A 115,343-nucleotide genomic window follows, 5' to 3' on the forward strand; every position below is an offset into this window, starting at 1 on the left:
CTTCTCGTGCTTGTTCTAACTGCTGAATAAGGCGTGAAAAATAATCAATTTCTTCTTTGGCTTTTTCTATTTCAACTAATACAATTTCTTTTGATTTTTTAAGCTTTTGATAGTTTTTAAAATAATGCTGAGCATTTTGACTCGGTGTTTTATTTGGATTAAGTTCGATCGTCATTTCATTTTGTTCAGGGTCATAATAATCAACAACGGTAACTGATTCATCACCCGGTTTCACCATGTGCATGTGAGCCGTTAAAAGCTCACCTTTCTTTTGGTAGTCATCAGCTTTCTCAGCTTTCTTCAATGTTTTTTCGTGTTTTTTGATTTTACGTTCATTTTTATCGCGCTCATTTTTTATAAAACGCATAAGGTCATGCGTCATTCCTTTTACGCGGTCACGCTCAGCTTTCCCTTTATAAAACTCATTAAGCATGTCGCTAGTACGTTCAAAATATGTTTTAAATTTTGATGAACCAATTAAATCGAGAACATGAAAATCATCCTTTGGGCCGTTTAAGATAAACGGTTGATATTCATGATCCTCAAGGTTTGTTTTGAAATCATTAAAGATCTGTTCATACTGTTCATTGCGTCCTAAATAAGTCTTTTCCTCTAAAGCCTTAGAAACTGCTGGAGATAAGCCCATAAGTAAATTAAGTATTTGTCTGTCCATACGGCCTTGGTTAAAGTCTAATTTTCTTACAAATGCATTACTATCTAAATCAAGAGGATTTAACTTCCCTTGTTCAGGAGGCGCAACATATGTCTGTCCAGGTAATATTGAACGGTGTCGATTTTGAAGTGAACTAATATGTTTAAAGCTATCTAAAATCATGTTTCTTTCTGGATCTATTAGAATCACGTTCGAATGCTTACCCATTATTTCAATAATTAATTTCTTTTTCTTTTCATCACCGATTTCATCCTTACTTCGAACAGTAATATGAATAATTCTCTCAAGTTCAACCTGTTCTATGGATTCAATAAAGCCAGCACCTAGATGTTTTCTAAGCACCATACAATACATTGGGGGTTCTTTAGGGTTATTAAATTTTTCATCAGTCAAATGGACTCTTGCATAATTCGGATGTATGGATATTAATAGTTGCTTATTCTGTCCGTTTTGACGTATGGTAAGAATTAATTCTGTATCTGTAGGCTGATAAATTTTTGTAATTCGTCCGCTCGACAGTTCTTGGTTTAATTCATGGGAGACTGCTCGAGTAACAATTCCGTCAAATGCCATAATAATCACCTCTATACGAAGAATAGTATAGCACGAAACAGATTTAAATCGTTAGGCATTACGGAAAACTATTGAAAAATCCTTTCATTTCATGAAACAATAATGATGTAGCTGATTTGCTAATATCGTGAAGTAGGTGAAGAAATTGGTTAATAGTATGACTGGTTTTGGACAGGTTCAAGAAAAAATAGACCAAACAACCATTTCTATGGAAGTAAAGACAGTTAACCATCGCTTTTTAGATTGTGCATTTAAAATGCCTCGTGAATTTTTAGTGCTTGAAGATGAAATGAAGAAAAAGGTACGCCAATATCTTAGCCGAGGTCGGGCTGAAATTTTTATTAATATGACAGGTGAAGGAATTAGTTCCAAGTCTATTCAAGTTAATTGGGAATTACTTGATCAATATTTAAACGCTTTAGATTGCATTAAAAAGAATCGACCTGTTTCGGGTGATATTGAAATTGAGGAACTCTTGCAGTTAGAAGGAATTTTTATAGAAAATGAAGAAGTGGATCTAGATGAAAACTTAAAAGAAAAAGTTCTTTCTGTGTTAGAAAATGTTTTACAAAAAGTACATTTAATGAGACAAGAAGAAGGAAAAACTCTAAAAAAAGACGTATTAAATAGAATAGATGAAGTTAAACGCCTTACGTTACAGTTAAAAGAGCAAATTAATACGATTCAAAATGAATATCGAGTTAAAATAAAGGAAAGAATTGAAGAACACTTAACTGATGTACATTTCGACGAATCAAGAATTGTTCAAGAAGTGGCTATTTTAGCCGATAAAGCTGATATAACTGAAGAAATAACACGTTTATTATCACATATTGAACAAGTTGAAGATGCCATGAGACTCTCTCAACCTATTGGTAGAAGACTCGATTTTATTGCACAAGAATTACTGAGAGAAACGAACACTATCGGATCAAAATCTAACAATGTACAAATTAGTAAGATTGTCGTAGCATTGAAAAGTGAAATAGAGAAAATTAAAGAACAAGTACAAAATATTGAATAATATTTGAGATTTTCATGATATTTAGACTATAATAGTAATTATGGAAATAACATAAGAATAAAAAACATGGTAAAATTTATAGTTAGGGGAGTAGAGGAATGAATTTAAAATTAATTAATATCGGGTTCGGAAATGTCGTATCAGCCAATCGTATTATTTCGATTGTATCACCCGAGTCAGCCCCGATAAAACGTATTATTACAGTTGCAAGAGATAATAATAAGTTAGTTGATGCTACATATGGAAGACGTACAAGAGCTGTCATTATTACTGATAGCGATCACGTTATTTTATCTGCTGTACAACCTGAGACAGTTGGACAACGTGTGGTAAATGAAGATATGAACATTGACAACTAGGAGGACTAGTTTTGAAAGACGAGCAAGGTATTCTATTTATTTTATCGGGCCCTTCTGGAGTCGGAAAAGGGACTGTCAGAAAGCGTTTGTTTGAAGAAGACTCCGATCTTCAATATTCCATTTCCGTTACAACGCGCAATCCACGTGATGGAGAGGAAAATGGTGTAGATTATTTCTTTAAATCACGAGAACAGTTTGAACAAATGATTGAACAAGACGAGTTAATCGAATACGCTGAATACGTAGGTAATTATTATGGGACACCTAAACAATACGTTGAAGATACCCTTAAACAAGGTAAAGATGTTTTTCTAGAAATTGAAGTACAGGGTGCGATGAAAGTTAGAGAAAGTTTTCCTCAAGGTGTATATATTTTCTTATTCCCACCTAGTTTAGATGAGCTGAAAAACCGGATTATTAACCGCGGGACGGAATCAGAAGATTTAATTCGAAATCGATTATTAGAAGCGAAGAAAGAAATTGACATGATGGATGCTTATGATTATGTTGTTGTAAATGATGAAATTGAAAATGCCGTCCATCGTATCCAATCGATTGTTATTAGTGAGCACTGTAAACGTGAACGCGTTTCTAAACAGTATAAAAAAGCGTTAGGGAGTGAAGCGTAGTGATTTTAGAACCTTCAGTTGATAACTTATTAACGAAGATTAATTCTAAATATGCCTTAGTCATTGTCTCGGCAAAACGAGCAAGAGAACTGCAAGAAGACGGTGGTCATGCGTTAGTAGAAGATACTAAATCTTCAAAAAATGTTGGTGTAGCACTTGAAGAGATTATGGATGAAAAATTAACGCTTGATGAAGAAGTTGTCTAAATTAAAATAAGGTAAGATGAACAACCTGATTGACTCAGGTTGTTTTTCTTTTTTATAACGGTTCATGTTAAAATGTAATTAATATTACCGTATTATTGGAGGACCATATTATGTTAAACGGGAAAAAAGTATTGCTAGGAGTTTCAGGAGGGATTGCTGCATATAAAGCTTGTGCATTGACGAGTAAACTTGTACAAAGTGGAGCAGATGTCAGAGTGATCATGACAGAAGGCGCAACCGAATTTGTACAGCCTTTAACATTCCAAGCGCTATCTCGAAACCCAGTCTATACCGATGCTTTTGATGAAAAGAACCCTGAAAAAATAGCCCATATTGATTTAGCAGACTGGGCAGATTTTGTCATTTTAGCACCAGCAACAGCCCATTTACTTGGTCGCCTAGCAAATGGACTAGCAGATGATATGCTCACCACGACTCTTTTAGCAACAACTGCACCAGTATATATTGCACCAGCAATGAATGTACATATGTATGCACACCCAGCTGTTAAAAATAACTTGTTAACGCTAGAAAAGTACGGTTACCGTTTTATAGAACCTGGAGACGGTTACTTAGCATGCGGTTATGTTGGAAAAGGCCGTCTAGAAGAACCTGAGAAAATTATTGAAGTGATTGAACGAAATGAGACAAGAGCGCAACCTTTAAAAGGTAAAAACGTCTTAATTACAGGAGGACCTACTCAGGAAACGATTGATCCTGTTCGTTTTTTTACTAACCATTCTTCCGGGAAAATGGGGTATGCTCTTGCTGAAGTGGCAAAAGAATTAGGAGCTAATGTTACGCTTGTTTCAGGACCTGTACAATTGGATACGACTTCGGGAATTGAGCTTATTGAAGTGACGACATCTGAAGAAATGTTCGAGGCGGTGACAACTAGATTTCAGAATCAAGACATCGTGATTAAGTCAGCAGCTGTTGCAGATTATCGCCCAAAACATGTATCTAAACAAAAACTTAAAAAACAAGATGGACCACTTGTTTTAGAGCTTGAAAGAACGAAAGATATCCTAAAATATTTAGGTGAACATAAAGAACAACAGTATTTAGTTGGATTCGCCGCTGAGACGGAGAATCTAAAAGAGTATGGTAAGCAAAAATTAAATAAAAAGAATCTAGATGCCATCGTCATTAATGATGTTGGCAATAAAAATATAGGATTTAAATCTGATCAAAATGAAGTACATGTTATGACTAAAAATGGTTTAGAAAAAGACATTCCTTTGGATTCTAAAGTAGAAGTTGCAAGAAATTTATTTGAAATCTTTATAAAAGATATGGCGGGGGAAACACATTGAAAATCGCTAAAGTTGTAGTGGATGTAGCTGCATCACCAATCGATTCTGCATTAGATTACGAAATTCCAGAACATTTTCAAGATATTGTACAAGCAGGTATCCGCGTGATCGTACCTCTGGGACCTAGAAAGGTCATGGGATTTGTAGTAGGTTTAACAAATCACAGTGAATTTGATCAATTAAAACCCATTCAAGAGGTCATGGATTACACGCCTATTTTAACTAAGGAATTAATAAACTTATCTTCTTGGCTAAGACAGGAAACGTTATGCTTTAGAATTTCTGCACTTCAAGCTATGCTTCCTGCTGTTTTCAAAGCGTCGTATGATAAAGAAGTATGGCTGTTGGACGAGATGGATTCCCTGCCAGCTTCTTTGCAGAAAGCAGCCGGGGGTAGAGAAGTATTCCCTTTTAATGATTTATCAGAAGCAGGCCTTACGGATTCACAAGTAAAACAATACATAAAGGGTCAACTTATAGATATTAAGTACGTTGTTAAAGGGAAAAATCGTGTTAAAACGTATACAGCAGTCAAAAAAGCAGTTGATGATGTAAACATATTAGAGGAACTTGAACATTTGAGTTTAAACGCTAAAAAACAGCGGGAAGTCTTAACCTATATGCTTCACCAAGATGAACCTATTTTGTTAAAAGAATTAACAGAGGAGCTTAATACCACAAAAGGTCCAATAGATTCACTAGTGAAAAAAGGGTTACTGACAATGGTGAAGCAGGAGGTATACCGGGATCCTTTTGAGACAAAAGAGCATCAATCGACTAAGCCATTATCATTAACCGAGTTACAACAAAAGGCTATTGAACCTATATTAGATTCGATAAACGAAACATATTATCAGACCTTCTTACTTCATGGAGTAACAGGTAGTGGTAAAACAGAGATTTACCTGCAGTCCATTCAGCGTGTTTTAGATCTAGGTAAAGAAGCCATTGTTTTAGTTCCAGAAATTGCTCTTACCCCACAAATGGTATCAAGGTTTAAAGCTAGATTTGGATCTGATGTTGCCGTATTACATAGTGGGTTATCTCAAGGTGAAAAATATGATGAATGGAGAAAGATTCACCGAAAAGAAGTACGCGTAGTTGTTGGTGCAAGGTCTGCGATCTTTGCACCTTTTGAACACTTAGGTATTATCATTATAGATGAAGAGCATGAACAAACCTATAAACAAGAAGATTACCCAAAATATCACGCTCGTGAAGTAGCTAAAAAACGTGCTTCAGATCACCATTGTCCAGTCGTTTTAGGTAGTGCAACACCTACTTTGGAGTCGTATGCTAGGGCATTAAAGGGTGTCTATCACTTGCTTGAGCTAACTGAACGAGTAAATGAGCAGGCTATGCCAGAAGTTGAAATTGTAGATATGAGACAAGAGCTATTGCAAGGTAATCGGTCAATGTTTTCAGAAACATTAACTGATAAAATCAATGAACGAATAGAACGTAAAGAACAAGTAGTATTAATGTTAAACAGACGTGGGTATTCAACGTTTGTTATGTGCCGTGAGTGTGGAGAAACAATATCATGTGATCACTGTGATATTTCTATGACCTATCATAGTAAACAGCATAAGCTTAAGTGCCACTATTGTAATGATGAAAGACCGATGCCACAGATTTGTCCAAACTGCGAAAGTGATGCCATTCGCTTTTTTGGAACGGGAACTCAAAAGGTTGAAGAAGCTTTAAATTTACATTTTCCTAATGCCGGCATTATTCGGATGGATGTGGATACGACAAGCCGAAAAGGTGCTCATGAAAAATTACTCGAGAAGTTTGGTAATGGTGAGGCCGACATCTTACTTGGGACTCAAATGATTGCTAAAGGGTTAGACTTTGAAAATGTCACCTTAGTTGGTGTTATTGCAGCTGATTCTATGCTCCACTTACCAGATTTTAGAGCATCTGAAAAATCTTTTCAGCTACTTACTCAAGTAAGTGGAAGAGCAGGAAGGCATCAACTGCCTGGGGAAGTTGTCATTCAAACCTATACACCAGAACACTACAGCGTTGAGCTTGCAAGTCAATATGATTATGAAGCGTTTTTTAATAAAGAAATGCAAGTTCGCAGACAATTTCAGTATCCACCATATTATTATTTAGCACTTATTAATATTTCACATGATAATCATGTAGAAGCTGTAAAAGTGGCGAATGAAGCGGCTAATATTATCGCAACCCATACCACTGGTAACTGTCAGTTAATGGGTCCAACGCCTTCGCCTATGCTGCGTATTAAAGATCGTTACAGGTATCAATGCATGTTAAAATATAAAAGGCGTGAAGATGTTGATCAGGCCTTAGAATCTGTATTAAATCATTTTCAAAAACAAATAAATAAAAGTCAATTACAATTAACGATTGATTTAGAACCATATCATTTTATGTAAGAAGAAGGGATTAAGATGACAAAACGAATTGTATTTATGGGGACGCCTGATTTTAGTGTTCCTGTTCTAGAAGCACTTATTAAATCAGAATATGAAGTTGTGGCGGTTGTCACTCAACCAGACCGTCCAAAAGGTAGAAAAAGAAAACTAACACCGCCTCCTGTGAAGGAAACGGCATTAATGTATCACCTACCTGTTTTACAGCCAGAAAAGATACGAAAAAATTATGATGACATTTTAGAATATGAACCAGATTTAATTGTTACTGCTGCATACGGGCAAATACTTCCGAAAGAAATATTAGAAACACCAAAATATGGCTGTATCAATGTTCACGCTTCGTTATTACCAGAGTTAAGAGGCGGAGCCCCGATTCATTACGCTATTATGCAAGGAAAGAAAGAAACTGGAATTACTATTATGTATATGGCAGAAGCTCTAGATGCAGGTGATATTATATCGACGGCGAAGCTTGAAATCGATGATGAAGATCATGTTGGTTCATTACATGATAAACTCTCTGCTTTAGGTTCTGAACTATTGATGGATACTCTTCCCGATTTATTTAACAATCGTATTACACCTCAAAAACAAAATGATGAAGAAGCAACCTATGCATATAATATTAAACGAGAACAAGAAAAAATAGACTGGAATCAAAACGCACAAGAGATTTATAACCACGTTAGAGGATTACATCCTTGGCCAGTTGCTTACACTGTTTATGAAGATCAAAATATAAAGGTTTGGTGGGCTAAAAAGGTAGACAAGTCTACTGACCAGCCTGCCGGGACGATTATTGGATTAGATCAAGATGGTATATTAGTTTCTACTGGGGATTTAAAGGTTTTAAAAATTACAGAATTACAAGTGCCAGGTAAGAAACGTGTGAAGGCTGAGGATTTCTTGCGCGGTTCAAGTGACTATTTTCAAACGGGCTCACAGTTAGGATGATCTCATGTCAAACAAAAGCGTCAGAGAAATAGCATTAAAATTACTAAATCAAGTTGGAGAAAGTGGCGGATTTAGCCATATATTAATCAATCAAGCAATCAATAATAATAATTTATCAAATCAAGATAAGGGACTTTTAACTGAGATAGTTTATGGAACCTTACAGAGGAAGTTAACGTTAGAATACTACGTTAAACATTTTGTTAATAAGAAGACGGATACATGGGTTAAATGGCTACTTTATATGTCAGTTTATCAAATGGCATTTCTAGAAAGAGTTCCTGACCATGCCGTCATTAATGAAGCCGTCACTATAGCTAAGAAGAGGGGACATAAAGGAATTAGTGGTTTTATTAATGGAGTGCTTCGGAATGTACAACGTCAAGGTGTTCCTGATACGAGTCAAATAAAGGACCCTATTGAGAAAATTTCAGTTGAAACTAGCCATCCATATTGGTTAGTTAAACGTTGGATTGATCAATATGGCCGGGCCACAACAAAAGCAATGTGTGAATCTAACTTAGAAACAAAAAAATTGTCTGTACGTGTTCAGCCTCTTAAAAATACGGTTGAACATGTTCAGAATTTGTTAAATAAAGAAGGAATAGAGACTAAACATTCCGAATTAAGCCAACAAGGCTTAAATATTATTAAAGGGAACCCGCTTAACAGTAAATTATTTCCTAAAGAGATAACTATACAAGATGAAACATCGATGCTTGTTTCTGAAATGTTAGATGTTGAGCCTGGCATGAAGGTATTAGATGCTTGTAGTGCACCAGGAGGAAAAACGACACATATTGCTGAGAAGATGAATAATGAAGGAACTGTTATTGCATATGATTTACATGACAAGAAGGTTAAACTGGTAAAGGACAAAGCAGAAACGTTAGATTTAGATATTATTCATACGTCTGCTCAAGATAGTCGAATGCTAAACGAAATACACCAAGAAGAATCTTTTGACAGAATTTTATTAGACGCACCATGCTCTGGCCTTGGAGTTTTAAGAAGTAAGCCAGACATTAAATATCATAAAACAGAACAAGACATCTATGATTTAACTAAAATTCAAAGAGAGTTACTAGAATCAGTTTTTCCTCTACTCAAATCTAATGGTAGTTTAATTTACAGTACGTGCACGGTTGATCAAAACGAAAATGAAGATCAGATCAAAGCGTTTTTAGATGATCACCCAGATGTACAAGTGGATCCAAACTTTTTCAAGGAATTACCTAAACGATGTCAATCATTAGGTGGAATTTCTGATTACGGGATTCAAATATTTCCGCAAGATTTTAATGCAGACGGATTTTTCTTAACTAGATTAATTAAGAAATCGTTCGTCTGAAATGAGGTGAACTTTGAATGAATGTTTGTTTTGTATCTGATGTTGGGAAGGTAAGGAAAGTGAATGAAGACGCTGGTGGAGTGTTTTATAATCGTGCTAACCAAATGTTAACGATTATTGCCGATGGAATGGGCGGACATAAAGCCGGAGATATTGCGAGCGACCTCACTTCTAATCACCTAAAAGATTCATGGGAAGAAACAGATGCATTTGAATCAACTGATGAAGCTGAAAAATGGTTAATAGATTCAATACAGCAAACAAACCAGCATGTTTACGAATATGCTCAGGGTAACCAAGAATGTGTTGGAATGGGTACCACCGTTGTTGCGACGGTGTATTTTGATGATAATGTCGTTGTTGCCCATGTGGGGGATAGCCGTTTATACCATGTGAAAAAAGATGAGGTTATCCAAATTACTGAAGACCATTCGTTTGTTCAGCAGTTAGTTAATAATGGTGAATTAACAGAAGAGGAAGCTGAGGCGCATCCAAAGAAAAATGTTTTATTACAAGCTATAGGAACAGATCAAAATATACGTATTGACGTCAATAAATTCGAATGGTCTAATTCAGATTATGTTTTGTCTTGCTCTGATGGGTTGTCTAATAAACTTTCAACACAAGATATTTTAGATGTGTTAAATATGGATATCTCTGTTGAGGAAAAAGTGTCAAATTTGGTGTCAATTGCGAATGAGAACGGGGGAGAGGACAATATTTCTGTCGTACTTGTTCAACGTAAAGCAGGTGAATCAAAATGATGGTAGGTCGTATCATCAACGAACGTTATAAATTAATTCGCCCCATAGGCGGGGGTGGAATGGCGAGAGTCTATCTCGCTCGAGATCTCATACTTCAGCGAAATGTAGCTATGAAGATTTTAAGACTAGAATATTCTAATGATCGTGAGTTTATCGAACGCTTTAGACGAGAAGCGGAATCGACTATTAGTTTATCACATAATCATATCGTTAACTTATATGATGTTGGGCAAGAAGAAGATGTTTATTATATTGTCATGGAATATGTTGAAGGAATGACATTAAAGCAGAAAATACAGCAAAATGGCCCTGTTTCGGTGGATGAGGCTGTACATATTATGAATCAATTAACGTCAGCAATTGCTCATGCGCATGAAAATGGAATTATTCATAGAGATATTAAACCACAAAACATATTGGTTAACCAAGATGGTCAAGTTAAGATTACGGATTTTGGAATAGCAATGGCTTTAAGTTCGACCTCACTGACACAAACAAATAATGTACTAGGTTCAGTTCATTACCTTTCACCTGAACAAGCTAGAGGTGGAACGGCAACGAAAAAGTCGGATATTTATTCACTTGGTATTGTCTTGTACGAGTTATTAACAGGACAACTGCCTTTTTCGGGTGAGTCAGCTGTCTCCATTGCTTTAAAACATATGCAAGAGAGCACGCCATCTATAAAAACTTTTAATACATTAGTGCCTCAAAGTGTTGAAAATGTTGTGTTAAAGGCAACAGCAAAAGATCCATTACAAAGGTATCAAACAATTGAGGAAATGCAGCATGATTTAGAAACGGTGCTAAACCCTGAACGAGAAAATGAGGAACCTTTCGTTGTTCCTTTTGAAGATGGTGAAGAGACAAAAGCTATACCAGCCATCAAAGATGATCAAGCTTCTCCAGTAAATTCAACTAGTCATGACGAAACAAAGGTCATGTCCACAACAGAGCCAGAGAAAAAGCCTAAAAAGAAGAAGTGGATTGCCATTATATTAACCTCTGTAGCTGTTTTGCTAGCAGCAGTTGTTATTACATTGTTCTTTTTACCTAAATGGTTGGCACCTGAGGATGTGGTTATTCCTGAAGTGTCCGAACAACGATATGATGAAGCATTAAAACAGTTAACAGAATTAGGTTTAGAAGTGGAACGTGAGTCCATTTATTCTGATGAAATAGAAGAAGATTATGTTATACGTTCTACACCAAGTGGTGGTTCCACAGTTAAAGAAGGCTCTAGTGTAACTTTATATACGAGTATGGGGAAAGAACAGATAGAATTTGATGACTATGTAGGAAAATCTTTTGAACAAACGAAGCGATACTTAGAATCACACGGATATCAGGAGGTCATCGCCTATCATGAGGAATCCGAACTACCTGAGGGCGAAATCACTGCACAAGTACAGCCTGAACCAGGTGAAAAGGTAATACCAGAAGATACCAAAGTCATCTTTAACGTAAGTTCCGGCCCTCCAACAGTTGCACTGTCATCCTTAAGTGGTTGGACACTTGAGGAAGTAGAGCAATATATAAAAGATCAAGAGCTCACTCTTACTACAGAAGAGGAGCATTCAGAAACCGTTCCAGAAGGTCAGGTAACTAGACAGGAGCCGGGAGCTAATACTGAACTTGAAAAAGGTGATGAGGTTAAAGTTTTCATTTCTAAAGGGCCTGAGCCAAAACCTGTGACATATGACGAACAAGTTGAGGTTAAATATGAGCCTCAGAATAACGGAAATGGTAATGGAAACGGGAACGGAAATGGCAATGGAAACGGTAATAAACAAGAACAAAAAGTTGAAATTTTTGTGAGTGATGCTAACTTTGACGACGAATTATATGCCGAATCTAATATAACAAGTGATGAAATCTTTAATATTAGGTTAACAATTGAGCCTAATGGGGAAGGATCTTATAAAATATATAGGGATGGAGAATTATATGATGAAAGAGTGATTACTTATGAAGAAGCAGGAGAGAATCAATAAATGATTCAAGGAATAATAATTAAAGCGCTTAGTGGATTCTATGATGTATTGGCAGATGACCAAATATACACCTGTAAAGGGAGAGGTCTATTCAGAAAGAAAAAAGTGACCCCTCTTGTCGGAGATTATGTCGAGGTTGAGCCTCAATCTGATTCAACAGGAACGATAGTATCTATAGAAGATAGGCGGAATGCTTTAATTCGTCCACCTATAGCAAATATTGACCAGGCTATCATAGTAAGTTCAGTTGTTGAACCAGATTTTAATCCTTTATTGTTAGACAGGTTTTTGGTTTTAATAGAATATAAAGATATTGAACCACTAATCGTTCTAACAAAAGAAGATCTAACAACTGAACAGCAACTAGAACAATTGAATGATTACGCTAATATTTATCGGGGTATTGGTTATCAAGTTTTAATAGTTTCAAAAATAATGGATGATTTAGATGAGAAAATCTATCCACATTTAGCCAATAAGCTGTCTGTGATTGCTGGACAATCAGGAGTTGGAAAATCAACATTGTTAAATAAATTAGACGATGATTTAGATATTGAAACTGCCAATATTTCTAAGAGCTTAGGCAGGGGTAAACATACAACAAGACATGTGGAATTATATGAAATTGGTAATGGCTATGTTGCTGATACTCCTGGCTTTAGTTCACTTGATTTTAATGAAATCGAATTAGAGGATTTACGATTTTGTTTTAGGGAATTTTTAGAATATCAGGATATGTGCAAATTTAGAGGGTGTCTTCACATAAATGAGCCTAAATGCGCTGTGAAAGAAGCAGTTCAAAATGAAGAGATCGCAAGTTTTAGATATGAACACTACGAAAACTTTTATGAAGAAATTAAACAAAGAAAGCCGAGGTATTAGAGTATGATTAAAATTGCACCATCCATTTTATCCGCTGACTTTTCAAAATTAGCAGATGAGATTAAAGATGTAGAAGCAGATTCAGACTATATACATGTTGATGTGATGGATGGCCATTTTGTACCCAACATTACAATAGGTCCTTTAATTGTCGAATCAATTAGACCTATTACAACATTGCCGCTAGATGTTCATTTAATGATTGAAAATCCGGACAATTATATTGGTCAATTTGCTAAGGCTGGAGCAAATCTAATTTCAGTACATCAAGAGGCTTGTCCACATTTACATCGTGTCATTCAGCAGATTAAAAGCGAAGGAATTAAGGCTGGGGTCGTTGTTAATCCTGCTACCCCAGTTGAATCGATCAAACCAGTGTTACAGGATGTTGACTTAGTACTTGTGATGACGGTTAATCCAGGATTTGGAGGACAATCTTTTATTGATTCTGCCTTATCTAAGATAAAAGAATTAAAAACACTAAAAGAAAATCACAACTATCATTTCGAAATTGAAGTTGATGGTGGCGTGAAGCCTGAAACTGCAAAGAAATGCGTAGAAGCAGGAGCTGAAGTGTTGGTTGCTGGAAGTGCTATTTATAACCAAGAAGACCGTTCTAATGCGATAAAAGCCATTAGAGATTCAGTGAAATAGGTGATATGATGACCAAAGTAGGGATCGTTGCAGCGGGCCCTGTTGCAGAAATACCAGATTTAACTGCCTATCCCCATATTGATTATTGGATCGGTGTCGATGAAGGTGCAAAACATTTATACGATCTTGGAATAAAAACAGACTTGGTAATGGGAGATTTTGATTCATTAGATTCTAATCTTATTGAAAAAATTAAATCTAATGCACGAAACGTAATTGAGTTTCCGGCAATTAAAGATGAAACAGATCTTGAGCTTGCCTTTATAGAAGCTATCAATGAAAAGCCTGAGCAAGTATTAGTATTTGGAGCTACAGGTGGTAGATTAGATCATGCATGGATAAATGTTCAACTGATGAAGCTATTTTCAGAACATCATATTGACGCATGGTTAATTAACAAACAAAATGAAATGTCGTTAAAATTACCTGGAACATACGATATGATACAAGACTCATTATTCCCTTACGTATCCTTTCTAGCTTACTCTGAAAAAGTAGAAAATCTATCATTAAAAGGTTTTAAGTATCCCCTTAATGAAACAACAATTGTTCAAGGGTCTTCTTTAACCATTTCAAATGAATGGTCAGAAAAAAAAGGTACTTATTTTTTTACCTCAGGCATACTATTAGTTATAAAGAGTCGTGATTAATCTTATAACACCGTAAGCAGTAGTATAGGAGGGGGAAGATGAGATTTTATACAGTTAAGCTTCCTAGATTTATAGGTGGGCTAATCCGTGGCATTATGAATCTTTTTAAAAAATAACAAAAAAGCTACCTGAACATCATCAGGTAGCTTTTTTGTATATATAACTTTTATTAAACACGCTCTACTTTACCAGATTTAAGTGCGCGAGCTGATACGTAAACTTTTTTAGGTTTTCCGTCAACCATAATGCGTACTTTCTGAACGTTTGATTTCCATTTACGCTTTGAAGCGTTCATAGCGTGAGAACGGTGGTTACCAGTTCTAGTTTTACGACCAGTTACTTGACATTTACGTGCCACAATAATTCCCTCCTAGCTAAAACAAAATCTCAATAATCATTACTTAACTAATTTACCATATGGATAAAATGTTTTCAATAATTCTTCTTATTCTTATCAAGTTTTTTAACTTGACAGGGCTGTATACCTTTTCATTTTAGCACGCTTATAGTAAAATAACCGTAGTCATGAACCGAGGAGGATGGATATGTCGATTGAAGTACGTAATGAATATGGAACGGTTTCGATCTCGAAGGAAGTCATTACGACCATCGCAGGTGGTGCTGCTGTAGAATGTTATGGTATTGTAGGTATGGCATCACGCAAACAATTAAAAGATGGATTATCTGAAATACTAGGTAAAGAAAACTTCTCGAAAGGTGTTGTCGTTCGAGGTGAAGATGGCGACATCGATATTGATATGTACATTATAGTTGGGTACGGAACAAAGGTTTCAGAAGTTGCACATAACGTGCAAAACCAAGTGAAGTATTCATTAAAGAAAATGATTGGACTAGATGTTAATACAATCAATATTTACATTCATGGAGTGCGAGTTACTTCTTAGGGGAACATCGTTTTTTGTTGAAGGAGGAAAAAGAGAGTGTCTAATCGAACGTTAAATGGTGAACAATTTGCGCAGATGATTTTATTAGGTGCGCACCATTTGTCAAATCAGGCAAATATGATTGATTCTTTAAATGTATTTCCGGTTCCTGATGGTGATACCGGTACGAATATGAATTTAACCATGACTTCAGGTGCAAAAGAAGTTGAACAATTAAATTCAAAGCACGTTGGAGAAATTTCGAATGCATTTGCTAAAGGATTATTAATGGGAGCTAGAGGTAACTCTGGAGTCATTTTATCTCAACTTTTTAGAGGTTTTTCAAAAAGTGTCCAAGATAAAGAAACATTAGAACTGCAGGATTTAGCAGATGCCCTTCAGTCTGGTGTTGACACGGCTTATAAAGCTGTCATGAAACCAGTAGAAGGTACAGTCCTAACCGTATCAAAAGATGCCGCTAAAGCAGGCGTTGAAGCAGTTAATTCGGTTGAAACAGTCATAGACTGGTTTGATATTGTATTAAAAGAGGCAAAAGCATCTCTAAATCGTACACCAGATTTACTTCCTGTACTAAAGGAAGTAGGTGTTGTTGATAGTGGTGGACAAGGTCTAGTAACCGTTTATGAAGGTTTTCTGGCTTCATTGAAGGGTGAAGAATTACCTGAACATGCATCTCAGCCTTCACTAGATGAATTAGTCAATGCTGAACACCATAAAATGCACCAGGATTTCATGGAAACAGAAGAAATTGAGTTTGGTTATTGTACTGAATTTATGGTTAAATTCGAAGAGGAAAAATTAGCGAAAAATTCGTTTGATGAGCAGCAATACCGTGAAGAACTTAGTGAGCATGGCGATTCACTACTCGTTGTTGCCGATGATGAAGTTGTAAAAGTTCACATACACGCAGAGTATCCTGGTGAAGTGATGTCCATTGGGCAAAGATATGGAAGTTTAATCAATATTAAGATTGAAAACATGCGTGAACAGCATTCAGCGATCGTAGATGAAAAGCCTGTTAATACGAATGCTGAGCTTAAAAAAGAAGAATCACGTTCAAAAATGGCTGTTGTAACCGTTGCAATGGGTGAAGGAATTAAAACAATGTTTGAAAGCCTTAATGCGAGCATCGTGATTGAAGGTGGCCAAACGATGAACCCAAGTACACAAGACATTGTTGAAGCAATTAACCAGGCTAACGCTGATTATGTACTGGTGCTACCAAATAATAAAAATATCATAATGGCTGCTGAGCAAGCTCACGATTTAGTTGATTGTGAGGTTAAAGTTGTGCCAACTAAAACCGTTCCTCAAGGAATGGCAGCTATGCTTTCATATAATCCAGAAGCAGATTTAAATGAAAACCATGAAGCTATGAGTGAAGCCATTGAGTTTGTTAAAACCGGTCAAATTACGTATGCCGTTAGAGATACGCAAATAGATGGCAAAACGATTGAAGAAGGAAACTTCATGGGAATTCTAGAAGGCAGCATAGAATCTGTTCATACAGATAAAATGAAAACCATCTTTGAATTATTAAAGCAAATGATTGATGATGATGAAGATGAGATTATTACCATTCTTCAAGGAGAAGATGGTACAAATGATGAAGTTGAACAAATAGAACAGTTTATAGATGAAAATTTTGAAGACATTGAAGTTGAAGTGGTAGAGGGAAAACAGCCGATTTACTCATTTATCTTTTCTGTGGAATAATACATGCTTAATATACTTTATGCCGTTTAAGTGAATATCGCTTAAACGGTTTTTTATATATTTTGTAAAACTATTAGGATAATTATGGTAAAATTAAAGGGAATTTTCATTGTAGGTGATTTTAATGGAGTTTATAACAAGCGATGGTGAGAAAGTCTTCTATGAAGTTAGTGGCAGTGGGGTTCCAGCTGTTTATATACATGGTGGACCTGGATACTGGAGTAAGTCATTTCAGTATTCCATGCATAATCTGTTGGAGAATCAACTTAGAATGATTTATGTAGACCAACGAGGTTGTGGACGGTCTGAAGAATGTTCTAATACTGATTTCTCTTTAAATAGAATAACTGATGATTTTGAAGAATTAAGAGATCATTTGGGGTTGCAAGACTGGTATTTAATAGCACACTCTTTTGGTGGAATTTTGGCACTAAATTATGCGAAAAAATACCCAAACAGAGTAAAAGGGATCATATTATCTAATGCGACACTAAATATGGTTAATTCTTTTGAATATCAAATCAGATACTCTAGAAAGCTGTTAGGCTTAAAAAAGCAACAATTACATACAGGTAATAAAGAATCTCTATTGAATACTTATTATACAACTATTTCAAAACTAGCTGAACATAATTTGCATAATCAATTACAGTTTAAAGATCCTTGTAATAAACAAATCTTAGATGAAATAGATAAGGATTTATTTTTTGGAAAATCTTTTCAACAATACGTGTTTAACACAGGTGAATATTTTTACGACTTTACTACCAACACAAGATCAATTGAGCAACCAGTACTAGTAATATCTGGTGGACATGATTATGCTGTTGACCCAAATCATCATGAACAGTTCAAATTTTGTAATGCCGCGTTAAAAGTTTTAGATAGTGGTCATCATCCATACGTAGAAAAACAAAGAGAATTTAGTGAAATCATTTTAGATTTTGTGAGTGAATCATAATTGAAAACAGGGGGAATGTGAATGAAAGATTGGTGGAAAAAGAAGAAAAGCAAGATGAGAAAAAATAACAAATCGAAAGAAGCATATAATTTCGGGGATTTCATGTTAGATATGCTTTTGTGGTTGCCTGAGTTAATCGTTTTTCCAATCCGAGTCATCTATTGGGTACTTAGAGCACTATCAAAGAACATTTTTGATACATTTTAATAAGTTTTCAGGGAGATAAAAACATTGAGCTTAAACGTATCGAATTATGAGGGAAACTTGGATTATCACAAGGTCGTTAATAGCCATAGCCTAGTTAACTTAAACTAAAGTCTAAAAAAGCACCGCTTAAAATTGCGGTGCTTTAATCATATCTATAATAATGCTTTTATAATGAACTCAATTAAAAATAAACTTGATACTACAATTAATAATGGCGATAACTGATCTTTTTGTTTTGTAACAAGTTTAATAATTGGATAAGCAATAAATCCAAATGCCATTCCATCTGCAATGCTATATGTGAATGGGATCATAAACATAATTAGAAAAGTAGGAAACGCTTCAGTTATATCATCAATCTTAATATATTTGATATTTTGCATCATGAGCACACCGACAATAATTAAAATTGGACTAATGGCACTTGATGGAATCATGGATATATAAGGAATAAAGAAAAACGTCAGTAAGAATAAAACCCCTGTAACAATGCTTGCAATTCCAGTGCGACCTTTAGATGCAATGACTGCAGCTGTTTCAGCAGCTGGAATGGTTGGTGAAGTTCCAAAAAAACCGCTTAATAGTGCTGAAACCGCACTACTGCGATTAGTACTCTTGAAGGCTTCTGAACGATTTAGCATATTAAGTTGCCCATGAATTAATCCCATACTTTCAAAAATTAATACTATTGAAAGGGGTAAAACTGCAATCCAAAAGGCTAATTCACCAATATGTCCGAAATCCGGTAATATGAAAAGGTCAGTTATACCATCTACACTTAGATGTTCCCCTTTTCCTTTTTCCAAAATGCCAAACATCGACGCAATCCATGTGCCAACAATCATCGTGATTAAAAAGTTGGCTGGGACATTTTTAACAAATAATACAATACCAACTGTTAATGATAATAAACTAACAATCACTGTTGGTGATGAAAAATCTCCAAGTGTGATAATCGAGTAATCACCACTTACAATTAGTCCGCCATTTTCTAAGCCAATCAACACCAAAAACAATCCCAAACCAATTGTAATGCCGTGTTTGAGTGAATCTGGTACAGCTTGTTTAAAACTTTCACCTAATGGTGTAATGGCCGTTATAAGAAATATTAAACTGGATACAACGACAATTCCTAAGCCTTCAGCATAAGTGAATTCATACTGCTGAACTATGGAGAAGGTAAATAAGACATTAACTCCCATACCAGGAATAATGATAATTGGTACTTTTGCCCACATTCCTACTAAAACACTACCAATAAAACTTGCTAAAATCGTTGCTATCATCGCTTGTTCGCGGTCTATACCAGCCTCTGCAAGAATTGAGCTGTTAACAGCAACAATATACACAGTCGTTAAATATCCAATGATACCTGCAATGACCTCTATTGGCCACTGCTTATTATTCAGTTGTTTCATGTGAACTCCTTCTTTTGTTGTTAGCCCTCACCCGCCCAGGTTTAATACCCAAAACGTATTATAACGATAAATAGGTGTTACTTTCAAATAACTGGTTGGCTTTTACTCTATTTCCCTTTAAAATAGAATTAGAAAGAAAATAAGGTGGTGTAGTCTATGAAATTCAGATCGGTGTTTGATATTATTGGTCCAGTCATGATCGGACCGTCTAGTTCTCACACAGCTGGTGCTGCTAGAATTGGAAAAATGGCTAGACAACTATTTGGACGTCAACCTAAATGGGCTAAAATATATCTATATGGTTCCTTTGCGAAAACGTATAAAGGTCATGGAACTGATGTAGCGATCATAGGTGGTTTACTAGATTATGATACGTATGATGACCGAATTAAGGATGCTTTCCGTTTTGCACAAGAAGCCGGTATGGATGTTGAATTTATAGAAGAAGAAGGCTCGTCAGATCATCCTAATACAGCACGAATTAAAATAGGAGATGATAACGGTGATTTTGAATTAGTCGGTATATCCATTGGTGGGGGTAAAGCTGAAATTACTGAATTAAACGGTTTTGAACTAAGACTATCAGGTGGCTCACCTGCGATTTTAGTCATGCATAATGATCGCTATGGTGCGATCGCTTCTGTTACTAAGGTTTTAGCAGAAAGAGAGATTAATATCGGTCATATGGAAGTTGTTCGTAAAGAGCAAGGTAAAGACGCCATGATGGTCATTGAAACAGACCAACCTATTCCAGATGAAGTAATGAAGCAACTTGGAACATGTGATCATATTTTACAGGTCGTAACGATTGCTGACTAAGAAGGGACGTGAGAAACATGTTTAGAAGCGTAAGTGATTTAATACAAATAACAAAAGAGCGTAACATACCTATATCTGAAGTAATGATTGAGCAAGAAATTGAAGAAAGCGGGAAATCAAGAGAAGATATTTTTGCTGAAATGGAACGTAATTTAGATGTTATGGAAAAAGCAGTAGAAGATGGTCTTAAAGGTGTTAAATCTCGCTCAGGTTTAACGGGTGGTGATGCCGTTTTAATTAACCAATATCGCGAAGAAAAGCAACCGCTTTCAGGGGATTTAATCTTAGATGTTGTGAGTAAAGCAGTCTCTACAAATGAAGTCAACGCTGCGATGGGAACAATCTGTGCAACACCGACAGCCGGAAGTGCAGGGTGCGTCCCAGGTGTTTTATTTGGATTAAAAGATCGGTTAAATCCTACTCGTGAAGAAATGGTAAGATTTCTGTTTACAGCTGGTGCTTTTGGTCAAGTTATTGCCAATAATGCATCTATTTCAGGTGCAGCTGGTGGTTGTCAGGCAGAGGTAGGTTCTGCAGCTGGTATGGCAAGTGCAGCAGCAGTTGAAATGGCTGGAGGTACGCCTGAACAGTCTTCTGAAGCAATGGCTATTACGCTTAAAAATATGCTAGGTCTAGTGTGTGATCCTGTAGCTGGACTCGTTGAAGTGCCATGCGTTAAGCGTAATGCAATGGGTTCATCACAAGCCATTGTATCGGCTGACTTGGCCTTAGCGGGTGTAACAAGCCGAATTCCTTGTGATGAGGTAATTGGAGCCATGTATCAAATCGGTCAAAAAATGTCATCAACTTTAAAGGAAACAGCTGAAGGAGGATTAGCGGCAACACCTACTGGTAAAGCGTTAGCGGCTAAAATTTTTGGTTCAGCTGCAGAGTAAAAAGAAATAAAGAAGAGAGTGATCATCTTGTTTTATGAACCGGTCGACGTCATTCCGAGTGTCGGTGAAAAAACAAAAGAGCAGCTCGAGTTATTAGACATTACGAAAGTGGGAGATTTACTCTTCCACTTTCCTTTTCGTTATGACTATTTTGAGCTGAAACCCATTAATGAAATTAATCATGATGAAACGGCAACCATACAAGGTCAAGTGGTGTCAGAGCCAAATGTTAGTTATTTTGGAAGGAAGAAATCACGATTAATATGTACCCTTCAAGTTGGCGTTGTTGCCATTAAAGCTGTGTTTTTTAATCAAGCCTTCTTAAAAGAACGCATTAAAAAAGGAGAAATGATTACTGTCACAGGTAAATGGGACATGCATAGACTTCAAATTACAGTCAATCAGTTTCATTCAAATTCATTTAATGAAGAGCAAGATATTCAGCCGGTCTATCATACGAAGGGGAACTTATCAACTAAGCAATTAAAAAAGCTTATCACCTATGCATTAAAATCATCTTTACATGAAGTGGACGAGATGTTGCCAGACAAGTATTTAACAGATTATAAACTGCCTGGTCGTCAGCATGCAGTGAAGGACCTACACCAACCATCTTCAAAAACGGCTCTTAAACATGCTAAAAGACGTTTTATATTTGAAGAGCTATTTATTTTCCAACTTAAAATGCAATGGATCAAAGAGCATAATCGTCAAAAAACAAACGGTTTGCCTAAACAGTTTGATGAAAGTCTAGTTCAAAAATTTGTCCAACAACTCGGGTTTGATTTAACGAACAGTCAGGACAGGGTTCTTGATGAAATTTTAACTGACTTAAAACAACCATACCGAATGAACCGTCTGCTTCAAGGGGATGTTGGTTCTGGTAAAACGGTTGTTGCTGCGATAGCATTGTATGCTACATATTTATCGGGACAACAAGGTGCATTAATGGTTCCAACAGAGATTTTAGCTGAACAGCACGAAGAATCACTAACCGAATTATTTGGCGATCTATTAACAGTAGAGTTGTTAACTGGTTCAATTAAAGGTAAAAAGCGAAAAGAGCGTCTTGAACGAATTCAAAAAGGAGAAGTTGATATCGTTGTAGGTACTCATGCGTTAATTCAAGACGACACCATTTTTAATGACTTAGGGCTTGTTATTGTCGATGAACAGCACCGCTTTGGCGTACAGCAAAGAAAAACGTTGAGGGATAAAGGACTTCATCCTGATGTGTTATTTATGACAGCAACACCGATCCCCCGCACTTTATCGATTACCACTTTTGGAGATATGGATGTATCCATAATTGATGAGCTCCCTAAGGGTAGACAGCCTATCGAAACTTATTGGGTTAAGGAAAACATGATGGATCGAGTTAGACAGTTCATGGTAAGTGAAGTTTATAATGGCCGGCAGGCGTATGTAATCTGCCCATTAATAGAAGAATCAGATCAACTTGATATCCAAAATGCAGTTGATATTTTTGAAGAGCTACAAGATGATCTTCCTAATGACATTAATGTGGGACTCATGCATGGGAGGCTTAACGCTCAAGAAAAAGAAGATGTGATGAGGCGTTTTGCAGATAATGAAATTAACATTCTAGTCTCAACCACCGTCGTTGAAGTTGGAGTGAACGTTCCTAATGCTACCCTAATGGTGATTTATGATGCTGAACGTTTTGGGTTAGCTCAACTACATCAACTTAGAGGTAGGGTAGGTAGAGGTTCTCATCAAAGCTACTGTATTTTATTAGCCGACCCTAAAGGGGATACAGGTAAAGAACGGATGAGAGTGATGACAGAAACGAATGATGGCTTCACCTTATCTGAGCACGACTTACAAATTAGAGGACCAGGTGATTTCTTTGGTAAAAAACAAAGCGGATTACCAGAGTTTAAAGTAGCAGATTTGGTAGAAGACTATAGAGCCTTAGAGGTAGCGAGACGAGATGCTGTTCATGTCATGAAACATCAATTATTGTGGAACAATCCAGAATATGAGCGATTAAAATCGATGATTGAATCTGATCCAAAAATTCAAGAGCGAATTTTTGATTAAAGGATTGCAAGAAACCCTAAGGTATTATATATTACTATTAGGACCTAGTCATAATAGTGGACGGTGTAAAATATGAAGTATAAAAAGAAGGAAAGACAAGAAAAACTGGTTGAAATGATAGAAGAAACTCCATTTATAACAGATGAAGAATTAGCTAATAAATTTGGAGTCAGTATCCAAACCATTCGTCTAGACCGGCTAGAACTTTCTATTCCAGAATTAAGAGAGCGTATTAAAAATGTAGCTAATAAAAACTGGAATGAAACAGTCAAAGCTTTGCCAATTGACGAAGTTATTGGTGAAATTGTTAATTTGGAGTTAGATAATTTAGCCATTTCAATTCTAGATATTAAAGAGGAACATGTATTCTCACGTAACCAAATAGCAAGAGGCCATCACTTGTTCGCGCAAGCCAATTCTTTAGCTGTTGCGATTATAAATGATGACTTAGCATTGACGGCGAATGCAGAAATTAACTTTACTCGCCCGGTTAAATTGGGAGAACGAGTTGTCGCTAAAGCTTCAGTGACAAACCGTAATCAAAAGCGAACTAAAATAAATGTCAGAAGTTATGTTCAAGATGAATTAGTTTTTGAAGGTATATTTAAGATGTATAGAAGTACTGAAAAATAAAAGGGGTACTAATTATGAGAATAGCAATCGATGCCATGGGGGGCGATCATGCCCCTGAAGCGGCTGTAAAAGGTGCTTTATTGGCAGTTGAACATTATAGTGATTTGGAAATTACGCTTTATGGTGATGAGGAGCAAATCAAACCTTATCTTGATCCTAAACATTCTAAAATTCATATACATCATACAATGGAAAAAGTTGAGAACACGGATGAACCAGCACGTGTGGTTAGAAAGAAGAAAAATGCTTCAATGGTTTTAATGGCAGAGGCTGTTAAAAATAATGAGGCTGACGCATGTATTTCAGCAGGAAACACGGGAGCCCTTATGAGCACGGGATTATTTAAAGTAGGCCGAATTAAAGGGATAGACCGACCAGCGCTCAGTCCTACACTGCCAACAATAGACGGAAAAGGCTTTTTACTATTAGATGTTGGTGCAAATGTAGAAGCAAAACCTAATCATCTTATGCAATATGCGATTATGGGTTCTATTTATGTTGAAAAAGTTAGAGGCATTAAAAACCCTAAGGTCGGACTTCTAAATGTTGGAACAGAAGACCAAAAAGGTTCTGAATTGGTTAAGGAAGCATTCCAACTCATGCAAAGTGCACCTGTTAATTTTGTTGGAAACGTAGAGGCACGTGATTTATTAGAAGGAGTAGCTGATGTGGTCGTAACTGATGGGTTTTCAGGAAATATTGCACTGAAATCGATCGAAGGAACAGCACTTAATATGTTTTCCATGATTAAAGATACGTTTATGAAAAACGCAAAAACGAAACTAGCTGCAGCATTAGTTAAATCTGATTTAAAAGGAATAAAAGATCAATTAGATTATTCCGAGTATGGTGGTGCAGGATTATTTGGATTAGCAGCTCCAGTTATTAAAGCACACGGTTCGTCAAATGATAGAGCCATATTTAATGCCATCAAACAGACCTATCATTTAGTGGAAGCTAATGTAGTTGGGTTAATTGGTGAGGAAGTACGTCAATTACAACAACGGGAGGGTTCTTAATGAAGAAGGTTGCATTTCTATTTCCTGGTCAAGGCTCCCAGAGCGTTGGTATGGGACAAGATTTTTACGAGGCTTTTGATTCTGTAAAACAACTATACCATCAAGCTGATGACATTTTAGGTTATTCATTAACAGATCTGATGTTAAATGGACCTAATGATGAATTAACGAAAACTGAAAATGCTCAGCCAGCGTTACTGTTAAATAGCATAGCCATTTTTAATTTATTAAAAGACGAAGGGATTAAGCCCTCTATGGTAGCAGGCCATAGTCTGGGTGAGTATAGCGCTCTTTACGCTGCAGGTTCATTATCCTTTGAAGATGCCATTCAGCTCGTACATAAAAGAGGGAAATACATGGAGAAGGCCGTTCCAACTGGCCAAGGTACTATGGCTGCGGTACTTGGGGTTGATTCAGAAATAATAGATGAAGTAACAGAAGAAGTGACTAATCAAGGTGATACTGTAAATGTTGCAAACTATAACTGTCCTGGTCAAATTGTGATCTCAGGCACCGTAGCAGGAGTCGAAAAAGCTTCTGAAAAACTGAAAGAACGAGGCGCAAAAAGAGTCTTACCGTTAAATGTGAGTGGTCCATTCCATTCAGAGCTTATGAAACCTGCAAGTGAGGATTTTAAAGAAGAATTAAAACAAGTAAACATTAAAAAAGCTGAGGTTCCTGTCTATGCTAATGTCACAGCAAGTGCAGTGCAGGATTCAAATGATATTGAGACGTTACTAGTTAAACAACTTTATTCACCAGTCCAATTCACTCAAACAATTGAAAATATGTTGGAAGCTGAAGTGGATGCTTTCGTTGAAATTGGAAATGGTAAAGTCTTATCTGGTTTAGTCAAGAAAGTCCATAGACGTGCTAAAATCTTCACATTAAATGAAGTCGAGGCTTTAGAAGGTTTTAAAAGCTGGTTAAAGGAGGAATAATGTTATGTTAGATGGGAAAGTAGCTTTAGTAACAGGTGCTTCACGAGGAATTGGCAAAGCGATTGCGTTAGAATTAGCTAGTAAAGGAGCTAATGTTGTTGTTAATTATGCGGGTAGTCAAGAACGCGCTGAAGCTGTTGCTCAAGAGATTAAACAATTAGGCCAAGAAGCGGTAGCTGTTCAAGCCAATGTCGCAAGCCCTGATGAGGTTAAACAACTTGTTAAGACAACAACGGATGAATTTGGTTCAATAGATATCCTAGTGAATAACGCAGGAATTACTCGTGATAATCTTCTAATGAGAATGAAAGAGGACGAGTTTGACGATGTTATTGACACAAATTTAAAAGGTGTTTTTAACTGCGTTAAAGCAGTCACAAGGCCAATGATGAAACAACGTGGTGGTAAAATCGTAAATGTAGCATCAGTAGTTGGTGTTACGGGAAATCCTGGTCAGACCAATTATGTTGCAGCCAAAGCTGGGGTAATTGGAATGACTAAGTCTGTGGCTAAAGAATTAGCAGCAAGAAACATCAATGTAAATGCTGTTGCTCCAGGATTTATTACTACAGATATGACGGACGCATTATCAGATGAAGCGAAACAAGGCATGCATGACATGATTCCATTAAACCGCTTAGGTGAACCTGAAGATGTTGCTAGAGTCGTGCGTTTTCTAGCTTCAGAGGATTCAGATTATATTACAGGTCAAACCATTCATGTTGATGGTGGAATGGTTATGTAACATTTATAGTTTTGTTAATAACTTTGAAGGGAGGTGAGATCGATGGCAGATGTATTTGATAAAGTTAAAGAAATTATCGTTGAACGTTTAGATGTTGATGAGGCTAAAGTTACTATGGAAGCTTCATTTAAAGATGACTTAGAAGCGGACTCATTAGATGTTGTAGAATTAGTAATGGAATTAGAGGATGAATTCGACATGGAAATCTCTGATGAGGATGCTGAAAAAATTCAAACAGTTGGTGATGCTGTTAATTACATAAACAGCAACCAATAAATAAATTTATAGGGGATGGCACTCGCCATCCTCATCTTCTTTAAACGGGTGGAAAAATATGAACTTTAAACAATTACAAAAAGACATTAACATTCAATTCAAAAATGAAGATTTACTAAAACAAGCCTTCATGCATACATCGTATGTGAATGAGCACCGTGAACAGCAGTTAGAAGACAATGAGCGCTTAGAGTTTTTGGGTGATGCGGTGCTTGAATTAGCAGTGTCTCAATACCTGTATCGTGAGTATAAACATATGAGTGAAGGAGAATTAACAAAATTTAGAGCCAATATAGTATGTGAGCCTTCACTTGAAAAATTTGCAAAAGATCTTAATCTTAACGAATTTCTTCTACTTGGTAAAGGGGAGGAAAAATCAGGAGGTCGTGAAAGGCCTTCTTTACTCGCTGACGCTTATGAGGCATTAATTGGTGCTATTTATTTAGACCAAGGATTTGATCAAGTCATTACGTTCTTAAGTGACTTTATGTATCCAAAAATTGAACCAGGTGCTTTTTCACATGCGATGGATTACAAGACACAATTGCAGGAATTAGTTCAACAAGACGGTAAGCAGGTTCAGTATAAAATTGTAGATGAAATTGGCCCTGCTCATAACAGAAAGTTTGTAGCTGATGTATTTGTGGGTAGTGAGAAGAAAGGCAAAGGAACTGGACGCACTAAAAAAGAAGCTGAACAAGAGGCTGCTCAAAAAGCATTAAAAGGCATGTAACTAATGCAAAATCCGTACAATGATTAAATTTAATCTTGTACGGATTTTTGTGTGCTTTAATTATTGTCTGAGCCTTTTTAATTCATCAATAATCGCATGAATTTCAGGCACACTCACTTGATCTTTGCTTTTAACCATATCATACAATTGTTTGATCTCATCGTAATCCTTCAAGCTAAAGTTATCAGAATCCATGATCGTTGGATTTAATACTTGAAGCTTTTTAGAAAGATCTTCAATGATATATTTCAAATTTTCCTCAGTTGCTTCGTTTAAATTCATTTCATTCACTCCTTAGATTTTATCGCTACCTTCTGAAACCACTTATTTTATGATAAAATAAAAAAGTTCAGTTGTTAAGGTTAGAACGCAAAATTGAGTAGGTGTTTACATATGTTTTTGAAAAAATTAGAATCAGTTGGCTTTAAGTCATTTGCTGAACGTATAACGGTTGACTTTGTTCCGGGCGTTACAGCAGTGGTTGGGCCAAATGGAAGCGGAAAATCAAATGTTACAGATGCTATACGCTGGGTGTTAGGTGAACAATCGGCGAAATCACTACGCGGGGCAAAAATGGAAGACATTATTTTTGCCGGTAGTGACACTAGACGAGCGTTAAATGTAGCTGAAGTAACGTTAACTTTAGATAATAAAGATCAAAGACTCCCAATCGATTATGAAGAAGTAGCCGTTACAAGACGAGTATATCGTTCTGGGGAAAGCGAATATTTAATTAATAAACAGCCATGCAGGCTTAAAGATATCGTAGAGCTCTTTATGGACTCAGGCCTAGGTAAAGAAGCCTTTTCAATTATTAGCCAAGGTAAAGTTGAAGAGATTTTAAGTTCAAAGTCTGAAGAGCGACGTTCTATATTTGAAGAAGCTGCAGGTGTGCTTAAATATAAACAGCGTAAAAATAAAGCAGTTAAGAAATTAACTGAAACCGAAGATAATTTAGATCGTGTTGAAGATATTATTCATGAGATTGAAGGGCAATTAGAGCCGCTCAAAGAACAAGCAGCCGTTGCAAAAGAATATTTAGAGAAAAAAGATGAGTTAGAACAGCACGAAGTCAGCCTAATTGTAACAGAGATTGAAAATATTCACTCTGAATGGGGTCATTTACTTCAAGAAATTGATACGCTAAAAGAACAGTTGATGGAAGAGAAGACTTCTATTCAAGCAGATGAGTCTAAAGTTGAAGAAATTGGACAACAGATTCAAGAGTTAGATCAAAAAATAGAAGGACTTCAAGATCAAAAACTAACATTGACTCAGCAAATCGAACAACTAGATGGTCAGAAAAACTTACTTGTTGAACGTCTAAAACATTATGATGAAAGTAAAGAAAAACTTGAACAAGATATTAAGGAAAGCCAAGATCAAATTGATCAATTTGAACTCGACTACGAAGATCAAGATATGAAACTAAAATCATTAAAGTCTCAGCGTGATGAAACTAAGAAAACAATTAGTGAAATAAATAATGAAATTGCGAACTCAGGCGTCGATATTGAAGATCAAATTGAATCAATGAAAGCTGAATACATTGAATTGCTTAACGAACAAGCTGCAAATCGTAATGAAAAAGCCTCAATCGAAAAACAAATTGAACAATCTAAAGCTCGTAAACAACGTTTAGATGAACGTTTTGAGAAACTTATAGAAGAACGTAATTCTTTAGATGATGATCAATCAGCTCAAGCTAAGGAAAAGGTAGCCCTTGAAGAACAATTAAATGTCTTAAATCAAAAGTTAAATGAATGCCAAGACCTGAACCAAAACTTATCAGAAGAGATAAGACAAGATGAAGAAAAGCTTTATAAGGGTTACCGCATTATTGAACAATTACGTTCTAAGAAAGACATGCTAGAGGATATGAAAGAGTCTTATAGTGGTTTTTTTCATGGAGTTAAATCAATTTTACAAGCTAAGGAAAAAGGGAATCTAAATGGCATTCATGGCGCAGTTGCTCAGCTAATAGATATACCCAATGAGTATGTCACTGCAATGGAAACGGCTTTAGGTGGACAGGCACAGCATATTGTGGTTGGAAAAGACCATGAAGCAAGGGAAGCCATTAAGTGGCTTAAGAAAACAAATAGTGGGCGTGCGACATTATTACCAATTTCAACGATTAGACCACGTCATATTGATCCAAGACTAGTTGATCAAATTCAAAATCATAGTGGTTTTGTTGGAGTTGGTAGTGAGCTTGTTGAATACGATTCAACCTATGAACCAATCATTAAAAATTTAATAGGAAATGTTCTCATTTCTAATACTCTTAAAGACGCAAATGAACTGGCTAGCGCAACCAACCATCGTTACAGGATTGTGACGTTAGAGGGTGACGTTGTTAATCCAGGTGGTTCCATGAGTGGTGGGGCTAAGAAGCGGTCAAATCAAACTTCTTTATTCACACGTGACCGAGAGTTAGAAGAAGTTCAGACAAAGCTTAAAGACTTTGAAAATAAAAGTTTAGATTTTGAACGTCAATTAAGTGATAAGAAGAAGCGTTTGAAACAAGTTCAAGAAGATTTACAACAACATCAATTAGATAAAGATGAGTTATATAATCAATATCAGATGGTGAAAGAAGGCTATCAAGCACTCCAAGCAAGGCTTTCCAATATCAATGATCAACTGTCTGTTTATGATCAGGAAAATAGTCAGCATGAAGAAGAGATGAATACTTTAGGAAAAGAGTTATCTAATATTAAAGATAAGCTACAATCTCAAGAAGAGCAATCTGAGTCATTACGTGGTGACATTGACCATTTATCATCCAATCAATCCGATTTTAAAGCAAATGTTGAGAAACATAAAGAAAGATTAAATCATATGCAAATCCGTTTAGCGGAACAAGAAAGTGAAGTTAGAAATCAAAAAGAACGTCTTAACCAAATTCAAGAGCAATTAAATGAAGCTCGTAAGGTAAACAAACAATATCAAGAGGAACTAAAAGGCTTAGAAGAGTCACATCAAAATGCTCAGACAGTTGATGGGTTGACTGATCAAGTAAAAGAAGCTAGAACTCAATTAGTTCAAATCAACGACCAACTAGAACAGTCACGAGGTGAACGTCAAAATTTAACTCATTCTAGGGATGATTTAGAAAGAGAACTAAAAGAGCGGAACAGACAATATCAGCAACGAAATAGTCATATGCAGCAGCTTGAAGTAAAAGCAAACAGACTAGATGTGGATTTAGAAAATCGTTTGAATCATTTAAGAGAAGAATATATGTTGACGTTTGAGAAAGCCAAAAAAGACTTTGGACTTACAGAAGAGATTGATGAAACAAGAGAAAAAGTTAAACTCATTAAACGCTCAATTGATGAACTTGGGACTGTCAATCTAGGTTCTATTGACGAATATGAACGTATTCAAGAACGTTATGAATTTTTAACTGAACAGCAACAAGATCTTTTAGAAGCAAAAGATACGCTACACTCAATCATTCAAGAGATGGATGAAGAGATGATTCGCAAGTTCAGTACTACCTTTGGTCAAATTCAAGATCAATTCTCAATTGTATTTAAAGAGCTATTTGGCGGAGGTCATGCTGAATTAAAGCTTACCAATCCAGATGATTTACTTGAAACAGGTGTCGATATAATTGCACAACCACCTGGTAAAAAGCTTCAGAATTTAAGCCTTCTTTCAGGTGGAGAGAGAGCCTTAACAGCAATCGCTTTATTGTTTGCGATCTTAAGAGTTAGACCTGTACCATTTTGTGTGCTTGATGAAGTTGAAGCAGCCCTTGACGAAGCAAATGTCATGCGTTTTGGAAAATATTTAAAAGAGTTTTCTAAGCAAACACAATTTATTGTCATTACTCATAGAAAAGGTACGATGGAAAACGCTGATGTTCTATATGGAATCACGATGCAAGAATCAGGCGTATCGAAGCTTGTATCTGTTAAATTAGAAGAAACAGAGGAAATGGTGTTAAACTAAGGAAACGAAAGGAAGACGAGTATGGGATTTTTTAAGAAACTCAAGGACAAAATCAACAACCAAACAGAACAAGTCACAGATAAATTTAAAGATGGAATGTCTAAAACAAGAGATTCGTTCACATCTAAAGTGAATGACTTAGTTGCACGCTATCGTAAAGTTGATGAAGAATTTTTCGAAGAGCTAGAAGAGATTTTAATATCAGCTGACGTTGGTGTAACTACAGTAATGGAATTGATTGAAGAACTTGAGATGGAAGTTAAGCGCCGTAACATCCAAGATACAGAAGAAGTAAAAGAGGTCATCTCTGAAAAGCTAGTTGAAATATATTATGATGGTGAGGATTCATCCATTGAAGAGCTGAATTTAAACGAAGATGGTCTTTCGGTGATTCTAACCGTTGGTGTAAATGGTGTTGGTAAAACGACTACCATTGGCAAATTAGCTCATCAATTGAAAGAAGAAGGCAAATCGGTTTTATTAGCAGCTGGTGATACATTTAGAGCAGGCGCGATTGATCAGCTTGATGTGTGGGGCGAACGAACAGGTGTTGACGTTATTAAACACAGTGAAGGTAGTGATCCTGCTGCTGTTATTTATGACGGTATTCAGGCAGCTAAGTCTCGCGGTGCTGACGTCCTAATCTGTGATACAGCTGGGCGCCTTCAAAATAAAGTTAACCTTATGAACGAGCTTGCTAAAGTTAAAAAAGTTATATCTAGAGAAATTGATGGAGCACCACATGAAACACTTTTAGTATTAGATGCTACTACAGGGCAAAACGCATTAAGTCAGGCTAAAACATTTAAAGAAGCAACCGATGTATCAGGCATTGTATTAACAAAGCTAGATGGTACTGCTCGAGGTGGGATTGTTTTGGCCATTCGGAAGGAACTGGATATTCCGGTTAAATACGTTGGTTTAGGAGAAAGAATGGAAGATTTACAACCATTTGATGCGCACCAATTTGTATATGGGTTATTTGGCGATTTAATCACTGATGAATCCGAAAAATAGATGAGGAGGCTGCTTGTGTTAGAAAAGACAACTCGCGTAAACTATTTGTTTGATTTCTACCAAGAATTATTAACTCCCAAACAGAAGAGTTATATGGAATTATACTATCTGGAAGATTATTCCCTTGGAGAAATTTCGGAGACTTATGATGTTAGTAGACAAGCAGTTTATGATAATATTAAACGTACAGAGGCAATGCTTGAAGAATATGAAGAAAAGCTAGGCCTGTATAAACGATTTGAACAGCGAAATCGATTGTTAATTGAGATGAAAGAGTCTTTATCTCAACAAAATCTAGATCAAGTTAAATCGTTGATAGAGGAATTGGAAAACCTAGATTAGGAGGACGGTCAAATGGCATTTGAAGGATTAGCCGACCGATTACAAGGTACGATTAAGAAAATTACCGGTAAAGGTAAAGTAACCGAACAAGATGTCAAAGAAATGACACGTGAAGTTCGACTAGCTTTACTAGAAGCCGATGTTAACTTTAAGGTCGTTAAAGATCTAATTAAACGAATTAAAGAACGTGCAATAGGTCAAGACGTATTAGAAGGATTAAACCCTGGACAACAAGTTATTAAAGTTGTTAAAGAAGAATTAACTGACTTGATGGGCGGAGAACAAAGTAAAATTGCCGTAGCTAACAAGCCGCCAACTGTTATTATGATGGTTGGTCTTCAAGGTGCAGGTAAGACGACAACAACCGGTAAGCTAGCCAATCATTTAAGAAAAAAATATAACCGTAATCCAATGTTAGTAGCTGCTGATATTTATAGACCAGCAGCCATCAACCAGTTAGAAACGTTAGGTAAGCAGCTTGATATGCCAGTATTCTCAAAAGGTACAGAGGCAGATCCTGTTGATATTGCAAAAGAAGCTATTGAAGAAGCTAAAGAACAACATAAAGATTATGTATTAATCGATACGGCTGGTCGTTTGCATGTGGATGAAGGACTAATGGATGAACTCCATAATATTAAAGATGCCGTCAAGCCAGATGAAATTTTCCTAGTAGTTGATTCGATGACAGGTCAAGATGCTGTTAATGTTGCTGAAAGTTTTGATGAACAACTAGACATTTCTGGAGTTGTTTTAACAAAGCTTGATGGTGATACTCGTGGTGGTGCAGCACTTTCTATTAGAGCTGTGACAGGTAAACCAATTAAGTTTGCTGGTATGGGTGAAAAATTAGATCAATTAGAAGCCTTCCACCCTGACCGAATGGCATCAAGAATTCTTGGAATGGGGGACGTTCTAAGTTTAATTGAAAAAGCCGAAACAGAAGTTGATGAAAAGAAAGCCAAAGAGATGGAAAAGAAAATGAAGGATATGTCCTTCACGTTTGAAGATTTCCTTGAACAAATGGCGCAAGTGCGTAACATGGGACCATTAGATGAACTCATCAATATGATGCCTGGAGCTAATAAAATGAAAGGCATGAAAAACATGCAACTGGATGAAAAACAAATCGACCACGTCGAAGCAATCATCCAGTCTATGACGAAAGAAGAAAGAGTCGATCCTAACGTCATTAATGCTAGCCGTAAAAAACGTATAGCAAAAGGGTCTGGTACGTCGGTTTCTCAAGTGAACCGTCTATTAAAACAATTTGATGAAATGAAGAAAATGATGAAGCAAATGATGGGCGGTAAGAAGGGTAAGAAAAAAGGTGGAATGAATTTTCCTTTTATGTAATGGAAAAATACTTTACACACTTTTGGACATCTGATACAATTTATTCTTGTGAGAAGGAAATTTGATGGAGGTGTAAATAATGGCAGTAAAAATCCGTATGAAAAGAATGGGTTCTAAAAGAAAACCATACTATCGTTTAGTAGTTGCTGATTCACGTTCTCCACGTGACGGTCGCATTATTGAACAGATTGGCACATATAATCCTTTAAGTGAAACTCTAGCAGTTTCAATTGATGAAGATAAAGCGTTAGATTGGTTATCTAAAGGTGCTAAGCCTAGTGATACAGTTCGTAACCTATTCTCTAAAGAAGGCATCATGACGAAGTTTCACGAATCAAAAGCTAAATAGTAAAGGTTAGTGATATCATGAAAGCCTTAATTGAAACGATTGTCCAACCACTTGTTGATTATCCTGAGGAAGTTCAGGTAACCGTTGAAGAAACGGATGAAAAGATTCGTTATCATTTAACGGTTAATGAGAATGATGTGGGCAAAGTAATCGGTAAGAACGGTCGAATTGCCAAAGCAATTCGTACAGTCGTTCATGCCGCAAGCTCAGATATTAATAAAAAAATATTTGTTGATATTATGTAATGGGAGAGGTCTAACCTTTCCCATTTTTACAATCAATTATTTTGCAGTTGAAATACACGTTGACTGATTTAAAGACAAAATGTATTTCAACTGCATAATGATGTTGAACAGCTCTGTCCTCCAGCAGTGTATTTATAGATTAGAAGGTGATTTATTGTGAAGATTTTAAGAAAAACAACTGTTAAACAAGTCATCACTGATCAAAGTCGAGAATTAATAAAAGAGAAATTTAATCAAAAAATAGGACAGGCTAAAAAAGAGTTAGAACAACTTCAATTTGAGAAGAAAAAATTAACCTATCAAAAACGATTCAATTCCTCAAAAGTTGAGGAACGATTTTCAGTCGAAGAAAACAAACGAAAACAATCAATTGAATGGTTAGAACAACAGATTGGACAACTCGATCATATACCAAATGGAAGTGAGTTAATCGAGGGAGAAGTTGATGAGTTGATTGAGGTTGAGGTTGGAGACCAATGGGAGGCCGTTGCTGGAAATAGAACGATTACCATTAAAGATGGGCAAATTATAGATATTAATTAGGGTGAACATATATGGAACGTTATTTTAATGTAGGTAAGATTGTGAATACACACGGAGTTAAAGGTGAAGTCAGAGTCATAGCCATTACGGATTTTGATGAACGTTTCACTCCAGGCAATCAATTATATTTCTTTAAAGAGAATGATGACCAACCTGAAGAGTTAACCATTAAAACACATAGAAAACATAAACAATTTGACCTTCTATCGTTCGAGTCTATGGAAAATATTAACGATGTTGAGCGATTAAAAGGTGGAAACTTAAAAATTCCTGAGTCAAGCATGCATGAATTAGAAGAAAATGAGTTTTATTTTCATGAAATCATTGGCTGTGAAGTATATAATGTCGATGGTGAACTGATTGGTAAGGTTAAAGAAATTTTACAGCCAGGTGCAAATGATGTTTGGGTAGTCCAAAGGCAAGGCAAAAAGGATGCACTGATCCCGTATATAGAGTCAGTTGTGAAAAGTGTAGATGTTCAAAACGGAAGTGTAATGATCGAGGAGATGGAAGGGTTATTAGAATGAAGATTGATATTTTAACCCTATTTCCAGACATGTTTAGAGGTGTTTTTGAAGCTTCCATTCTAAAGAGAGCTCAAGATATGGGAGCTTTCAGTTATCGTTTAATTGATTTTAGGGAATATACAGATGATAAACATAATAAAGTAGATGACTACCCATACGGTGGTGGTGCTGGAATGGTGTTAAAGCCACAGCCCATTTTTGATGCGGTTGAAGATATAATTAACGGAGAAGAAAAGAAACCTCGAATAGTACTTTTATGTCCACAAGGCGAATCTTATACTCAGCAAAAAGCAGAGGAACTAGCTAAAGAGGATCATTTAATCATGATCTGTGGACATTATGAAGGATATGATGAACGAATTCGAGAACATTTAGTAACAGACGAAATCTCTATCGGTGACTACGTTTTAACCGGCGGTGAACTCGGAGCTATGGTAATAACCGATAGTGTCATTCGACTTCAACCAGAAGTTCTCGGAAACGATGAATCAGCTGTAAAGGATTCTTTCTCGACTCAATTATTAGAGCATCCACATTATACTAGACCGAATGATTTTAGAGGATTGAAGGTTCCTGATGTATTAACTTCAGGTCATCATGGAAAGATAGAAGAGTGGCGAACTTATGAGTCTCTTAAAAGAACTTATCATAGGAGACCCGATTTACTTGAACGGGCTAAATTAAGTGATCAGGAACTTAAAATGCTTGATAAAATCAAGTCAGAAGATGTTGCAAGAGACTCATGATTATGATATATTAATCTAGTGCTTAAGTGTTGTTTAAGCTTAAAACGATGTTCCGCTGCGGATTAAGCATGAGCATTAGTGAGAAGGAGTGAAAGAGAATGCAAGAACTTCTAAACAAAGTAGCTCAAGATCAGTTACGTACAGATCTTCCTGAATTCCGTGCTGGTGATACAGTAAAAGTTCACGTTAAAGTTGTTGAGGGTAACCGTGAACGTATTCAGGTATTCCAAGGTGTTGTTATTAAGCGTCGCGGTGGCGGCATTAGTGAAACATTCACTGTACGTAAGGTATCATACGGTGTAGGAGTTGAACGTACGTTCCCAGTACATTCTCCACGTCTTGACAAGATTGAAGTTTCTCGTCGTGGTAAAGTACGTCGTGCGAAACTTTATTACTTACGTAACCTACGTGGTAAAGCTGCAAGAATTAAAGAAATTCGCTAATGAATATCAAAAGGGGGGCTTGGCCATTGGTCAGGTCCCTTTTTCTTTACTGAGGTTTAATTTTACAGGTTATGCTCTCGCTTTTTAAGGGCGTTTCGTGAGGATGAAAAACAAACATTTTGTATTAATTATTAAAACAATTCTAGTTTGAAGTTAAGAGTAAAGCGAACGGTGACGACGCCTGCGGGAACAGCACGAGTTGAAAATCCCCTAAAACGAACGGAGTAAGTTTTAGGAAGTTGAAGCCGTGCCCGCGGCAAGCGTTCACCGTGAGCTATAAACTATTTAAACTATAACAAGAGAGGTGACATGGATGACAATCCAATGGTTTCCCGGTCACATGGCAAAAGCCAAACGTGAAGTTCAAGAAAAACTAAAATTAGTTGACTACGTCATTGAACTAGTCGATGCACGTGCACCACAATCTTCCCAAAACCCCATGCTACACGAAGTTTTAGGTGATAAACAAAAACTAATCGTTCTGATGAAAAAGGACTTAGCTGATCCCAAACGAACAAACGAATGGATCGATCATTTTAAAACTCAAGGTCATGAAGCCTTAGCTGTTGATGTTAGCCAAAAAAATGATATTCAATCGTTAATTAAAGCATCTAAACAAATGGGTCAATCTATCAATGATAAACGCAAAGAAAAAGGTATTAATCCTCGATCCATTCGCGCAATGATTCTAGGGATACCAAATGTCGGAAAATCCACATTAATCAATCGCTTAGCTAATAAAAAGAGAGCTCAAACAGGTGACAAACCTGGTGTGACAAAAAAACAACAATGGATAAAAATTCAAGGTGAATTCGAGCTTTTAGATACTCCAGGAATCCTTTGGCCAAAATTTGAAGATCAAGAAGTAGGTTATAAACTAGCTGCCATTGGGTCAATCAAAGATCAAATCTTACATTTAGATGATATTGCGGTTTATGTTTTAAAATTCATGAAAGAACATTATCCAGCGTTTTTAGAAGATCGTTACCAATTAGATATAGAGGAAGAAGATATTGTTGTTTGGTTTGATACTATTGGTAAGAAAAGAGGCTGTCTTGCTTCTGGTGGTGTAGTGGATTACGATAAAACTTCTGATGTCATTCTTCAAGATTTGAGAAATGGGAAACTTGGAAATGTCACATTTGACCATATAGATTCGCTTTAATTTTTTCATCTGTAACCGATATTTAGAATAGTGGGGGAACTTTATAGTGAAAGAGAACGAAACCATTGCGGTGATTAAAGAAAAATTATCGAGTCACTCATTCTCACAAGAATGGCTTGAAAAAGTAAAACAAGATGAACGAAAAGGTGTTAAAAAACTGTTGGATCGCTTCTACAAAGAAAAAGAGAAAGAAGCTAATCTAAACGAACACTTTATCAAGATGTCGGAAAACGAAAATCGTCTATATCAAGAAGGTTATCAATTAATCGCTGGAGTTGATGAAGTTGGCAGAGGCCCTTTAGCTGGTCCTGTTTTAACAGCCGCGGTCATTCTACCTAATGACTTCTATTTACCAGGAATTAATGATTCAAAAGCTCTTTCCGAACAAAAGCGTGAAGAATATTATCATATCATTAAAGAACAGGCTTTAGCAGTGAGTGTGGGCCAGGCTAATGCTAAAGAGATCGACTATTATAATATATATCAAGCGACAAAAATAGCTATGCAGCGTGCAGTAGAAGGACTTCATATGGAGCCCGATTACTTGCTTTTAGATGCCATGAGACTCGAAGTTATAAAAGTTCCACAAGAATCGATCGTAAAGGGAGATTCTAAGAGCATTTCGATCGCAGCAGCAAGCATTATTGCCAAAGTTGAGCGAGATCAAATTATGAAAAAATTGGGCGAAGATTATCCTATGTATCAATTTGATCGCAATGCAGGGTATGGAACTACGGCTCACTTGAATGCACTTGAAGAGTATGGTGTCACGCCTTATCACCGGCGTTCATTCCAACCTGTTCGTCAATATACATAAGTAGGTGTTGATCATGAAATCAGTTAGTCAAACGATTTCTTCCATCAAACAAAATCAACGTATATCAAACATACTGACATTGAGAGAAGGGCAGCTCATTACTGGGAAAATTACTAAGTTTTTTCCTGGTAACAAGGCTGCTGTTTCTTTATCTGGTCATCAGGTAATCGCACAAATGGACGCCTCTTTAGAAGCAAATAAGCATTATCTCATGCAAGTTAAAGGGACCAAGCCGGCCATTCAATTAAAAGTGGTTAACCAACAAGAGGTGCATTCATATAAAGATGCAGCAAAACAACTCGTACAGGCCAACCACCAAAAGGCACCCAGAAGTGTACAATTGCAGTTGGCTCAACTTTTAAAACAGCAACTGCCAATCAAACCAAATCAAATATCAGATTTAATACATCTTATGAAGCAAAATCAAGTACCGAATCAGAATAATGTACTGTCATCTATGATTAAACAAAATTTACCATTAAATCAAGAGGTGTTTCAGGGGGTTCACCAGAGAATTAATCAGCCAATTTCAATATCACAAACCTTTAATACCATACAAAATCAGTTGACTAATCTACCAATTACTGAAGAGACGTTTCAATTAAGTCAAAGGTTGTCTATCTTGCAATCTAAACCCATTAGTTCTCAGCAATTTCAAGAATCAATCGCCTATCAAGCTTTAAAAGAAATAAGAAATGGTTCCCAAACATTATTTCAATTATTTAAACAGGCTGGCGTTATATCGAATCAACTAACATTTGATCAATGGTCAAGCCAGTGGAAAAACTGGAGTCAACAAGGTCGAGCAACGCTAAACTTTCAAAATCCAACTAATCAAACACCTATGCCATTTAATTTAAGTAATATTGATATTGCTCAATTAAGTAAACAATTGACAAATATAAGCCAAAGCGAGCTGTCAATTCAAGAAAATAAAGCATTGGTATTCTGGAGAGCTCTATCTGCTATGGTTTTAGGGGACAAACATGAACAAATAGGACAACAAATAAAAGCCTTTTTCCAATTGACGCAAAGTGAACGAATGCCTCATCAAGACTACCCTAGTATTCAATCATTACTGAAAACTGTTCAGTCTCAGGTCGGTCAATCTACTTTTACCGACTCGACACAACAATTCAATCAAGTTATGAATGCGATGCACTTATCCAATCAAGACTTAACAAGGGAGTTTATGTCATTTACAGCTCAGTTGCCTAAAGAAACTTTAGGTTTAAATCAAGATTTATTTATGGATTTCGAAGGGCAAAAACAAGAAAACGGAAAGCTATCACCTAGCCATTGCCGGGTTATCTTTTACTTAGATTTACCAAAACTAAATCAAACGGTTATGGATTTAAGAGTTCAACAAGATCATTTAGATTTAATGATTTTTCATGAACAACCTAAACTGTTAAATAACATCACTCAACCTTTAGTACCTGAAGTTGTTAAGAGGTTAGAGAATCAGGGATTTAAAACTGTTAATGTTTCATTTAAAGATCTTTTTGAGCAAGAGATAAAGTCACATAAATCAATAGATCTACCGATTGAATCAGGAGTTGATTACAGGGTATGAATAAAAGACAAAAAGCATTGGCTTTAAAGTATGATGATCACGAAGACGTAGCCCCAAAAGTTGTAGCTAAAGGCCATGGTCTTGTAGCAGAAGAAATCCTTGAAAGAGCTTCTGAACATGAGGTACCAGTTTATGAGGATGAAACATTAATTAATCTATTAGATGAGTTAAATATAAATGAAACTATCCCGGAGGATTTATACGAGATTGTAGCTGAAGTTTTCGCGTTTATCTATCAAACGGATAAAAAATATGATTAAATTCGACTTTATATGTCTAGTTTCTTTTGTATATGCCGAATTTTATGTATAATAAAAGCGGTGTGGTTTTAACATAACCAAATTCTATATTTTTGTAGTTACAGATTGATGGGAGGATGGATCATGAACATTCATGAGTACCAAGCGAAAGAAATTTTCCGCAAGTACAATGTAGCTGTTCCTAACAGTAAAGTTGCTTTCTCTGTTGATGAAGCAGTTAAAGCAGCAGAAGAATTAGGTTCAGACGTTACTGTTGTAAAGGCGCAAATCCACGCAGGTGGCCGTGGTAAAGCTGGCGGTGTCAAAATTGCTAAAAACTTAGATGACGTTCGCAACTATGCGGATGAGATTTTAGGAAAAACTTTAGTTACACACCAAACAGGTCCAGAAGGTAAAGAAGTTAAACGTTTACTTATTGAAGAAGGTTGCGACATTCAAAAAGAATACTACATTGGTGTCGTACTAGATCGTGCGACTTCACGTGTCGTTATGATGGGTTCTGAAGAAGGTGGAACCGAAATTGAAGAAGTAGCAGCTGAAACTCCAGAAAAGATCTTCAAAGAAGTTGTTGATCCTGTCACGGGTTTAACACCTTTCCAAGCTAGAAGATTAGCATTTAATATGAATATTCCTGATGAATTATTAGGTAAAGCAGTTAAATTCATGATGAGCCTTTACCAAGTATTCGTTGAAAAAGACTGCTCAATTGCAGAAATTAACCCACTAGTAACAACTGGTGATGGGGAAGTATTAGCACTTGATGCTAAATTAAACTTCGACGATAACGCTTTATTCCGTCAAAAAGATGTACAAGAGTATCGTGATTTAGATGAAGAAGATGAGAAGGAAATCGAAGCATCTAAATATGACCTTAGCTATGTTGCATTAGACGGTAACATTGGTTGTATGGTTAACGGTGCAGGTCTTGCAATGGCTACTATGGACATCATTAAGCATTCTGGCGGTGAGCCAGCTAACTTCTTAGATGTTGGTGGTGGTGCGACAGCTGAGAAAGTTACAGAAGCATTTAAGATTATCTTATCTGATGATAATGTTGAAGGAATTCTAGTCAACATCTTTGGTGGTATTATGAAGTGTGATGTTATTGCTGAAGGTGTTGTGGAAGCTACAAAACAAATCGGCCTAGAGATTCCATTAGTGGTACGTTTAGAAGGTACGAACGTTGAATTAGGTAAGAAAATTTTAGATGAATCTGGACTAAATATTACATCTGCAGAATCTATGCAAGATGCAGCTGAGAAGATTGTATCATTAGTAAAATAAGAAAGGACGGGCGAAAATGAGCGTTTATATTAATAAAGATACTAAAGTATTAGTTCAAGGTATCACTGGCGGAACAGCTAAATTCCATACGAAACAAATGCTTGATTATGGAACAAATATCGTTGCTGGTGTTACTCCTAAAAAAGGCGGTACAGAAGTAGAAGGTGTACCTGTTTATAACACAGTTCAAGATGCAGTAGATGCTACTGGCGCTAATGCATCAGTTATTTATGTACCTGCTCCATTTGCAGCAGATGCGATTATGGAAGCAGTAGATGCGGAAATGGATTTAGTCATCTGTATTACTGAACATATTCCAGTTTTAGATATGGTTAAAGTTAAGCGTTATATGGAAGGTAAGAAAACTCGCTTAGTTGGACCTAACTGCCCAGGTGTTATTACTCCAGATGAATGTAAAATTGGAATTATGCCTGGTTACATTCATAAAAAAGGTCACATTGGAGTTGTTTCTCGTTCTGGTACCCTTACTTATGAAGCTGTTCATCAGTTATCTGAAGAAGGCTTTGGTCAATCAACAGCAGTTGGTATAGGTGGGGACCCTGTAAACGGTACAAACTTCATCGATGTATTAAAAGCATTTAACGAAGACCCTGAAACTCACGCAGTTATGATGATTGGTGAGATCGGTGGTACAGCTGAGGAAGAAGCTGCTGAGTGGATTAAAGCGAACATGACAAAACCAGTAGTTGGCTTCATCGGTGGTGCTACAGCTCCTCCAGGAAAACGTATGGGCCACGCTGGTGCGATTATTTCTGGTGGTAAAGGTACTGCTGAAGAAAAGCAGCGCATCATGAGAGAGTGCGGCATTAAGGTTGCAGAAACACCAGCAGTTATGGGTCAAACAATGATTGAAGTACTAAAAGAAAACGACCTAATCGATAAAACAAAAACTCATTAATTAATTGACAATTCCCCGAATTTATTTTATAGATTCGGGGGATTTTTAAATACAATATTATAAATGAGGTGAATAATGATTGAAATACTCTTCGTCATTTAAGTTATTTTTATTAACCCGTTTTAAAGGTTTGAGTAGAAGGAAAATTCTTACCTACATGACACGAGATCGCAATTTTGAGCAATTATTTGATTATTCTTCACAAGACCTCGTGCATCTCTTTAAACTTTCCCCTAAACAAGCTTCATTACTTTTTAAATACTTAAATTATCCAGATCTTGTAATAAGAGAATTTGAAACGTATAAACGATTATCTCCTATTACTATACTAAGTTCGGAATACCCTAATTCATTAAGGAAAATCCCAGATCCCCCTTTAGTTCTTTACTGGCAAGGAAATAAACAATTATTAAACTCACTTAAAATTTCAGTCATTGGAACACGGCAGCCTTCTCCTAGTGCACAACAAAAGATAAATGTACTTCTAGATCCGCTTATTCAATTAAACACAACTATTGTCAGTGGTCTTGCTTATGGTATTGATATCATGGCACATCGATATGCGTTAGAGTATCATGGTTCAACAATTGCCATTTTAGGGTTTGGTTTTAATCATATTTATCCCGTTCAACATAAGAAATTTTTTCAACAAATTTCGAAGGAAGGTTTAGTCATCTCAGAATACCCACCAGAAACTAGACCACAGAAATGGCATTTCCCTGAAAGGAATCGAATTATAAGCGGATTATCTTCAGCAACATTGATCATTGAAGCGGCTGAGAGAAGTGGAACCATGATTACTGCTGATCAAGCTTTAGAGCAAGGTAAAGAAGTTTTTGTCGTACCTGATTCCATCTTTTTAAATCAAGCACAAGGTTGTTTGAAATTAATTCAGGAAGGGGCGACTCCTCTTGTAAAACCTGAAGAAATTGTACACTGGGTTCATGAAAACGCTTCGATTTTACTTGACGAAAATGCTTAAAAAAAGTATATTTGTCGAAAATTGATGTTTGACAAATGATATAGATTTATTTAATAATGAAACAGATTTATTTATCATATGAATGAATCATTAATTATTGCAAAATACCTCGTAGGAGGATTCGGTACATGACAGATTATTTAGTAATTGTAGAATCTCCAGCAAAAGCCAAAACAATTGAGAGATATTTAGGGAAAAAATATAGTGTGAAAGCTTCAATGGGACATGTTATAGATTTACCTAAAAGTCAAACAGGAGTAGATGTTAATAATAATTTTGAACCACGTTACATAACGATACGTGGTAAAGGTCCTGTTTTAAATGATTTAAAGAAAGCAGCTAAAAAGGCAAAAAAAGTATATCTCGCAGCCGACCCTGACCGTGAAGGTGAAGCCATTGCATGGCATTTGGCACATGCGCTAAATGTGGATGAAGGTCAGTGCAGAGTCGTGTTTAATGAGATCACCAAAGATGCCGTCAAAGCATCTTTTAAACATCCAAGAAGTATTGATATGGACTTAGTGAATGCACAGCAGGCTAGACGAGTGTTAGACCGTTTGGTTGGTTATAACATTAGCCCATTATTATGGAAGAAAGTTAAAAAAGGGCTAAGCGCTGGTCGGGTTCAATCCGTTGCAGTTAAAATGATTATAGACCGCGAAAATGAAATCAAAAACTTTGAACCAGAAGAATACTGGTCCATTACGGGTCGTTTTCAAAAAGGTAAGAAAAATTTCGAGGCCAAATTCTATGGAGAAAAAGGCGAAAAACAAGACCTTAAATCTAAAGATGATGTTGACCAAATTTTAAACAAATTGGATGGCCAAAAATTTGAAGTTAAAAAAGTTAATAAACGGGAGCGTAAACGTAATCCGGCATTACCTTTTACAACTTCTTCATTACAACAAGAAGCTTACCGTAAATTAAATTTTAGAGCCAAGAAGACGATGATGGTTGCGCAGCAACTATATGAAGGGATTAACTTAGGTGGCCGTGAAGGAACAACGGGTTTAATCACTTACATGAGAACAGATTCAACTCGTATTTCAGACACAGCTAAAGGTGATGCAAGAACTTGGATTAGTGATCAGTATGGAAAAGAGTTTTTAGGCGCTAATCGAAAAGCTAAGAACTCAGAGGGTGCTCAGGATGCTCACGAAGCAATTAGACCAACCTCACCTAAACGCGCACCATCTCAAATTAAAGATAAGTTATCACGTGACCAATATAGGCTATACAAATTAATTTGGGAACGTTTTATGGCGAGTCAGATGGCTCCAGCGATTTTAGACACAGTAACAGCCCACTTGTGGAATAATGATATCGAATTCCGTGCATCTGGTTCTCAAGTTAAGTTTAAAGGTTTTATGAAGCTTTACGTTGAGGGAACAGATGATCAGAAGAAAGATGATCAGAAGAATCTACCGCCATTAAAAGAAGGCGATGTTGTTGAAGCAGATGAAATTAATCCAGAACAGCATTTTACTCAGCCGCCACCAAGATATACAGAAGCAAGGTTAGTTAAAACACTTGAAGAAAAAGGAATTGGCAGGCCTTCAACTTATGCACCGACACTAGATACCATTCAGCGAAGAGGGTATGTTGCATTAGATAATAAACGTTTTATCCCAACTGAATTAGGGGAAATTGTTATTGAATTAATAAAAGAATATTTCCCTGAAATCATTGATGTAGAGTTCACAGTTAAGATGGAAAAAGATTTAGACCGTATTGAGGAAGGTTCTAAAGAATGGCGAGAAATTATCTCGGTTTTCTACGAAGACTTTGAGAAAAGACTTGAAAAAGCAGAGGAAGAAATTGAAAAAGTGGAAGTTAGGGATGAACCAGCGGGAGTATCGTGTGAGAAGTGTGGACACGAAATGGTCTATAAAATGGGACGTTACGGAAAGTTCCTAGCTTGTTCTAATTTCCCTGATTGCCGAAACACCAAACCAATTTTAAAAGAAATCGGTGTGAAATGTCCTAAATGTAAAGAAGGAAACGTTGTCGAGCGTAAAAGTAAAAAGCGAAGAACATTCTATGGTTGTGACAGATTTCCAGAGTGTGACTTCGTGTCATGGGATAAACCAATTGAAAGACCATGTCCAAAGTGTCAATCATTACTAGTTGAGAAGAAAAAGAAAAAAGGCACTCAAATCGTTTGTACGGAATGCGATTATAAAGAAACTGAACAACAATAAATTAGATTAAATGTATTAAAGCGCAAAGTACTCAATTATTGAGTAACTTGCGCTTTTGTCTTTTCATTCCAAGAAATTTTCAATAAATTGAATATTATGTATCCGAATTGTGAAAGATGTTTGTAGTTAAGATATTTAAATTGACTCACAATTCTCATTCATATAGAATTACCCATTGGTAGGCAGTAAAAATAGTATAATTAAAATATTAGTAGAAAATTGTTGAAATACTTTGAAAAGTTTGATAAAATTTAATCGTTTTGGAAAGGGGAATGACGTTAAATTGGATGACAGTTTAATTAATGCCTTTGAAGATTTTTTAAAAGTCGAGAAAAACGCTTCTCCATTAACGATTAAAAGTTATACTGATGATATCAATCAGTTTTATACTTTTTTATCCAAAGAAGCCATCCAACATCTGGAAGATGTAACACACACTATTATTAGGATTTATTTAACAGATTTATACAATAGGCAATTGTCAAGACGTTCCGTATCGCGTAAATTATCTAGTTTAAGATCGTATTATCATTATTTAGAGCAAGAAGGTGTTGTCTCGCATAATCCCTTTAAACAAGTGACAATGCCAAAGGCACAAAAACATTTGCCAGAATTTTTTTATGAAGAAGAACTTGTGAAATTGTTTGAAGTTGAAGACTTAAGAACACCATTAGGCCAGCGCAACCAGGCCTTGCTAGAATTGTTTTATGCAACAGGAGTGCGCGTTGGTGAAATAGTGAAAATTCATAAAAATGACATAGATTTTCATATTAGCACGATATTAATACATGGAAAAGGGAATAAAGAAAGATATGTCCCTTTTGGTTCATTTGCTGAACATGCGTTGAAGACTTATTTAAGAGAAGGGCGAGAACAACTATTAAGTAACAGCAACGAAGATTATAATTCGGTATTCTTAAATAATCGTGGTCAACCATTATCTGGAAGAGGCGTTCGATATATTTTGAATAAAATGATTGAACGAGCTTCATTAACATCAACCATTCATCCTCATAAATTGAGACATACGTTTGCAACACACTTGCTTAATGAAGGTGCTGACTTAAGAACTGTTCAAGAAATGTTAGGTCATGAAAGTTTATCTTCAACACAAGTTTATACTCATGTAACAAAGGATTATTTGCAGAATGTCTACAAGAATGCTCATCCGAGATCTTAAAAATAGGAGAGAGGTATATTGGAACAACAATTTCATGCTACAACAATTTTTGCGTGTTTACATAATGGAAAAGCCGCTATGAGTGGCGATGGGCAAGTGACATTTGGAAATCAAGTTGTTATGAAGCATAAAGCACGTAAAGTTAGAAAACTTTTTAATGGAAAGGTTTTGGCTGGTTTCGCAGGCTCAGTTGCTGATGCCTTTACCTTATTTGAAAAATTTGAATCTTACCTGGAACAATATAGTGGTAATTTGACACGAGCTGCAGTAGAGCTAGCTAAAGAGTGGCGTAGTGATAAAGTGTTAAGAAAGCTAGAAGCCATGCTCATTGTTATGAACCAAGATACATTACTATTAGTATCTGGTACAGGTGAGGTCATCGAACCAGATGATCAAATTCTAGCGATCGGTTCAGGTGGTCACTATGCATTAAGTGCTGGGCGAGCATTGAAGCGATATAGCCAAGATCAATCTGCTGAGGGAATTGCTAAAGCAGCACTAGAAATAGCGAGTGAGATTTGCGTCTTTACAAACGATCAGATAATAGTTGAAACACTAGATGGTAAAGGAGAGTAAAGGATGAGCACAAAAGCAACACCACGCCAGTTAGTTGAAAAGCTTGACCAGTATATCATTGGTCAGCAAGATGCAAAAAAGGCTTTAGCTGTTGCGTTAAGAAATAGATATCGTCGAATGCAAATGACACCAGATATTCGTGAGGAGATTGTTCCAAAGAATATTCTCATGATCGGGCCAACAGGTGTCGGTAAAACCGAATTAGCAAGACGTTTAGCTAAACTCGTCGGTGCCCCTTTTATAAAAGTAGAAGCAACCAAGTTTACTGAAGTTGGGTATGTAGGGCGAGATGTTGAGTCCATGGTACGTGATTTAGTCGATACTAGCGTGCGAATGGTTAAAGAAGAAAAGATGCTAGAAATTCAAGATGAAGCCCGCAAAATGGCGAATAAACGTTTAATCGAATTATTAGTACCATCTAAGAAAAAAAACCAACAAATGAAAAATCCTTTTGAAATGTTATTTAACAATACCAATGAAGAGCCAACACAGCAAACAGATCAAGAAGAAACAGATGTGAAACAGCAAAGACAGCAAATAGAACGTCAACTAGAGCTTGGGGAGCTGGAAGATCGAATGGTTACCATTGAAGTGGAGGAACAGCAATCTTCCATGTTTGATATGCTTCAAGGCTCGGGTATTGAACAAATGGGAATGAATATGCAGGACGCGTTTAATCAGTTCATGCCCAAGAAGAAAAAGAAACGCCGTTTACCAGTAAGTGAAGCTCGTGAAGTTTTAACACAGATCGAAGCTGAAAAGATGATTGACATGGATGATATTCATCAAGTCGCCATAGAACAAGCTGAACAATCAGGAATCATCTTTATTGATGAAATTGATAAAGTCTGTGGCAAAGATGAAGGACATGCCAATGTATCACGTGAAGGTGTGCAGCGAGATATTTTACCGATTGTTGAAGGTTCAACGGTTATGACTAAGCATGGAGCGGTTAAGACAGACCATATGTTATTTATTTCAGCAGGTGCTTTTCATATGGCTAAACCTTCAGATTTGATTCCAGAACTGCAGGGAAGGTTTCCAATCAGAGTTGAATTAAACAAGCTAATGATTGAAGACTTTATAAATATTTTAACCGAACCTTCTAACGCCATTATTAAACAGTATACGGCACTTTTAGAAACTGAAGGAATAAAGCTTCAATTTAAAGAAGAGGCTATTAAACGGATTGCAGAAGTTGCATTTGAAGTGAACCAAGAAACAGACAATATTGGCGCAAGAAGGCTGCATACGATTATGGAAAAATTACTAGAAGATTTATCGTTTGAAGCACCAGATATCAATATGGAAACAATTGAAATCACGTCACAGTACGTGGATGACAAACTATCTAAAATTGTAAAAAATAGAGACTTGTCTCAGTTTATTTTATAAAAATTATATTAGGAGGAAAGAATTATGAATTTATTAGAGAAAACTAGAGTTATCAATGCTATGCTACAAAAAACGAAAGGAAATGCAGTTAATTTTAACGACATGTCAGCAACAATGCGTGATGTGATCTCAGCAAATGTATTTGTACTTAGTCGTAAAGGGAAGTTATTAGGTTTTGCGATCAATCAAGAAATTGAAAATGAGCGCATGAAACAAATGTTAGAAGACCGTCGTTTTCCAGATGAATACACACAGCAATTGTTTAACATAAACGAAACGACAGCTAACTTAGATATTAACAGCAGCTATACAGCATTCCCTGTTGAGAACAAAGAATTATTTGCAAATGGCTTAACAACACTTGTTCCAATTATCGGCGGTGGTGAACGCTTAGGTACTTTAATTTTAAGTCGTTTAGAAGACTCATTTGAAGAGGACGATTTACTCTTGGCTGAATATGCGGCAACAGTGGTAGGAATGGAAATTCTCCACCAAAAGTCTGAAGAGATTGAAGAGGAAGCACGCAGTAAAGCCGTGGTCCAAATGGCTATTAACTCGTTATCTTACAGTGAACTCGAAGCAATTGAGCATATCTTTGAAGAGCTTGATGGTCAAGAAGGGTTATTAGTAGCAAGTAAAATTGCAGACCGCGTTGGAATTACACGTTCTGTGATTGTAAATGCACTACGTAAACTAGAAAGTGCTGGTGTGATTGAATCTCGTTCCTTAGGTATGAAGGGTACGTATATTAAAGTATTAAATGATAAATTTCTATTTGAATTAGAAAAACACAGTATTAAATAAAATTGCTCAAATACGACATTAAAAGGGCTGGGTCAAAAGACCTGGTCCTTTTTTATGTCTTGTGCCGCAAGGGTTTAAGCAATCGACAAATTTCATAAAAATTCCTGTTAAACTGTATCATTCAGTCTCGATTTATGTAATAATGTATACATAAAAATGTAATCAATTTGTAAATTCATGTAGAATTTCGACGAGAATTTGGGAGAGTGAGGTGTTTGGATGAAGTTGTTTAGTGATACTATACATAATTTGGAACAAGGTTTAAATTATTCATCAACTAAAAATAAAGTAATTGCTCAAAACCTTTCTAATGTCGATACGCCAAATTATAAAGCTAAAGATGTATCGTTTAAAAAGCAACTTGAACATGCTCAAAATAGTTTTCAAGCCAAACGGACGAATGAAAATCATATTCCATTTGGTCACTCAGATCAAGTTATACAAATTAGAGAGAAAAATGGAGTGACTTATAATCACAATGGTAATAGTGTGGACATTGATAAGGAAATGACAGAGTTGGCGGAAAATCAGATCTATTATCAAGCACTTGTTGAACGAATTAATGGTAAATTTAATTCAATTAAAAGTGTTTTAAATGGAGGTAATTAACAATGAGCATATTTAATGGCATGAACATTAGCGGAAGTGCATTGACAGCTAACCGCTTTAAGATGGATGTTGTCTCCTCCAATTTAGCGAATGCTGACACAACACGTGCAAGAATCAACGAAGATGGAGAGTGGGAACCTTATCGTCGTAAAGTGGCTATACAGGAAGCTAAAGGTGAACGATTTAGTTCGATGCTCAAAAATGCTATGGATGTCCGTGAAGGAGAGGCAGGCGGGGTTAAAATTAGTAGAGTAACTGAGGACCCTGAGCCATTTAAACAAGTTTTTAACCCAAGTCATCCAGATGCAGATGAAAATGGATATGTATCGATGCCAAACGTTGATCCGCTAAAAGAGATGATAGATTTAATGAGCACAACAAGAGCTTATGAAGCAAATGTAACAGCGTTAAATGCATCTAAAGGTATGTTAATGAAAGCTTTAGAAATAGGAAGATAGGAGCTGAATCTTCTTGAAACCAATCAATCAAAACTTTTTACAGACAGATCTTAAAGCTGTTCAAAATGATATTAGTAAACAAGTAACACCTAGTGAAACGCAATCACGCTTTGCTACGGCATTGAAAGATGCCATTAATGAAGTGAATAATCTTCAAACAGTCTCAGACCAAAAAACCAATGCGTTAGTTTCAGGAGACATAAACGATTTACATGAAGTGATGATTGCATCACAAAAAGCAAGTGTTGCAATGCAAACGGCAACACAGATTCAAAGTAAAGCTATTGATGCTTACAAAGAAATTATGCGAATGCAAATTTAGTTTTAGGTAAGGAAAGAATCGGAGGACTACGATGAATGAAACAATACAAAAATATAAAAGTAAAATCGTAGAATTTTGGAGTGGTAGGTCCAAATCTCATAAGATCGGGATTATCGGCGGAATTATTGGAGCTCTACTTCTAATTATTGTGTCGATAACACTTTTAACCTCAAACAATATGGTGCCTTTATATAGTGATCTTTCATTGCAAGAGGCCGGGCAATTAACAGAAGAACTCGATAGCCGTGGTGTGAAGTATGACCTTTCAAATGGCGGTACTACGATTTTAGTCCCTGAATCACAAGCAGATCAATTATTAGTTAACTTAGCTGCACAAGGGATTCCCAACAGTGGACAAATAGACTATTCATTTTTTAGTGAAAATGTTTCTTGGGGGATGACTAGCGAGGAAAGACAAATTATTGAATTAGATGCTCTGCAAACGGAATTATCTGAATTAATTACAACAATTGATGGTATTGAAGGAGCCAAAGTCTTAATTAATAGGCCAAAGGATTCCGTTTTTATAGGTGATGAGCAGGGTAAGTCATCTGCCTCAATAGTTTTAAATACAAGCTATAATCACCAGTTTGAACAGGGTGAAATTCAAAGTCTATATCATTTAGTTTCTAAAGCAGTAGAAAACTTGCCACCTGAAAATATTGTTATTATGAACCAGTACTCGGAGTATTACGATCTTAACCAAAGTAATTCGGTTGGTGGTGGAAGTACATATGCAGAACAACAAAACATAAAAGAAGATATTGAAAGAGATCTTCAGCGTCGTGTACAGAGAATGCTAGGCACTATGATTGGTCAAGATCAGGTAGTTGTGTCGGTAACTACAGATATTGATTTTACAGTTGAAAACCGAGTAGAAGAGTTAGTTGAGCCAGTAGATGTAGAATCTATGGAAGGTTTACCTGTTAGCGTTGAGCGAGTGACTGAAACGTACGCAGGTATAGATGGAGGTCAGATACCAGAAGGTGAAACCGATATTCCTGAATACTTGGGTGAAGAAGATCCAGACCAATTATCTGAGTATGAAAATGTTCGTGAAACGATCAATAATGAATTTAATCGTGTTCGTCGAGAAATCGTCGAAAGCCCTTATGACGTAAGAGATATAGGGATTCAGGTAGCAGTAGATAATACTGTTGAAGAAAACGGTGAGACTGTCACATTATCTGAAGCAGAAATGCTCTCAGTCGAGGAAGATATACAATCTATTCTTTCATCAATGATTGAAACATCAATCTCATCAGAAGTCACAGCTAATAACGAAACGTTTAATCCTGCAGATAAAGTACATATCGCATTTCAACCATTTTCGAATGAAGAACAAGAACCCAACCAAGTGCCAACAATTCCGACTGGGGTTTATGTAGCTTTAGCTGTAATAGTGATCGTTATTATTCTATTAATCTTTTTAATGGCAAAAAGAAGAAAAACGAAGAATGAGTGGGTTCACTCTGAAGATGTGATGGATCAAGAAATTGAAAAAGAAATTTCTATTCCAGAAGTGGAAACTGAATCAGATATGCGACGTAAGCAGTTAGAGAAGCTGGCCAAAGATAAGCCAGAAGAGTTTGCTAAATTAATTCAAACTTGGATATCTGAGGATTAGGAGGCAAGGAAATGGCTACTAAAAGAAGAGAATTAACAGGTAAACAAAAAGCAGCGGTCCTTTTAATCTCTCTTGGTCCAGATGTTTCAGCACAAGTGTATAAACATTTATCTGAAGAAGAAATTGAACAGTTAACTCTTGAAATTTCTTCGGTTAAGAAAGTAGATGGTTCGCAAAAAGAAGCAGTATTAGAACAGTTTCACCAAATGGCTTTGGCTCAAGATTATATTTCCCAAGGTGGGATTAATTACGCCAAAACAGTATTGGAAAAAGCCTTAGGTGAAGACCAAGCTAATCAAATTATTGGCAGGTTAACGTCATCGCTACAAGTAAGACCGTTTGATTTTGCGAGACAATCTGATCCAAGTCAAATCTATAATTTTATACAAAATGAACATCCACAAACCATTGCATTAGTACTATCTTATTTGGATTCAGATCAAGCATCACAAGTGCTCTCCTTATTACCAGAGGAACAGCAATCAGATATCGCTAGAAGAATTGCAGTTATGGATTCTGCTTCACCTGAAGTCATAAGCGAAGTAGAAACTATTTTAGAGAAGAAGTTATCTACAACAGTCACTCAAGATTACACGGAAACTGGTGGTGTAGAGTCGATTGTACAAATATTAAATGGTGTTGATCGTTCAACAGAAAGAACGATCCTAGATGATCTAGAGATGAAGGATCCAGAGTTAGCTGAAGAAATCAAAAAGAGAATGTTTGTATTTGAAGATATTGTTACTCTTGATAATCGAGCTATTCAAAGAATTATACGTGATGTTGAAAACGAAGATCTTATACTTGCACTTAAAGTGGCTAGTGAAGAAGTGCAGGATGTTCTTTATCAAAACATGTCTAATCGTATGGCAGAGACCGTTAAAGACGAAATAGAATACATGGGTCCTGTAAGGTTAAAAGATGTTGAGGAATCACAGACGAGAATTGTATCCACCATTAGAAGATTAGAAGAAATGGGCGAAATTGTAATTGCTCGAGGTGGAGGTGACGATATTATTGTCTAACGTATTCAAATGGAATGAACCAACACATGTTAAGAAAGTTATTCAGTTGAAATCGGTCAATCAAACTTATAACAAACAAGAAGTTAATGAACCTGATTTGGATGAAATGAACAGACAAGCTCAAGAACAGATTGGATCAGCCAAAAAAGAAGCTCAGAAAATAATTGATGAAGCTAAGAATGAAGCTGATTCTATACATAAGAAGATCACTGAACAAAGCAATCAACTATTTGAGGAGTCAAAGCGAAACGGTTTTAATGAAGGTTATCAAAAAGGCCTAGAAGAAGCAAAAACGGAGTATGAAGAGCATATCCAAAATGCTCAAAAAATGGTTGAACTCACAAAGGATGAATATCATTCTTTGATAAAGAGTTCAGATCGTGACATTTTACGCATTGCTTTATCTTGTACGGAGAAAATCATCCATAAACACCTTGAAGAAGACACAAGTCAGTTTTTTGAAATAGTTAGGTCAACTATAAAAGAAACAATTGAACATTCAGAAGTAACGATTAAGGTTAGTCCAAATGATTATGGTTTAGTTCTAGAACATAAAGAACAATTAAAGCAAATGTTTCCAAGAGAAGTCTTACTTACAATTTTCCCTGATTCCTCTTTACAAGAACAATCTTGTATAGTAGAGACGCCAATTGGAATTATTGATGCAAGTGTTGATACACAGTTACAACAAATGACTGAGAAAATTTCAAATCTTTATAAAGGGGTTGAATAACTTGCTTAACACTAACGAAGTTATTCAATCCATTGAAAATCAAGATTTTAAAAAACGCTATGGTAAAGTGTACCGGAATGTAGGTTTATTAATCGAATCTAAAGGGCCAGAAGTTAACATCGGAGACGTTTGTTTCATTCATCAGAAGAAGAGCAAAAAGACATTAAAAGCTGAGGTCGTAGGATTTCAAGATGAGCATGTACTTCTTATGCCTTATGAAAAAACGAACCAAATAGGTCCGGGTAGCTTAGTCGAATCAACTTATAAACCATTAACGGTAAATATGAGTGAAAAACTTATCGGTCAGGTACTAAATGGATTAGGTGAACCAATCATAGATGAAGATCAATCTATCGATTATCCGCTGGATGAGTATTCAACCGACCGAGAACCACCTAATCCAATGAAGCGTCCACCTATTTCGGAAACATTAACAACAGGAATTAAAGCAATTGATAGTTGCTTGACGGTTGGCAGGGGGCAACGTGTTGGGATTTTTGCAGGAAGCGGTGTCGGGAAAAGTACTCTACTTGGTATGTTAGCTCGTAATAGTGATGCAGACATTAATGTTTTTGCTCTTCTAGGTGAGCGTGGTCGTGAGGTAAGGGAGTTTATTGAACATGAACTAGGTGAAGAAGGCTTGAAGAAATCAATTGTGGTTGTAGCAACTTCTGATCAGCCGGCATTACAACGCATTAAAGGTGCTTATACTGCAACTGCAGTTAGTGAGTATTTCCGAGAACAAGGATATCACGTTAATTTGATGATGGATTCACTAACGAGAGTTGCCATGGCTCAGCGGGAAGTTGGACTTGCTAGCGGCGAGCCACCGACAACCAAAGGTTATACGCCAAGTGTTTTTGCTATGTTACCTCAATTAGTTGAACGAACAGGTACTGATCAAATAGGAAGTATAACAGCGTTTTATACCGTATTAGTTGATGGTGATGATATGGATGAGCCAATTGCTGATGCAGTTCGTGGATTATTAGACGGACATTTTGTTTTAGATCGAACCTTAGCTGAAAAAGGACAATTCCCAGCAATTAACGTTCTAAAATCTGTTAGCCGTTTAATGCAGAAGATTGTAGCTCCTGAACATCTTGAAGCCAGTCAAAAGCTTAGAAATTGGTTGGCCATTTATGAAGAGAATAAAGAATTAATTCAGATTGGAGCCTATCAAAAGGGGGCATCTAGCCATATTGATGAAGCTGTTTATTATCAGCCTATGATTATGGAGTATCTTTATCAATCTATGAACCAATCATCAACTTTTAATGATTCCATTCAACAATTACTAGATTTAGTGGGTGTTAAAGGTGAATAATCAATTAAAATCGATCGAAAAGATTATGGAGTTAAAAGAAAGGCATTTTAACGAATCACAAGTTCAATACCAGTTAGCTATGGATTATTTTGAAGATGTTGGTCAACGTTTGTTCAGCATTCTAAAAGCTAAGGAGCAAATAGAAACTAAGCTTAATAGCAGTATGAAAACACGTGTGAAAGCTTTTGAACTTGTTAACACTCATGAACAATTAGAACGATTAAAACAACAAGAAAATGAACTACAAGCTAAAGTTCATCAAGCTAGGGTGAATCTAAATGATAAGGAAGAAAAGCGTACAAAAGCTCACTTTGAATTTAAAAAGCTAGAGAAAGTAAAAGAAAGACGAGTCATGGATATTAAACAGCGTCTTAAGAGTGAAGAAAATCAACAGCTTGATGAAATCTCCGTTCAGCAGTACGTTAGGTTAAATGGGTGATGATATGTCAGTAAAGCAGGAAACAAAACAATCGAATAAATTTCAATGGATTTTTATGGTTATTATGGTGCCGATTATCTTTGCTATCATTATTGGGTTTATCATTTCTAGTGTAGCTGGGGTTGATGTAATGGATAAAGCTAAAGAGCTTGGAAATCAACTTCCATTTATTTCTGCCGATACAGAGAAACAAGAAGAGCGTGAATTAGAACACTATGAATCTACTTTAAAAGATAGAGATCAAAAAATAGCTGACTTAGAGAGTCAAATAAAAACGCGTGATCAAGAAATTCAGCAACTAGAAAAGCGAATTGAAGAGTTTAAACAAGAGATGAAAAATCTAGAAACAAAACAGGTTGATCAAGGTGAAGAAATCAAGAAGTTAACGAATTCATTCGTTGAGATGGAAGCAAGTAACGCAGCTGACATTATTGTTCAGATGAACGAAGGGAATGCTGTTCGTATTTTATCTCAGTTACCTGATGAAGCAAGAGGTACAATTATGAGTGAAATGAACCCAGAAAATGCGGCATCATTTACTAATTTGTTGATGAATCAGTAAATAATTTACTTCCCTTTGAAAGGGGGTGGAAAAATGGAAATGATGATGAACATGGTCACTCAAGTTAATCGTGCACCTCAAGTATTGACATCAGAAATCACAGGCAAACTTCAAGGGCAAGGGTTTAAAGATTTAATGTCTCAACATTTAACTAGTGAGAGTTCTAATAAGCTATTAACTGAAGCTATGGAATCTTTTAACAAAGCATTGAGGGGCTTATATCAAAAGTTAATGTCGGGTGACCTTTCTACAATTGAAGGCAACTCTAATGAACTTATAGACTCACTAAAACAGCTAAATCAATTATTAGGGGAAGGTTTTGAAGAACAACTTTTAACTTTGATTCAAGATCAAACCATGATGAATAAGAATCAAGCCTTAGAGTTAATCGGAATGGTTATATTTAAACAGCAGAATCAAGCTTCTTTAAATGGCCAGTTAAGTTTGTTACATCAACCTGCTAACGATAAAGAAACAAATCTATTGGCTAAAATAATTCAGTTAAGTGAAGCTGTGACCCAAGGTCAGACAATGCAGCAAAATTCTAAAATTAATTTACCTAAAGATTGGATGACAAAATGGGCTAACTTTGTCAATCAGGTTTCTGGAAAAGAAAGTAAGCAACAGACGCAACATCAAGTTTCGAGTCAGTTGGTTAAAGCAGTAAAAAATCTACTAGAACAGTCAAATAGTTTTCAAGAATACAAATTACAGTTACCGCGCCAATCAATTCAACAAGTAGATAGTGGAAAAGTTACATTAGCCGACCAACCAGCTGTGTCTAAACAAGAACAACTAGTGATTCATTTATCGAGGCAATCACAATCAACAACTAGTCAGCCGCAACAACAATTGATTGAACAACTTCAGAAAATGATTCAACAAACACGTTTTAGTCAGTTAGGTGGTCAAAAACAATTATCCATCCAGCTAAAGCCAGCTAATTTAGGGGATATGTCACTCAAATTTACTCAAATTGATGGACAAATGGCTGTGAAAATTACTGTATCTACACAGGTTGCAAAAGAGATGATAGAAGGAAATATGCAGCAATTGAGGCATCTGTTTTCACCTAACCAAGTCGTTGTTGAGCGACAAGCGGAGTCATTATCATCAGACGAGCAACAGTTGTTTGGTCAAGAAGAACAGTCATCTAAACAGCAAGGTTCTGATCATGATGAACAAGAACATAGTCATGCCAATGATGAACAATCTGGAAAGTCATTTAAAGATTTATTATTCGAAGAGGAGGTGTAAGGATGAAAGTCGATTCGTCACTTTATTTAAATAGTCAAAATCAAACAAGAGAAGGTAATGCTAATTTAGATAAAGATGCCTTCTTAAAAATTTTAATGACCCAGTTAACAAATCAAGACCCATTAGATCCAATGAAAGATCAAGACTTTGTCGCGCAAATGGCTTCATTTTCACAGCTAGAACAGATGACAAACATGTCAAGCGGTTTTGAAAGCTTTGTTAATCAACAAATCAGTCAAAATTTCTTGCAGTTCTCAAACTTAATTGATAAAGAAGTTAGTTATCAGACAAGAGAAGGGGAAGAAATAAAGGAATTAACGGCAACTGTTGAATCCGTGAAAAGGGAAGGAAATGAAATCCTATTATCCTTAAATAATGGGCAGACAATCAGTGCGGCACAAGTTTATCAAATTGAATCATCTATGAATGAGGAAGAGGTGGTTTAAATGTCATATAAAATAAACCCAATACATCATCAGACATTACCATTACAACCACCGACAAGTAAAAGACCTGATAAATCTGGACAGGTATCGTTTAAAGATGCTCTACATCATGCTACTAAAGAAAAAGTTACGGTTAGTAAACATGCTCAAAAGAGATTAGATGAACGAAATATACAGATTACTGAACAAAAATGGGACATGATCAGTGAAAAGATGAAAGAAGCTGAAAAGAAAGGCGTGACAGATTCAGCTGTCATACTTAAAGATGCAATTTTAATTGCTAGTAATAAAAACCACACGATTATAACAGCAATGGACCGACAACAAGCAGATGTTGTAACAAATATTAACGGCACCATTGTTATACCAGATTAGGCTGGACCGTAAGGAAGCCTAAGTGTTACGGACCGACTGAAGTGACACTAAACATTTTAAAAATTATGGGAGGAGAGGTTTTATGTTACGTTCAATGTACACAGGAATCTCAGGTATGAAAAGTTTTCAAACAAAATTAGATGTTGTTTCAAATAATATAGCGAATGTTAATACGTTCGGTTTTAAAAAAGGGCGTTTAACGTTTTCAGATTTAATGAGTCAAACCATGCAAGGAGCAACAGCTCCAGTGAATGCGGATGGAGGTCCTGTAAGAGGTGGACAAAATCCAATGCAAGTGGGGTTAGGTTCATCAACTGGAACAATTGATAACATTCACACGCAGGGGAACCGTCAAATGACAAACAGACCTCTAGATTTATCAATTGAAGGTGATGGGATGTTTGTTGTTGCTGAAAAATTGGCTAACGGAGACGCGGACACTATTCAATTAGATCAAGACAATATTAGTTTTACAAGAGCTGGGAATTTCTACTTAGATAATGATGGATATATTGTTAACGCTAGTGGTCAATATTTAGTAGGTTCAACTGGTGATGCTGGAAATGAAGTAGCAAGTCGTATTCAAATTCCAGAAACGGCTCAAAGCTTTAGTATTGGTGGTAATGGAAATGTTGACTTTATTGATGAGAATGGTAATCGTGTGACAGCAGGCGAAATCCGGTTAGCTAAATTCTCTAACCCTGAAGGTTTACAAAAGGCCGGAGGAAATCTTTATAAACTTACTGGTAACGCAGGAGTTGTTACTGACGGTGCAGATTTTAATGATGTAGCTGACTTGTACACACCACAAACTAATGGTGTTGGCGGAATCTTTGCAGGGTCATTAGAAATGTCTAACGTTGATTTATCCGAAGAATTTACAGAAATGATTACCGCTCAGCGTGGTTTCCAAGCAAATACACGAGTCATCACAACATCTGATGAAATTTTACAAGAGTTAGTTAACCTAAAACGATAGTAAGGAGGAAGGGGGCTAATTTAGTCCCCTAACCTAAATATGATTGAAGTTACAAGATTAAATGGCCAATCATTTATTTTAAATGCATTGTTTATAGAAAAAATTGAGTCATTACCAGATACAACAATTACGTTATCAAATGGTAAGAAACATTTTGTAAAAGAACCAGTTTCTGATTTAATACAATCAATCACGAATTACTATCAACAAATAGGACTTATAAAATTGACTCAGAAAGAAGTGATTGAGGATGAGTAAGCCTGTCAAAATTATGTTAACTAGTCTAGTATCTTTAACACTAATTGGTGTGATTACAATAGTGGTTTTACTTTATATTGACAATACGACTAGTGAAGCAAGTGAACCAACAATCGATGATCAACTTGAAAACTCATTAGTCACCGAAGAAATCACAACAGATTTAATGGATGGATCCTTTGTTAAAATTAAGTTTCGTATTATAACGGATCAAGAAGAAGCATTAAATTATTTAAAAAAAGGCGAAGGATTCCAGTTAAATAATGCCATTATTAAAACTCTTACTGTACGAGAGTCTGTTGATTTTCGCACTGGTTTAGACCAAATTGAAGAATCAATTAAATTAAAGTTGAATGAGTTACTAGATGATGGATTAGTGACCGATGTATATGTTATTGAGAAAGTACTGCAGTAGAGTTATGTTAACTCACTCCAAGTAATGGAGGTGAATTCATGTCAGAAGAAGTTTTATCCCAAAATGAAATTGATTCCTTACTTTCCGCTATTTCGAGTGGGGAGATGGATGCAAACGAATTAAAAGAAGATCAACAAGAACAGAAAAAAGTTAAAGTCTATGATTTTAAACGGGCTTTACGGTTTTCTAAAGATCAAGTGAGAGGTCTGTCAAGAATTCATGAGAATTTTGCTAGACTTCTAACGACGTACTTATCTGCACAGTTAAGAACTTATGTGGATGTTGAATTAGCTTCTGTTGAGCAAATTCCATATGAAGAATTTATTCGCTCTGTACCTCAAAAGACAATTTTGAACATTTTTTCAGTCTCCCCTTTAGAAGGGCGAATTGTTTTTGAAATGAACCCTAATATTGCCTACGCTGTTCTAGACCGAATGCTCGGTGGTAAAGGGTCTGGAGTGAATAAAGTTGAGAACTTAACTGAAATTGAGACCTTGATTATGAAAAGGACATTCGAACAATCGATGGGGCAACTCGAAGAAGCATGGGCTTCTATGATAGATATAGAAGTTGAATTAGAAGAGTTAGAAGTGAACCCACAATTCGTTCAATTAGTTTCTCCAAATGAAACAGTTGTCGTGATTACATTAAACACGACGGTTGGTGATTCAACCGGGATGATTAATATTTGTTTACCACACATTGTTCTTGAGCCGATCATTTCTAAATTATCCATGCATTATTGGATGGAGGAAAATGTTAAGGAAATAGATACTGAACAATATAACCTATTAAGTCAAAACATTAAAAAAGTAGAAGTGGATGCAAAAGTTTTGTTAGGTCAATCTACTATTTCGATAGAGGAGTTCCTTAATCTTAGTCAAGATGATGTCATCGTCCTTGACAATAAGATTCAGGATCCACTCACCTTAACAGCAAATGATGAACCGAAATTTTATGTGCAGCCTGGTAAGAAGAATAAACAATTAGCTGTACAAGTTATTGAAGAATATAGGGGGGAAGATAATGAGTCATGATGATATGTTATCCCAAGAAGAAATAGATGCTCTATTAAATGGGCAGAACTCAAGTGAACAAAATGATAGTCAAGCCAATTCGAACAACCGTCCCCCATTAGAAGATGCCCTATCAACTATGGAAGTGGATGCTATAGGTGAACTGGGTAATATTTCTTTTGGTAGTTCTGCTACAACTTTATCTACAATATTAAATCAAAAGGTTGAAATTACAACACCTACGGTTAACTTGGTAAGTAATCAGGAATTGGTAGATGAGTTTCCAACACCACATGTAGCAGTGATTGTAGATTATACAACAGGTGTTGAAGGCCTTAATTTGCTTATTATTAGAAATCATGATGCAGCCGTGATTGCTGATTTAATGTTAGGTGGGGATGGGACAAATCCGAATGAGGAATTAGGTGAACTTCAGTTAAGTGCTGTACAAGAGTCTATGAATCAAATGATGGGTACAGCTGCTACGAGTTTATCATCAGTATTTAATAAGAAAATTGATATTTCACCTCCCAAAACAGTGGTAATGGATGTGAAGACGGGGGAGGGCATGGATTACGTCCCTAATGAAGATTATTTTGTGAAGGTTTCCTTTGAACTTAAAGTTGGAAATTTAATTCATTCTAGTATTATGCAGATGATGCCTTTAGATTTTGCTAAAAATTACGTTGAACAACTTATAAATTCAAATGAAGAACAAGAAGCTGCTAACCAACAACAAGAGTCCTTAGAATCTAAGGAACCACAAGAACTAAACGAACCTAAACGTGAACCCCAATCATTAGGGCATAGTCATATCAAACAGCAAGGTGCGCAGATTGAATCTGCTGAATTTTCATCTTTTGAAGAAACAAATGAAAATGTTAGTTCAGCTCAGCATCGTAACCTTGATTTATTAATGGATATTCCTCTAAACGTTTCTGTTGAATTGGGTAGAACTAGGAAATCTATTAAGGACATATTAGAGTTAAATACAGGCTCTATTATTGAACTAGATAAATTAGCGGGAGAGCCCGTTGATATTTTAATTAATAATCAATTAATTGCAAAAGGTGAAGTTGTAGTCATCGATGAAAACTTTGGTGTAAGAGTTACAGACATATTAAATAAATCAGACCGACTAAAAAAATTAAGATAAATAGGGGGATTTAAAAATGGGAGAGAAGATTTTAGTAGTTGATGATGCAGCATTTATGAGAATGATGATTAAAGATATTCTTGAGAAAAATGATTTTGAAGTAGTTGGTGAAGCTGAAGACGGTGTACAAGCAGTTGAGAAGTACCATGAATTAAAACCTGATCTTGTGACATTGGATATTACAATGCCAGAAAAAGATGGAATTGCAGCGTTAAAGGAAATAGTAGCTGATGATCCAAATGCGAAAATAATTATGTGTTCAGCGATGGGACAACAAGCAATGGTCATTGATGCAATTCAGGCTGGAGCTAAGGATTTTATTGTAAAGCCTTTCCAAGCTGAACGAGTGTTAGAAGCTATTAAAAAAGTATTAAATTAGAAAGAATAAGGTAGATTTTAATGAAAAAATTGATCACACTTCTTCTATGTATAGGCATTATGCTACATGGACAATCCAGTATCACGATTGAAGCTTCAACAAATGATGATGGAAGCGTATCTGACCTGGTTAATAATCAAGAACAAGAGTCTAATCAAAGTGAGAATGTTGAATCACCGGAGAATTCTCAACCCGAATTTCAATCAGATCGGTCATTGTTTCTAGACTTTTTGAAAATGATTATGGCTTTAATTGTTGTTTTGGGTTTAATTTACTTCCTACTAAAATTTTTACAGAAAAGAAGTAGAATTTATCAACAAAGCAGGTCTCTAGAGAATTTAGGCGGATTGTCATTAGGGGCTAACAAATCAGTCCAGATTGTCAGAGTCGGTAATAAATATTTTCTGATTGGTGTGGGTGAAGATGTTCAATTATTAAATGAGATAGATGATGAGGAGACCATTCAAGGGCTTTTGAATCATCAAGACAATGAGACTAAATCGTTTCAAGATGTTTTAAAATCTCTTCAGAAAAAAACGACAAACCCATATCAACGAGAAAATCAAAAGAATCAATTCAATAAACAATTTGAATCAATGAGACAAACAAGGGAGCGACTTATGAAGCGTTACCAAGATCGAAAAGAGGGGTCAAAAGATGAATGAATTTGTAAATATCTTTGCAGAAAATGACCCTAACAATATTTCGACAGCTATTCAGTTACTTATTCTAATCACCATATTAACGCTTGCTCCGAGTCTATTAATATTATTAACAAGCTTTACTAGAATTATTATTGTACTTGGGTTTGTTAGAACATCTCTAGCGACTCAACAAATGCCGCCCAATCAAGTATTAATTGCACTAGCATTGTTTTTAACGTTTTTTATTATGGCTCCTACTTTTACGGAGGTTTACGATGAAGCTTTAGAACCTTTGTTTAATGAAGAAATTACATTAGATGAAGCATATGATCGAGCTAGTATGCCGTTTAAAGAATTTATGGCAGACCATACCAGGGAAAAAGACTTAATGTTATTTCTCAACTACTCTGGGGCAGAACGCCCTTCATCTCTTGAAGAAATTCCAATGACATCATTGATACCGGCTTTTGCGATAAGTGAACTTAAGACGGCCTTTCAAATGGGCTTTATGATATTTGTTCCTTTTCTTGTGATTGATATGGCAGTTGCAAGTGTCCTTATGTCTATGGGCATGATGATGTTACCGCCGGTTATGATTTCATTGCCATTTAAAATATTATTGTTTGTAATGGTTGATGGGTGGTTCTTAATCACACAATCCATATTAGAAAGTTATATGTAGAGAGTTGGAACAATTATGAGTGCAGACAATGTGATCTCGTTAGCTGAAAGCGGCGTATATACGATATTAGTTGTAGTCGGGCCATTATTAATTTTAGCATTAGCAGTCGGTTTATTAGTTAGTATTTTTCAAGCAACTACTCAAATTCAAGAGCAAACATTAGCCTTTATCCCTAAAATCGTGGCAGTGTTTGTTGGGATCGTTTTTTTTGGTCCTTGGATGTTACAAAAGATGATTGAATTTACAATTGAAATTTTTAATAACTTAACTAGAGTGGTTGGTTGATATGATAGATGCAATTGATTTAGCCAGACTACCAGGAGCCTTATTATTATTTGCTAGATTAGCTGGATTTTTCATGATGGTTCCATTTTTCTCTTACCGATCCATACCAATGACTCATCGGATTGCCTTTGTTGTGTTATTAACATGGGTAATGTTCTTTGCTATCGAGATACCCGTCCTGATATTTGATGGATTTTTTATCATTTTATTACTTAAAGAGATTACGGTCGGATTAATGATTGGGTTAATCGCTTATATGATTCTTGTAGCTGTGCAAATTGCTGGAGGATTTATTGATTTCCAAATGGGATTTGCGATTGCAAATGTGGTTGATCCACAGACTGGTATTCAAAGTCCAATAGTTGGTCAATACTTTTATATTTTTACTTTGCTATTACTCGTATCAACCAATGCACATCATTTATTATTAGATGGGATTTATTACAGTTATGAGTTTATAGGGATGACAGATCTAATTTCTATCTCAAGCTCATCTTTTCCGCAGTTAATCATAAATACATTTGGTCAAATGTTTGTTATAGCATTTCAAATGTCAATTCCGATTGTTGGAATGTTGTTTTTAGTCGACGTTTCTTTAGGAATGATTGCTCGAACTGTACCTCAAGTCAATGTGTTTGTTGTTGGGTTACCATTAAAAATCTTAATAAGCTTTGCGGTAATGTTAATCTTTTTTAGCTTCTTTTTTGTTTTAATTACTAATTTATTCGAATTTATGCTTACCGCTATGAGGGACTTAATGCAAGTATTAGGAGGCGCGTAATTTTGCAGCAATTACGCTTAGATCTACAATTTTTTAACCAAGAGAAAACTGAAAAAGCAACACCCAAGAAAAGACAGGACTCTAGGAAAAAAGGCCAAGTGGCTAAAAGTCAAGATGTTAATACGTCTATTATGCTATTTAGCATTTTTATGTTTTTTATCGTGTTTGGTTCTTTTATGGGAGAAGCCTTAACAGGAATGTATACATATAGCTTCACTGAATTTATCCATTGGGATTTAACTGAAAAAACACTAGAATCTATTTTATTTCAAATGACGATAGAAGGTGTTAAGGTTGTTGCTCCTATTATGGCTGTTGCGATGATTGCCGCATTTATTGCGAACTATGTACAGATTGGTTTTCTCTTTTCTACTGAAAGTATAAAGTTTGACCTGAAAAAAGTTGATCCTATAAAGGGTTTTAAGAGAATTTTCTCGGTCAGAGCAATAGTAGAATTTTTGAAATCCATGTTTAAAATCATTGCTATAGGAGCTGTTTGTTTTGGTGTCATTTGGCTTAATAAAGATGACATTATGCTTCTATCGATGAAGAGCGTTAGTGAATCTATTAAATTCTTCGGAGAGCTCACAATTTTAATGGGGGTAGCTTCATCATTAATTCTTATGTTCCTTGCTATACCTGATTATTTATACCAAAGATATGACCATGAAAAAAACATAAAAATGTCAAAGCAAGATGTTAAAGACGAACACAAAAATACTGAGGGTGACCCTCTAATTAAATCGCGTATGAAAGAGCGGCAAAGGCAAATGGCCCAGCAAAGAATGATGAGTGAAGTTCCGCAGGCAGATGTAGTTATTACAAACCCAACGCATTATGCCATTGCTGTTAAATATGATGAAGACCGAGCTGAAGCACCTTTTGTTGTTGCTAAAGGTGCGGATTATATAGCTTTTAAAATACGAGAAGTAGCCAAAGCGAATGATGTGGTTTTAGTTGAAAACAAATGGTTGGCTCGGAATTTGTATCAAGCTGTTGATATAAATGAAGAAATACCAGAAGATTTTTTCCAGGCTGTTGCCGAAGTGTTAGCTTATGTTTATAGCATACAGCGTAAAGTGTAACGAAGTGAGGTTATAAATTATGTCAGCGAGAGATTTATCTGTTTTATTAGGAGTTATTTTAATAGTCATTATGCTTGTTATTCCTCTTCCGGGAGGCTTATTAAGTGTTTTAATATTATTTAATATAACGTTGGCATTAATCGTTATATTGGTGGCTATGAATACTCAAGAGCCTTTACAGTTTGCAATATTTCCTTCGTTATTACTTTTATTAACGCTATTTAGATTAGGGTTAAACGTGTCAACAACTCGTTCTATTCTATCAGAAGCTGACGCTGGAGGAGTCGTTGATACATTCGGTAATTTTGTTACAGGTGGAAATCCATTTGTAGGGTTAGTCATATTTGTTATTTTAGTGATCATCCAGTTCATTGTTATTACAAAAGGTGCAGAACGTGTATCGGAAGTTGCCGCTAGGTTCACCTTAGATGCAATGCCTGGTAAACAGATGAGCATTGATGCTGACTTAAATGCTGGCTTAATAACTGAACAGCAGGCTAAAGAGAGAAGAGAAAAAATTGAAAATGAAGCAGATTTTTATGGTGCTATGGACGGTGCCAGTAAATTTGTTAAAGGTGATGCAATAGCAGGTATTGTTATTGTTCTTATTAATATTATCTTTGGTTTTATAATTGGCATGACTCAAATGGGCCTTTCTTTTACAGAAACAGTCAATGTGTTTACAAGATTGACAGTAGGGGATGGTCTCGTATCACAAATTCCAGCTTTGTTAATTGCTACCGCCACTGGAATTATCGTAACAAGAGTAGCAGCAGAAGGAAATCTATCTTACGACGTAACAGAACAATTATTTAGATATCCAAAACTGCTATATGTTGCTGCAGGGGCGATTTTCTTATTAGGGCTCACTCCAATAAACTTTGGGTTAACAACTTCTATTGCTGCCTTATTAGGTGTGGGTGGTTTTTATCTTGATTCTGCTAAACAAAAACAAGAGGAAGTTGAAGATTTTGTTGATGAAGACGAGCAAACAAAGCAAGATATGTCATCACCTGAAAGTGTGGTACAGCTCCTAAATACCGATCCGATTGAATTTGAATTCGGATATGCTCTGATTCCGATTGCAGATGCAAATCAAGGCGGGGATTTACTTGATCGAATTGTCATGATTAGAAGGCAGTTAGCTTTAGAACTAGGGTTGGTAATACCAGTCGTTCGAATTAGGGATAATATTCAGCTTAATCCAAATGAGTATCAGTTAAAGGTTAAAGGAAACGAAGTGGCAAAAGGAGAGTTATACCTTAACCATTACTTAGCTATGAGTCCTGGAGTTGATGATGAGCTAGTTGATGGTATTGATACAGTCGAACCAGCTTTTGGACTTCCTGCTAAGTGGATTAATGAAGAACAAAAAGATGAAGCTGAATTAGCTGGTTATACAGTAGTCGACCCGCCATCAGTTGTGTCCACTCACATAACTGAAATAATCAAGAAGTATGCAAGTCAGTTATTAGGCAGAGAAGAAACGAAACAGTTAATCGAGCATCTCAAAGGAACACATCCGACATTAGTGGAAGAAGTTACTCCAGAACCATTATCAACTGGAGATGTTCAAAAGGTTCTTGCTAAATTATTAAGTGAACAAGTTTCAATCAAAAATCTACCAATAATTTTTGAGACACTTGCTGATTTCGGTAAAATGACGACTGATACGGATTTGTTAGCAGAATATTGCAGACAATCCTTATCACTACAAATTACAAAACAGTACATGGATGAACAAGGAATTATCAATGTAATTACAATCTCTCCAAATATTGAAAAGCTCATAGCTGAACATATTCATAAAACAGATCATGGTAATTTTCTCAATTTAGATCCTGAAAATCAGCAAAAAATCATTGAAGCTATTAATCAGGAACGAAACAAAGCATTCATCCAAGACGGAACAGCTATAGTTCTTTGTTCTCCAGCAGTTAGAATGTATATCAAACAATTAATATCAAGACATTTACCTGATGTGGTGGTGCTCTCTTATAACGAGTTAGAACCAGATGTAGATGTTGAAAGTTCAGGGGTGGTGAACTTGTCATGAAGGTAAAAAAGTATACGGCATCAACTATGCCTGAAGCCATGAAGGTCGTCAGGTCAGAATTAGGGCAATCGGCTGTCATTTTAAATTCTAGGGAGCAAAAAACAAGAGGCTTCTTAGGTTTGTTTAGAAAAAAATATATCGAAGTATTTGCTGCTATTGACCCGAACCCTAGAGATCATCACAAAGATAAACGATCAATTCGGTTTGAAACGAATAAACCACAAAGAACTGAAGTTAAACAACCCAGTGATCATGTGCTTAAAGAACTAGAATTATTAAAACAACAATTATCTACTACACAAGATCATCAGACTTTATTACCAGGGCCAATTCAAGCAATCATTACAGGTTTAAGAGATCAGGATGTTGATCAAAACGTCTTAAACCAGCTAAGTCCTTATCTCTTAGAAAAATACTATGGTGAACAATTAAAAAGTGAAGAACAGTTAAAGGGCGTTACTAAACAGTTCTTCTTGCAGCGGTTAGAACACATTGAAACGGATCAACCAAAAATGTGTGAATCAAAATATGTATATTTATTTGGGCCAACAGGAGTGGGAAAAACAACAACGATTGCCAAACTAGCGGCATCTCAATCTATATCTGAAGGAAAAAAAGTAGCTTTTATCACGTTGGACACCTATCGTATTGCTGCTATAGACCAATTAAAGACCTATGCAAAAATTTTAAATGTACCTATTGAAGTAGCCTATTCTAAGGAAGACTTAAAAAAAGCAAAGGAGAAATTTTATCAATACGATGTTATCTTTATCGATTCAGCAGGCAGAAATTATAGAAAAGACGAGTATATAGAACAAATACAAGATTATGTAGATTTTAAAGCTAATGATGAAGTGTATTGCGTTTTATCATTAACATCTAAACAAAAAGATTTAGAAGATATCTATTCAAGGTTTTCAAAATTAAACATTAACCGGGTTATTTTCACAAAAATAGATGAAACAACCCAATTTGGACCTATTTATAATTTATGGAATAAGTATAAATTTAAAATGTCATACTTAACGAACGGACAAAATGTTCCCGATGACATCCAAGATGCTTCACCTGAACTAATTGTTGATATGTTAGTTGGTGACAAGGAATGATAGAAGACCAAGCTTTTGAGTTAAGAAAGCGTGCTTTAGATAATTTCGAGAAAAAAAATGCCCGTACAATCGCAGTGTTTAGTGGTAAGGGTGGAGTAGGAAAATCAAGTTTTGCACTTAATTTTGCCATTTGTCTTAGTAGTCAAGGTAAAAAAGTTTTAATTTTGGATTTAGACATAGGGATGGGTAATATTGACATTTTGCTAGGGATGTATCCAAAACACACACTAATTTCAATGTTAGATGATCAATTAAGTATTGAAGACATTATCGAAAAGGGACCAAACAATCTATCATACATAGCAGCTGGTACAGGATTGTCTAGTTTTTTTCATTTGGATGGCAACCGTTATGAATATTTTTTAAATCAGCTTGAAAATATTACAAGGCAGTATGACTATATTTTATTTGACTTGGGAGCAGGGATGTCAGAAGAACATATGGCTTTTATTTCTGCAGCTGATGAATGTTTTGTTGTCACAACGACTGAACCGACATCCATTACAGATGCGTATGCTGCCATCAAACACTTAGTATTAGAAACATCAGATGTTAAGATTTCTCTTATGGTCAACCGTGTTTCTGGAATACAAGAATCGTTAAATGTATATGAAAGATTAAATTTGGCCGTACAAAACTTTCTTTCTCAAGAAATTAGATTGTTAGGCAGCTTACCAGAAGATCCAATTGTCATTAAAGCAGTTAAAGAACAAACGCCATTTTATATTTTAGAACGAAGAGCGAGAGTGAGTAAAACAATGGCAAAGATGACGCTAGATTACTTAAAGGCTAATCACGATTTATCTGAAGATGAAAAAGGGCAATTCATTCAAAAGTTAAAGTCTCTTTTTATTAGAAAGGTAGATTAAAATGAATGACATACGAGTGCTTGTGGTTGACGATTCAGCCTTCATGAGAAAAATGATCACTGATATGATTCAAACTTCTAAAGGTATGTCAGTCGTGGATACAGCGAGAAATGGACAGCAAGCTTTAGATAAAATTAGATCACTAAAACCTGATGTTGTCACACTTGATGTTGAAATGCCAGTTCTGGATGGTTTGTCAGTATTAAGGGAAATCATGAATACGGAACCCATTCCAGTTATCATGCTTTCAAGTTTAACTCAGCATGGAGCTGATGCGACAATTAAATCGATGGAATTAGGTGCTGTTGACTTTGTGTCAAAACCATCTGGCTCAATTTCGCTTGATATAGATAACGTAAAAGAAGAATTAATTAATAAAATTCATATGGCATATCAAGCTAATTTGCAAAAAAAACCTGCTCATTATCAAGTGAAAAATACAAAGCAATTTTTATACCATAGAAATCTTATAGCAATTGGAGTCTCTACAGGTGGACCTAAAGCATTACAAATATTATTAAATCAATTACCTCAAGAATTAGCATCCCCTGTCATCGTAATACAACATATGCCAGCAAGTTTCACCAAATCATTAGCTAGAAGGTTAAATCAACTTTCTAGTCTGACTGTAAAAGAAGCTGACCATGGTGAAATACTAAAACAAGGTACCGTTTATATTGCACCTGGTGGTAAACAACTTACTGTTAAGAAGGTTGGACAAACATTGGTAATTAATATTGACTTGTCACCTACAGGGATTAAACATACACCTTCCGTGGATTATACATATCATTCTTTATCCAAATTAAGTGATTTTAATTTGATTAACGTCATTTTAACCGGAATGGGGTCAGATGGCACTAATGGTCTAAAACAAATAAAACAAAGTCAGCCTTCTCATTACATTATTGCAGAATCAGAGGAAACATCTGTTATTTACGGTATGCCGAAAAGTGCTATTGAAAATGTAGGTGCGGATGCAGTACTTCCAATAAATAAAATTGGAGAAGCACTTACGGAATTAGTTGTCCAAAAGGGAGAGAGTTAAGATGGATACAAATGAATATTTAGATGTATTTATTGACGAGAGCTTTGAAAATCTACAATTAATGAATAATAGTTTGTTAGAACTTGAATCAAACCCTAAAGAAATTAATAAAGTTAATGAAATTTTTAGAGCAGCTCATACACTTAAAGGAATGGCTGCTACTATGGGGTTTAATGATTTATCAAAATTAACTCACCAATTAGAAAACGTATTAGATCTAATTAGAAACCAAGAACTAGATGTTACATCTAATGTACTAGACGTTATGTTTGAATCTTTAGAAGCATTAGAAACAATGGTTGAGGACATTGTAAATGGTGGAAACGGTCAAAAAGAGATACAGGTAATTCTAGATCAGTTAAATAAAATAGAATCTGGAGAAGAATTATCTGAGCCTATAAGCAGTTCAAATACATCTAATGTTCAAACTAACCTTAACCTCGATGAGTTCGAATTAACAGTCGTTGAACAGGCCAGTGCTCAAGGGCAGAATATCTTTGATATTACCATTTCGATTGATGAAGACTGTTTATTAAAGGCAGCACGTGTCTATATGGTTTTTAATGTGTTCGAAAATAATGGGAGTGTTATAAAATCAACTCCAACTGTGGAAGAACTTGAGAATGAAGAATTCGAGCAAACATTTAATGTCTTATTTATCACCGATACTGACCATGATGAACTAAAAAAACAGTTGTTAAATGTATCAGAAATTAAAGAAGTCACGATTGAGTATGTTGCATTTAATGATTCAACTCATCAAGAAGAAACTGAGCAAGAAGTATCTACAACAGTTGAAGATGTTAAAGAAGCAGACATCACTGAAACTAAAAAGCCTGTAACAAGTAAATCCATTCGAGTTAATATAGAACGCTTAGATGCTCTAATGAACTTATTTGAAGAAATGATTATTGACCGAGGTCATTTAGAACAACTAACCCATTCCATAGACCATCAAGATTTTAAAGAAACTGTCGAACGTATGACAAGAACGTCTAGTGAGTTACAAAATGTTATTTTAAAGATGCGAATGGTTGCCATAGATCAAGTCTTTAATAGATTTCCTAGAATGGTCCGTTCATTATCAAAGGAGTTAGGGAAAAAAATTGAGCTTGAAGTAACAGGTGCAGACACTGAGCTTGATCGGACTGTCATTGATGAGATTGGTGATCCACTAGTTCATTTAATACGTAATGCTATAGATCACGGTGTTGAAATGCCTGAGGAACGAGTTGCCAAAGGAAAACCTGAAACTGGTAAGCTATTTTTAAAAGCGTATCACAGTGGAAATCATGTTTTTGTAGAGATACAAGATGATGGTGGCGGCATCAATAAAGAAAAGGTTCTTCAAAAAGCCATTCAAAATCAAGTGATTACAGCTGAAGACTCTAATAAATTAGCAGATTCTCAGATATATGAATTAATTATGTCTAGTGGTTTTTCAACTGCAGACCAAATCTCTGACATATCTGGTAGAGGAGTCGGCCTCGACGTTGTCAAAAATACAATCGAATCACTTGGGGGAACCATAGAGATTGATTCTGAATTAAATTATGGTACAACTTTTTCGATTAAACTACCATTAACTCTATCTATTATTACAGCGCTCCTTGTTAAATTGGATGACGAAATATTCGCAATCCCGCTATCTTCAATTATGGAAACAGCTGTTATTCACAAAAATGAAGTTTATAGTGCGCATGGCCAAGAAGTCATTGATTTTAGAGGGCAAATTATTCCTTTAGTTGATATTCGTGACGTCTATGGTGTTAATCAAATTAATAGAGATCGTGAAGATTACTCGATTGTTGTAATTCGTAAAGGCAATAGATTAACCGGCTTAATTGTCGATTCATTTATCGGACAAAAAGAAATTGTGCTTAAGAATTTAGGTGCTAGATTGAAGGATGCATATGCTATTTCTGGAGCAACTATTTTAGGAGATGGTGAAGTAGCCTTAATTATCGATTCTAACGCTTTAGTGAAATAAGGGGGGTTAATATGGAAAGACAAAAGTTTATTATCTTAACATTAAATGAAGAATGTTATGCTATCCCGATTGACTATATTCATTCAATTGAACGTACTCAGCCTGTTACTCGAATTCCTAATACCGAAGGTTTTGTTAAAGGTGTCATTAATCTTAGAGGAATCATTACTCCCGTCATTGATCTTAGGGAAAGAATGGGCTTTGAAGCAAAACCACTAGATGAAGTGAGCCGTATTATCATCACGAATAGAAGCCAGGAATCTATTGGATTAATCGTAGATGGAGCGGATGATGTAATCGAGATTAACAATGATGATATTGAGCCACCTCCGGAAACGATATCTGAAAACTACCGTGACTATATTGAGGGCGTCATTAAGCACGAGCAACGTTTAATTGTATTATTAAGCTTAGAGCATGTATTTGAAGCAGATTTTGTGAAACAACATCATGTCTAGCTTAAGGAGACGTATAAGATGCGAGATTTATTAAAATTAGATGATCTTCATTTAGATTTGTTAAAAGAAATTGGGAACATTGGAGCTGGAAATGCCACAACATCGTTATCTAATTTATTATCGATTCCAATCCAAATGAGTGTACCGACAGTTAATGTTATTAGCTTTGAAGAAATTATAGAGCTTACAGGCGGTCCAGATGAAGTGAAAGCCACAACGTTTGTCGAATTTGAAGGCGAGTTTACTGGGAATATGTTTTTCTTTATATCTCCAGAACAAGCTGATCAGTTCATTCAGACATTAACTCAGGATGCTAAACAATCAATTTTAAATGAGCAAAATGAATTAGCTTTTTCAGCTTTCTTAGAATTAGGGAACATATTAACGGGATCTTATTTAAGAGCTTTATCAGATTTTTTGCAAATTAATTTGTATTCTCTTGTGCCTGAGGCAACAGTTGACATGGCAGGAGCCATAATGACTGAGGGGTTAATTGAGACATCAGTGACTTCCGACTATGCTATTATCATTGAAACAGTTTTTCAGTCAGATTTCTTTAATGAGGACATTAATGGTCATTTCTTCTTATTGCCTGACCCGAATGCGTTTGATAAGATTTTTAGTCAACTAGGAGTTTAAGTGATGAATCAATTACAAGAACAAGTTAAAGTAGGAATAGCTGATGTAGCAATTGCGAAAAGTAGTCAAGCCCTTATAACCTCAGGCTTAGGTTCATGTGTCGGAATTATATTATATGATGAGAGTTTAAAAATAGCTAGCATGGCTCATGTGATGCTGCCTGACTCTAACATGACTAGACAGTCTCATTTTAAAAAGGGGAAATTTGCAGATACCGGAATCGACACGTGTTTGAATTTATTATCAGAAGAAGGCAGTCAAGTGTTTAACATGAAAGCAAAAATGGCTGGTGGTGCACAGATGTTTAAAACGACATCATCAGATAAGTTAAACATCGGTCAGAAAAATGTATCAGCGATTGAAAAGAAGTTATCCCAATTAAACATTCCGATTGTTGCAAAAGATGTAGGTGGACATAACGGACGATCGATTGAGTTTGATATTGAAACGAGTCAATTGAAGATTAGAACCGTTTATCAAGGCGTTCAGTATATATAATTGATTTAACGCAATCTTATTATTTACAAGTGGGGGAATTGTGATGCAACATAAGACAGCCTCTTTATCAGAGCTTTGGAAAAAGTGGCAACAAGAGCACGATCAAGAAGTCGGGAACCAGTTAGTAGAATACTATATGCCACTGATTACTTATCAAGTTAATCGTGTTTTTGCCCATCTTCCCCAAAATGTAGACCGTCAAGATGTTAAAAGTTTAGCTTTCATGGGGCTTGTCGATGCTCTTGAGAAGTTTGATCACAATAGAGATTTAAAATTTGATACATATGCTTCAATTAGAATTAAAGGTGCCATTATTGACGGTTTAAGAAAAGAAGACTGGTTGCCACGGACAGTTCGTGATAAATCGAAAATTATTGAAAGTGCCTACGAACAATTGGAACAGAGTTTCAAAAGGACTCCCTTACTGTCTGAGGTATCGGAATATGTAGAGATGCCTGAGGAAGAGGTTGCGGAAATTGTTAAAGATACACTATATGCTAACTTATTATCAATAGAAGAAAAAACAAATGATGAATCAGACGAACAGCGAGAAAGTTTGAGAAATACTGTTCCTGACCAAGACAGGTTATCACCTGATGAAGCATTGATTAAACAAGAACAAATAGAAGAGCTATCTCATTCCATTCTACATTTAAATGAAAAAGAACAACTCGTTATAAGTTTATTTTATAAAGAAGAACTCACATTAACAGAAGTAGGGCAGATCCTTGGCCTTTCGACATCAAGAATTTCACAAATTCATAGCAAAGCTATTACGAAATTGAAAGATCAGCTTTCTGGAATATCATGATCATTCTAGACTATTTGTGATATTCTATCACCTCGAGAGGAGGGTGACAGGTGGATTTGAATAAGGTTTTTCAAGTAACTGTTACTGAAGATAAGATGTCTGCATATTTACATACACTAGACCCTATTGAACTAAATAAACTGTTAAATTATGAGCTAAATGTAACGAATCAAGATTTGCTCCATTTTATTCAAGAACAGGGAGTTAGCTATGGGTTGCGCTATGACAATATTGATTTTATTATAAATAATCTAAATAAGGTTAGCTTCCCTATCCTGATTGCTGAAGGAAATCATCCCAGTCCAGGACGAGATGGTTATATTGATTTCAAAGTTGAACATTCAATTAGAATGGAGCTTCATGAACAGGAGCGAATCGATTTTAAAAATGTAATCAAAATACCAGTTGTAGAACCAGGTCAATTAATTGCTATTATTCAGCAACCTTCTGAGGGGACAGCTGGTAAAGATGTTTATGATGAGGTAGTTCATTCAAGACGTGGTAAAACTGTTCATATTATGGCAGGTGAAAATACGACTTTTGATGAACATAAACAAGCTATTTACGCTTCCAATTTTGGTCAAGTTTCATTGATTAATAATCAGATAAAAGTGTTGCCTTTATACGAAGTTAATGAATCATTAAATTTATCAACTGGTAATATTGAATTTAATGGTTCGGTGCTTATAAAAGGTGATGTGCCTGAGGGGTATCGTGTTGAAGCTAAAGGTGACATAACAATTGAAGGATTAGTTGAAGGAGCTATTATTAAGGCTGGAGGCTCAATCTATATAAAGGAAGGAATTTCAGCCACTGGAAAAGGTTTTATTGAAGCGGGTGTTGATCTTGCGACTCCTCATATTAATCAAGGGCATGTTAAAGCAGGAAGACATATAAAAGTTGAGCAATCCATCATACATAGCAAAATAACTGCCTTAGAAGCTATAACATGTCAAAAAGGGCATGTGATTGGGGGCACAATTTCAGCAGGTTCCATCATCGTATGTCAAGATTTAGGTAATCGAATGCACACATTAACTCGAGTATATCTTGGTGAAAATAAAGAGGACCGAGACCATAGAATGAACATAAACCAACAAATTAAACAACTAGATTCTGAAATTGAAAAATTACAATTACTTGGACAAGCATTATCTAAGAAAAGCGAACGATCACCTAAGGAACAATTAACGCTAAAGAAACAAAGATATACATTAGAAGAAAAACAGTTAAAATTAAAGGAACTTTTTCAAAAACAAGAACAAATAACTGACCATAATGAGAATAAAAAGTTTAACCAAATATTAATTCATGGTATGCTATACCCAAATGTAGAAGTAACTTCTGGTAAATATTCTAGACGATTTAATAGTCCCTTTAAACAAGCATCTATTCTTTTTGATGGAAAAGAATTCAGTTTAGAATCGATTGAATAATATGAGTGGAGGTGTATGAATTGAGCTGGAAATCTGTTGAAATGCAAGTTGCGCTTCCAAGAGTGGTCGATGCTGCGCACTTACAGGAACAATATAATCAACGTGGACAGACTTTACAAACTCACCTTGCACAAACGAACCAATCTGAAGAACTTTTAAGACGAAAACAAGTTCAAAAAACTAATTCTGATAATTCCGCATCTAATGATTTAAATCGTCATAACAAGCAACAGGAAAATATACAATTAGGCACACATCCTTTTCTAGGGAAACTCTATGATTTAAAAGGCTAAATGAGGTAAAGATATGAGTTCTTTTTTATTCACTTTAAGTTTATTGCTGCATGGTGTGACCTTCGTCATTATTTTTTATTTGTTTCAGAGAATTCAACAGTTTAAATACTCAGACGATGAGCAAAGAGTTAAAGATATTGAGGATCTATTTAATTCCTATTTATTAGAGATTAAAGATGAAAACAAAAAATTTGTGGAATCATTGTCCAATCTGAATTCAATTAAGCCTGAAAAACAAGATGAACATATTTCCCCTAATGACGATATATATAATTCGAATATAGATATGATTAATCCAGACATGACATCTGATCAATTAGATACACCTTCAACAGAATCTCAGGTACTGTATATGTATAAACAAGGCCATACAATTGATCATATTGCTAAAGAATTAGATCTTGGTCATACCGAAGTAGAATTAATCATTAAATTTAATGAAAAAATACACCAATAATCCTTGCTTGTTTAGGTTTGTTATGATATATTAACTTTTGGTGTTAATACACACGCTTATGGAGATAAGCCTTGGTGCTCATACTTTTGAGTGAGGTTTATTTATGAATTAAGCGGAGGAATAAAACCATAGGAGGAATTTTAGAATGTCTGTAATTTCAATGAAACAATTACTTGAAGCAGGTGTTCATTTTGGACACCAAACTCGCCGTTGGAATCCGAAAATGAAAAAATACATTTTCACAGAGCGTAACGGCATTTACATCATTGACCTTCAAAAAACAGTTAAAAAGGTTGATGAAGCGTATAACTTCATTAAGCAAATTGCTGAAGATGGAGGAACTGTATTATTCGTTGGTACGAAGAAGCAAGCTCAAGACACTGTTAAAGAGGAAGCTCTTCGTTCTGGAATGTACTACGTTAACCAACGTTGGTTAGGTGGTACATTAACTAACTTCAAAACAATCCAAAAGCGTGTTAATCGTCTAAAAGACATTGAACGCATGGAAGAAGACGGTACATTTGATGTATTACCGAAAAAAGAAGTAGTTATGATCCTTAAAGAAAAAGAACGTCTTGAAAAATTCTTAGGCGGGGTTAAAGACATGGATGGTCTACCAGATGCTCTATTCATTGTTGACCCTCGTAAAGAACGCATTGCTGTTGCGGAAGCTCACAAATTAAACATTCCTATTGTGGCAATGGTTGATACTAACTGTGACCCGGATGAAGTTGATTATGTCATTCCTGCAAACGATGATGCGATTCGTGCTGTTAAGCTAATGACTGCTAAAATGGCAGATGCTATTTTAGAAGTTAAGCAAGGCGAAACAACTCAAGATGTTTCTGAAGAAGCTACTGAAGAAGTAGTAGAAGAAACTGAAACTGTGCAAGAATAAAAGGTGAGGTGATAAGAGGTTGAGCCTTTTATCACCTTTTTTAAAGCAAATAAACATACTATGCATGGCGATGATTAATTAATCAAAGCCTAAATCTATATAGAATGAGTTTAAGGAGGATTCTTATGGCTGTAACTGCAAAAATGGTTAAAGAATTACGTGAAAAAACTGGTGCTGGCATGATGGATTGTAAAAAAGCACTTACTGAGACAGACGGCGATATTGATAAAGCTGTTGAATATCTTCGTGAAAAAGGCATGGCTAAAGCAGCTAAAAAAGCTGACCGTATTGCCGCTGAAGGTTCAACTCATATCGTAAGTGAAGGCAACACAGCTGTCATTATTGAAGTGAACAGTGAGACTGACTTTGTAGCTAAAAATGATCAGTTTAAAACCATACTTAATGACTTGGCTACACATATCCTTAAGTTCAAACCTGCTACAGTTGAAGAAGCAATGGAACAAAACATCAATGATACTGACGAAACTGTTGAACATTACATTAAATCTGCAATTGCAAAAATCGGTGAGAAAATTTCTCTACGTCGCTTTGAAATCGTAGAAAAAAGTGATAATGCTGCTTTTGGTGAATACCTACACATGGGAGGACGTATTGGCGTTCTAACATTACTAGAAGGTACAACAGAAGATTCAGTAGCTAAAGATGTAGCAATGCATGTTGCTGCAGTAAACCCTCGTTATGTTTCACGTGATGAAGTTCCTGAGGAAGAAGTTAACAAAGAGCGTGAAGTTTTAAAACAACAAGCTTTAAATGAAGGAAAGCCTGAAAACATAGTTGAAAAAATGGTCGAAGGTCGTTTAAGAAAATTCTTTGAAGAAATTTGCCTATTAGAACAGGAATTTGTTAAAGACCCTGATCAGAAAGTTAAACAATTTGTTGAATCTAATGGTGCCACGGTTAAATCATTCGTTCGTTATGAAGTTGGCGAAGGAATGGAAAAACGTGAAGATAACTTCGTTGATGAAGTTATGAACCAAGTCAATAAATAATAATTGCTGATGAATAGGGGACACATTGTGTCTCCTATTTTTCAAGAGAGAATAGTCAATAAAGGCAAACATAACGGAGGTAAATATGTCGAAAGCAAGATATAATCGTATCGTACTAAAGTTAAGTGGTGAGGCCTTAAGTGGCGATAAAGGATATGGAATTGATCCTAAATTCATTAAGTCAATTGCTCAGCAGATTAAAGAAATTCATGAACTAGGAGTCGAAATTGCAATTGTTGTTGGCGGAGGAAACCTATGGCGTGGTAAAATTGGTAGTGAAGTAGGTATGGACCGCGCGAATGCAGATTATATGGGAATGCTTGCGACAGTTATGAATTCTTTAGCATTACAGGACGGTTTAGAGAATTTAGATATTCCAACTCGAGTTCAAACATCAATTGAAATGCGACAAGTTGCAGAGCCTTATATCCGCCGAAAAGCGATGCGTCATTTAGAGAAAAAACGCGTCGTCATTTTTGCAGGTGGTACAGGTAATCCTTATTTCTCTACTGATACAACAGCTGCATTAAGAGCTGCTGAAATGGAAGCAGATGTCATCTTAATGGCTAAAAACAATGTTGATGGTGTTTATAACGCTGACCCTCAAGTCGATTCTAATGCATACAAATATGATCAACTATCATATTTAGATCTATTAAATGAGGGCTTAGGAGTCATGGACTCAACTGCTTCATCATTATGTATGGACAATGATATTGCTTTAATAGTATTCTCTATATTAGATAAAGGAAATATTAAACGAGTTTTAACAGGCGAAAATATTGGAACAATAATTAGGAGGAAAGATAATCATGAGTGATTCGGTTATTCAAGAGTGCAGAGACAAAATGAAGAAAGCTGTTCAAGCTTTTTCTAAACAATTATCGACAGTAAGAGCAGGACGTGCTAACCCAGCTATTTTAGACAGTGTCTATGTTGAGTACTATGGAGCAAATACTCCATTAAATCAATTATCGACTGTATCAGCACCTGAACCGCGATTATTAGTTATTACTCCATTTGATAAATCAGCAATTGAAAATATTGAAAAAGGTATTCAAAAAGCAGATCTTGGTCTTACACCAAATAACGATGGGAATGTTATTCGTATCAGTATTCCTGCTTTAACAGAAGAACGCCGTAAAGACTTAGTTAAAGTAACTAAAAAATATGCAGAAGAAGCTAGAGTTCAAGTACGTAATATCCGCCGTGATGCTAATGATCAATTGAAAAAACTTGAAAAAGATGGTGACATTACGGAAGATGAATTACGTTCTTATCAAGATGATGTCCAGAAACAAACAGATCAGCATATTAATGAAATTGATCAATTATTAGAGTCTAAAGAAAAAGAAATTACAGAAGTATAAAAGTAGATATATACTTCACTAATTCATGATATAATAATTAATAATAGCTTTCGCATCATGCGAAAGCTAAATTTTTCTTATGTTATTGGCGAGGGATGGGCATGAATTTTAAGACAAATAAGAAACTAGACATGGATCGTTTAGACCCTACCAATGTCCCTAAACATGTCGCAATCATTATGGATGGTAATGGAAGGTGGGCTAAAAAGAGAGGTCTGCCAAGGTTTGCAGGGCATAAAGAAGGTATGAAAACCATCAAGAAAGTCGTGGAAAGAGCAGTCGAATTAAATCTTGAAGCGATTACGCTCTATGCTTTTTCTACTGAGAATTGGAAAAGACCGCCTAAAGAAGTTGAATTCATTATGAAGCTACCTTCTCAATTTTTAGATACATACTTACCGGAATTAATTGAAAATAATGTTAGAGTAACTACAATTGGTCACTACGATGGATTACCTGAATTTACTAAAAAGGCCGTTCAATATTCTGTTGAACGAACTAAAAATAACACAGGTCTAGTATTAAATTTTGCTTTAAATTATGGGAGCCGGTCAGAAATTGTAGATGCTGTCAAACAGATCTGTGAAAATGTCAAACAAGATCATTTAAATTCAGATGAAATAAACGAAGAACTTATTTCAAATTATTTATATACTAATCAACTTCCAGACCCCGACCTTGTTATTAGAACAAGCGGAGAACAAAGATTGAGTAATTATTTATTGTGGCAAGTTGCTTATGCGGAATTCTATTTTACTGATAAGTTATGGCCTGAATTTAATCATGACGCATTTGATGAAGCAATAATCGAATTTCAAAACCGCAAAAGAAGATTTGGTGGTCTATAAGGTGTGATAACATGAAAACACGAATTATTACTGCAGCTGTTGGCTTGGCTGTGTTTTTACCATTTGTAATATACGGTGACTGGCCTTTTGTTATTTTTATTTATTTAATTGGAACAATTGGACTATTTGAATTATTGAATATGAAACGTATTCCTGTATTATCGTTTCCAACAGTGGTGGGTACCCTTTTATTATGGGTGTTTTTACTAAATGATGAATTTACTCACATTATGAAATGGACCTCTTTAACCCAGTCTGAAATGCTTTATATTTTAGTATTTATATTATTAGCTTATACAGTACTAGTAAAAAATAGGTTCTCTTTTGATGACGTTGCCTTTGTTTTATTATCTTCTTTATACGTTGGGATAGGTTTCGGTTATGTCATTGAAACGAGACTGGCAGGAATCGAATATTTGTTATATGCATTGTTAATTGTTTGGTTTACAGATTCCGGAGCTTATTTTGCTGGACGAGCTATTGGAAAGCATAAACTTTGGCCAATTATTAGCCCCAAAAAAACAATAGAAGGTTTTGTAGGGGGAATTATTGGAGCTGTCTTAATTGGAATCATCCTTCAATTGATGCTAGATATTCATGATCATATGTGGGTTGTTATTTTAGTTTCAATTTTTGCATCATTGTTAGCTCAAATTGGTGATCTCATTCAATCAGCTTTTAAACGTATATATGATATTAAGGATTCTGGACATATTTTGCCTGGACATGGTGGGATTCTTGATCGCTTTGACAGCTTAATATTTATGGTGCCATTTTTACATTTTATCCAATTTATAATGATATAAATGAGGGATTTTGATGAAGAAAGTAACGCTATTAGGTGGAACAGGTTCAATTGGACTTCAAACTATAGACCTTATTCAAACTCATCCAGAACAATTTCAGTTAGTGGCTTTTGCATTTGGAACAAATGTTGAAAAGGCACTTCCTGTTATTGAACAATTAAAGCCTAAATACATTGTTGTACAAAATCGCGAAACTTTTACAAAACTAAGTAATAAAATAAGTTATAGCCCAGTTATTAAATATGGAATGGAAGCATTAAATGAAGTTGTCTCTTTACCTGAAGTTGATCTAGTCGTTAATGCAGTTCTAGGTAGTGTTGGTTTAGAGCCTACTCTAGAAGCTATAAGAGCTAAAAAACAGATCGCTTTTGCCAATAAAGAGACATTAGTAACAGCTGGTCACATTGTGATGAAGGAAGCTAAACAACACAATGTTGAGTTGCTACCAGTAGATAGTGAACACGCCGCTATTCATCAATGTTTGAAAGCTGAAAATCGAAGTGAAGTTAAACGAATCATTTTAACTGCTTCAGGTGGAAGTTTTAGAAATCAAACACGTGAAGAATTAGTCGGGGTGACGAAAAACGATGCATTAAAACACCCTAACTGGAGTATGGGAGCTAAAATTACCATTGACTCTGCAACTATGATGAATAAGGGACTAGAAGTTATAGAAGCACATTGGTTGTTTGATACTCCTTATGACAATCTTGATGTTATCTTACATAATGAAAGTGTTATTCATTCAATGGTGGAGTTTGTTGATCAAAGCGTGATGGCACAATTAGGGACTCCAGATATGAGAATTCCTATACAATATGCTTTAACCTATCCAGAACGAGCTAAGTATAATTTAAGCGAACCACTTGATTTAGTTAAGATAGGTCGGTTAAATTTTAGAGAAATGAGTTTTGAACGTTTCCCATGCTTACGTATGGCTTATGAAGCAGGCAGAGTAGGCGGTTCTTTACCAACTGTTCTTAATGCTGCAAATGAAGAAGCCGTTAAATTGTTTTTAGATGACCAAATAACGTTTTTAGAAATTGAAAAACTTATTGAACGTGAATTAGAAAGTCACTCAGTTATTCATAACCCTGATTTAGACTCCATTTTAGAGTTAGATCAAGAAATACGTAACAGAGTCAGTAATGCTGTCCTAAAAAGGTAGGTGCTTGTAAATGAATTTCGATACGATAATTGCTTTTATATTTATGTTTGGGCTTTTAGTGTTCATTCACGAGTTTGGCCATTTAATTTTTGCTAAAAGAGCAGGAATGTTAGCCAGAGAATTTGCTATTGGCTTTGGACCAAAGATTTTCTCTTATCGTAAGGATGAAACATTATATACTGTACGCTTACTTCCAATCGGGGGATATGTAAGGGTTGCAGGTGAAGACCCAGAAATTATCGATTTAAAGCCAGGTTACCATATCGGACTTGAATTTAATGAATCAGGTAAAGTTAATAAAATTATCGTTAATAATAAATCCAAGCACCCGAATGCTAAAATTGTTGAAGTAGAAAGAATTGATTTAGATCATGATCTTATCATCAATTGTTTTGATATTAATACAGATGAACGTTATCAATATGAGGTGGACCGCAAAGCTCTCTTTGTGATGGATGAGAAAGAAACATTAATTGCTCCTTATGATCGTCAATTCGCCTCAAAGTCTGTTCCTAAAAAGGGAATGCAAGTTTTCGCAGGACCAATGATGAACTTTTTATTAGCGATTGCGTTATTTATCGGTTTAGGCTTATTTCAAGGTGTACCGGATAAGGATGCAGTGGTTGGCAATGTTCAAGAAGGAACCCCTGCTAGTGAGGCTGAGCTCATGGCAGGTGATGAAATCCTAAGTATTAACGGTGAATCAATTGAGGACTGGGTAAGTTTTGTTCGGTTTGTACAAGATCGTCCAAATGAAGAAATTAGTTTAACTGTTGAACGTGATGGTGAAATTATTGAGAAAAGTTTAACTACTATGTCACAAGAAACACAAAATGGTGAAACAATAGGGCAAGTAGGTATTAGACGGAATTTAGAAGAGGGTCCTGTTGAAGCGTTCAAATTTGGATTTACACAAACATATGAAGTAGGTAAGTTGATCTTAACTGCATTAGGACAATTAGTTACTGGACAATTATCATTAGATGCTCTCGCTGGTCCAGTTGGAATTTATGATGCAACGGATCAAGTCGTTCAGACTGGATTTACTAACTTTTTAACCTGGACAGCAATGCTTAGTATTAACCTAGGTATTATTAATCTGCTGCCTCTACCGGCATTAGATGGAGGTCGCTTAATGTTTATAGGCATTGAAGCAGTTAGAGGAAAACCATTAGACCCTGAAAAAGAAGGGTTTGTTCATTTTATTGGATTTGCCTTATTAATGCTACTTATGATTGTAGTAACATGGAACGATATTGAGCGGTTGTTTATGTAAGTGGTAAAATACGAATAAAGAGGTGGAAATACTATGAGACAAAGCAATTTACTCATTCCTACGCTAAGAGAAGTTCCAGCAGAAGCAGACTTGAAAAGCCATCAATTATTGCTCAAAGCCGGATTTATTCGCCAATTGGCATCAGGAGTTTATAATTTCTTACCTTTAGGAAAAAGAGTGTTGCGTAAGGTTGAGAATATTGTAAGAGAAGAGATGGACCGTGCAGGTGCACAAGAGGTCCAAATGCCAGCCCTACAACCAGCTGAATTGTGGCAAGCAACAGGACGTTGGGATACAATGGGACAAGAACTTATGAGACTAAAAGATCGTCATGAGCGTAATTTTGCACTAGGGGCTACACATGAAGAAGTGGTCACAGCATTAGTAAGAGATGAAGTTAATTCATATAAAAAATTACCTTTTTCGTTATATCAAATTCAAGCTAAATATAGAGATGAAAAACGCCCGAGGTTTGGTTTGTTACGTGGTAGAGAATTCTTAATGAAAGATGCTTATTCATTTCACGAAACATATGAATCATTAGATGAGACGTATGACGTTATTTTTAATGCCTACAAACGAATTTTTGAGCGTTGCGGACTTAACTTTAGAGCCGTTATTGCTGATTCTGGAGCGATGGGTGGTAAAGACACTCACGAGTTTATGGTGTTATCTGACGTTGGTGAAGATATTATCGCTTATTCTAATGAATCAGATTTTGCTGCTAATATTGAAATGGCTCCAGTTGTTTCAAATTATGAAAAATCAACTGAAGCTCCAAAGTCATTAGAAATAGTTGAAACCCCTAACGCTAAATCTATGCAAGAGGTGGCAGATTTTCTTAAACATGATTTGAATCAAGGTATGAAAGCAATCATGTTCAAAGTTGATGAGAAATTTGTTTTAGTTGTAACACGTGGAGATCATGAAGTTAACGATGTTAAATTAAAGAATTTGTATGAAGCGGATATCGTTGAACTTGCTACTGAACAAGAAACAAAAGAAGTTGTTGGTGCAGGCTTTGGTTCACTTGGTCCTATTAATGTTTCAGAAGATGTAGAAGTTGTCGCTGACCATGCAGTTCAATACTTAGTTAATGCAACATGTGGAGCAAATGAAGACGGGCACCATTTCAAAAATGTAAACCCAGAGAGAGATTTTACTGTGACTCAGTATGCTGATTTACGCTTTATCCAGGAGGGTGATTTGTCACCTGATGGAAAAGGAACCATTGAATTTGCAAGAGGTATTGAGGTTGGGCATGTATTTAAACTTGGAACTAAATATGCCGACGCTTTAAATGCTACCTTTTTAAATAAAGAAGGACGAGCACAAACCTATATAATGGGTTGTTACGGCATTGGAGTTTCTAGAACGTTAGCTTCAATTGTCGAGCAGTACCATGATGAACAAGGAATTGTTTGGCCGAAAGATTTAGCACCTTTCCAAGTTCATTTAATTAACCTAAATGTTAAGAAGGAAGAACAAGTTGAGCTTTCAGATCAATTATATAATCAACTACTTAATTCAGGAGTAGATGTATTATACGATGATCGACCAGATCGAGCTGGAGTTAAATTTAACGACAGTGATTTAATAGGCATTCCATATCGTGTCGTTGTAGGCAAGCGAGCTTCAGAAGGTTATGTGGAATTGAAATACCGTGAATCTGGTGAACAAGAAGATATTCATATAGATGAATTGCAAAAACATCTTAAAAATCTTTTAGCTTAACAATCTCTCAAATTATAAACCGCCTTTGGAATACTCATGCTGCCAAAGGCGAGTTTTTTGTTTTGATAATAATAGAATTAAGGCGGGGAATCATGATGGACCTTAGTAAAAAAGAGAAATTAAACCTCTTATTAAATCAAATTGGAATTCCACAAGAACTAATCGATTCGGAATTTCAAGATGCTTACTTAGAAAAGCTAGCTCTACTAAAAGAGGAGAAGGTATGGCAATTCCATATTCATAAGAGCAGGCCTTTTACCTGCGAAGCAATTGAAGTTTTTAATGCACGTTTATCTGATGCTTTTCATCATATTGCTAAAGTAGATGTTGTCATCAATACAGATGAAAAAGAATTAGATGAACACTCATTAAGTTCATACTGGTCATTTTTCATTAACTCCGTTCATGATTTATTTCCTGCATATAAAGAGTACATATGTAACCAATCACCAACTATTAATGGTGCGCAGCTCACTATTTATGCAAGAAATGAAACCGAAGCTCAAATGATGAAACGGAAGATCGAACCTTTATTTCAGGAATTTTGTTCAAAAAGTGGTTTAAAAAGTTACCAACTACATTTTGAAATCTCAAAAAATGAAGAAGCGTTTCAGGAGTTTCAAAAACAGAAGAAAGTAGAAGAACAAAATTATATCGAACGTGCTATAAAAGAGAAAGAAGAACGTGCTAAGCAAAGTAAAGAAGATCCACATGTAAATCTTCCACTTAAAATAGGACGTGATTTTCAAGATGAGGCAGCACCTATTAGAGATATTTTAGAAGAAGAAAAGAGTATGGTGATTCAGGGTTATATCTTTGATGTTGATATAAGAAATCTTAGATCTGGTCGTGACTTGTTAATTGTGAGTCTTACAGATTACACAGATTCGATTCAAATAAAGATGTTTTCAAAAGGTGATGAACAAAAAGAACTGTTTAAAAAGGTTAAAGAAGGCAATTGGGTTAAAGCCCGAGGAAGCATTCAAACGGACACATTTACTAATGAGCTCATGATGATGGGAAATGATCTTTATGAAGTTGCTCCTAAAGAAAGAAAGGATCTCTCACAAGATAAGAGAGTGGAGTTGCATGCTCATACCACAATGAGTACCATGGATGCTACTGTTTCGGCCTCTAATTTAATTGAACGGGCAGCAAAATGGGGCCATTCTGCAATAGCCATTACGGACCATGCCGTTGTACAAGCTTTTCCTGAAGCTCATTCTGCTGGTTCAAAGCACGGTGTAAAGGTGTTGTATGGACTTGAGGCTAATTTAGTGGATGATGGGGTTCCTATTGCATACAACCCTGATCCTGTAGATTTGAATGAAGCAAACTATATTGTTTTTGACGTTGAGACGACAGGACTGTCTGCTGCCTATGATAAGATAATTGAACTCGCTGCTGTAAAAGTGTATCAAGGGGAGATTATTGATCGGTTCGAACGGTTTGCGAACCCTCACCAAAAATTGAGCCAAACAACCATTGATTTAACAGGTATAACGGACGATATGCTAATCGGAGCACCTGAAATTGAAGAAGTCATGAGAGATTTCCATGAATGGATGGGAGACGACATTCTAGTTGCTCACAATGCTAGTTTTGATATCGGCTTTATTAACGCGGCTTTCGAGAGAATGGCTATTGATAAAGTAACAAACCCTGTGATTGATACATTGGAGTTAGCCCGGTTATTATATCCTGAGCTCAAAAATCATCGACTTAACACATTGTGTAAACATTTAAACATAGAATTAACTCAACACCATAGAGCTATTTATGATGCCGAAGCGACTGGTTATTTATTATGGAGTTTAGTGAAATCAGCAATGGAAAAAGACATGTTTAAACATGATGAATTAAATCGGCACGTAGGTGAAGGGGATGCTTATAAACGATCGCGTCCTAATCATGCAATTTTACTTGCCAAGACTCAAGAAGGCTTAAAAAATTTATTTAAACTTGTTTCATTATCACATGTTGATTATTTTTACCGAGTTCCAAGAATTCCGAGATCTAAACTCGTTGAGCATCGTGAGGGTATAATGGTAGGTTCAGGATGTGATCAAGGTGAATTGTTTGATACCATCGCTTTGAAATCTGAAGATGAAGCGGAAAAGGTTGCGGAATTTTATGACTACATTGAAGTACAACCACCAATGAATTATTATCATTTAATCGAAAAAGAACAAGCTCAATCCATTGAACATATTAAACAGCTCATTAAAAAGCTAGTTAAAATTGGTGAAAAGTTAAACAAAAAAGTAGTCGCAACAGGAAATACTCATTATTTAGATAAGCATGAAAAAATTTACCGTAAAGTATTAGTTGCATCACAAAGTGGTAATCCGCTTAACCGCCAGACTATGCCTGATGTCTATTTCAAAACAACTAACGAAATGCTAGAGGATTTTGCATTCCTAGGTGAGGAAAAAGCTAAAGAAATTGTTATTGAAAATACGAACTGGGTATCTGAACAAATTGATGAGATCAAACCAGTTAAGGATGACCTATACACTCCTAATATTGACGGAGCAGATGAAGAAATTAGAGATACATGCTATAACAGAGCGAAATCTATTTACGGTGAGAATTTACCAGATATCGTGGTTAACCGTTTAGAAAAAGAGTTAAAAAGTATTATTGAAAATGGCTTCTCTGTTATTTATTTAATTTCGGAAAAACTTGTTAAAAAGTCACTGAACGATGGATATTTAGTAGGGTCCCGTGGTTCTGTTGGATCATCATTTGTCGCCACGATGCTTGATATTACTGAGGTTAACCCGTTACCACCACATTATGTCTGTGATGAATGTAGTTACTATCACTTCTACAATGACGGGTCTGTGGGTTCAGGTTTTGACTTACCAGAAAAAGACTGCCCAGAGTGCGGCCACGCCTTAACAAGAGACGGCCAGGATATTCCGTTTGAGACCTTTTTAGGGTTTAAAGGTGATAAAGTTCCCGATATTGACTTAAACTTCTCAGGTGAGTATCAACCTAAAGCTCACCAGTATACGAAAGTATTATTCGGTGAAGACAATGTCTATCGCGCCGGAACAATTGGTACAGTTGCAGAAAAAACCGCCTTCGGATATGTGAAGGGCTACGCGCAAGATCATTCATTAATGTACCGTCAAGCTGAGATATCACGTTTAGTTAAAGGATGCACTGGAGTGAAGCGGACGACTGGACAGCATCCAGGTGGAATCATTGTAGTACCTGATGATCAGGAAATTTATGATTTTACACCTATTCAGTTCCCAGCAGATGACCGGAATTCAGAATGGAAAACAACACACTTTGATTTCCATTCTATTCACGATAATTTATTAAAACTAGATATACTTGGACACGATGATCCGACGGTTATTCGTATGCTTCAAGATTTAACTGGTATTGACCCTAAAGATGTGCCTACCAATGATCCTGAAGTAATGAAAATCTTTGAGGGTCCAGATCCATTAGGTGTAACCACTGATCAAATTATGTGTAAAACAGGAACATTAGGTGTTCCGGAGTTTGGAACACGATTCGTTCGTCAAATGCTTGAAGATACCAAGCCATCTACTTTTGCGGAGCTTGTTATCATTTCAGGTCTTTCTCACGGGACTGACGTTTGGTTAGGCAATGCCCAAGAATTAATTAATGATGGGATCTGTGAAATTGGTGATGTCATTGGTTGCCGAGACGATATTATGGTTTACTTGATGCACCAAGGATTAGAGGCGTCACTTGCCTTTACCATTATGGAGCATGTTCGTAAAGGTAAAGGTCTATCTGATGAATGGATTGAAGAAATGAAAAAACACGGAGTGCCTGACTGGTACATTGAATCGTGTAAAAAGATTAAATACATGTTCCCTAAAGCACACGCTGCTGCTTATGTCTTAATGGCAGTTCGAATTGCTTACTTTAAGGTTCATTACCCAATAGAATTCTATGCTGCTTATTTTACTGTTAGAGCGAGTGATTTTGAATTAGATACAATGGTAAAAGGGTCAGATGCGTTAAGAAGCAGGATTGAGGAAATCCTTGATAAGGGTAACGATGCCTCACCAAAAGAAAAGAGTTTGTTAACCGTATTAGAGTTAGCATTGGAGATGTGTGAAAGAGGTTATTCGTTCCAAAGAGTTGACCTTTATCGTTCTAAGGCCAGTGAGTTTATTGTAGACGGTGACACTTTGATTCCACCATTTAATGCAGTAGACGGTCTGGGGACTAATGCCGCCATCAATATAGAAAAAGCTAAAGAAGATGGTGAGTTCTTATCAAAAGAAGATTTACGTGAACGAAGCCGTATTTCTAAAACTGTGTTAGAATACTTAGATCAACACGGTTGTTTAGAAGGATTACCAGATCAAAACCAATTGTCACTATTCTAAACCATTTGCATTTTATTGGTTCTTATGGTATATTTTCAATTGGTTAAGTAAAAGATACGGTAAAGTAAGAAAGAGTGGGCCCTTTCCCACTCTTTCGTTTTATCTTTCCCTGCTGGTATATACAGCAGGGAAATTTAATGAAGAGATGATTTAACTAATAAATGATATAGTGTCGAAGAAAGATGTGAAAAAGGAGGCATACTTTTGAGCAAAAAGATTGTAGATTTAACTGAGGAGTTAGTTCAACCTATAGTAGATGAAATGAACTTAGAATTAGTTGAAGTTGAGTTCGTAAAAGAAGGAAATAATTACTTTTTGCGCGTATATGTTGATAAAGAAGGTGGAATCGACATTGAAGAATGCGGAAAAGTAAGTGAACAGTTAAGTGAAAAATTAGATGAAGCGGACCCAATTGAGCAAGCTTACTTCTTAGAAGTTTCATCACCTGGGGTTGAACGTCGGTTAAAGAAACGTTCTGATTTTGAACGCTTTGTTGGCTCACATATTTATGTGAAAACTTATGAACCAATTAATGGTGATAAGGAGTTTTATGGAGATTTAATTAGTTTTAAAGAGGATACTATTACACTTGAAGTAAAAGAAAAGACTAGAAAAAAAGAAATAGAAATTCCATATAAAAAAGTTGCAAAAGCCAACATAGCTGTAACATTTTAATTGAGGAGGTAAGTCTGTTGAGTTCGGAATTATATAGTGCAATAGAATACTTGTCAGAGGAAAAAGGGATTGACCGAGAAATATTGTTAGAAGCCTTAGATGCAGCATTAGTTTCCGCATACAAAAAGAATTTTAATTCAAGGACAAATGTTCGTGTGGAGCTAAGCGAAGGTGCAGAGATGAAAGTGTTTGCTAGACTAGAAGTAGTCGATGAAGTCATGGATGACCAATTGGAAATAAGCATAGATGAAGCAAAGGCTATGGATCCATCTTATGAAGTTGGAGATGTTGTGGAAAAGGAAGTAACGCCTAGAGATTTTGGTCGTATTGCAGCACAGGCAGCAAAGCAAGTAGTTACCCAGCGTGTGAGAGAAGCTGAACGTGGAGTTATCTATAATGATTTTATCGATCGTGTTGATGATATTATGACTGGTAAAGTTCAGCGTAAGGATCAGAGATTTTTATACATCCATTTAGGCAAGTTAGAAGGTAAACTTCCTTTTAATGAAATCATGCCAAACGAAACATACGATATTCATGATCGTGTGAAAGTTTATGTTACACGAGTTGAAAACACTGGAAAAGGTCCACAGGTGTTCGTTTCTAGAACGCATCCAGGCCTATTAAAAAGATTGTTTGAGATGGAAGTTCCTGAAATCTATGAAGGAATTGTAGAGATTCGTTCAGTTGCAAGAGAAGCAGGAGACCGTTCTAAGATTAGTGTTTATGCAGAGGACCCAGAGATTGATCCTGTTGGCGCTTGTGTTGGCCAGCGTGGTCAGAGAGTTCAGACAATTGTTGATGAATTAAAAGGTGAAAAAATTGATATCGTTCAATGGTCAGAAGACCCTGTTGTTTATATCTCAAATGCTTTGAGTCCTTCACAAGTTGTTGAAGTTTTAGTTGATGAAGAAGATCATGCAACAACAGTAATTGTTCCAGATCATCAATTATCCTTAGCAATTGGCAAACGTGGCCAAAATGCACGTTTAGCAGCTAAGTTAACAGGCTGGAAAATTGATATAAAAAGCGAATCAGAAGCTAGAGAAGCCGGATTATTAGACGCAGATCATGACGACTTAGAAGAATAGGAGGAATGACTGTGGCTAAGAAGAAACAACCTTTAAGAAAATGTGTAGTAACTCAAGAAATGTTACCTAAAAAAGATTTAATACGAGTTGTTCGAAATAAAGAAGGCGAAGTTTTTGTAGATGAAACTGGTAAGATGAACGGCAGAGGAGCTTACTTGAGTAAACGTGCTGAGGTCATTGAGCGCGCCCAAAAAACACAAGTCTTAAATAGACAGTTAAATGCTCAGGTTGATGAACACATCTATGATGAGCTAATAGAAAAAGTAGGAGATTCTTAATGTCTCAATATTTGAACTTATTAGGATTAGCTCAGCGCGCAGGAAAGATAAGTCTTGGTGAGGACAATATATTAAATGATATTCGTTCAAATCAAGCAACGTTAGTCTTAATTGCAAGTGATGCTTCTAGTAACACTAGAAAAAAGCTTACAGATAAATGTCACAGTTATCAAATACCTTACCGTATTGTTGGGAATAGAGAAGAAATTTCGCATGCATTAGGTAAATATGACCGAGTCGCTGCAGCTATTAAAGACGAAGGATTTACTAAAAAATTCTTGCAATTGATTGACGATTAATCACGGGGGTGAATGTATGAAAAAAATGCGAGTATATGAATACGCAAAACAAAATAACTTATCAAGTAAAGAAGTTATTAACCATTTGAAGGAATTAAATATTGAAGTATCAAATCACATGTCGACGATCACTGAAAATGCGATTCGTCAACTTGATGAACGTTTAAATCCATCATCTAAAGAAGAACCTAAAAAGCCTGAACAACAGAAACAAACTCAAAAATCTGGTCAACAAGCAAATCAAAAGCAGAACCATCAAAAAAATACTAATCACAAACCAAACAACCAGAAAAACAATGATCATAAGAAGAACCATAAAAAGCAATCAAACCAAAATAAGAAACAACAAAAAGGAAAGCACAAAAATAGAAACAACCAGAAACCACAAAATCAACAGCCTAAACAAGAAGAACCAAAGAAAACACCTTCTAAAATAACCTATCAAGGTTCTCTTACAGTTGGTGAACTAGCAGAGAAGCTGAATAAAGATAGCTCTGAGATCATTAAAAAATTAATGATGTTAGGTGTAATGGCTACCAAAAACCAAAGCTTAGAACCAGAATCAATTGAATTAATTTGTGATGACTTTGGTGTGGAAGTGGAAGAAGAGGTAGTTGTTGAAGAAACAGATTTATTAAATTACATCGAAGAAGATACTCCAGAACAATTAGAAGAGCGACCTGCTGTTGTCACGATCTTGGGCCACGTTGACCATGGTAAAACAACCTTATTGGATTCAATTCGCCACACTAAGGTTACTGAAGGTGAAGCGGGTGGAATCACACAGCATATTGGTGCGTATCAGATTGAAACAGATGGCAAAAAAGTAACGTTTCTAGATACACCTGGTCACGCAGCCTTTACAAGTATGCGTTCCCGTGGTGCACAGGTTACAGATATTGCAATTTTAGTTGTAGCTGCTGATGATGGCGTTATGCCACAAACAGTTGAAGCTATTAACCACGCAAAAGCGGCAGAGGTACCAATTATCGTTGCGGTTAATAAAATGGATAAAGAAGGTGCAGACCCTAATCGTGTCATGCAAGAGTTAATGGAATATGAATTAGTGCCAGAGGACTGGGGTGGAGAGACAATCTTTGTTCCATTGTCAGCGATTCAGGGGGAAGGCATTGAAGACCTTCTAGAAATGATTAAGTTGGTGGCTGAAGTAGAAGAACTAAAAGCAAATTCTGATCGTCTAGCTGATGGTACGGTTATTGAAGCAGAATTAGATAAAGGTCGTGGACCTGTAGCTACATTTTTAGTTCAAAACGGAACACTTAAAGTCGGAGATCCGCTTGTAGTAGGTACAACATATGGTAAAATTCGTGCTATGTCTAATGATTTAGGTAAACGAGTTAAGGAAGCTGGACCATCAACTCCTGTTGAAGTGATCGGTTTACAAGATGTACCACAAGCTGGAGATCGCTTTGTTGTATTCGGTGATGAGAAAAAAGCTAAGAACATTGCTGAGTTAAGAAAACAAAAAGAAATTGAATCTCAGCGTGAAGATACTAGCAAAGTAAGCCTAGACGATTTATTTAAGCAAATCAAAGAGGGTGACGTTAAAGAAATCAATGTCATCGTTAAAGCTGATGTTCAAGGTACTGTTGAAGCACTGGCTTCATCACTTCAAAAAATTGAAGTAGAAGGCGTTAATATTAAAATAATTCATACAGGAGTAGGGGCTATTACAGAGTCAGATATTATTTTAGCTTCAGCTTCAAACGCCGTTGTAATTGGCTTTAATGTACGTCCGGATGCGAATGCGAAACGAACAGCTGAGCAAGAGAAAATTGACATTCGCCTACACCGCGTCATTTATAAAGTTATTGAAGAAATTGAAGCAGCAATGAAAGGTATGCTTGACCCAGAATTTGAAGAAAAAGTAATCGGTCAGGCTGAAGTTAGAGAAACATTTAAAGTTTCTAAAGTAGGTACGATTGCTGGTTCTTATATTACGGAAGGTAAAATCACTCGAAATTCGGGTATAAGAGTTATTAGAGACGGGGTTGTCATCTTTGAAGGTGAGATTGATTCATTAAAACGTTATAAAGATGATGCAAAAGAAGTTCAACAAGGTTATGAATGTGGTATAACTGTGGTAAACTATAATGACCTTAAAGTTGGAGACATCATTGAAGCGTATGTGATGAAGGAAATTGAACGTAAATGATTGGATATGTTTATGTAGAATGTATGCTTTATGATGCTCATTCACTTAAAGGGAAACGTTCTATAATTAAACAAATCATCCATCAAACCCAGAACAAATATAATGTCAGCATTACAGAATTAGATTTCCATGATCTTTGGCAGCGAACAGCATTTGGTATAGCTGTTGTTGCGAAGGAAAAAGTGATGGCAGAGAAATCATTACAAGAGGTTATTCGCTCGATTGAAAGGCGAACAGATTTAGAAGTCACCATTGTTGAATATGAGTGGCTTTAACCTCTAAGTTTTTTGAGGTGGTTAACATGAGTAATATTCGATCAAATCGAGTAGCTGAACAGATGAAAAAAGAGTTAGGTGACATTTTATCACGTAAGATTAAAGATCCTCGTGTAGGTTTTGTGACCGTTACTGATGTTCAAGTTACTGGTGATTTACAGCAAGCTAAAGTGTTCATTTCAATCTTCGGAGACAAACAACAAAAAGAGGATACTCTTGTTGGTCTAGCTAAATCAAAAGGGTTTATTCGTTCAGAAATTGGAAATCGTATTAGATTAAGAAAAGTGCCTGAACTATCGTTTGAAATTGATGAAACGATTGAATACGGTAATAAAATTGAACGAATCATTCATGATTTGAATGATGAGCAATGAGGAAAACTGGACTTACCGTAATCTAAATTTGACGGTAGTCTAAGTCTTTCTTATTTTAAATCTTTTATAAAACTAAAAATTCTTAAAGTAAAATCAAGGATAGACATTGCGTCTATCCTTTTAGATTGTTATCGAAGAATCTAGGAGGTTACACAATGGATGGAGTCATTTTACTCAATAAACCTAAGGGTGTGACGTCACATGATTGTGTTTACAAAATTAGACGTTTACTGAAAACTAAAAAGGTGGGCCACACTGGTACATTAGATCCAGATGCAACAGGTGTGTTACCCATTTGTATAGGTAAAGCGACTAAAATCTCATCTTTATTATCAGGACAATCTAAAGAGTATGAAACAGAAATTTCTTTAGGTAAATCCACCACAACTGAAGATCAGTCTGGCGAAGTCATTCGAACGTTACAAGTAAACCCTAACCTTTCGATTCAAGATTGTGAACATACCTTAAAAACATATATTGGTTCGATTACACAAATCCCGCCTATGTATTCAGCAATAAAAGTAAACGGGAAGAAATTATATGAGTATGCTAGAGAAGGCATTGAGGTTGAGAGACCTGCACGTGAAGTCTATATTCAATCGATAGATATGTTATCAAAGAAGATTAATTGGTATAATAATGATGACGCACGTTTTAAGTTTCTAGTAAATTGTTCAAGTGGAACATATGTTAGAACGCTATGTGTGGACATAGGTAATTCTCTAGGTTATCCTGCCCACATGAGTGAGTTAAAGCGCACTAAAGTAGGGGATTTTTCGTTATCTGAATCGATCACGCTAGACCGCCTAGAATCAATTGTTAATGATGGTGAGAAAGTTCCGATGATCAGTATGGCTAATGCCTTAGACTTACCTTCTATAACGGTATCAGATGAGGAAGCTACTCGGTACAGACATGGACAAGTATTAAACTATCCTAAACGAGTAGAAGGTCAGTCTATGTTTAAAGTGATGAGTTCTGAAGGAGATTTAATTGCGATTTATAAGCCGCACCCTTCTAAACATGGGGAAGCTAAACCATTTAAAGTATTTCAATGATTAAAGTTGGTGAAAGTATGCAAATAATAAATTTAAGTTACCCAGACCATTATCAGCTAGATATTGAACCAACAAGCGTTGCCGTCGGGTATTTTGATGGAGTACATAAAGGTCATCAAGAAGTAATCAATAAGGCTATTAAAGAATCTGAAAAACAGAACATTAAAAGCGCCGTGATGACATTTAATCCGCATCCATTAGAAGTAATTAAGAAAGAGCCATTAAAAGACTTTTTAATTACTAGTCTAAATGAGAAAGAGAAAATATTAGAAAATCTTAATATTGATTATCTTTTCGTTGTGACATTTAATAAAGAGCTTGCTCAATTGTTACCAGAAAATTTTGTTCAAAAATTCTTTATTGATTTAAATGTTAGACATGTCGTAGGTGGTTTTGATTTTTCTTTTGGTCATAAAGGAGCAGGGAAAATTCAAAACATGGATCAATACTCTAAAGGTAAGTTAAGTTATTCAGTAGTAGATAAAGTGACTTATGAAGGAGATAAAGTAAGTTCTACAAGGATCCGGGATTTATTAAATGAAGGAAACATGTCTCTTGTTTCTAAGTTATTAGGTAGGCCATTTACTTTAAAAGCCAGAGTGGTTCACGGTGAAAAAAGAGGGAGAGAGATCGGTTATCCGACCGCTAATTTAGGCATTGATCCTTCACACAAATTACCTAAAATAGGTGTTTACGCGGTAAAAGTTAGCTATCATGATCAAACATATTACGGTATGGCTAATATTGGATTTAACCCTACATTTGTTGATGATCTTTCACAGCCTTTAGTAGAAGTGCATATTTTTGATTTTAATCAATCTATTTACGATGAACATATAGAAGTTGAATTCCATCAATACATTAGATCTGAAGAAAAATTTAGCGGAGTTGATGAATTGATATACTATATGAAGCAAGATGAACGAGATACTAAAAATTTCTTTCAAATTCTAAACTAATATGACTTGCATTTTTAGTAAAAAAAATGTATCGTAGTAATGTAATTAAACAACCTTGTTCTTGGCATTTCGAATCACCGACGAATGCGAGGAGTAAGGGGATTATAAAATAGGAGGTGTTAAAGGATGGCAATTACACAAGATCGCAAACAGGAGCTAATTAATGAGTTCAAAACTCATGACAACGACACTGGTTCACCAGAGGTACAAGTAGCTATCCTAACTGAGCAAATCAACACGTTAAACGATCATCTACGTGAGCACAAGAAAGACCACCACTCACGTCGTGGATTGATGAAAATGGTAGGTAGACGTCGTCATTTATTAAACTACTTACGTAACAAAGACGTCCAACGCTATCGTGACTTAGTTAACAAATTAGGACTACGTAGATAAACGAAAAAGCGGGGGATACCCGCTTTTTCTTTACTTTTACATAGTTTTACAGTTTTGAGAGGGGTATTAAACTATATGTCCAATGAAATGAAATCATTTACCATTGATGTAGCAGGTAGAACATTGACGTTTGAAATAGGAGAAGTAGCTAAACAAGCTAATGGTGCGGCAATGGTTCGTTATGGTGACACTACTGTACTCGTTGCTGCAACCGCTTCAAAAGAGCCAAAAGATCTACCTTTCTTTCCACTTACCATCAATTATGAAGAGAAATTATATGCCGTCGGAAAAATCCCGGGAGGGTTCATTAAAAGAGAAGGCAAGCCGAGCGATAAAGCAGTTCTATCTTCAAGATTAATTGACCGACCAATTCGTCCATTATTTCCAGACGGATTTCGTAATGAAGTACAAGTGATCAGTACAGTTATGAGTGTAGATCAAGATTGTTCTTCTGAAATTGCTGCTATGATTGGTTCATCACTAGCTCTAAGTATTTCAGACATTCCATTTGATGGTCCAATTGCAGGTGTGAATGTTGGAAGAGTCAATGGCGAGTTCGTCATTAATCCAACGGTTGAACAGGCTAAGGAAAGTGATATTGATCTAACAGTTGCTGGTACTAAAGATGCGATTAATATGGTTGAAGCAGGTGCTGACGAAGTGCCTGAAGACGTCATGTTAGAAGCTATTATGTTTGGTCACGAAGAGATTAAACGTATAGTTGCTTTTCAAGAAGAAGTCATGAATGAAGTTGGAAAAGTGAAAACGGAAGTAAAACTATTTACACCAGCTGAAGATGTCGTAAAAGAAGTAACTGAATTAGCAAAAGATGAATTGATAGAAGCTATTCAAACATTTGATAAAAAGCAACGAGAAGAAAACATCGATGCTGTTAAAACTAAAATCGTTGAAAAATATGAAGATGATGAAGCAGAAGATGACTATATTTCTCAAGTTAAATCCGTTTTAGACAAACTGGTAAAAGATGAAGTCAGACGCTTAATTACTGAAGAAAAAGTACGCCCAGACGGACGTAAAGTCGATGAAATCAGACCGTTATCGTCAAGAACAAGCGTATTACCTCGGACACATGGTTCTGCTATGTTTACACGCGGGCAAACTCAAGCACTAAGTGTTTGTACTCTAGGTGCATTAGGTGATGTACAAGTTCTTGATGGGTTAGATTTAGAAGAAGAGAAGCGTTTCATGCATCATTATAATTTCCCTCAGTATAGTGTCGGGGAGACTGGACCAATACGTGGGCCAGGTAGACGTGAAATAGGGCACGGTGCATTAGGTGAACGCGCTTTAGATCCAATTATTCCAAGTGAAAAAGATTTCCCTTATACAGTCCGTGTTGTATCTGAGATTTTAGAATCAAACGGTTCCACTTCTCAGGCAAGCATTTGTGCAAGTACAATGGCAATGATGGACGCTGGTGTACCAATTAAAGCACCTGTTGCAGGGATTGCTATGGGACTTGTTAAATCAGGAGAAAATTACACAGTTTTAACTGATATTCAGGGTATGGAAGATGCTTTAGGCGATATGGACTTTAAAGTTGCCGGTACATCTAAAGGTGTTACAGCACTGCAAATGGATATTAAAGTTGACGGATTATCTCGTGAAATTCTTGATGAAGCGTTAACTCAAGCTAAAAAAGGTAGAATGGATATTTTAGAGCATATGATGAGCACAATTTCTGAACCTAAAGAAGAGTTATCAGAGTATGCACCAAAAATTGAATCGATAAATATTAATCCAGATAAGATTCGTGACGTCATTGGCCCAAGTGGTAAGCAAATCAATAAGATTATTGAAGAAACTGATGTTAAAATTGATATTGAACAAGATGGAACAATCTTTATCTCTTCACCTGATCGAGATAAAATTGCACAAGCTAAGAAGATTATCGAAGATTTAGTTCGTGAAGTTGAAGTCGGTCAGATTTATTTAGGTAAAGTTAAACGAATTGAAAAGTTTGGAGCATTTGTTGAACTGTTTAGTGGTAAAGACGGCTTAGTTCATATTAGTGAATTAGATGAAAAACACGTAAAAAATGTAACAGATGTTGCGAACATTGGTGATGAAATGTTAGTTAAAGTTAAAGAAATTGATCGCCAAGGAAGAGTTAATCTTTCTAGAAAAGCAGCCTTACAAGAACAAGAAGCTAAAGAAAGTCAGTAAACAGAGCTGGTAAAACCAGTTCTTTTTACTGTTAATTAAAGATTTTACTTGGCTATAGCCAAGTTTTATTTTTGAAGCAAGTTGAATGAATACTCAGTCATATTTTGAAATCATATATAAAAATATTTTTAATAAGAGAGGGGGATTTAATAAATGATTAACCGTCATGAACTTTCGAACGGTATTCGTGTGGTTGAAGAATATCTTCCATCATTAAGATCAGTTTCAATTGGGATATGGATTCTTTCTGGTTCTAGGTATGAAGTTGACCAAAATAACGGAATTTCACACCTTATCGAGCACATGCTTTTTAAAGGAACTTCAACCAAATCCGCGCGGGATATAGCTGAAGCATTTGATGCTATTGGCGGACATGCTAATGCTTTTACGTCTAAAGAATACACATGTTTGTATGCAAAAGTAATGGATCAGCACGCTGATTTTGCTTTGGAATTAATGTTTGATATGATTTTTGACTCCACTTTTGATGAAGATGAGATTGAACGAGAGAAAAGTGTTATTTATGAAGAAATTGCGATGACTGAAGATACGCCTGATGATATTATTCATGATTACTTACATGATATAAGCTTTAAACAGCATCCATTATCAAAACCTATTTTAGGAGAACATAAAACATTAGAATCAATAACAAGAGAGAATATTTTAGACTATAAGGAGCAATTTTATACTTCAGATCGAATTGTCATTTCAGTTGCAGGTAACGTCACGAAAGAATTGTCAAAGAAAATCCAAAAATTATTTTCTAATGTCCCAAATTCAACATCTAATGAAGATCTACTAATGAAACACTATTCGAATGACTCTATAAGAAAAGAAAAGGATACAGCCCAAGCACATTTATGTTTAGGTTATAAAGGCGTTCCAGTGGGTGATGATCAGATTTATGATATTAATATCTTAAATAATGTACTTGGTGGAAGTATGAGTTCAAGATTGTTTCAAAGAATTAGAGAAGATTTAGGACTGACGTATACGATATTCTCTTACCATAATGCTTTTCGTGATAATGGGTTAATGACTATTTATGGGGCAACAACGGTTGATCAAATGCATCAACTAGAAGAAGAAATATATATAACAGTCCAGAACATTAAACAAGAAGGAATTACAGATAAAGAGCTTTATAACACTATTCAGCAATTAAAAGGTAATTTAGTGTTAGGATTAGAGAACCCTAATAGTCGTATGCATCGAAATGGAATGAATGAATTATTGAATCAGCCACATTTAACTTTAGATGAATTAATTTATAAATTCGAACATATTTCAAGAGACGACATAGTTACTTTAGCAGATCAAATATTTAATAATTCTCCATCTAAAGCATGTATTCTTCCTTTAGACGTATAATGTATTAGAGGTGATGAATCATGCGTTATAATGATTTAACGGGAAAAGAGTTAATTGATGCGTACAAGGGTGAACGTTTAGGAATTTTAGGTCACACAGATCTAGAAATTAATCCGGAAACTGGTCGTATTGAATCAATCGTTATTCAAGATTTTTCAATGTTAGGTTTAAAAAAGGGCGATACGAATTCTAAGATTAAGTGGAAAGATATAGAGGTCATTGGAGAAGATATGATCATCGTTAAACCAAATAAATCTTGATGTCTATAAACTGATTCTCAGGCTTCGAGAGTCAGTTTTTTTATTTTGTCATTTTTACTTCTTATAAATCTTGTAATCACTTTTTTTGGGCCATGACATAAGATATATTGGGCTGAATGACGTAAGCGAGGTGATATGGATGTTAACTGGAAAGTCAATATTAGTAATTGGCGGTGATGCCCGGCATGTTGAGATGATGAAGCAGTTAATTGAAAAGGATGCGACTGTGTATGCAGTAGGATATGAGGAATTAGACGATGAAATTGATGGCCTATTTTTAACTGATTTAGATCACATTCCTAAAGAAAAAATAGATGCCATTATATTACCTGTAACTGGTTTAGATCAGAAAGGTTATGCTGAAGGGCATTATGCAGAGTCATCTCCACAAATTTCTGAGGAGTGGTTAGAAGGATTCTCAGATCAATGTTTATTGTTTACAGGAATTATGACGCCATATTTAAGTGAACTGAATACTTTTCAAGACAGGATTATTAAATTGTTCGATCGTGATGATGTTGCGATCTATAATTCAATCCCGACAGCTGAAGGAACCGTGATGTTTGCCATTCAGCAAACTGATTTTACAATCCATAATTCAAATGTAACGATTTTAGGTTTAGGTCGTGTCGGCAAAACATTGATTAATACTTTTAAAGGATTAGGAGCAAATGTATCAGTTTACTCAAGACACGATGATGAACTGGCCCGAATTTTTGAATATCAAGCAACGCCACTTCGTTATGATGAGTTAGAAGACTCGCTAAATAATTGTAATATTCTTATTAATACGATCCCAGCTTTAATCGTAACACCTTCTTTAATTAGTGCACTTCCTAAAGATAGTCTCATTTTCGATTTAGCTTCAAAACCAGGTGGGGTTGATTTTCGTTTTGCAAAAAAAAGAGGAATTAAAGCAATATTAGCACCTGGATTACCAGGTTTAGTGGCACCTAAAACAGCCGGAATGATTCTGGCTCGTGTCATTCACAACATCATACTAGAAAAAGCTTAGAAAGGAGCTTGAACTCAATTGGATTTAAAAGGAAAACGAATTGGATTTGGGTTGACTGGATCTCATTGCACGTACGATGCAACTTTTCCTGAATTGCAAAGATTAATGGATCTTGGAGCAGAGGTTGTTCCAATTGTATCCTATACAGTTCAATCAACGGATACGAAATTTGGTGATGCTGCGGATCATTTAAATAAAATAAAAGACATCACACAGAAACCTCTTATTTCATCAATTCCTGAAGCTGAGCCTTTAGGACCAAAAGAACCGTTAGATTGTATGGTAATTGCTCCTATGACAGGGAACTCTTTAAGCAAATTTGCCAATGCATTAACAGACTCTCCTGTTTTAATGGCAGCTAAAGCAACTTTACGGAACCGTAAACCTGTGGTATTAGCTATTTCTACTAATGATGCAATAGGTCTAAATGGTACTAATCTAGCAAAACTGTTAGCAGCAAAAAATATTTATTTTGTACCATTTGGTCAAGATGATCCAGCTTCAAAACCGACCTCTTTAGTTGCGCATATGAACTTACTTGCAGAAACGATAGAAAAAGCGATAGAGGGCGAACAATTGCAGCCAATATTACGAGAATACTAGATAAACTACTTTAAGAAATTTTTAATTGTGTTAAAATGACGTTAAAGTGTTCGAGGAGGGAATAAACATGGCAGACAATAAACAATATCATGTAGCAGTAGTTGGAGTAACTGGAGCTGTTGGTCAAAAAATGTTAGAAATGCTGGAACAAATTGATTTTCCGGTTGAAAAATTATATCCATTAGCTTCTAAACGCTCCGCTGGTAAAAAGGTAACATTTAAAGGGGAATCTATCGAAATAATAGAAGCGACACCAGAGGCATTTAAAGGTGTTGATATCGCATTATTTTCAGCAGGCGGATCTGTTTCTAAAAAATTAGCACATGAAGCAGTAAAACACGGTGCTGTTGTTATAGATAATACAAGTGCGTTCAGAATGGATCCTGATGTACCATTAGTTGTACCTGAAGTTAACCCAGAGGACATTCAAAAACACAATGGAATTATCGCTAATCCAAACTGCTCAACTATTCAAATGGTTGTAGCACTTGAACCAATACGTCAGAAATATGGTTTAAGTCGTGTCATTGTATCAACCTATCAATCTGTATCAGGTGCTGGTAATGATGCAGTTGAAGAATTGAAGGGTCAATCACAAGCTCTATTAAACGATGAAGAGCCTGAAACAAATATATTACCAGTAAAATCAGAGCCAAAGCATTATCCTATTGCATTTAATGCGTTACCTCAAATTGATGTTTTTGAGGATAATCATTATACGTTTGAAGAAATGAAAATGATTAACGAAACTAAGAAAATTATGCATAATGAGGACCTTAAAGTTGCAGCAACTTGTGTTAGATTACCTTTCTTCTATTCACATGCTGAAAGTGTCTACATTGAGGTAAATGATGAAAAATTAACAGTTGAAGATTTACAAAACGCCTTGCGAGATCAAGAAGGATTAGTGCTTGAAGATGATATTAATAATCAACTTTATCCAACCCCTTTATCAGCAGAAGGTAAAACAGATGTGTTTGTTGGTAGAGTTCGTAAAGATTTAGATGTTGATCACGGCTTCCATTTTTGGGTCGTTTCAGATAACTTATTAAAAGGTGCAGCATGGAACTCAGTTCAAATTGCACAAAAACTGATTCAGCAACCTGGAGGTCTAAAATGACTGTAATCGTTCAAAAGTTTGGGGGAACATCCGTTAGAGATGAAGATGTTCGATCTCTAGCAATTCAGCATGTTAAAAGTGCTGTTGATCAAGGTCATCAAGTTGTAGTCGTTGTATCAGCTATGGGGCGTAAGGGTGAACCTTACGCCACTGATTCTTTACTTGATTTAATACAGTATCCTGACCATCAAGTTTCTCAAAGGGAACTTGATCAATTAATGTCTTGTGGTGAAATTATTTCATCTGTTGTTTTTGCAAATGAGCTTAGGAATCATGGTTTATCAGCTACATCAATTTCAGGAGCTCAAGCTGGAATTATGACAACAAGTGATTTCACTAATGCTAGGATTGAAAAAGTAAATCCTGATCTAATAAACACCTTGTTTAATACAAATCAAGTCATTGTAATAGCTGGATTCCAAGGTCAGGATAGTTTTGGCTATATGACCACCCTTGGCAGGGGAGGGTCTGATACATCTGCTGTCGCACTAGGAGCAGCACTAAATGCTCAGTTTGTGGATATATTTACTGATGTGGATGGTATTAAAACAGCTGACCCGAGGTTAGTGAAGCATGCCGAAACATTAAAAGCGATGACTTACAGCGAGATTGTACATCTAGCTTATGAAGGATCTAAAGTAATACATCCTAGAGCAGTCGAAATAGCAATGCAGGAAAAAATTCCGCTTAGAGTACGCTCAACCTATTCTAATGATGAAGGAACTTTAGTGACATCGAAGGTAAATAGTTCAATAGATCGCTCAATTCAAGATTCATTAGTAACAGGTATAGCTCAAGTGTCTGGGCTATATCAAATTAATGTTGATGCGCAAGAAAATTTGATTGAACTACATGAACGTGTTTTTGCTCAACTAGCTGAAGCAAGTATTTCCGTAGACTTTTTTAACATTTCATCAAAAGGGATTACATTTACAGTACCTAAAGATAAATGGAAGTTAACACAATCCATTATGGATTCAATGGATTTGAGTTACACTATAGAAGAAAACTGTGCAAAAGTGTCAACAGTAGGTGCTGGAATCCAAGGTGTACCAGGGGTGGCCTCTAAAATCGTAACAGCATTGGCAACAAAAAATATTCAAATTTTACAATCTGCTGATAGTCATACGACTATTTGGGTATTAATTAAAGAGAAGGACTTAGAAGCAGCAGTCAATGCTCTTCATGATAGTTTTTTAGGTAAGGAAGGAGATTAATCATGAATTTTGGAAAGGTCATTACGGCTATGGTCACACCCTTTGATGATCAAAATGAGTTAGATCTAAAGCGTACTGAAGCTTTAGTTGAACATTTAATCAACAACGGTTCTGATGCATTAGTAGTCGGAGGTACTACAGGTGAATCACCAACACTATCTAAAGAAGAAAAATTAACTCTTTACAAACATGTTGCGGAAGTAGCAAATGGACGCATTCCTGTTATTGCGGGTACGGGTAGTAATAATACAAAAGAAACCATTGAATTTACTCAAAAGGTTGAATCAACTGGTGTAGATGCAATTTTGTTAGTTGCACCATATTATAATAAACCAAATCAAGAAGGTTTATATCAGCATTTTAAAACGATTGCTGAATTAACTAACTTACCAATTATGCTATATAATATTCCAGGCAGAACATCTGTAAATATGTCAGTTGAAACAATCGTTAAATTATCAAAAGTTCCTAACATCGTAGCGGTTAAAGAATCAAGTCAAGACTTACTAGCCATTACTGAAATTGTTGCTCAAACAGATGATGACTTTAAGTTATATAGTGGTGATGACGGTTTTACATTGCCGATTGTATCTGTTGGTGGCGATGGAATTGTATCAGTTTCAGCTCACCTTTACGGAAATGAAATGCAAGAAATGGTGACGTCTTATTTTGATGGAGACGTAACTAAAGCTACACAACTCCATCAGCAATTGTTACCTAAAATGAAAGCATTATTTAATGCTCCATCACCAGTTCCAGTGAAAACTGCATTAAATCAAGCAGGTGTCTCTGTTGGTTCTGTAAGATTGCCATTAGTACCATTAACATCTGAAGAAGAAAAGCAGTTAAAAGAAGCATTACAATAATTATTAACGTGATCTGAAGACTCTATTCTAAATGAATGGAGTCTTTTTGTATGAACATCTGGCATTTGTAAACACTAAATGGCAAAGGTAGGTGGATAATATGTCAGATGAAAAAAGAAAACAACAGAATGATGAACAAACTGATGATAACAACAAAGATGATGCACAAGGTTCGTTAATGGACAAAATTAAGCAGTTAGGGCAAACAAATGTACCACAGGCACCTGAATCTAACATTCATGTGCTACCCATTATTGGCCAAATTGAAGGGCACTTACAGTTACCACAAAAAAATAAGACAACTAAGTACGAACATTTAATTCCCCAAATTGTAGCTATTGAACAAAATCCAAAAATTGAGGGAGTTATTTTATTATTAAATACAGTAGGTGGAGATGTAGAAGCTGGTTTAGCGATCTCTGAAATGATTTCAACTATATCAAAACCGACTGTATCAATTGTCTTAGGTGGTGGACATTCGATTGGAGTTCCAATTGCTGTTTCTGCTAATTACTCGTTTATTACTGAAACAGCGACGATGACGATACACCCAATTAGATTGACTGGACTTGTAATCGGGGTTCCACAAACATTTGAATACTTAGATAAAATGCAAGACCGCGTTATTAATTTTGTCGTTAAAAATTCCAACATTACTGAAGAAGATTTTAAGGAGCTAATGTTTGCGAAAGGTAATTTAACTCGTGACATTGGTACGAATGTAGTAGGTAAAGATGCAGTAGATTGCGGATTAATTGACGATGTTGGTGGTGTGAAGGAAGCAATTGAGAAATTAAATGAAATGATTGACTCTAATAAAGGTGAGCAGGTGATTCAATGATTTTGTACACCCCTTTAGATGAACAAGAGATTTTTGAAGATGAGGATCAAAGTGTATATCAATTTGTAACTGTCAAGCATGCCACGGTTAAGTTGCGCCGAGATCCGGATTTAAATGGATATCAAATTGTACACATGACTTCAACAGACCCAGCAGATTATTTAAATAAAGAATTACAACCAGGAACGACTTATTACTTATAAAGTCTTATCCAAAAGATTGGATAACTATGGTATAATATATACCACACAAGAGCAGCCAGCATAAGGCTGCTTCCTTATTTTGGGGGGATACGATGGCTAAACGTAAAAAGAAGAAAAAGCAAACAAGAAGAAAAAAACGTCACGTATTACAGTTTGAATTGATTGGATTATTACTCATTTTAAGTGCCATCTTTTCAAGTGGAATTAGTACAATCGGAGAAGGATTTATCCCACATGTGTTTGTCACACTCTTTCAGTGGCTATTTGGTTTTTGGTACATAGTGGTCAGTCTATCCTTGTTTATTATTGGGGTTTATTTAATGTTTAAACGAAAATGGCCTCAATTTACATCATCTAAGTGGGTTGGATTTTATATTTTATTTGGTTCAGTCCTCCTTTTTACTCATGTTCAAACATTTGATGTTGTGGTTAAACAATATCCTGATCAAAATATTTTTGGTATTACTTGGGATTACTATGAAAGTTACCAATCTGGATTAGTAGATTACCAGTATATTGGAGCTGGTATGATTGGGGCTTCATTATTTGCTGCAAGCTATTATTTATTGTCTGCAGCAGGAGCAAAAGTTCTTGCTGTTTTTGGCGTATTAATTGGGTTTATGTTGTTAAGTGAGAAATCGATCTCAGATGTACTTGCTAGAATCATAGATAAAATTCGTCAAACAACAAATAATATAAAAGAACGATTTGAAAAACGAAGAGAAGAAAAGGAAGCTAGAAAGCAAGCTCAAGATGAGGAAAAAGCTGTTGAAACAACATATAATATTGAGCAAAATGAAGTGACTCAGTCTGAAGCCGAGCCGGTAATAGAAGATTTCCAAAAGTATGTTGAAGAAAATTCATCAGAGTCATTGGAAACAAAACAGTGGACTGAGACGGTTCAAAAAGAAGATGGGTCAGATTCTAAAGAGGATGAAATTAAAGCTTTACCTATGGCTGAAGTGGAAAATGAATCATATAAGTTACCATCACTTCAATTATTAAGAAGTCCTGTTGCTCATTCTCAACAACAAGAAAAATCACAAATTCAATCTACTGTTCAAAAGTTAGAAAAAACGTTTCATAGTTTCGGTGTAAAGGCTAAAGTTACAAAAGTACATGTTGGGCCTGCAGTAACTAAATACGAAGTGTACCCTGATGTAGGAGTTAAAGTAAGTAAAATTGTTAATCTACATGATGATTTGGCATTAGCATTAGCTGCAAAAGATATTCGTATTGAAGCGCCTATTCCAGGCAAATCTGCTATCGGTATAGAAGTGCCTAATACTGAAGTTGCTCAAGTATCCTTAAGAGAAGTTGTGCAACATGCACAAAGCCTGCCTTCTAAATTATTATTTGGATTAGGAAGAGATATTGCAGGTGAGGCAATCACAGCAGAACTAAATAAAATGCCTCACTTATTAATAGCTGGTGCTACAGGTAGTGGTAAAAGTGTGTGTGTGAATGGAATCATTACAAGTATTTTACTCAGAGCCAAACCACACGAAGTGAAAATGATGATGATTGATCCTAAAAAAGTTGAGTTAAACGTATATAACGGAATACCTCATTTATTAGCGCCAGTTGTCACTGACCCTAAAAAAGCCTCACAGGCACTAAAGAAAATCGTTTCTGAAATGGAAAGACGTTACGATTTATTTTCAGATACAGGTACTCGTAATATTGAAAGTTATAACGAATACATCGATAAAGTGAACGAGAGAGAAGACGAAAATCATCCGCACTTACCTTACGTTGTCGTATTAATTGATGAGTTGGCCGATTTAATGATGGTTGCTTCAAATGAAGTAGAAGATTCAATCACAAGGTTAGCTCAAATGGCACGTGCGGCGGGCATACATTTGATTATTGCAACTCAAAGACCTTCAGTTGATGTTATAACAGGTGTCATTAAAGCTAATATTCCATCTAGAATTGCCTTTAGTGTGTCTTCAGCTACAGATTCTAGAACAATTTTAGATGGTGGAGGAGCAGAAAAATTACTCGGAAAAGGGGACATGCTCTTTTTCCCTGTAGGTGCATCTAAACCGACACGTATTCAAGGTGCTTTCTTATCTGACGAAGAAGTTGAGCGTATTGTAGATTACTGTGTTGAACAGCAAAAAGCTCAATACCAAGAAGAAATGATTCCTGAAGAAGTTAGTGAAGTGCAAAATGATGTAGACGATGAACTGTATGAAGATGCGGTACAATTGATTGTTAGTATGCAAAGCGCTAGTGTTTCCATGTTGCAACGTAAGTTTAGAGTGGGATATACTCGTGCAGCAAGATTAATTGATGCAATGGAAGAACGAGGAATTGTCGGTCCATATGAGGGGAGTAAACCCAGGAAAGTATTAGTAAGTCAATATCAAGAGGAAGAACAAGAGCAAACATCAAGTTCATAACTGACGAACGATCCCTCTTATTTTTAGAGGGATTTTTCGTATTGAATGTATATTTAGGGTAGAATATAAGATAGAGTAAAAAAGGAGGTATAATATGCCAAAATTAAACCATCAACAATTCGAAAAAAATGAATACAATTTGCATCTTATACAAACAAAAAAGTTTAAAACTAATACAGTAGCTCTTAAATTTGCTAGGCCTCTAGATCGAGATAATATTACAGAACGTGCACTATTACCTTTCGTTCTACAAAAAGGAACGAAACAATACCCTTCAGAAAAAGCGTTAAGATTACGATTAGATGAACTTTATGGGGCGAAGTTTTCAATTAACTCGGGTAAAAAGGGAGAAAACCATGTCATTACGTTTGTATTAGACTTTGCGAATGAAAAGTTTATTCCGAATGCCAATCAATTAATTAAAGAATGTCTCCAATTTTTATATGAAGTAGCGGCTAATCCAAAAGTTGAACAAAATGAATTTGATTCTAAAATTGTTGCTAAAGAAAAGGAAACGTTAACAAATAAGATTAAGTCTATAGTCGATGAGAAAATGCAATTTGCTAACATGCGTTTAATAGATGAAATGTGTCAAGACGAAAAATATAGTGTGCACGCACATGGATACTTAGATGATATGGATCAGATTAACGCTTCAACTCTTTACAAGACCTATCAGCAAATGATTAATGAAGATGCTCTTGATGTATTTTTTGTAGGTGACTTTGAAGAAGAAGAAGTTAAACCAGTAATTGAAAGTGTTTTTAATTTTAATCGTGAGCCATCAACGAAAGTTATACAATCTGAGCATAAAAAGGTAGAACAAGTTAACGAAATTACTGAAAAACAAAAGGTCCAACAGGCAAAGCTACATTTAGGTTATCGAACAGGTATTACTTATAGGGACTCTGATTATAGAACACTACAAGTATTTAATGGTGTTTTTGGGGCTTTCCCACATTCTAAGCTTTTCTTAAACGTGCGTGAAAAGCATTCGTTAGCTTATTACGCAGCATCAAGACTTGAAAGTAATAAAGGATTAATGTTGGTATTTAGTGGTATTGCACCTGATAAATTTGATCAAGCCAAAGAAATCATAATCCAGCAACATGAAGATATTAAGAGTGGTCAGATATCAGAAGATGAAATTGATCAAACAAAAAAGGCTATTACTCACCAGTTAAAGGAAACCATCGATCGTGCTGGAGGCATGGTTGAGTACTATTATCAACAAGTGGTTTCAGGCCAATTTAATGATATGGATCATGTCTTAAATGAAATTGATCAAGTAACTAAAGAAGACATTGTACGAGTAGCCAATCAAGTTGAACTTGATACGGTATACTTTTTAACAGCAGAAGACGGAGGTGAAAGTCATGAATAAATTGAAAATTCCTCGTATCAATGAACAGATGTATCATGAAAAATTAGATAATGGTCTTGATTTGTTTCTACTTTCAAAGCCGGAAGTGGAGAAAACATTTGCTATCTTTTCAACCAAATATGGTTCGATTGATCAAACGTTCACGCCAATTGGAGAAAATGAGAAAGTGACAGTACCTGATGGTATTGCGCATTTTCTTGAACACAAAATGTTTGAAAAAGAAGATGGTGATGTCTTCCAGCAGTTTTCTGAAAGAGGAGCTTCTGCCAACGCTTTTACGTCTTTTACACAAACAGCTTACCTTTTTTCGAGTACGTCTGACGAAGAAAAGAATGTTGAAACATTATTAAACTTTGTTCAAGATCCTTATTTTACTGAACAAACAGTTGAAAAAGAAAAGGGTATTATTGAACAAGAGATTAAAATGTATGATGACCAAGCTGATTGGAGGCTGTTCTTTGGTACGATTGGGTCCCTTTATGAACATCATCCTGTTCGTATTGATATTGCTGGTACTGTAGATTCTATTTACGATATTACTCATGAAGATTTGTATACTTGCTATAACACGTTTTATCATCCATCTAATATGTCTATCTTTGTTATTGGCAATTTTGATTTAGACAGTATGGCAACTTTAATTAAAAATAACCAAAACAATAAAACGTTTGATGAACCAAATGGGATTGACAGGTTTTATGGTGATGAAAAAGATGAAGTTTACAAAAAGGTCGAGAAGATTTATATGCCTGTTACAACACCCAAGTGTATGATTGCTGTTAAAGAGAAGAAAGAATCATTAAATAAAGACCAGTTACTAAAAAATGATTTAGTACGGGATATGATATTAGATTTATACTTCTCTAAAAGTGGCTCTTTTTATGAAGAACTATATCAAAAAGGCTTAGTTATTGATAAATTAAGATTAGAGCAATACTTAGAAGAATCATTTGGATTTGCGGCTATTGGTGGAAGCACAACTAAACCAAGAGAATTCGGAGAAAGAGTGAAGGAAATGCTCTTATCCATAAAGAATGAGCCGATCAAACAAGATGACTTTGAACGCGCTAAAAAGAAAAAATATGGTGAGTTAGTTAGAGAATTTAATGAATTAGAAGGAACAGCTAACACATTTATCCATTATCATCATTTAGGAATTGATTATCGTGATGTATTTGAAATATTAGAGCAATTAAGTTTAGATGATGTGAACCGTGTAACAGATGATTGGATTTCTGAAGACCGCATTTCTATTTGCATGGTGTTGCCTGAGGATGAGAAATAATTGAGACAAACAGTATTAGTTATTGGTGCAAGTGGAGAAATTGGTAGTGCGATTGTTAAAGAACTATCCCAATATTCTTATCAGTTTATTTTACACTATTATCAAAATAAAAACGTTATTGACTTAATATCAAAACAGCTTGATGAAGATCAGATGTTAATGACTGTTAAAGCTGATTTATCTAAAGATGATTTAGATGATGTGATGATGTCTATACCTTTTCAGGTAGACATCATCATTTTTGCTCAAGGAAAGGCATCTTATGGATTAATGACTGATATGAGTATAGATGAACTTGATCGGTTATATCGCATTCATTTAAAGTCGACAGTATCTATAACTAAAAACTATCTACCTCAGATGGTTAACAAACAAAATGGTAATATTATTGTTGTATCTTCCATTTGGGGTGAAATAGGTGGGAGTCAAGAGGTCTATTATTCAGCTATTAAAGGAGCCCAGATCTCATTCGTAAAGGCATTAGCTAAAGAAGTAGGGCAATCATCTGTTCGAGTAAACG

At 35.7% G+C, this 115,343-nt stretch carries 122 protein-coding genes (2 of these 122 cut by a window edge); 118 read left to right on the forward strand and 4 right to left on the reverse strand.

From position 1 onward, the window contains the following. Positions 1 to 1,246: the 5' portion of an Rqc2 family fibronectin-binding protein gene (locus ACFSW4_RS05015; RefSeq protein WP_377327849.1), read on the reverse strand. 458 nt of this gene lie to the left of the window's left edge; 1,246 of the gene's 1,704 nt are visible here — the first part of the coding sequence; it begins with the start codon at positions 1,244 to 1,246; its stop codon lies off the left edge, out of view. Positions 1,247 to 1,391: 145 nt separating this feature from the next. On the opposite strand from ACFSW4_RS05015, the gene ACFSW4_RS05020 reads away from it, so the two are divergent. The 14 genes from ACFSW4_RS05020 (at position 1,392) to spoVM (ending at position 14,553) form a co-directional block, all read left to right on the forward strand. Further along, on the forward strand, positions 1,392 to 2,270 hold the full coding sequence (locus tag ACFSW4_RS05020) for a YicC/YloC family endoribonuclease (protein WP_377327851.1): 879 nt from the start codon (positions 1,392 to 1,394) through the stop codon (positions 2,268 to 2,270). 98 nt (positions 2,271 to 2,368) lie between these two features. Next, positions 2,369 to 2,629, forward strand: coding sequence for an extracellular matrix/biofilm regulator RemA (remA, locus tag ACFSW4_RS05025; RefSeq protein ID WP_054751566.1), 261 nt, complete (start codon positions 2,369 to 2,371; stop codon positions 2,627 to 2,629). Positions 2,630 to 2,640: 11 nt separating this feature from the next. Then, positions 2,641 to 3,258: a guanylate kinase gene (gmk, locus tag ACFSW4_RS05030; protein ID WP_377327853.1), complete on the forward strand. Its 618-nt coding sequence runs from the start codon at positions 2,641 to 2,643 to the stop codon at positions 3,256 to 3,258. Beyond that, positions 3,258 to 3,464, forward strand: a complete 207-nt coding sequence (gene rpoZ, locus ACFSW4_RS05035) for a DNA-directed RNA polymerase subunit omega (protein WP_377327855.1) — start codon at positions 3,258 to 3,260, stop codon at positions 3,462 to 3,464. The genes gmk and rpoZ overlap by 1 nt, the downstream gene beginning before the upstream one ends. A gap of 110 nt (positions 3,465 to 3,574) precedes the next feature. Further along, positions 3,575 to 4,780: a bifunctional phosphopantothenoylcysteine decarboxylase/phosphopantothenate--cysteine ligase CoaBC gene (gene coaBC / locus ACFSW4_RS05040; RefSeq protein WP_377327857.1), complete on the forward strand. Its 1,206-nt coding sequence runs from the start codon at positions 3,575 to 3,577 to the stop codon at positions 4,778 to 4,780. Beyond that, a complete protein-coding gene (priA, locus tag ACFSW4_RS05045; protein WP_377327859.1) occupies positions 4,777 to 7,188 on the forward strand; it encodes a primosomal protein N' in 2,412 nt (803 codons plus the stop codon). The genes coaBC and priA overlap by 4 nt, the downstream gene beginning before the upstream one ends. Before the next feature lie 15 nt (positions 7,189 to 7,203). Beyond that, positions 7,204 to 8,142, forward strand: coding sequence for a methionyl-tRNA formyltransferase (gene fmt, locus ACFSW4_RS05050; RefSeq protein WP_377327861.1), 939 nt, complete (start codon positions 7,204 to 7,206; stop codon positions 8,140 to 8,142). Between the two features lie 4 nt (positions 8,143 to 8,146). Further along, positions 8,147 to 9,493: a 16S rRNA (cytosine(967)-C(5))-methyltransferase RsmB gene (rsmB, locus tag ACFSW4_RS05055; protein WP_377327863.1), complete on the forward strand. Its 1,347-nt coding sequence runs from the start codon at positions 8,147 to 8,149 to the stop codon at positions 9,491 to 9,493. 17 nt (positions 9,494 to 9,510) lie between these two features. Beyond that, on the forward strand, positions 9,511 to 10,257 hold the full coding sequence (locus tag ACFSW4_RS05060; RefSeq protein WP_377327865.1) for a Stp1/IreP family PP2C-type Ser/Thr phosphatase: 747 nt from the start codon (positions 9,511 to 9,513) through the stop codon (positions 10,255 to 10,257). Further along, positions 10,257 to 12,251: a Stk1 family PASTA domain-containing Ser/Thr kinase gene (gene pknB, locus ACFSW4_RS05065; protein WP_377327867.1), complete on the forward strand. Its 1,995-nt coding sequence runs from the start codon at positions 10,257 to 10,259 to the stop codon at positions 12,249 to 12,251. The genes ACFSW4_RS05060 and pknB overlap by 1 nt, the downstream gene beginning before the upstream one ends. After that, positions 12,252 to 13,133: a ribosome small subunit-dependent GTPase A gene (gene rsgA, locus ACFSW4_RS05070; RefSeq protein ID WP_054751560.1), complete on the forward strand. Its 882-nt coding sequence runs from the start codon at positions 12,252 to 12,254 to the stop codon at positions 13,131 to 13,133. Positions 13,134 to 13,136: 3 nt separating this feature from the next. Beyond that, positions 13,137 to 13,787 (forward strand): ribulose-phosphate 3-epimerase, encoded by a 651-nt coding sequence (gene rpe / locus ACFSW4_RS05075; protein WP_054751558.1) that lies wholly within the window; start codon positions 13,137 to 13,139, stop codon positions 13,785 to 13,787. A gap of 8 nt (positions 13,788 to 13,795) precedes the next feature. Next, positions 13,796 to 14,437 (forward strand): thiamine diphosphokinase, encoded by a 642-nt coding sequence (locus ACFSW4_RS05080; RefSeq protein WP_377327870.1) that lies wholly within the window; start codon positions 13,796 to 13,798, stop codon positions 14,435 to 14,437. Positions 14,438 to 14,475: 38 nt separating this feature from the next. Beyond that, positions 14,476 to 14,553, forward strand: a complete 78-nt coding sequence (gene spoVM, locus ACFSW4_RS05085; protein ID WP_369404760.1) for a stage V sporulation protein SpoVM — start codon at positions 14,476 to 14,478, stop codon at positions 14,551 to 14,553. A gap of 53 nt (positions 14,554 to 14,606) precedes the next feature. Here spoVM and rpmB read toward each other — a convergent pair whose 3' ends face one another. Beyond that, a complete protein-coding gene (gene rpmB / locus ACFSW4_RS05090) occupies positions 14,607 to 14,795 on the reverse strand; it encodes a 50S ribosomal protein L28 (protein ID WP_377327872.1) in 189 nt (62 codons plus the stop codon). Positions 14,796 to 14,982: 187 nt separating this feature from the next. Here rpmB and ACFSW4_RS05095 point away from each other — a divergent pair, with 187 nt between their 5' ends. From ACFSW4_RS05095 to ACFSW4_RS05110, 4 genes are all read left to right on the forward strand, one after another. Next, the gene (locus ACFSW4_RS05095) at positions 14,983 to 15,342 is read left to right on the forward strand and encodes an Asp23/Gls24 family envelope stress response protein (RefSeq protein WP_054751554.1); all 360 of its coding nucleotides are present in this window, start codon (positions 14,983 to 14,985) and stop codon (positions 15,340 to 15,342) included. A 36-nt stretch (positions 15,343 to 15,378) separates the two neighbouring features. Further along, the gene (locus tag ACFSW4_RS05100) at positions 15,379 to 17,058 is read left to right on the forward strand and encodes a DAK2 domain-containing protein (RefSeq protein ID WP_377327874.1); all 1,680 of its coding nucleotides are present in this window, start codon (positions 15,379 to 15,381) and stop codon (positions 17,056 to 17,058) included. Between the two features lie 124 nt (positions 17,059 to 17,182). Further along, entirely contained in the window at positions 17,183 to 18,019 is an 837-nt protein-coding gene (locus ACFSW4_RS05105) for an alpha/beta fold hydrolase (protein ID WP_377327876.1), read from the forward strand. 21 nt (positions 18,020 to 18,040) lie between these two features. Next, a complete protein-coding gene (locus tag ACFSW4_RS05110) occupies positions 18,041 to 18,226 on the forward strand; it encodes a hypothetical protein (RefSeq protein WP_377327878.1) in 186 nt (61 codons plus the stop codon). A gap of 152 nt (positions 18,227 to 18,378) precedes the next feature. Here ACFSW4_RS05110 and ACFSW4_RS05115 read toward each other — a convergent pair whose 3' ends face one another. Then, the gene (locus ACFSW4_RS05115; RefSeq protein WP_377327880.1) at positions 18,379 to 19,644 is read right to left on the reverse strand and encodes an NCS2 family permease; all 1,266 of its coding nucleotides are present in this window, start codon (positions 19,642 to 19,644) and stop codon (positions 18,379 to 18,381) included. A 156-nt stretch (positions 19,645 to 19,800) separates the two neighbouring features. Between ACFSW4_RS05115 and sdaAB the strand changes: the two genes are divergently transcribed. The 9 genes from sdaAB to rnc all read left to right on the forward strand — a co-directional run bounded on the left by sdaAB (position 19,801) and on the right by rnc (position 27,770). After that, entirely contained in the window at positions 19,801 to 20,463 is a 663-nt protein-coding gene (sdaAB, locus tag ACFSW4_RS05120; protein WP_377327882.1) for an L-serine ammonia-lyase, iron-sulfur-dependent subunit beta, read from the forward strand. 17 nt (positions 20,464 to 20,480) lie between these two features. Further along, positions 20,481 to 21,359, forward strand: a complete 879-nt coding sequence (sdaAA, locus tag ACFSW4_RS05125) for an L-serine ammonia-lyase, iron-sulfur-dependent, subunit alpha (protein WP_054751550.1) — start codon at positions 20,481 to 20,483, stop codon at positions 21,357 to 21,359. Positions 21,360 to 21,386: 27 nt separating this feature from the next. Next, positions 21,387 to 23,423, forward strand: coding sequence for an ATP-dependent DNA helicase RecG (recG, locus tag ACFSW4_RS05130; RefSeq protein ID WP_377327884.1), 2,037 nt, complete (start codon positions 21,387 to 21,389; stop codon positions 23,421 to 23,423). A 72-nt stretch (positions 23,424 to 23,495) separates the two neighbouring features. Then, positions 23,496 to 24,056 carry a transcription factor FapR gene (fapR, locus tag ACFSW4_RS05135; protein ID WP_054751549.1) on the forward strand — a complete coding sequence of 187 codons (561 nt, stop codon included), beginning with the start codon at positions 23,496 to 23,498 and terminating at the stop codon, positions 24,054 to 24,056. A gap of 14 nt (positions 24,057 to 24,070) precedes the next feature. Beyond that, complete coding sequence (plsX, locus tag ACFSW4_RS05140) at positions 24,071 to 25,075, forward strand: phosphate acyltransferase PlsX (protein ID WP_377327886.1); 1,005 nt, start codon at positions 24,071 to 24,073, stop codon at positions 25,073 to 25,075. Continuing rightward, the gene (gene fabD, locus ACFSW4_RS05145; RefSeq protein WP_054751547.1) at positions 25,075 to 26,016 is read left to right on the forward strand and encodes an ACP S-malonyltransferase; all 942 of its coding nucleotides are present in this window, start codon (positions 25,075 to 25,077) and stop codon (positions 26,014 to 26,016) included. The genes plsX and fabD overlap by 1 nt, the downstream gene beginning before the upstream one ends. 4 nt (positions 26,017 to 26,020) lie before the next feature. Then, on the forward strand, positions 26,021 to 26,761 hold the full coding sequence (gene fabG, locus ACFSW4_RS05150) for a 3-oxoacyl-[acyl-carrier-protein] reductase (protein ID WP_377327888.1): 741 nt from the start codon (positions 26,021 to 26,023) through the stop codon (positions 26,759 to 26,761). A gap of 42 nt (positions 26,762 to 26,803) precedes the next feature. Then, positions 26,804 to 27,037, forward strand: a complete 234-nt coding sequence (gene acpP / locus ACFSW4_RS05155) for an acyl carrier protein (protein WP_054751545.1) — start codon at positions 26,804 to 26,806, stop codon at positions 27,035 to 27,037. A 58-nt stretch (positions 27,038 to 27,095) separates the two neighbouring features. After that, positions 27,096 to 27,770 carry a ribonuclease III gene (rnc, locus tag ACFSW4_RS05160; RefSeq protein WP_377327890.1) on the forward strand — a complete coding sequence of 225 codons (675 nt, stop codon included), beginning with the start codon at positions 27,096 to 27,098 and terminating at the stop codon, positions 27,768 to 27,770. Positions 27,771 to 27,830: 60 nt separating this feature from the next. Here rnc and ACFSW4_RS05165 read toward each other — a convergent pair whose 3' ends face one another. Next, on the reverse strand, positions 27,831 to 28,052 hold the full coding sequence (locus ACFSW4_RS05165) for a DUF1128 domain-containing protein (protein ID WP_054751543.1): 222 nt from the start codon (positions 28,050 to 28,052) through the stop codon (positions 27,831 to 27,833). Between the two features lie 111 nt (positions 28,053 to 28,163). Here ACFSW4_RS05165 and smc point away from each other — a divergent pair, with 111 nt between their 5' ends. From smc to ymfI, 91 genes are all read left to right on the forward strand, one after another. Further along, the gene (smc, locus tag ACFSW4_RS05170) at positions 28,164 to 31,733 is read left to right on the forward strand and encodes a chromosome segregation protein SMC (protein WP_377327892.1); all 3,570 of its coding nucleotides are present in this window, start codon (positions 28,164 to 28,166) and stop codon (positions 31,731 to 31,733) included. Positions 31,734 to 31,754: 21 nt separating this feature from the next. After that, positions 31,755 to 32,750: a signal recognition particle-docking protein FtsY gene (ftsY, locus tag ACFSW4_RS05175; protein ID WP_377327894.1), complete on the forward strand. Its 996-nt coding sequence runs from the start codon at positions 31,755 to 31,757 to the stop codon at positions 32,748 to 32,750. Next, positions 32,751 to 33,092, forward strand: coding sequence for a putative DNA-binding protein (locus ACFSW4_RS05180; RefSeq protein WP_279401206.1), 342 nt, complete (start codon positions 32,751 to 32,753; stop codon positions 33,090 to 33,092). A gap of 12 nt (positions 33,093 to 33,104) precedes the next feature. After that, the gene (ffh, locus tag ACFSW4_RS05185; RefSeq protein WP_054751539.1) at positions 33,105 to 34,448 is read left to right on the forward strand and encodes a signal recognition particle protein; all 1,344 of its coding nucleotides are present in this window, start codon (positions 33,105 to 33,107) and stop codon (positions 34,446 to 34,448) included. Positions 34,449 to 34,527: 79 nt separating this feature from the next. Beyond that, the gene (gene rpsP, locus ACFSW4_RS05190; RefSeq protein ID WP_054751537.1) at positions 34,528 to 34,797 is read left to right on the forward strand and encodes a 30S ribosomal protein S16; all 270 of its coding nucleotides are present in this window, start codon (positions 34,528 to 34,530) and stop codon (positions 34,795 to 34,797) included. A gap of 17 nt (positions 34,798 to 34,814) precedes the next feature. After that, positions 34,815 to 35,042 carry a KH domain-containing protein gene (locus ACFSW4_RS05195; RefSeq protein WP_377327896.1) on the forward strand — a complete coding sequence of 76 codons (228 nt, stop codon included), beginning with the start codon at positions 34,815 to 34,817 and terminating at the stop codon, positions 35,040 to 35,042. 156 nt (positions 35,043 to 35,198) lie between these two features. Next, positions 35,199 to 35,585: a YlqD family protein gene (locus ACFSW4_RS05200; RefSeq protein ID WP_054751533.1), complete on the forward strand. Its 387-nt coding sequence runs from the start codon at positions 35,199 to 35,201 to the stop codon at positions 35,583 to 35,585. A gap of 11 nt (positions 35,586 to 35,596) precedes the next feature. Beyond that, the gene (rimM, locus tag ACFSW4_RS05205; RefSeq protein WP_054751531.1) at positions 35,597 to 36,112 is read left to right on the forward strand and encodes a ribosome maturation factor RimM; all 516 of its coding nucleotides are present in this window, start codon (positions 35,597 to 35,599) and stop codon (positions 36,110 to 36,112) included. Continuing rightward, the gene (gene trmD / locus ACFSW4_RS05210) at positions 36,109 to 36,858 is read left to right on the forward strand and encodes a tRNA (guanosine(37)-N1)-methyltransferase TrmD (RefSeq protein WP_054751529.1); all 750 of its coding nucleotides are present in this window, start codon (positions 36,109 to 36,111) and stop codon (positions 36,856 to 36,858) included. The genes rimM and trmD overlap by 4 nt, the downstream gene beginning before the upstream one ends. 98 nt (positions 36,859 to 36,956) lie before the next feature. Further along, on the forward strand, positions 36,957 to 37,301 hold the full coding sequence (gene rplS / locus ACFSW4_RS05215; protein WP_054751527.1) for a 50S ribosomal protein L19: 345 nt from the start codon (positions 36,957 to 36,959) through the stop codon (positions 37,299 to 37,301). A 313-nt stretch (positions 37,302 to 37,614) separates the two neighbouring features. Beyond that, on the forward strand, positions 37,615 to 38,466 hold the full coding sequence (ylqF, locus tag ACFSW4_RS05220; RefSeq protein ID WP_377327899.1) for a ribosome biogenesis GTPase YlqF: 852 nt from the start codon (positions 37,615 to 37,617) through the stop codon (positions 38,464 to 38,466). Positions 38,467 to 38,512: 46 nt separating this feature from the next. After that, entirely contained in the window at positions 38,513 to 39,283 is a 771-nt protein-coding gene (locus ACFSW4_RS05225) for a ribonuclease HII (protein WP_377327901.1), read from the forward strand. A gap of 13 nt (positions 39,284 to 39,296) precedes the next feature. Then, positions 39,297 to 40,859, forward strand: coding sequence for a hypothetical protein (locus ACFSW4_RS05230; protein WP_377327903.1), 1,563 nt, complete (start codon positions 39,297 to 39,299; stop codon positions 40,857 to 40,859). After that, on the forward strand, positions 40,856 to 41,119 hold the full coding sequence (locus tag ACFSW4_RS05235; protein ID WP_054751523.1) for an EscU/YscU/HrcU family type III secretion system export apparatus switch protein: 264 nt from the start codon (positions 40,856 to 40,858) through the stop codon (positions 41,117 to 41,119). Before ACFSW4_RS05230 ends, ACFSW4_RS05235 begins: the two co-directional genes overlap by 4 nt. Positions 41,120 to 41,242: 123 nt before the next feature. Continuing rightward, entirely contained in the window at positions 41,243 to 42,403 is a 1,161-nt protein-coding gene (gene sucC, locus ACFSW4_RS05240; RefSeq protein ID WP_054751521.1) for an ADP-forming succinate--CoA ligase subunit beta, read from the forward strand. A 16-nt stretch (positions 42,404 to 42,419) separates the two neighbouring features. After that, on the forward strand, positions 42,420 to 43,322 hold the full coding sequence (sucD, locus tag ACFSW4_RS05245; RefSeq protein WP_377327905.1) for a succinate--CoA ligase subunit alpha: 903 nt from the start codon (positions 42,420 to 42,422) through the stop codon (positions 43,320 to 43,322). A 157-nt stretch (positions 43,323 to 43,479) separates the two neighbouring features. Continuing rightward, positions 43,480 to 44,304: a DNA-processing protein DprA gene (gene dprA / locus ACFSW4_RS05250; RefSeq protein WP_054751518.1), complete on the forward strand. Its 825-nt coding sequence runs from the start codon at positions 43,480 to 43,482 to the stop codon at positions 44,302 to 44,304. 128 nt (positions 44,305 to 44,432) lie between these two features. After that, complete coding sequence (gene topA / locus ACFSW4_RS05255) at positions 44,433 to 46,505, forward strand: type I DNA topoisomerase (RefSeq protein WP_377327907.1); 2,073 nt, start codon at positions 44,433 to 44,435, stop codon at positions 46,503 to 46,505. A gap of 283 nt (positions 46,506 to 46,788) precedes the next feature. Then, complete coding sequence (gene xerC, locus ACFSW4_RS05260) at positions 46,789 to 47,685, forward strand: tyrosine recombinase XerC (protein ID WP_377327909.1); 897 nt, start codon at positions 46,789 to 46,791, stop codon at positions 47,683 to 47,685. Positions 47,686 to 47,703: 18 nt separating this feature from the next. After that, on the forward strand, positions 47,704 to 48,261 hold the full coding sequence (gene hslV, locus ACFSW4_RS05265; RefSeq protein WP_377327911.1) for an ATP-dependent protease subunit HslV: 558 nt from the start codon (positions 47,704 to 47,706) through the stop codon (positions 48,259 to 48,261). Positions 48,262 to 48,264: 3 nt separating this feature from the next. After that, positions 48,265 to 49,656 (forward strand): ATP-dependent protease ATPase subunit HslU, encoded by a 1,392-nt coding sequence (gene hslU / locus ACFSW4_RS05270; protein WP_377327913.1) that lies wholly within the window; start codon positions 48,265 to 48,267, stop codon positions 49,654 to 49,656. A gap of 24 nt (positions 49,657 to 49,680) precedes the next feature. Continuing rightward, positions 49,681 to 50,460, forward strand: a complete 780-nt coding sequence (gene codY, locus ACFSW4_RS05275) for a GTP-sensing pleiotropic transcriptional regulator CodY (protein WP_377327915.1) — start codon at positions 49,681 to 49,683, stop codon at positions 50,458 to 50,460. A gap of 219 nt (positions 50,461 to 50,679) precedes the next feature. Beyond that, on the forward strand, positions 50,680 to 51,069 hold the full coding sequence (gene flgB, locus ACFSW4_RS05280) for a flagellar basal body rod protein FlgB (protein WP_054751514.1): 390 nt from the start codon (positions 50,680 to 50,682) through the stop codon (positions 51,067 to 51,069). 2 nt (positions 51,070 to 51,071) lie between these two features. Further along, complete coding sequence (gene flgC, locus ACFSW4_RS05285; protein ID WP_054751512.1) at positions 51,072 to 51,527, forward strand: flagellar basal body rod protein FlgC; 456 nt, start codon at positions 51,072 to 51,074, stop codon at positions 51,525 to 51,527. A 13-nt stretch (positions 51,528 to 51,540) separates the two neighbouring features. After that, positions 51,541 to 51,849, forward strand: a complete 309-nt coding sequence (gene fliE, locus ACFSW4_RS05290; protein ID WP_377327917.1) for a flagellar hook-basal body complex protein FliE — start codon at positions 51,541 to 51,543, stop codon at positions 51,847 to 51,849. Between the two features lie 31 nt (positions 51,850 to 51,880). Continuing rightward, complete coding sequence (fliF, locus tag ACFSW4_RS05295; RefSeq protein ID WP_377327919.1) at positions 51,881 to 53,476, forward strand: flagellar basal-body MS-ring/collar protein FliF; 1,596 nt, start codon at positions 51,881 to 51,883, stop codon at positions 53,474 to 53,476. 11 nt (positions 53,477 to 53,487) lie between these two features. Next, positions 53,488 to 54,501 carry a flagellar motor switch protein FliG gene (fliG, locus tag ACFSW4_RS05300; RefSeq protein ID WP_054751509.1) on the forward strand — a complete coding sequence of 338 codons (1,014 nt, stop codon included), beginning with the start codon at positions 53,488 to 53,490 and terminating at the stop codon, positions 54,499 to 54,501. Continuing rightward, positions 54,494 to 55,234 carry a flagellar assembly protein FliH gene (fliH, locus tag ACFSW4_RS05305; RefSeq protein WP_054751507.1) on the forward strand — a complete coding sequence of 247 codons (741 nt, stop codon included), beginning with the start codon at positions 54,494 to 54,496 and terminating at the stop codon, positions 55,232 to 55,234. Before fliG ends, fliH begins: the two co-directional genes overlap by 8 nt. Position 55,235: 1 nt before the next feature. Beyond that, a complete protein-coding gene (gene fliI, locus ACFSW4_RS05310) occupies positions 55,236 to 56,561 on the forward strand; it encodes a flagellar protein export ATPase FliI (RefSeq protein WP_377327921.1) in 1,326 nt (441 codons plus the stop codon). Then, complete coding sequence (locus ACFSW4_RS05315) at positions 56,554 to 57,000, forward strand: flagellar FliJ family protein (RefSeq protein ID WP_054751503.1); 447 nt, start codon at positions 56,554 to 56,556, stop codon at positions 56,998 to 57,000. The genes fliI and ACFSW4_RS05315 overlap by 8 nt, the downstream gene beginning before the upstream one ends. Before the next feature lie 4 nt (positions 57,001 to 57,004). Continuing rightward, the gene (locus tag ACFSW4_RS05320) at positions 57,005 to 57,562 is read left to right on the forward strand and encodes a MotE family protein (RefSeq protein ID WP_377327923.1); all 558 of its coding nucleotides are present in this window, start codon (positions 57,005 to 57,007) and stop codon (positions 57,560 to 57,562) included. Positions 57,563 to 57,595: 33 nt separating this feature from the next. Continuing rightward, positions 57,596 to 58,819: a flagellar hook-length control protein FliK gene (locus tag ACFSW4_RS05325; RefSeq protein ID WP_377327925.1), complete on the forward strand. Its 1,224-nt coding sequence runs from the start codon at positions 57,596 to 57,598 to the stop codon at positions 58,817 to 58,819. Positions 58,820 to 58,821: 2 nt separating this feature from the next. Next, the gene (gene flgD / locus ACFSW4_RS05330) at positions 58,822 to 59,265 is read left to right on the forward strand and encodes a flagellar hook assembly protein FlgD (protein WP_054751493.1); all 444 of its coding nucleotides are present in this window, start codon (positions 58,822 to 58,824) and stop codon (positions 59,263 to 59,265) included. Continuing rightward, a complete protein-coding gene (locus ACFSW4_RS05335; protein ID WP_054751491.1) occupies positions 59,266 to 59,640 on the forward strand; it encodes a TIGR02530 family flagellar biosynthesis protein in 375 nt (124 codons plus the stop codon). Positions 59,641 to 59,722: 82 nt separating this feature from the next. Beyond that, on the forward strand, positions 59,723 to 60,619 hold the full coding sequence (gene flgG / locus ACFSW4_RS05340; protein WP_054751490.1) for a flagellar basal body rod protein FlgG: 897 nt from the start codon (positions 59,723 to 59,725) through the stop codon (positions 60,617 to 60,619). A 39-nt stretch (positions 60,620 to 60,658) separates the two neighbouring features. After that, complete coding sequence (locus ACFSW4_RS05345) at positions 60,659 to 60,877, forward strand: flagellar FlbD family protein (RefSeq protein WP_377327927.1); 219 nt, start codon at positions 60,659 to 60,661, stop codon at positions 60,875 to 60,877. Continuing rightward, positions 60,870 to 61,292 (forward strand): flagellar basal body-associated FliL family protein, encoded by a 423-nt coding sequence (locus ACFSW4_RS05350; RefSeq protein WP_054751488.1) that lies wholly within the window; start codon positions 60,870 to 60,872, stop codon positions 61,290 to 61,292. The genes ACFSW4_RS05345 and ACFSW4_RS05350 overlap by 8 nt, the downstream gene beginning before the upstream one ends. A 38-nt stretch (positions 61,293 to 61,330) precedes the next feature. Further along, positions 61,331 to 62,329: a flagellar motor switch protein FliM gene (gene fliM / locus ACFSW4_RS05355; RefSeq protein ID WP_377327929.1), complete on the forward strand. Its 999-nt coding sequence runs from the start codon at positions 61,331 to 61,333 to the stop codon at positions 62,327 to 62,329. Then, positions 62,319 to 63,464: a flagellar motor switch phosphatase FliY gene (fliY, locus tag ACFSW4_RS05360; RefSeq protein ID WP_377327931.1), complete on the forward strand. Its 1,146-nt coding sequence runs from the start codon at positions 62,319 to 62,321 to the stop codon at positions 63,462 to 63,464. Before fliM ends, fliY begins: the two co-directional genes overlap by 11 nt. 16 nt (positions 63,465 to 63,480) lie before the next feature. Continuing rightward, complete coding sequence (locus tag ACFSW4_RS05365) at positions 63,481 to 63,843, forward strand: response regulator (RefSeq protein ID WP_377327933.1); 363 nt, start codon at positions 63,481 to 63,483, stop codon at positions 63,841 to 63,843. Between the two features lie 20 nt (positions 63,844 to 63,863). After that, positions 63,864 to 64,508 carry a flagellar biosynthetic protein FliO gene (locus tag ACFSW4_RS05370; protein ID WP_377327935.1) on the forward strand — a complete coding sequence of 215 codons (645 nt, stop codon included), beginning with the start codon at positions 63,864 to 63,866 and terminating at the stop codon, positions 64,506 to 64,508. Continuing rightward, the gene (gene fliP, locus ACFSW4_RS05375) at positions 64,501 to 65,169 is read left to right on the forward strand and encodes a flagellar type III secretion system pore protein FliP (RefSeq protein ID WP_377327937.1); all 669 of its coding nucleotides are present in this window, start codon (positions 64,501 to 64,503) and stop codon (positions 65,167 to 65,169) included. Before ACFSW4_RS05370 ends, fliP begins: the two co-directional genes overlap by 8 nt. A gap of 15 nt (positions 65,170 to 65,184) precedes the next feature. Then, positions 65,185 to 65,454, forward strand: a complete 270-nt coding sequence (gene fliQ / locus ACFSW4_RS05380) for a flagellar biosynthesis protein FliQ (RefSeq protein WP_377327939.1) — start codon at positions 65,185 to 65,187, stop codon at positions 65,452 to 65,454. Between the two features lies 1 nt (position 65,455). After that, a complete protein-coding gene (fliR, locus tag ACFSW4_RS05385) occupies positions 65,456 to 66,235 on the forward strand; it encodes a flagellar biosynthetic protein FliR (protein WP_377327941.1) in 780 nt (259 codons plus the stop codon). Between the two features lie 2 nt (positions 66,236 to 66,237). After that, positions 66,238 to 67,320, forward strand: a complete 1,083-nt coding sequence (gene flhB / locus ACFSW4_RS05390) for a flagellar biosynthesis protein FlhB (RefSeq protein ID WP_377327943.1) — start codon at positions 66,238 to 66,240, stop codon at positions 67,318 to 67,320. A gap of 19 nt (positions 67,321 to 67,339) precedes the next feature. Beyond that, positions 67,340 to 69,376: a flagellar biosynthesis protein FlhA gene (gene flhA, locus ACFSW4_RS05395; RefSeq protein ID WP_377327945.1), complete on the forward strand. Its 2,037-nt coding sequence runs from the start codon at positions 67,340 to 67,342 to the stop codon at positions 69,374 to 69,376. Beyond that, on the forward strand, positions 69,373 to 70,485 hold the full coding sequence (gene flhF / locus ACFSW4_RS05400; protein ID WP_377327947.1) for a flagellar biosynthesis protein FlhF: 1,113 nt from the start codon (positions 69,373 to 69,375) through the stop codon (positions 70,483 to 70,485). Before flhA ends, flhF begins: the two co-directional genes overlap by 4 nt. Next, positions 70,482 to 71,354, forward strand: coding sequence for a MinD/ParA family protein (locus ACFSW4_RS05405; RefSeq protein WP_377327949.1), 873 nt, complete (start codon positions 70,482 to 70,484; stop codon positions 71,352 to 71,354). The genes flhF and ACFSW4_RS05405 overlap by 4 nt, the downstream gene beginning before the upstream one ends. A 1-nt stretch (position 71,355) precedes the next feature. Next, positions 71,356 to 72,402 carry a protein-glutamate methylesterase/protein-glutamine glutaminase gene (locus tag ACFSW4_RS05410; protein WP_377327951.1) on the forward strand — a complete coding sequence of 349 codons (1,047 nt, stop codon included), beginning with the start codon at positions 71,356 to 71,358 and terminating at the stop codon, positions 72,400 to 72,402. 1 nt (position 72,403) lies between these two features. Then, positions 72,404 to 74,392 (forward strand): chemotaxis protein CheW, encoded by a 1,989-nt coding sequence (locus ACFSW4_RS05415; RefSeq protein WP_377327953.1) that lies wholly within the window; start codon positions 72,404 to 72,406, stop codon positions 74,390 to 74,392. An 11-nt stretch (positions 74,393 to 74,403) separates the two neighbouring features. Continuing rightward, positions 74,404 to 74,850 (forward strand): chemotaxis protein CheW, encoded by a 447-nt coding sequence (locus ACFSW4_RS05420; protein WP_054751480.1) that lies wholly within the window; start codon positions 74,404 to 74,406, stop codon positions 74,848 to 74,850. Between the two features lie 18 nt (positions 74,851 to 74,868). Then, the gene (locus ACFSW4_RS05425) at positions 74,869 to 75,489 is read left to right on the forward strand and encodes a chemotaxis protein CheC (RefSeq protein ID WP_377327955.1); all 621 of its coding nucleotides are present in this window, start codon (positions 74,869 to 74,871) and stop codon (positions 75,487 to 75,489) included. Between the two features lie 3 nt (positions 75,490 to 75,492). After that, positions 75,493 to 75,987: a chemotaxis protein CheD gene (locus ACFSW4_RS05430; RefSeq protein WP_377327956.1), complete on the forward strand. Its 495-nt coding sequence runs from the start codon at positions 75,493 to 75,495 to the stop codon at positions 75,985 to 75,987. Between the two features lie 43 nt (positions 75,988 to 76,030). Continuing rightward, positions 76,031 to 76,798 carry a FliA/WhiG family RNA polymerase sigma factor gene (locus ACFSW4_RS05435; protein WP_377327958.1) on the forward strand — a complete coding sequence of 256 codons (768 nt, stop codon included), beginning with the start codon at positions 76,031 to 76,033 and terminating at the stop codon, positions 76,796 to 76,798. Between the two features lie 50 nt (positions 76,799 to 76,848). After that, positions 76,849 to 78,234, forward strand: coding sequence for a DUF342 domain-containing protein (locus ACFSW4_RS05440; RefSeq protein WP_054751478.1), 1,386 nt, complete (start codon positions 76,849 to 76,851; stop codon positions 78,232 to 78,234). Positions 78,235 to 78,254: 20 nt separating this feature from the next. Then, complete coding sequence (locus tag ACFSW4_RS05445; RefSeq protein ID WP_054751476.1) at positions 78,255 to 78,527, forward strand: hypothetical protein; 273 nt, start codon at positions 78,255 to 78,257, stop codon at positions 78,525 to 78,527. Positions 78,528 to 78,540: 13 nt separating this feature from the next. Next, the gene (locus ACFSW4_RS05450) at positions 78,541 to 78,984 is read left to right on the forward strand and encodes a DUF6115 domain-containing protein (RefSeq protein ID WP_377327960.1); all 444 of its coding nucleotides are present in this window, start codon (positions 78,541 to 78,543) and stop codon (positions 78,982 to 78,984) included. 145 nt (positions 78,985 to 79,129) lie between these two features. Next, positions 79,130 to 79,882 carry a 30S ribosomal protein S2 gene (rpsB, locus tag ACFSW4_RS05455; protein WP_377327962.1) on the forward strand — a complete coding sequence of 251 codons (753 nt, stop codon included), beginning with the start codon at positions 79,130 to 79,132 and terminating at the stop codon, positions 79,880 to 79,882. A gap of 125 nt (positions 79,883 to 80,007) precedes the next feature. Beyond that, a complete protein-coding gene (gene tsf / locus ACFSW4_RS05460) occupies positions 80,008 to 80,892 on the forward strand; it encodes a translation elongation factor Ts (protein ID WP_377327964.1) in 885 nt (294 codons plus the stop codon). An 85-nt stretch (positions 80,893 to 80,977) separates the two neighbouring features. Beyond that, positions 80,978 to 81,712 carry a UMP kinase gene (pyrH, locus tag ACFSW4_RS05465; RefSeq protein ID WP_377327966.1) on the forward strand — a complete coding sequence of 245 codons (735 nt, stop codon included), beginning with the start codon at positions 80,978 to 80,980 and terminating at the stop codon, positions 81,710 to 81,712. Further along, the gene (gene frr / locus ACFSW4_RS05470; protein ID WP_054751470.1) at positions 81,705 to 82,262 is read left to right on the forward strand and encodes a ribosome recycling factor; all 558 of its coding nucleotides are present in this window, start codon (positions 81,705 to 81,707) and stop codon (positions 82,260 to 82,262) included. The genes pyrH and frr overlap by 8 nt, the downstream gene beginning before the upstream one ends. A gap of 101 nt (positions 82,263 to 82,363) precedes the next feature. Further along, positions 82,364 to 83,110: an isoprenyl transferase gene (locus ACFSW4_RS05475; protein WP_377327968.1), complete on the forward strand. Its 747-nt coding sequence runs from the start codon at positions 82,364 to 82,366 to the stop codon at positions 83,108 to 83,110. An 11-nt stretch (positions 83,111 to 83,121) separates the two neighbouring features. Then, on the forward strand, positions 83,122 to 83,916 hold the full coding sequence (locus ACFSW4_RS05480; protein ID WP_377327970.1) for a phosphatidate cytidylyltransferase: 795 nt from the start codon (positions 83,122 to 83,124) through the stop codon (positions 83,914 to 83,916). 13 nt (positions 83,917 to 83,929) lie between these two features. Then, positions 83,930 to 85,084 carry a 1-deoxy-D-xylulose-5-phosphate reductoisomerase gene (gene dxr, locus ACFSW4_RS05485; protein ID WP_054751467.1) on the forward strand — a complete coding sequence of 385 codons (1,155 nt, stop codon included), beginning with the start codon at positions 83,930 to 83,932 and terminating at the stop codon, positions 85,082 to 85,084. Positions 85,085 to 85,094: 10 nt separating this feature from the next. Beyond that, positions 85,095 to 86,360, forward strand: coding sequence for an RIP metalloprotease RseP (gene rseP / locus ACFSW4_RS05490; protein WP_377327972.1), 1,266 nt, complete (start codon positions 85,095 to 85,097; stop codon positions 86,358 to 86,360). A 33-nt stretch (positions 86,361 to 86,393) separates the two neighbouring features. Further along, the gene (locus ACFSW4_RS05495; RefSeq protein ID WP_377327974.1) at positions 86,394 to 88,094 is read left to right on the forward strand and encodes a proline--tRNA ligase; all 1,701 of its coding nucleotides are present in this window, start codon (positions 86,394 to 86,396) and stop codon (positions 88,092 to 88,094) included. 95 nt (positions 88,095 to 88,189) lie between these two features. Next, positions 88,190 to 92,479: a PolC-type DNA polymerase III gene (locus ACFSW4_RS05500; RefSeq protein WP_377327976.1), complete on the forward strand. Its 4,290-nt coding sequence runs from the start codon at positions 88,190 to 88,192 to the stop codon at positions 92,477 to 92,479. Positions 92,480 to 92,683: 204 nt separating this feature from the next. Then, a complete protein-coding gene (gene rimP / locus ACFSW4_RS05505; protein WP_377327978.1) occupies positions 92,684 to 93,154 on the forward strand; it encodes a ribosome maturation factor RimP in 471 nt (156 codons plus the stop codon). A 17-nt stretch (positions 93,155 to 93,171) separates the two neighbouring features. Beyond that, positions 93,172 to 94,245, forward strand: coding sequence for a transcription termination factor NusA (nusA, locus tag ACFSW4_RS05510; protein ID WP_377327980.1), 1,074 nt, complete (start codon positions 93,172 to 93,174; stop codon positions 94,243 to 94,245). 5 nt (positions 94,246 to 94,250) lie between these two features. Then, on the forward strand, positions 94,251 to 94,523 hold the full coding sequence (gene rnpM, locus ACFSW4_RS05515; RefSeq protein ID WP_377327982.1) for an RNase P modulator RnpM: 273 nt from the start codon (positions 94,251 to 94,253) through the stop codon (positions 94,521 to 94,523). Continuing rightward, positions 94,523 to 94,822 (forward strand): L7Ae/L30e/S12e/Gadd45 family ribosomal protein, encoded by a 300-nt coding sequence (locus ACFSW4_RS05520; protein WP_054751465.1) that lies wholly within the window; start codon positions 94,523 to 94,525, stop codon positions 94,820 to 94,822. The genes rnpM and ACFSW4_RS05520 overlap by 1 nt, the downstream gene beginning before the upstream one ends. A gap of 16 nt (positions 94,823 to 94,838) precedes the next feature. Then, positions 94,839 to 96,998: a translation initiation factor IF-2 gene (infB, locus tag ACFSW4_RS05525; RefSeq protein ID WP_377327984.1), complete on the forward strand. Its 2,160-nt coding sequence runs from the start codon at positions 94,839 to 94,841 to the stop codon at positions 96,996 to 96,998. Beyond that, complete coding sequence (locus tag ACFSW4_RS05530) at positions 96,995 to 97,273, forward strand: DUF503 domain-containing protein (protein WP_377327986.1); 279 nt, start codon at positions 96,995 to 96,997, stop codon at positions 97,271 to 97,273. The genes infB and ACFSW4_RS05530 overlap by 4 nt, the downstream gene beginning before the upstream one ends. Positions 97,274 to 97,299: 26 nt before the next feature. Continuing rightward, entirely contained in the window at positions 97,300 to 97,647 is a 348-nt protein-coding gene (gene rbfA, locus ACFSW4_RS05535) for a 30S ribosome-binding factor RbfA (protein WP_054751461.1), read from the forward strand. 155 nt (positions 97,648 to 97,802) lie between these two features. After that, complete coding sequence (truB, locus tag ACFSW4_RS05540; RefSeq protein ID WP_377327988.1) at positions 97,803 to 98,705, forward strand: tRNA pseudouridine(55) synthase TruB; 903 nt, start codon at positions 97,803 to 97,805, stop codon at positions 98,703 to 98,705. Positions 98,706 to 98,722: 17 nt separating this feature from the next. After that, positions 98,723 to 99,664 (forward strand): bifunctional riboflavin kinase/FAD synthetase, encoded by a 942-nt coding sequence (locus ACFSW4_RS05545; RefSeq protein ID WP_377327990.1) that lies wholly within the window; start codon positions 98,723 to 98,725, stop codon positions 99,662 to 99,664. 126 nt (positions 99,665 to 99,790) lie between these two features. Beyond that, positions 99,791 to 100,060, forward strand: a complete 270-nt coding sequence (gene rpsO / locus ACFSW4_RS05550) for a 30S ribosomal protein S15 (RefSeq protein WP_054751455.1) — start codon at positions 99,791 to 99,793, stop codon at positions 100,058 to 100,060. Between the two features lie 75 nt (positions 100,061 to 100,135). Beyond that, complete coding sequence (gene pnp, locus ACFSW4_RS05555) at positions 100,136 to 102,247, forward strand: polyribonucleotide nucleotidyltransferase (RefSeq protein WP_377327992.1); 2,112 nt, start codon at positions 100,136 to 100,138, stop codon at positions 102,245 to 102,247. Between the two features lie 153 nt (positions 102,248 to 102,400). After that, entirely contained in the window at positions 102,401 to 103,621 is a 1,221-nt protein-coding gene (locus ACFSW4_RS05560; protein WP_054751453.1) for a M16 family metallopeptidase, read from the forward strand. Positions 103,622 to 103,641: 20 nt separating this feature from the next. Continuing rightward, entirely contained in the window at positions 103,642 to 103,881 is a 240-nt protein-coding gene (locus tag ACFSW4_RS05565; protein ID WP_054751451.1) for a YlmC/YmxH family sporulation protein, read from the forward strand. Between the two features lie 139 nt (positions 103,882 to 104,020). Continuing rightward, entirely contained in the window at positions 104,021 to 104,896 is an 876-nt protein-coding gene (gene dpaA, locus ACFSW4_RS05570; RefSeq protein ID WP_377327994.1) for a dipicolinic acid synthetase subunit A, read from the forward strand. An 18-nt stretch (positions 104,897 to 104,914) separates the two neighbouring features. Further along, positions 104,915 to 105,499, forward strand: a complete 585-nt coding sequence (gene dpaB / locus ACFSW4_RS05575; RefSeq protein WP_377327996.1) for a dipicolinate synthase subunit B — start codon at positions 104,915 to 104,917, stop codon at positions 105,497 to 105,499. Positions 105,500 to 105,566: 67 nt separating this feature from the next. After that, the gene (locus tag ACFSW4_RS05580; RefSeq protein WP_377327998.1) at positions 105,567 to 106,619 is read left to right on the forward strand and encodes an aspartate-semialdehyde dehydrogenase; all 1,053 of its coding nucleotides are present in this window, start codon (positions 105,567 to 105,569) and stop codon (positions 106,617 to 106,619) included. After that, positions 106,616 to 107,836, forward strand: a complete 1,221-nt coding sequence (gene dapG / locus ACFSW4_RS05585; RefSeq protein WP_377328000.1) for an aspartate kinase — start codon at positions 106,616 to 106,618, stop codon at positions 107,834 to 107,836. Before ACFSW4_RS05580 ends, dapG begins: the two co-directional genes overlap by 4 nt. Beyond that, complete coding sequence (gene dapA, locus ACFSW4_RS05590) at positions 107,836 to 108,702, forward strand: 4-hydroxy-tetrahydrodipicolinate synthase (RefSeq protein ID WP_054751449.1); 867 nt, start codon at positions 107,836 to 107,838, stop codon at positions 108,700 to 108,702. Before dapG ends, dapA begins: the two co-directional genes overlap by 1 nt. A 100-nt stretch (positions 108,703 to 108,802) precedes the next feature. Continuing rightward, the gene (locus ACFSW4_RS05595) at positions 108,803 to 109,543 is read left to right on the forward strand and encodes a ClpP family protease (protein WP_377328002.1); all 741 of its coding nucleotides are present in this window, start codon (positions 108,803 to 108,805) and stop codon (positions 109,541 to 109,543) included. Further along, positions 109,540 to 109,746 carry a YlzJ-like family protein gene (locus tag ACFSW4_RS05600; protein ID WP_054751447.1) on the forward strand — a complete coding sequence of 69 codons (207 nt, stop codon included), beginning with the start codon at positions 109,540 to 109,542 and terminating at the stop codon, positions 109,744 to 109,746. Before ACFSW4_RS05595 ends, ACFSW4_RS05600 begins: the two co-directional genes overlap by 4 nt. Positions 109,747 to 109,838: 92 nt before the next feature. Next, on the forward strand, positions 109,839 to 112,154 hold the full coding sequence (locus ACFSW4_RS05605; protein WP_377328004.1) for an FtsK/SpoIIIE family DNA translocase: 2,316 nt from the start codon (positions 109,839 to 109,841) through the stop codon (positions 112,152 to 112,154). Positions 112,155 to 112,248: 94 nt separating this feature from the next. Then, positions 112,249 to 113,538 (forward strand): EF-P 5-aminopentanol modification-associated protein YfmF, encoded by a 1,290-nt coding sequence (yfmF, locus tag ACFSW4_RS05610; protein ID WP_377328006.1) that lies wholly within the window; start codon positions 112,249 to 112,251, stop codon positions 113,536 to 113,538. Continuing rightward, complete coding sequence (yfmH, locus tag ACFSW4_RS05615; RefSeq protein ID WP_377328008.1) at positions 113,531 to 114,823, forward strand: EF-P 5-aminopentanol modification-associated protein YfmH; 1,293 nt, start codon at positions 113,531 to 113,533, stop codon at positions 114,821 to 114,823. The genes yfmF and yfmH overlap by 8 nt, the downstream gene beginning before the upstream one ends. Next, positions 114,824 to 115,343, forward strand: the 5' portion of a protein-coding gene (gene ymfI / locus ACFSW4_RS05620; protein ID WP_377328010.1) for an elongation factor P 5-aminopentanone reductase. 200 nt of this gene lie beyond the right edge of the window; the window shows 520 of its 720 coding nt (coding positions 1–520); it begins with the start codon at positions 114,824 to 114,826; the stop codon falls past the right edge of the window.

This window comes from Piscibacillus salipiscarius (assembly GCF_042685285.1).
In the GTDB taxonomy this organism is placed as follows: domain Bacteria; phylum Bacillota; class Bacilli; order Bacillales; family Alkalibacillaceae; genus Piscibacillus; species Piscibacillus salipiscarius.

What these genes read in the sequence shown, in the direction of transcription:
- coaBC (WP_377327857.1), top strand. Translation starts at nt 3,575, where the DNA reads ATGTTAAACGGGAAAAAAGTATTGCTAGGAGTTTCAGGAGGGATTGCT.
- sucC (WP_054751521.1), top strand. Translation starts at nt 41,243, where the DNA reads ATGAACATTCATGAGTACCAAGCGAAAGAAATTTTCCGCAAGTACAAT.
- dapG (WP_377328000.1), top strand. Translation starts at nt 106,616, where the DNA reads ATGACTGTAATCGTTCAAAAGTTTGGGGGAACATCCGTTAGAGATGAA.
- ACFSW4_RS05425 (WP_377327955.1), top strand. Translation starts at nt 74,869, where the DNA reads ATGCGAGATTTATTAAAATTAGATGATCTTCATTTAGATTTGTTAAAA.
- topA (WP_377327907.1), top strand. Translation starts at nt 44,433, where the DNA reads ATGACAGATTATTTAGTAATTGTAGAATCTCCAGCAAAAGCCAAAACA.
- ACFSW4_RS05335 (WP_054751491.1), top strand. Translation starts at nt 59,266, where the DNA reads ATGTCATATAAAATAAACCCAATACATCATCAGACATTACCATTACAA.
- pnp (WP_377327992.1), top strand. Translation starts at nt 100,136, where the DNA reads ATGTCCAATGAAATGAAATCATTTACCATTGATGTAGCAGGTAGAACA.
- ACFSW4_RS05565 (WP_054751451.1), top strand. Translation starts at nt 103,642, where the DNA reads ATGCGTTATAATGATTTAACGGGAAAAGAGTTAATTGATGCGTACAAG.
- dxr (WP_054751467.1), top strand. Translation starts at nt 83,930, where the DNA reads ATGAAGAAAGTAACGCTATTAGGTGGAACAGGTTCAATTGGACTTCAA.
- fliR (WP_377327941.1), top strand. Translation starts at nt 65,456, where the DNA reads ATGATAGATGCAATTGATTTAGCCAGACTACCAGGAGCCTTATTATTA.
- yfmH (WP_377328008.1), top strand. Translation starts at nt 113,531, where the DNA reads ATGAATAAATTGAAAATTCCTCGTATCAATGAACAGATGTATCATGAA.
- rnc (WP_377327890.1), top strand. Translation starts at nt 27,096, where the DNA reads ATGAACTTTAAACAATTACAAAAAGACATTAACATTCAATTCAAAAAT.
- ACFSW4_RS05370 (WP_377327935.1), top strand. Translation starts at nt 63,864, where the DNA reads ATGAAAAAATTGATCACACTTCTTCTATGTATAGGCATTATGCTACAT.
- rimM (WP_054751531.1), top strand. Translation starts at nt 35,597, where the DNA reads ATGGAACGTTATTTTAATGTAGGTAAGATTGTGAATACACACGGAGTT.
- ACFSW4_RS05080 (WP_377327870.1), top strand. Translation starts at nt 13,796, where the DNA reads ATGACCAAAGTAGGGATCGTTGCAGCGGGCCCTGTTGCAGAAATACCA.
- rplS (WP_054751527.1), top strand. Translation starts at nt 36,957, where the DNA reads ATGCAAGAACTTCTAAACAAAGTAGCTCAAGATCAGTTACGTACAGAT.
- ACFSW4_RS05365 (WP_377327933.1), top strand. Translation starts at nt 63,481, where the DNA reads ATGGGAGAGAAGATTTTAGTAGTTGATGATGCAGCATTTATGAGAATG.
- pyrH (WP_377327966.1), top strand. Translation starts at nt 80,978, where the DNA reads ATGTCGAAAGCAAGATATAATCGTATCGTACTAAAGTTAAGTGGTGAG.
- ACFSW4_RS05495 (WP_377327974.1), top strand. Translation starts at nt 86,394, where the DNA reads ATGAGACAAAGCAATTTACTCATTCCTACGCTAAGAGAAGTTCCAGCA.
- ACFSW4_RS05480 (WP_377327970.1), top strand. Translation starts at nt 83,122, where the DNA reads ATGAAAACACGAATTATTACTGCAGCTGTTGGCTTGGCTGTGTTTTTA.
- rpsP (WP_054751537.1), top strand. Translation starts at nt 34,528, where the DNA reads ATGGCAGTAAAAATCCGTATGAAAAGAATGGGTTCTAAAAGAAAACCA.
- truB (WP_377327988.1), top strand. Translation starts at nt 97,803, where the DNA reads ATGGATGGAGTCATTTTACTCAATAAACCTAAGGGTGTGACGTCACAT.
- codY (WP_377327915.1), top strand. Translation starts at nt 49,681, where the DNA reads ATGAATTTATTAGAGAAAACTAGAGTTATCAATGCTATGCTACAAAAA.
- fliG (WP_054751509.1), top strand. Translation starts at nt 53,488, where the DNA reads ATGGCTACTAAAAGAAGAGAATTAACAGGTAAACAAAAAGCAGCGGTC.
- ACFSW4_RS05580 (WP_377327998.1), top strand. Translation starts at nt 105,567, where the DNA reads ATGGCAGACAATAAACAATATCATGTAGCAGTAGTTGGAGTAACTGGA.
- fliY (WP_377327931.1), top strand. Translation starts at nt 62,319, where the DNA reads ATGAGTCATGATGATATGTTATCCCAAGAAGAAATAGATGCTCTATTA.
- flhA (WP_377327945.1), top strand. Translation starts at nt 67,340, where the DNA reads ATGTCAGCGAGAGATTTATCTGTTTTATTAGGAGTTATTTTAATAGTC.
- tsf (WP_377327964.1), top strand. Translation starts at nt 80,008, where the DNA reads ATGGCTGTAACTGCAAAAATGGTTAAAGAATTACGTGAAAAAACTGGT.
- ACFSW4_RS05605 (WP_377328004.1), top strand. Translation starts at nt 109,839, where the DNA reads ATGGCTAAACGTAAAAAGAAGAAAAAGCAAACAAGAAGAAAAAAACGT.
- fapR (WP_054751549.1), top strand. Translation starts at nt 23,496, where the DNA reads ATGAAGTATAAAAAGAAGGAAAGACAAGAAAAACTGGTTGAAATGATA.
- fliF (WP_377327919.1), top strand. Translation starts at nt 51,881, where the DNA reads ATGAATGAAACAATACAAAAATATAAAAGTAAAATCGTAGAATTTTGG.
- ACFSW4_RS05115 (WP_377327880.1), bottom strand. Translation starts at nt 19,644, where the DNA reads ATGAAACAACTGAATAATAAGCAGTGGCCAATAGAGGTCATTGCAGGT.
- flgG (WP_054751490.1), top strand. Translation starts at nt 59,723, where the DNA reads ATGTTACGTTCAATGTACACAGGAATCTCAGGTATGAAAAGTTTTCAA.
- remA (WP_054751566.1), top strand. Translation starts at nt 2,369, where the DNA reads ATGAATTTAAAATTAATTAATATCGGGTTCGGAAATGTCGTATCAGCC.
- ACFSW4_RS05165 (WP_054751543.1), bottom strand. Translation starts at nt 28,052, where the DNA reads ATGAATTTAAACGAAGCAACTGAGGAAAATTTGAAATATATCATTGAA.
- fabD (WP_054751547.1), top strand. Translation starts at nt 25,075, where the DNA reads ATGAAGAAGGTTGCATTTCTATTTCCTGGTCAAGGCTCCCAGAGCGTT.
- yfmF (WP_377328006.1), top strand. Translation starts at nt 112,249, where the DNA reads ATGCCAAAATTAAACCATCAACAATTCGAAAAAAATGAATACAATTTG.
- ffh (WP_054751539.1), top strand. Translation starts at nt 33,105, where the DNA reads ATGGCATTTGAAGGATTAGCCGACCGATTACAAGGTACGATTAAGAAA.
- ACFSW4_RS05110 (WP_377327878.1), top strand. Translation starts at nt 18,041, where the DNA reads ATGAAAGATTGGTGGAAAAAGAAGAAAAGCAAGATGAGAAAAAATAAC.
- ACFSW4_RS05595 (WP_377328002.1), top strand. Translation starts at nt 108,803, where the DNA reads ATGTCAGATGAAAAAAGAAAACAACAGAATGATGAACAAACTGATGAT.
- ACFSW4_RS05105 (WP_377327876.1), top strand. Translation starts at nt 17,183, where the DNA reads ATGGAGTTTATAACAAGCGATGGTGAGAAAGTCTTCTATGAAGTTAGT.
- flgD (WP_054751493.1), top strand. Translation starts at nt 58,822, where the DNA reads ATGAAAGTCGATTCGTCACTTTATTTAAATAGTCAAAATCAAACAAGA.
- ACFSW4_RS05410 (WP_377327951.1), top strand. Translation starts at nt 71,356, where the DNA reads ATGAATGACATACGAGTGCTTGTGGTTGACGATTCAGCCTTCATGAGA.
- ACFSW4_RS05405 (WP_377327949.1), top strand. Translation starts at nt 70,482, where the DNA reads ATGATAGAAGACCAAGCTTTTGAGTTAAGAAAGCGTGCTTTAGATAAT.
- acpP (WP_054751545.1), top strand. Translation starts at nt 26,804, where the DNA reads ATGGCAGATGTATTTGATAAAGTTAAAGAAATTATCGTTGAACGTTTA.
- plsX (WP_377327886.1), top strand. Translation starts at nt 24,071, where the DNA reads ATGAGAATAGCAATCGATGCCATGGGGGGCGATCATGCCCCTGAAGCG.
- fliP (WP_377327937.1), top strand. Translation starts at nt 64,501, where the DNA reads ATGAATGAATTTGTAAATATCTTTGCAGAAAATGACCCTAACAATATT.
- ylqF (WP_377327899.1), top strand. Translation starts at nt 37,615, where the DNA reads ATGACAATCCAATGGTTTCCCGGTCACATGGCAAAAGCCAAACGTGAA.
- ACFSW4_RS05415 (WP_377327953.1), top strand. Translation starts at nt 72,404, where the DNA reads ATGGATACAAATGAATATTTAGATGTATTTATTGACGAGAGCTTTGAA.
- hslU (WP_377327913.1), top strand. Translation starts at nt 48,265, where the DNA reads ATGAGCACAAAAGCAACACCACGCCAGTTAGTTGAAAAGCTTGACCAG.
- ACFSW4_RS05435 (WP_377327958.1), top strand. Translation starts at nt 76,031, where the DNA reads ATGCAACATAAGACAGCCTCTTTATCAGAGCTTTGGAAAAAGTGGCAA.
- trmD (WP_054751529.1), top strand. Translation starts at nt 36,109, where the DNA reads ATGAAGATTGATATTTTAACCCTATTTCCAGACATGTTTAGAGGTGTT.
- ACFSW4_RS05350 (WP_054751488.1), top strand. Translation starts at nt 60,870, where the DNA reads ATGAGTAAGCCTGTCAAAATTATGTTAACTAGTCTAGTATCTTTAACA.
- fmt (WP_377327861.1), top strand. Translation starts at nt 7,204, where the DNA reads ATGACAAAACGAATTGTATTTATGGGGACGCCTGATTTTAGTGTTCCT.
- rpsB (WP_377327962.1), top strand. Translation starts at nt 79,130, where the DNA reads ATGTCTGTAATTTCAATGAAACAATTACTTGAAGCAGGTGTTCATTTT.
- ACFSW4_RS05235 (WP_054751523.1), top strand. Translation starts at nt 40,856, where the DNA reads ATGAATAAAAGACAAAAAGCATTGGCTTTAAAGTATGATGATCACGAA.
- sdaAB (WP_377327882.1), top strand. Translation starts at nt 19,801, where the DNA reads ATGAAATTCAGATCGGTGTTTGATATTATTGGTCCAGTCATGATCGGA.
- ACFSW4_RS05560 (WP_054751453.1), top strand. Translation starts at nt 102,401, where the DNA reads ATGATTAACCGTCATGAACTTTCGAACGGTATTCGTGTGGTTGAAGAA.
- infB (WP_377327984.1), top strand. Translation starts at nt 94,839, where the DNA reads ATGAAAAAAATGCGAGTATATGAATACGCAAAACAAAATAACTTATCA.
- ACFSW4_RS05600 (WP_054751447.1), top strand. Translation starts at nt 109,540, where the DNA reads ATGATTTTGTACACCCCTTTAGATGAACAAGAGATTTTTGAAGATGAG.
- sucD (WP_377327905.1), top strand. Translation starts at nt 42,420, where the DNA reads ATGAGCGTTTATATTAATAAAGATACTAAAGTATTAGTTCAAGGTATC.
- spoVM (WP_369404760.1), top strand. Translation starts at nt 14,476, where the DNA reads ATGAGATTTTATACAGTTAAGCTTCCTAGATTTATAGGTGGGCTAATC.
- ACFSW4_RS05230 (WP_377327903.1), top strand. Translation starts at nt 39,297, where the DNA reads ATGAAATCAGTTAGTCAAACGATTTCTTCCATCAAACAAAATCAACGT.
- ACFSW4_RS05345 (WP_377327927.1), top strand. Translation starts at nt 60,659, where the DNA reads ATGATTGAAGTTACAAGATTAAATGGCCAATCATTTATTTTAAATGCA.
- flgC (WP_054751512.1), top strand. Translation starts at nt 51,072, where the DNA reads ATGAGCATATTTAATGGCATGAACATTAGCGGAAGTGCATTGACAGCT.
- rsgA (WP_054751560.1), top strand. Translation starts at nt 12,252, where the DNA reads ATGATTCAAGGAATAATAATTAAAGCGCTTAGTGGATTCTATGATGTA.
- ACFSW4_RS05195 (WP_377327896.1), top strand. Translation starts at nt 34,815, where the DNA reads ATGAAAGCCTTAATTGAAACGATTGTCCAACCACTTGTTGATTATCCT.
- ACFSW4_RS05060 (WP_377327865.1), top strand. Translation starts at nt 9,511, where the DNA reads ATGAATGTTTGTTTTGTATCTGATGTTGGGAAGGTAAGGAAAGTGAAT.
- ACFSW4_RS05320 (WP_377327923.1), top strand. Translation starts at nt 57,005, where the DNA reads ATGTCAGTAAAGCAGGAAACAAAACAATCGAATAAATTTCAATGGATT.
- ACFSW4_RS05450 (WP_377327960.1), top strand. Translation starts at nt 78,541, where the DNA reads ATGAGTTCTTTTTTATTCACTTTAAGTTTATTGCTGCATGGTGTGACC.
- ACFSW4_RS05520 (WP_054751465.1), top strand. Translation starts at nt 94,523, where the DNA reads ATGTCTCAATATTTGAACTTATTAGGATTAGCTCAGCGCGCAGGAAAG.
- rbfA (WP_054751461.1), top strand. Translation starts at nt 97,300, where the DNA reads ATGAGTAATATTCGATCAAATCGAGTAGCTGAACAGATGAAAAAAGAG.
- rpe (WP_054751558.1), top strand. Translation starts at nt 13,137, where the DNA reads ATGATTAAAATTGCACCATCCATTTTATCCGCTGACTTTTCAAAATTA.
- rpsO (WP_054751455.1), top strand. Translation starts at nt 99,791, where the DNA reads ATGGCAATTACACAAGATCGCAAACAGGAGCTAATTAATGAGTTCAAA.
- ACFSW4_RS05545 (WP_377327990.1), top strand. Translation starts at nt 98,723, where the DNA reads ATGCAAATAATAAATTTAAGTTACCCAGACCATTATCAGCTAGATATT.
- fliQ (WP_377327939.1), top strand. Translation starts at nt 65,185, where the DNA reads ATGAGTGCAGACAATGTGATCTCGTTAGCTGAAAGCGGCGTATATACG.
- ACFSW4_RS05530 (WP_377327986.1), top strand. Translation starts at nt 96,995, where the DNA reads ATGATTGGATATGTTTATGTAGAATGTATGCTTTATGATGCTCATTCA.
- ACFSW4_RS05475 (WP_377327968.1), top strand. Translation starts at nt 82,364, where the DNA reads ATGAATTTTAAGACAAATAAGAAACTAGACATGGATCGTTTAGACCCT.
- dpaA (WP_377327994.1), top strand. Translation starts at nt 104,021, where the DNA reads ATGTTAACTGGAAAGTCAATATTAGTAATTGGCGGTGATGCCCGGCAT.
- ACFSW4_RS05420 (WP_054751480.1), top strand. Translation starts at nt 74,404, where the DNA reads ATGGAAAGACAAAAGTTTATTATCTTAACATTAAATGAAGAATGTTAT.
- ACFSW4_RS05430 (WP_377327956.1), top strand. Translation starts at nt 75,493, where the DNA reads ATGAATCAATTACAAGAACAAGTTAAAGTAGGAATAGCTGATGTAGCA.
- ACFSW4_RS05180 (WP_279401206.1), top strand. Translation starts at nt 32,751, where the DNA reads ATGAGGAGGCTGCTTGTGTTAGAAAAGACAACTCGCGTAAACTATTTG.
- flgB (WP_054751514.1), top strand. Translation starts at nt 50,680, where the DNA reads ATGAAGTTGTTTAGTGATACTATACATAATTTGGAACAAGGTTTAAAT.
- rseP (WP_377327972.1), top strand. Translation starts at nt 85,095, where the DNA reads ATGAATTTCGATACGATAATTGCTTTTATATTTATGTTTGGGCTTTTA.
- dprA (WP_054751518.1), top strand. Translation starts at nt 43,480, where the DNA reads ATGACACGAGATCGCAATTTTGAGCAATTATTTGATTATTCTTCACAA.
- flhF (WP_377327947.1), top strand. Translation starts at nt 69,373, where the DNA reads ATGAAGGTAAAAAAGTATACGGCATCAACTATGCCTGAAGCCATGAAG.
- fliM (WP_377327929.1), top strand. Translation starts at nt 61,331, where the DNA reads ATGTCAGAAGAAGTTTTATCCCAAAATGAAATTGATTCCTTACTTTCC.
- sdaAA (WP_054751550.1), top strand. Translation starts at nt 20,481, where the DNA reads ATGTTTAGAAGCGTAAGTGATTTAATACAAATAACAAAAGAGCGTAAC.
- rsmB (WP_377327863.1), top strand. Translation starts at nt 8,147, where the DNA reads ATGTCAAACAAAAGCGTCAGAGAAATAGCATTAAAATTACTAAATCAA.
- ftsY (WP_377327894.1), top strand. Translation starts at nt 31,755, where the DNA reads ATGGGATTTTTTAAGAAACTCAAGGACAAAATCAACAACCAAACAGAA.
- pknB (WP_377327867.1), top strand. Translation starts at nt 10,257, where the DNA reads ATGGTAGGTCGTATCATCAACGAACGTTATAAATTAATTCGCCCCATA.
- ACFSW4_RS05500 (WP_377327976.1), top strand. Translation starts at nt 88,190, where the DNA reads ATGGACCTTAGTAAAAAAGAGAAATTAAACCTCTTATTAAATCAAATT.
- rnpM (WP_377327982.1), top strand. Translation starts at nt 94,251, where the DNA reads ATGACTGTGGCTAAGAAGAAACAACCTTTAAGAAAATGTGTAGTAACT.
- fabG (WP_377327888.1), top strand. Translation starts at nt 26,021, where the DNA reads ATGTTAGATGGGAAAGTAGCTTTAGTAACAGGTGCTTCACGAGGAATT.
- ACFSW4_RS05325 (WP_377327925.1), top strand. Translation starts at nt 57,596, where the DNA reads ATGGAAATGATGATGAACATGGTCACTCAAGTTAATCGTGCACCTCAA.
- frr (WP_054751470.1), top strand. Translation starts at nt 81,705, where the DNA reads ATGAGTGATTCGGTTATTCAAGAGTGCAGAGACAAAATGAAGAAAGCT.
- smc (WP_377327892.1), top strand. Translation starts at nt 28,164, where the DNA reads ATGTTTTTGAAAAAATTAGAATCAGTTGGCTTTAAGTCATTTGCTGAA.
- ACFSW4_RS05095 (WP_054751554.1), top strand. Translation starts at nt 14,983, where the DNA reads ATGTCGATTGAAGTACGTAATGAATATGGAACGGTTTCGATCTCGAAG.